The sequence below is a fragment of the Streptomyces sp. NPDC005262 genome (assembly GCF_042872425.1).
In the GTDB taxonomy this organism is placed as follows: domain Bacteria; phylum Actinomycetota; class Actinomycetes; order Streptomycetales; family Streptomycetaceae; genus Streptomyces.
In genome coordinates, this window is record NZ_JBIAKK010000019.1 from 55649 (window position 1) to 160644 (window position 104996).

The 104996-nt window shown below is 69.0% G+C and carries 100 protein-coding genes and 9 pseudogenes (1 of these 109 cut by a window edge); 52 read left to right on the forward strand and 57 right to left on the reverse strand.

Going from position 1 to position 104996, the window contains the following annotated elements:
• Positions 1 to 330: the 3' portion of a hypothetical protein gene (locus tag ACFYP5_RS32940; protein ID WP_389042654.1), read on the forward strand. The gene continues 132 nt to the left of window position 1, outside the view; only the last 330 of its 462 coding nucleotides appear in the window; its start codon lies beyond the left edge, outside the window; its stop codon occupies positions 328 to 330.
• A gap of 133 nt (positions 331 to 463) precedes the next feature.
• On the opposite strand, the gene ACFYP5_RS32945 is transcribed toward ACFYP5_RS32940, so the two are convergent.
• The 4 genes from ACFYP5_RS32945 to ACFYP5_RS32960 form a co-directional block, all read right to left on the reverse strand.
• Positions 464 to 763, reverse strand: coding sequence for a hypothetical protein (locus ACFYP5_RS32945; protein WP_389042655.1), 300 nt, complete (start codon positions 761 to 763; stop codon positions 464 to 466).
• 468 nt (positions 764 to 1231) lie between these two features.
• Positions 1232 to 1717, reverse strand: coding sequence for an SPW repeat protein (locus tag ACFYP5_RS32950; RefSeq protein ID WP_389042657.1), 486 nt, complete (start codon positions 1715 to 1717; stop codon positions 1232 to 1234).
• A gap of 403 nt (positions 1718 to 2120) precedes the next feature.
• Complete coding sequence (locus ACFYP5_RS32955) at positions 2121 to 2390, reverse strand: hypothetical protein (RefSeq protein ID WP_389042659.1); 270 nt, start codon at positions 2388 to 2390, stop codon at positions 2121 to 2123.
• Positions 2391 to 2846: 456 nt separating this feature from the next.
• Positions 2847 to 4271, reverse strand: coding sequence for a serine/threonine-protein kinase (locus tag ACFYP5_RS32960; protein WP_389042661.1), 1425 nt, complete (start codon positions 4269 to 4271; stop codon positions 2847 to 2849).
• Positions 4272 to 4911: 640 nt separating this feature from the next.
• On the opposite strand from ACFYP5_RS32960, the gene ACFYP5_RS32965 reads away from it, so the two are divergent.
• Together ACFYP5_RS32965 and ACFYP5_RS32970 are read left to right on the forward strand one after the other, a co-directional pair.
• Complete coding sequence (locus ACFYP5_RS32965; RefSeq protein ID WP_389042662.1) at positions 4912 to 5385, forward strand: carboxymuconolactone decarboxylase family protein; 474 nt, start codon at positions 4912 to 4914, stop codon at positions 5383 to 5385.
• A 145-nt stretch (positions 5386 to 5530) separates the two neighbouring features.
• Complete coding sequence (locus tag ACFYP5_RS32970; RefSeq protein WP_389042664.1) at positions 5531 to 6454, forward strand: RNA polymerase sigma-70 factor; 924 nt, start codon at positions 5531 to 5533, stop codon at positions 6452 to 6454.
• 44 nt (positions 6455 to 6498) lie between these two features.
• Here ACFYP5_RS32970 and ACFYP5_RS32975 read toward each other — a convergent pair whose 3' ends face one another.
• Together ACFYP5_RS32975 and ACFYP5_RS32980 are read right to left on the reverse strand one after the other, a co-directional pair.
• Positions 6499 to 7026 (reverse strand): hypothetical protein, encoded by a 528-nt coding sequence (locus ACFYP5_RS32975; protein WP_389042665.1) that lies wholly within the window; start codon positions 7024 to 7026, stop codon positions 6499 to 6501.
• Positions 7027 to 7505: 479 nt separating this feature from the next.
• On the reverse strand, positions 7506 to 9479 hold the full coding sequence (locus tag ACFYP5_RS32980; protein WP_389042666.1) for a heavy metal translocating P-type ATPase: 1974 nt from the start codon (positions 9477 to 9479) through the stop codon (positions 7506 to 7508).
• Between the two features lie 93 nt (positions 9480 to 9572).
• Here ACFYP5_RS32980 and ACFYP5_RS32985 point away from each other — a divergent pair, with 93 nt between their 5' ends.
• The 4 genes from ACFYP5_RS32985 (at position 9573) to ACFYP5_RS33000 (ending at position 11781) form a co-directional block, all read left to right on the forward strand.
• Positions 9573 to 9959 carry an ArsR/SmtB family transcription factor gene (locus ACFYP5_RS32985; RefSeq protein ID WP_389042668.1) on the forward strand — a complete coding sequence of 129 codons (387 nt, stop codon included), beginning with the start codon at positions 9573 to 9575 and terminating at the stop codon, positions 9957 to 9959.
• Positions 9960 to 10054: 95 nt separating this feature from the next.
• The gene (locus ACFYP5_RS32990) at positions 10055 to 10273 is read left to right on the forward strand and encodes a hypothetical protein (protein ID WP_389042670.1); all 219 of its coding nucleotides are present in this window, start codon (positions 10055 to 10057) and stop codon (positions 10271 to 10273) included.
• A 237-nt stretch (positions 10274 to 10510) separates the two neighbouring features.
• A complete protein-coding gene (locus ACFYP5_RS32995) occupies positions 10511 to 11131 on the forward strand; it encodes a hypothetical protein (protein ID WP_389042815.1) in 621 nt (206 codons plus the stop codon).
• 26 nt (positions 11132 to 11157) lie between these two features.
• Entirely contained in the window at positions 11158 to 11781 is a 624-nt protein-coding gene (locus ACFYP5_RS33000) for a hypothetical protein (RefSeq protein ID WP_389042672.1), read from the forward strand.
• Positions 11782 to 11820: 39 nt separating this feature from the next.
• Here the strand turns inward: ACFYP5_RS33000 and ACFYP5_RS33005 are convergent, their stop codons facing one another.
• From ACFYP5_RS33005 to ACFYP5_RS33020, 4 genes are all read right to left on the reverse strand, one after another.
• Positions 11821 to 12087, reverse strand: coding sequence for a hypothetical protein (locus tag ACFYP5_RS33005; RefSeq protein ID WP_389042673.1), 267 nt, complete (start codon positions 12085 to 12087; stop codon positions 11821 to 11823).
• 340 nt (positions 12088 to 12427) lie between these two features.
• Positions 12428 to 12988, reverse strand: coding sequence for a hemerythrin domain-containing protein (locus ACFYP5_RS33010; protein ID WP_389042675.1), 561 nt, complete (start codon positions 12986 to 12988; stop codon positions 12428 to 12430).
• A 216-nt stretch (positions 12989 to 13204) separates the two neighbouring features.
• Positions 13205 to 13408 (reverse strand): cold-shock protein, encoded by a 204-nt coding sequence (locus tag ACFYP5_RS33015; RefSeq protein WP_267009397.1) that lies wholly within the window; start codon positions 13406 to 13408, stop codon positions 13205 to 13207.
• A gap of 514 nt (positions 13409 to 13922) precedes the next feature.
• A complete protein-coding gene (locus ACFYP5_RS33020; protein WP_389042677.1) occupies positions 13923 to 14078 on the reverse strand; it encodes a hypothetical protein in 156 nt (51 codons plus the stop codon).
• A 307-nt stretch (positions 14079 to 14385) separates the two neighbouring features.
• Between ACFYP5_RS33020 and ACFYP5_RS33025 the strand changes: the two genes are divergently transcribed.
• From ACFYP5_RS33025 to ACFYP5_RS33050, 6 genes are all read left to right on the forward strand, one after another.
• Complete coding sequence (locus ACFYP5_RS33025) at positions 14386 to 14991, forward strand: orotate phosphoribosyltransferase (RefSeq protein ID WP_389042679.1); 606 nt, start codon at positions 14386 to 14388, stop codon at positions 14989 to 14991.
• Positions 14992 to 15408: 417 nt separating this feature from the next.
• Positions 15409 to 16932, forward strand: a complete 1524-nt coding sequence (locus ACFYP5_RS33030) for a hypothetical protein (protein WP_389042681.1) — start codon at positions 15409 to 15411, stop codon at positions 16930 to 16932.
• A 557-nt stretch (positions 16933 to 17489) separates the two neighbouring features.
• Positions 17490 to 17963, forward strand: a complete 474-nt coding sequence (locus tag ACFYP5_RS33035) for a thioredoxin family protein (RefSeq protein ID WP_389042683.1) — start codon at positions 17490 to 17492, stop codon at positions 17961 to 17963.
• Between the two features lie 143 nt (positions 17964 to 18106).
• Positions 18107 to 18472, forward strand: a complete 366-nt coding sequence (locus ACFYP5_RS33040; RefSeq protein ID WP_389042685.1) for a hypothetical protein — start codon at positions 18107 to 18109, stop codon at positions 18470 to 18472.
• 335 nt (positions 18473 to 18807) lie between these two features.
• A complete protein-coding gene (locus ACFYP5_RS33045) occupies positions 18808 to 19371 on the forward strand; it encodes a DinB family protein (protein ID WP_389042687.1) in 564 nt (187 codons plus the stop codon).
• A gap of 256 nt (positions 19372 to 19627) precedes the next feature.
• Entirely contained in the window at positions 19628 to 20179 is a 552-nt protein-coding gene (locus ACFYP5_RS33050; protein ID WP_389042688.1) for a hypothetical protein, read from the forward strand.
• A gap of 208 nt (positions 20180 to 20387) precedes the next feature.
• Here the strand turns inward: ACFYP5_RS33050 and ACFYP5_RS33055 are convergent, their stop codons facing one another.
• The 3 genes from ACFYP5_RS33055 to ACFYP5_RS33065 form a co-directional block, all read right to left on the reverse strand.
• A complete protein-coding gene (locus tag ACFYP5_RS33055; protein WP_389042690.1) occupies positions 20388 to 20849 on the reverse strand; it encodes a hypothetical protein in 462 nt (153 codons plus the stop codon).
• A 285-nt stretch (positions 20850 to 21134) separates the two neighbouring features.
• Positions 21135 to 21815, reverse strand: coding sequence for an ABC transporter ATP-binding protein (locus ACFYP5_RS33060; RefSeq protein WP_389042692.1), 681 nt, complete (start codon positions 21813 to 21815; stop codon positions 21135 to 21137).
• Positions 21812 to 22900, reverse strand: a complete 1089-nt coding sequence (locus tag ACFYP5_RS33065; RefSeq protein ID WP_389042694.1) for an ABC transporter permease — start codon at positions 22898 to 22900, stop codon at positions 21812 to 21814. The genes ACFYP5_RS33060 and ACFYP5_RS33065 overlap by 4 nt, the downstream gene beginning before the upstream one ends.
• 172 nt (positions 22901 to 23072) lie before the next feature.
• Here ACFYP5_RS33065 and ACFYP5_RS33070 point away from each other — a divergent pair, with 172 nt between their 5' ends.
• Together ACFYP5_RS33070 and ACFYP5_RS33075 are read left to right on the forward strand one after the other, a co-directional pair.
• Entirely contained in the window at positions 23073 to 24293 is a 1221-nt protein-coding gene (locus tag ACFYP5_RS33070; RefSeq protein WP_389042696.1) for a sensor histidine kinase, read from the forward strand.
• Positions 24290 to 24925: a response regulator gene (locus ACFYP5_RS33075; protein ID WP_389042697.1), complete on the forward strand. Its 636-nt coding sequence runs from the start codon at positions 24290 to 24292 to the stop codon at positions 24923 to 24925. The genes ACFYP5_RS33070 and ACFYP5_RS33075 overlap by 4 nt, the downstream gene beginning before the upstream one ends.
• A 361-nt stretch (positions 24926 to 25286) precedes the next feature.
• Here the strand turns inward: ACFYP5_RS33075 and ACFYP5_RS33080 are convergent, their stop codons facing one another.
• Complete coding sequence (locus tag ACFYP5_RS33080) at positions 25287 to 25688, reverse strand: winged helix-turn-helix transcriptional regulator (RefSeq protein ID WP_389042699.1); 402 nt, start codon at positions 25686 to 25688, stop codon at positions 25287 to 25289.
• Between the two features lie 78 nt (positions 25689 to 25766).
• On the opposite strand from ACFYP5_RS33080, the gene ACFYP5_RS33085 reads away from it, so the two are divergent.
• Positions 25767 to 26471: an SDR family NAD(P)-dependent oxidoreductase gene (locus ACFYP5_RS33085; protein ID WP_389042701.1), complete on the forward strand. Its 705-nt coding sequence runs from the start codon at positions 25767 to 25769 to the stop codon at positions 26469 to 26471.
• A 406-nt stretch (positions 26472 to 26877) separates the two neighbouring features.
• On the opposite strand, the gene ACFYP5_RS33090 is transcribed toward ACFYP5_RS33085, so the two are convergent.
• Complete coding sequence (locus ACFYP5_RS33090; RefSeq protein ID WP_389042703.1) at positions 26878 to 27147, reverse strand: hypothetical protein; 270 nt, start codon at positions 27145 to 27147, stop codon at positions 26878 to 26880.
• Positions 27148 to 27523: 376 nt separating this feature from the next.
• On the reverse strand, positions 27524 to 28075 hold the full coding sequence (locus ACFYP5_RS33095) for a glycoside hydrolase family 25 protein (RefSeq protein WP_389042705.1): 552 nt from the start codon (positions 28073 to 28075) through the stop codon (positions 27524 to 27526).
• On the opposite strand from ACFYP5_RS33095, the gene ACFYP5_RS33100 reads away from it, so the two are divergent.
• Positions 28067 to 28924: an NADPH-dependent F420 reductase gene (locus ACFYP5_RS33100; protein WP_389042707.1), complete on the forward strand. Its 858-nt coding sequence runs from the start codon at positions 28067 to 28069 to the stop codon at positions 28922 to 28924. The two genes, ACFYP5_RS33095 and ACFYP5_RS33100, sit on opposite strands and share 9 nt — an antisense overlap.
• Before the next feature lie 246 nt (positions 28925 to 29170).
• Here ACFYP5_RS33100 and ACFYP5_RS33105 read toward each other — a convergent pair whose 3' ends face one another.
• Both ACFYP5_RS33105 and ACFYP5_RS33110 read right to left on the reverse strand, forming a co-directional pair.
• Positions 29171 to 30544 (reverse strand): radical SAM protein, encoded by a 1374-nt coding sequence (locus ACFYP5_RS33105; RefSeq protein WP_389042708.1) that lies wholly within the window; start codon positions 30542 to 30544, stop codon positions 29171 to 29173.
• A gap of 111 nt (positions 30545 to 30655) precedes the next feature.
• A complete protein-coding gene (locus ACFYP5_RS33110) occupies positions 30656 to 31534 on the reverse strand; it encodes a pentapeptide repeat-containing protein (protein ID WP_389042710.1) in 879 nt (292 codons plus the stop codon).
• 155 nt (positions 31535 to 31689) lie between these two features.
• Between ACFYP5_RS33110 and ACFYP5_RS33115 the strand changes: the two are divergent.
• The 9 genes and pseudogenes from ACFYP5_RS33115 to ACFYP5_RS33155 form a co-directional block, all read left to right on the forward strand.
• Positions 31690 to 32376: pseudogene (locus ACFYP5_RS33115) on the forward strand (FAD-binding oxidoreductase); the annotation flags it as partial.
• A complete protein-coding gene (locus tag ACFYP5_RS33120; protein WP_389042712.1) occupies positions 32373 to 32840 on the forward strand; it encodes a hypothetical protein in 468 nt (155 codons plus the stop codon). The pseudogene ACFYP5_RS33115 and the gene ACFYP5_RS33120, both read left to right, overlap by 4 nt.
• Before the next feature lie 195 nt (positions 32841 to 33035).
• Entirely contained in the window at positions 33036 to 34298 is a 1263-nt protein-coding gene (locus tag ACFYP5_RS33125) for a family 16 glycosylhydrolase (protein WP_389042817.1), read from the forward strand.
• Positions 34295 to 35689: a ricin-type beta-trefoil lectin domain protein gene (locus ACFYP5_RS33130; protein ID WP_389042713.1), complete on the forward strand. Its 1395-nt coding sequence runs from the start codon at positions 34295 to 34297 to the stop codon at positions 35687 to 35689. Before ACFYP5_RS33125 ends, ACFYP5_RS33130 begins: the two co-directional genes overlap by 4 nt.
• Before the next feature lie 209 nt (positions 35690 to 35898).
• Positions 35899 to 36228, forward strand: coding sequence for a deoxyxylulose-5-phosphate synthase (locus tag ACFYP5_RS33135; RefSeq protein WP_389042715.1), 330 nt, complete (start codon positions 35899 to 35901; stop codon positions 36226 to 36228).
• A 98-nt stretch (positions 36229 to 36326) separates the two neighbouring features.
• A complete protein-coding gene (locus tag ACFYP5_RS33140) occupies positions 36327 to 36812 on the forward strand; it encodes a MarR family winged helix-turn-helix transcriptional regulator (RefSeq protein WP_389042717.1) in 486 nt (161 codons plus the stop codon).
• An 88-nt stretch (positions 36813 to 36900) separates the two neighbouring features.
• Entirely contained in the window at positions 36901 to 38388 is a 1488-nt protein-coding gene (locus ACFYP5_RS33145) for an MFS transporter (RefSeq protein ID WP_389042719.1), read from the forward strand.
• Between the two features lie 54 nt (positions 38389 to 38442).
• Positions 38443 to 38973: a pyridoxamine 5'-phosphate oxidase family protein gene (locus ACFYP5_RS33150; RefSeq protein WP_389042720.1), complete on the forward strand. Its 531-nt coding sequence runs from the start codon at positions 38443 to 38445 to the stop codon at positions 38971 to 38973.
• A gap of 43 nt (positions 38974 to 39016) precedes the next feature.
• Complete coding sequence (locus ACFYP5_RS33155) at positions 39017 to 39244, forward strand: hypothetical protein (RefSeq protein WP_389042722.1); 228 nt, start codon at positions 39017 to 39019, stop codon at positions 39242 to 39244.
• Between the two features lie 60 nt (positions 39245 to 39304).
• Here ACFYP5_RS33155 and ACFYP5_RS33160 read toward each other — a convergent pair whose 3' ends face one another.
• Entirely contained in the window at positions 39305 to 40378 is a 1074-nt protein-coding gene (locus ACFYP5_RS33160) for an enoyl-CoA hydratase/isomerase family protein (protein ID WP_389042724.1), read from the reverse strand.
• A gap of 266 nt (positions 40379 to 40644) precedes the next feature.
• Here ACFYP5_RS33160 and ACFYP5_RS33165 point away from each other — a divergent pair, with 266 nt between their 5' ends.
• On the forward strand, positions 40645 to 42846 hold the full coding sequence (locus ACFYP5_RS33165) for a SpoIIE family protein phosphatase (protein ID WP_389042726.1): 2202 nt from the start codon (positions 40645 to 40647) through the stop codon (positions 42844 to 42846).
• 97 nt (positions 42847 to 42943) lie between these two features.
• Here the strand turns inward: ACFYP5_RS33165 and ACFYP5_RS33170 are convergent, their stop codons facing one another.
• The 6 genes from ACFYP5_RS33170 to ACFYP5_RS33195 all read right to left on the reverse strand — a co-directional run bounded on the left by ACFYP5_RS33170 (position 42944) and on the right by ACFYP5_RS33195 (position 47310).
• Positions 42944 to 43570 carry an LAETG motif-containing sortase-dependent surface protein gene (locus ACFYP5_RS33170; RefSeq protein WP_389042728.1) on the reverse strand — a complete coding sequence of 209 codons (627 nt, stop codon included), beginning with the start codon at positions 43568 to 43570 and terminating at the stop codon, positions 42944 to 42946.
• A gap of 275 nt (positions 43571 to 43845) precedes the next feature.
• Positions 43846 to 44334, reverse strand: coding sequence for a GNAT family N-acetyltransferase (locus ACFYP5_RS33175; RefSeq protein ID WP_389042730.1), 489 nt, complete (start codon positions 44332 to 44334; stop codon positions 43846 to 43848).
• 39 nt (positions 44335 to 44373) lie between these two features.
• Entirely contained in the window at positions 44374 to 44970 is a 597-nt protein-coding gene (locus ACFYP5_RS33180) for a sugar O-acetyltransferase (RefSeq protein WP_389042732.1), read from the reverse strand.
• A 46-nt stretch (positions 44971 to 45016) separates the two neighbouring features.
• The gene (locus ACFYP5_RS33185; protein WP_389042734.1) at positions 45017 to 45994 is read right to left on the reverse strand and encodes a DUF6397 family protein; all 978 of its coding nucleotides are present in this window, start codon (positions 45992 to 45994) and stop codon (positions 45017 to 45019) included.
• A gap of 137 nt (positions 45995 to 46131) precedes the next feature.
• A complete protein-coding gene (locus ACFYP5_RS33190) occupies positions 46132 to 46545 on the reverse strand; it encodes a roadblock/LC7 domain-containing protein (protein WP_389042736.1) in 414 nt (137 codons plus the stop codon).
• Between the two features lie 126 nt (positions 46546 to 46671).
• Positions 46672 to 47310 carry an ATP/GTP-binding protein gene (locus ACFYP5_RS33195; protein ID WP_030978628.1) on the reverse strand — a complete coding sequence of 213 codons (639 nt, stop codon included), beginning with the start codon at positions 47308 to 47310 and terminating at the stop codon, positions 46672 to 46674.
• Positions 47311 to 47643: 333 nt separating this feature from the next.
• Between ACFYP5_RS33195 and ACFYP5_RS33200 the strand changes: the two genes are divergently transcribed.
• Positions 47644 to 48009: an ArsR/SmtB family transcription factor gene (locus ACFYP5_RS33200; RefSeq protein WP_389042738.1), complete on the forward strand. Its 366-nt coding sequence runs from the start codon at positions 47644 to 47646 to the stop codon at positions 48007 to 48009.
• 157 nt (positions 48010 to 48166) lie between these two features.
• Here ACFYP5_RS33200 and ACFYP5_RS33205 read toward each other — a convergent pair whose 3' ends face one another.
• The 5 genes from ACFYP5_RS33205 to ACFYP5_RS33225 form a co-directional block, all read right to left on the reverse strand.
• On the reverse strand, positions 48167 to 49657 hold the full coding sequence (locus ACFYP5_RS33205; RefSeq protein WP_389042740.1) for an LCP family protein: 1491 nt from the start codon (positions 49655 to 49657) through the stop codon (positions 48167 to 48169).
• A 562-nt stretch (positions 49658 to 50219) separates the two neighbouring features.
• Complete coding sequence (locus ACFYP5_RS33210; RefSeq protein WP_389042742.1) at positions 50220 to 50654, reverse strand: DUF742 domain-containing protein; 435 nt, start codon at positions 50652 to 50654, stop codon at positions 50220 to 50222.
• Positions 50655 to 50676: 22 nt separating this feature from the next.
• Positions 50677 to 51114: a roadblock/LC7 domain-containing protein gene (locus ACFYP5_RS33215; RefSeq protein WP_389042744.1), complete on the reverse strand. Its 438-nt coding sequence runs from the start codon at positions 51112 to 51114 to the stop codon at positions 50677 to 50679.
• Positions 51111 to 53756 carry a nitrate- and nitrite sensing domain-containing protein gene (locus ACFYP5_RS33220; RefSeq protein ID WP_389042746.1) on the reverse strand — a complete coding sequence of 882 codons (2646 nt, stop codon included), beginning with the start codon at positions 53754 to 53756 and terminating at the stop codon, positions 51111 to 51113. The genes ACFYP5_RS33215 and ACFYP5_RS33220 overlap by 4 nt, the downstream gene beginning before the upstream one ends.
• A 52-nt stretch (positions 53757 to 53808) precedes the next feature.
• Positions 53809 to 54678 carry an MHYT domain-containing protein gene (locus ACFYP5_RS33225; protein WP_389042748.1) on the reverse strand — a complete coding sequence of 290 codons (870 nt, stop codon included), beginning with the start codon at positions 54676 to 54678 and terminating at the stop codon, positions 53809 to 53811.
• A 171-nt stretch (positions 54679 to 54849) separates the two neighbouring features.
• On the opposite strand from ACFYP5_RS33225, the gene ACFYP5_RS33230 reads away from it, so the two are divergent.
• The gene (locus tag ACFYP5_RS33230; protein WP_389042749.1) at positions 54850 to 55449 is read left to right on the forward strand and encodes a class I SAM-dependent methyltransferase; all 600 of its coding nucleotides are present in this window, start codon (positions 54850 to 54852) and stop codon (positions 55447 to 55449) included.
• Positions 55450 to 55485: 36 nt separating this feature from the next.
• Here ACFYP5_RS33230 and ACFYP5_RS33235 read toward each other — a convergent pair whose 3' ends face one another.
• Positions 55486 to 56388, reverse strand: coding sequence for an oxygenase MpaB family protein (locus ACFYP5_RS33235; protein ID WP_389042751.1), 903 nt, complete (start codon positions 56386 to 56388; stop codon positions 55486 to 55488).
• Between the two features lie 131 nt (positions 56389 to 56519).
• On the opposite strand from ACFYP5_RS33235, the gene ACFYP5_RS33240 reads away from it, so the two are divergent.
• A complete protein-coding gene (locus ACFYP5_RS33240) occupies positions 56520 to 56819 on the forward strand; it encodes a hypothetical protein (protein ID WP_389042819.1) in 300 nt (99 codons plus the stop codon).
• 95 nt (positions 56820 to 56914) lie between these two features.
• Positions 56915 to 57907: a hypothetical protein gene (locus tag ACFYP5_RS33245; protein ID WP_389042753.1), complete on the forward strand. Its 993-nt coding sequence runs from the start codon at positions 56915 to 56917 to the stop codon at positions 57905 to 57907.
• Positions 57908 to 57976: 69 nt separating this feature from the next.
• Here the strand turns inward: ACFYP5_RS33245 and ACFYP5_RS33250 are convergent, their stop codons facing one another.
• The 3 genes from ACFYP5_RS33250 to ACFYP5_RS33260 all read right to left on the reverse strand — a co-directional run bounded on the left by ACFYP5_RS33250 (position 57977) and on the right by ACFYP5_RS33260 (position 60003).
• Positions 57977 to 58519 carry an MOSC domain-containing protein gene (locus ACFYP5_RS33250; protein WP_389042755.1) on the reverse strand — a complete coding sequence of 181 codons (543 nt, stop codon included), beginning with the start codon at positions 58517 to 58519 and terminating at the stop codon, positions 57977 to 57979.
• 32 nt (positions 58520 to 58551) lie between these two features.
• A complete protein-coding gene (locus tag ACFYP5_RS33255; RefSeq protein ID WP_030932940.1) occupies positions 58552 to 58734 on the reverse strand; it encodes a hypothetical protein in 183 nt (60 codons plus the stop codon).
• 153 nt (positions 58735 to 58887) lie between these two features.
• Entirely contained in the window at positions 58888 to 60003 is a 1116-nt protein-coding gene (locus ACFYP5_RS33260; protein ID WP_389042757.1) for a fatty acid desaturase family protein, read from the reverse strand.
• A 269-nt stretch (positions 60004 to 60272) separates the two neighbouring features.
• Between ACFYP5_RS33260 and ACFYP5_RS33265 the strand changes: the two genes are divergently transcribed.
• The 9 genes and pseudogenes from ACFYP5_RS33265 (at position 60273) to ACFYP5_RS33305 (ending at position 72582) form a co-directional block, all read left to right on the forward strand.
• Positions 60273 to 63200, forward strand: a complete 2928-nt coding sequence (locus ACFYP5_RS33265) for a DEAD/DEAH box helicase (RefSeq protein WP_389042759.1) — start codon at positions 60273 to 60275, stop codon at positions 63198 to 63200.
• Positions 63197 to 64597 (forward strand): SWF or SNF family helicase, encoded by a 1401-nt coding sequence (locus tag ACFYP5_RS33270; protein WP_389042761.1) that lies wholly within the window; start codon positions 63197 to 63199, stop codon positions 64595 to 64597. The genes ACFYP5_RS33265 and ACFYP5_RS33270 overlap by 4 nt, the downstream gene beginning before the upstream one ends.
• A gap of 177 nt (positions 64598 to 64774) precedes the next feature.
• Entirely contained in the window at positions 64775 to 66262 is a 1488-nt protein-coding gene (locus ACFYP5_RS33275) for an APC family permease (protein WP_389042763.1), read from the forward strand.
• The gene (locus tag ACFYP5_RS33280; RefSeq protein ID WP_389042765.1) at positions 66259 to 67275 is read left to right on the forward strand and encodes an acetamidase/formamidase family protein; all 1017 of its coding nucleotides are present in this window, start codon (positions 66259 to 66261) and stop codon (positions 67273 to 67275) included. Before ACFYP5_RS33275 ends, ACFYP5_RS33280 begins: the two co-directional genes overlap by 4 nt.
• Before the next feature lie 32 nt (positions 67276 to 67307).
• Positions 67308 to 67901 carry an N-acetylmuramoyl-L-alanine amidase gene (locus ACFYP5_RS33285; protein ID WP_389042766.1) on the forward strand — a complete coding sequence of 198 codons (594 nt, stop codon included), beginning with the start codon at positions 67308 to 67310 and terminating at the stop codon, positions 67899 to 67901.
• A 99-nt stretch (positions 67902 to 68000) separates the two neighbouring features.
• Positions 68001 to 69251 (forward strand): GAF domain-containing protein, encoded by a 1251-nt coding sequence (locus ACFYP5_RS33290; protein ID WP_389042768.1) that lies wholly within the window; start codon positions 68001 to 68003, stop codon positions 69249 to 69251.
• 135 nt (positions 69252 to 69386) lie between these two features.
• Positions 69387 to 70910 (forward strand): aldehyde dehydrogenase family protein, encoded by a 1524-nt coding sequence (locus ACFYP5_RS33295; RefSeq protein WP_389042770.1) that lies wholly within the window; start codon positions 69387 to 69389, stop codon positions 70908 to 70910.
• 253 nt (positions 70911 to 71163) lie between these two features.
• Positions 71164 to 72009, forward strand: a pseudogene (locus ACFYP5_RS33300) (transposase); the annotation flags it as partial.
• On the forward strand, positions 72010 to 72582 hold the full coding sequence (locus tag ACFYP5_RS33305) for a GIY-YIG nuclease family protein (RefSeq protein WP_389042820.1): 573 nt from the start codon (positions 72010 to 72012) through the stop codon (positions 72580 to 72582).
• Here ACFYP5_RS33305 and ACFYP5_RS33310 read toward each other — a convergent pair.
• Both ACFYP5_RS33310 and ACFYP5_RS33315 read right to left on the reverse strand, forming a co-directional pair.
• Positions 72555 to 73184 (reverse strand): DUF6308 family protein, encoded by a 630-nt coding sequence (locus ACFYP5_RS33310; protein ID WP_389042772.1) that lies wholly within the window; start codon positions 73182 to 73184, stop codon positions 72555 to 72557. The two genes, ACFYP5_RS33305 and ACFYP5_RS33310, sit on opposite strands and share 28 nt — an antisense overlap.
• The gene (locus ACFYP5_RS33315) at positions 73111 to 74316 is read right to left on the reverse strand and encodes an ISKra4 family transposase (RefSeq protein ID WP_389042773.1); all 1206 of its coding nucleotides are present in this window, start codon (positions 74314 to 74316) and stop codon (positions 73111 to 73113) included. Before ACFYP5_RS33315 ends, ACFYP5_RS33310 begins: the two co-directional genes overlap by 74 nt.
• 179 nt (positions 74317 to 74495) lie before the next feature.
• Here ACFYP5_RS33315 and ACFYP5_RS33320 point away from each other — a divergent pair.
• Positions 74496 to 74803 (forward strand): annotated as a pseudogene (locus ACFYP5_RS33320) (site-specific integrase); the annotation flags it as partial.
• Between the two features lie 120 nt (positions 74804 to 74923).
• Here ACFYP5_RS33320 and ACFYP5_RS33325 read toward each other — a convergent pair.
• Positions 74924 to 75685: an SDR family oxidoreductase gene (locus ACFYP5_RS33325; RefSeq protein ID WP_389042775.1), complete on the reverse strand. Its 762-nt coding sequence runs from the start codon at positions 75683 to 75685 to the stop codon at positions 74924 to 74926.
• 188 nt (positions 75686 to 75873) lie between these two features.
• Between ACFYP5_RS33325 and ACFYP5_RS33330 the strand changes: the two genes are divergently transcribed.
• Entirely contained in the window at positions 75874 to 76746 is an 873-nt protein-coding gene (locus ACFYP5_RS33330) for a helix-turn-helix transcriptional regulator (RefSeq protein WP_388738003.1), read from the forward strand.
• A gap of 564 nt (positions 76747 to 77310) precedes the next feature.
• Here the strand turns inward: ACFYP5_RS33330 and ACFYP5_RS33335 are convergent.
• The 4 genes and pseudogenes from ACFYP5_RS33335 to ACFYP5_RS33350 all read right to left on the reverse strand — a co-directional run bounded on the left by ACFYP5_RS33335 (position 77311) and on the right by ACFYP5_RS33350 (position 80166).
• Positions 77311 to 77633 (reverse strand): annotated as a pseudogene (locus ACFYP5_RS33335) (helix-turn-helix domain-containing protein).
• A complete protein-coding gene (locus ACFYP5_RS33340; protein WP_388738392.1) occupies positions 77630 to 77953 on the reverse strand; it encodes a tyrosine-type recombinase/integrase in 324 nt (107 codons plus the stop codon). The pseudogene ACFYP5_RS33335 and the gene ACFYP5_RS33340 overlap by 4 nt, the downstream one beginning before the upstream one ends.
• Positions 77954 to 78041: 88 nt before the next feature.
• On the reverse strand, positions 78042 to 78863 hold the full coding sequence (locus ACFYP5_RS33345; RefSeq protein WP_389042776.1) for an alpha/beta fold hydrolase: 822 nt from the start codon (positions 78861 to 78863) through the stop codon (positions 78042 to 78044).
• A 577-nt stretch (positions 78864 to 79440) separates the two neighbouring features.
• The gene (locus tag ACFYP5_RS33350; protein ID WP_389042778.1) at positions 79441 to 80166 is read right to left on the reverse strand and encodes a TetR/AcrR family transcriptional regulator; all 726 of its coding nucleotides are present in this window, start codon (positions 80164 to 80166) and stop codon (positions 79441 to 79443) included.
• Positions 80167 to 80275: 109 nt separating this feature from the next.
• Here ACFYP5_RS33350 and ACFYP5_RS33355 point away from each other — a divergent pair, with 109 nt between their 5' ends.
• Together ACFYP5_RS33355 and ACFYP5_RS33360 are read left to right on the forward strand one after the other, a co-directional pair.
• Positions 80276 to 80869: a flavodoxin family protein gene (locus tag ACFYP5_RS33355; protein WP_389042822.1), complete on the forward strand. Its 594-nt coding sequence runs from the start codon at positions 80276 to 80278 to the stop codon at positions 80867 to 80869.
• Positions 80870 to 80920: 51 nt separating this feature from the next.
• A complete protein-coding gene (locus ACFYP5_RS33360; RefSeq protein ID WP_389042780.1) occupies positions 80921 to 81910 on the forward strand; it encodes an aldo/keto reductase in 990 nt (329 codons plus the stop codon).
• A 420-nt stretch (positions 81911 to 82330) separates the two neighbouring features.
• Here ACFYP5_RS33360 and map read toward each other — a convergent pair whose 3' ends face one another.
• A complete protein-coding gene (gene map, locus ACFYP5_RS33365; protein WP_389042782.1) occupies positions 82331 to 83098 on the reverse strand; it encodes a type I methionyl aminopeptidase in 768 nt (255 codons plus the stop codon).
• Between the two features lie 65 nt (positions 83099 to 83163).
• Here map and ACFYP5_RS33370 point away from each other — a divergent pair, with 65 nt between their 5' ends.
• Positions 83164 to 83469: a helix-turn-helix transcriptional regulator gene (locus ACFYP5_RS33370; protein WP_358691075.1), complete on the forward strand. Its 306-nt coding sequence runs from the start codon at positions 83164 to 83166 to the stop codon at positions 83467 to 83469.
• A gap of 109 nt (positions 83470 to 83578) precedes the next feature.
• On the opposite strand, the gene ACFYP5_RS33375 is transcribed toward ACFYP5_RS33370, so the two are convergent.
• Positions 83579 to 83737, reverse strand: coding sequence for a hypothetical protein (locus tag ACFYP5_RS33375; protein WP_389042784.1), 159 nt, complete (start codon positions 83735 to 83737; stop codon positions 83579 to 83581).
• 31 nt (positions 83738 to 83768) lie between these two features.
• Positions 83769 to 84428, reverse strand: a complete 660-nt coding sequence (locus ACFYP5_RS33380) for a DUF3375 family protein (protein WP_389042824.1) — start codon at positions 84426 to 84428, stop codon at positions 83769 to 83771.
• Positions 84429 to 86584: 2156 nt separating this feature from the next.
• On the opposite strand from ACFYP5_RS33380, the gene ACFYP5_RS33385 reads away from it, so the two are divergent.
• From ACFYP5_RS33385 to ACFYP5_RS33395, 3 genes and pseudogenes are all read left to right on the forward strand, one after another.
• Positions 86585 to 87532: a phosphotransferase gene (locus tag ACFYP5_RS33385; RefSeq protein WP_389042786.1), complete on the forward strand. Its 948-nt coding sequence runs from the start codon at positions 86585 to 86587 to the stop codon at positions 87530 to 87532.
• A 50-nt stretch (positions 87533 to 87582) separates the two neighbouring features.
• Positions 87583 to 87930, forward strand: a complete 348-nt coding sequence (locus ACFYP5_RS33390) for a hypothetical protein (protein WP_389042788.1) — start codon at positions 87583 to 87585, stop codon at positions 87928 to 87930.
• 316 nt (positions 87931 to 88246) lie between these two features.
• Positions 88247 to 88651 (forward strand): annotated as a pseudogene (locus tag ACFYP5_RS33395) (FKBP-type peptidyl-prolyl cis-trans isomerase).
• Between the two features lie 159 nt (positions 88652 to 88810).
• On the opposite strand, the pseudogene ACFYP5_RS33400 reads toward ACFYP5_RS33395, so the two are convergent.
• The 8 genes and pseudogenes from ACFYP5_RS33400 to ACFYP5_RS33435 form a co-directional block, all read right to left on the reverse strand.
• Positions 88811 to 90190: pseudogene (locus tag ACFYP5_RS33400) on the reverse strand (IS1380 family transposase); the annotation flags it as partial.
• A 534-nt stretch (positions 90191 to 90724) separates the two neighbouring features.
• Entirely contained in the window at positions 90725 to 90955 is a 231-nt protein-coding gene (locus ACFYP5_RS33405) for a hypothetical protein (protein WP_389042827.1), read from the reverse strand.
• A 180-nt stretch (positions 90956 to 91135) separates the two neighbouring features.
• Positions 91136 to 91401, reverse strand: a pseudogene (locus ACFYP5_RS33410) (transposase); the annotation flags it as partial.
• Between the two features lie 822 nt (positions 91402 to 92223).
• Positions 92224 to 92851, reverse strand: a pseudogene (locus ACFYP5_RS33415) (transposase); the annotation flags it as partial.
• Positions 92852 to 92910: 59 nt separating this feature from the next.
• Entirely contained in the window at positions 92911 to 93771 is an 861-nt protein-coding gene (locus ACFYP5_RS33420; RefSeq protein ID WP_389042789.1) for a Gfo/Idh/MocA family protein, read from the reverse strand.
• Complete coding sequence (locus ACFYP5_RS33425; RefSeq protein WP_389042791.1) at positions 93771 to 94004, reverse strand: hypothetical protein; 234 nt, start codon at positions 94002 to 94004, stop codon at positions 93771 to 93773. The genes ACFYP5_RS33420 and ACFYP5_RS33425 overlap by 1 nt, the downstream gene beginning before the upstream one ends.
• A 418-nt stretch (positions 94005 to 94422) precedes the next feature.
• On the reverse strand, positions 94423 to 94731 hold the full coding sequence (locus ACFYP5_RS33430) for a CDGSH iron-sulfur domain-containing protein (RefSeq protein ID WP_389042793.1): 309 nt from the start codon (positions 94729 to 94731) through the stop codon (positions 94423 to 94425).
• Between the two features lie 128 nt (positions 94732 to 94859).
• Entirely contained in the window at positions 94860 to 95273 is a 414-nt protein-coding gene (locus ACFYP5_RS33435; protein WP_389042794.1) for a DoxX family protein, read from the reverse strand.
• Between the two features lie 156 nt (positions 95274 to 95429).
• Here ACFYP5_RS33435 and ACFYP5_RS33440 point away from each other — a divergent pair.
• A pseudogene (locus ACFYP5_RS33440) lies at positions 95430 to 95692 on the forward strand (ISL3 family transposase); the annotation flags it as partial.
• A gap of 188 nt (positions 95693 to 95880) precedes the next feature.
• Here ACFYP5_RS33440 and mca read toward each other — a convergent pair.
• The 3 genes from mca to ACFYP5_RS33455 form a co-directional block, all read right to left on the reverse strand.
• Positions 95881 to 96762, reverse strand: coding sequence for a mycothiol conjugate amidase Mca (gene mca, locus ACFYP5_RS33445; RefSeq protein WP_389042796.1), 882 nt, complete (start codon positions 96760 to 96762; stop codon positions 95881 to 95883).
• 448 nt (positions 96763 to 97210) lie between these two features.
• The gene (locus ACFYP5_RS33450) at positions 97211 to 98641 is read right to left on the reverse strand and encodes an alkene reductase (protein ID WP_389042798.1); all 1431 of its coding nucleotides are present in this window, start codon (positions 98639 to 98641) and stop codon (positions 97211 to 97213) included.
• A 543-nt stretch (positions 98642 to 99184) separates the two neighbouring features.
• Positions 99185 to 99748, reverse strand: coding sequence for an NADPH-dependent FMN reductase (locus tag ACFYP5_RS33455; RefSeq protein WP_389042800.1), 564 nt, complete (start codon positions 99746 to 99748; stop codon positions 99185 to 99187).
• 141 nt (positions 99749 to 99889) lie between these two features.
• Here ACFYP5_RS33455 and ACFYP5_RS33460 point away from each other — a divergent pair, with 141 nt between their 5' ends.
• Positions 99890 to 100384, forward strand: coding sequence for a MarR family winged helix-turn-helix transcriptional regulator (locus ACFYP5_RS33460; RefSeq protein ID WP_389042801.1), 495 nt, complete (start codon positions 99890 to 99892; stop codon positions 100382 to 100384).
• 360 nt (positions 100385 to 100744) lie between these two features.
• Here the strand turns inward: ACFYP5_RS33460 and ACFYP5_RS33465 are convergent, their stop codons facing one another.
• Both ACFYP5_RS33465 and ACFYP5_RS33470 read right to left on the reverse strand, forming a co-directional pair.
• On the reverse strand, positions 100745 to 102250 hold the full coding sequence (locus ACFYP5_RS33465) for an MFS transporter (protein WP_389042803.1): 1506 nt from the start codon (positions 102248 to 102250) through the stop codon (positions 100745 to 100747).
• 326 nt (positions 102251 to 102576) lie between these two features.
• Entirely contained in the window at positions 102577 to 104016 is a 1440-nt protein-coding gene (locus ACFYP5_RS33470; RefSeq protein ID WP_389042805.1) for a PLP-dependent aminotransferase family protein, read from the reverse strand.
• Here ACFYP5_RS33470 and ACFYP5_RS33475 point away from each other — a divergent pair.
• Together ACFYP5_RS33475 and ACFYP5_RS33480 are read left to right on the forward strand one after the other, a co-directional pair.
• Entirely contained in the window at positions 104003 to 104626 is a 624-nt protein-coding gene (locus ACFYP5_RS33475; RefSeq protein WP_389042807.1) for a DJ-1/PfpI family protein, read from the forward strand. The genes ACFYP5_RS33470 and ACFYP5_RS33475 overlap by 14 nt on opposite strands.
• A gap of 203 nt (positions 104627 to 104829) precedes the next feature.
• On the forward strand, positions 104830 to 104996 hold a 167-nt coding region (locus tag ACFYP5_RS33480; protein WP_389042825.1), incomplete at its 3' end, for a transposase.

Below are 104996 nucleotides of genomic sequence, written 5' to 3' on the forward strand. Positions count from 1 at the left end.
CCGGCGGGCGGCCAGGACGTGGTCCTCGTACGCGCGGGGCGCATCCTGGACGGCGGCACCACCGCTCCGGCACGTTCGGAAGCCGTGGTTCCCCTCTCTGCCGGTACAGGCGTGCTCGCCGCGACCTGCCGTCGCCTGCTCGCCGACGCGGCGGCTGATGTGGCGCCGGCCGGGCCGGAACGGACAGCGCCCGGGCGGGCCAACCGGGCCGGGAAGGCCGCACGCCCCAAACGCAGTGGGAAACACACCAGTTTCGGTTCATGGGTGATCCTCGCCTGCGTCGCCGGCATGATCGCCCTGTACGTCTACAGCACCGCGATGCACGGCTGACTCAAGGGCGAGGACGACCCTCGCAGAGTGTTTCCTCCGCCAGGGAGATATCGACATCGAGTCCATGCGAGTGCATGCATCACAGTGCTGGACAACCGCCAGGATGCCGGGTGCTCCTGCCCCCTGCGCTGCTTCAGCGCCGTCGGCGGATGACCGCCAGGTCGAGCACCGCCACGAGGAGGAGCACCCCGCAGACTGCCGCGAGCACGCCAAGGACGGTCGAGCTGGGGGAAGAATCCCTGCTCGAGAAGGCCGCCCACCACGCGAACCCTGCGGTCGCCAGGGCGAAGACGACCAGTGCGGCTGTGGACAGGACCCTACGCAGACCCAGGTCGCTGCGTGCGGTGAGGGGTTCGGTGCCCGCCCTACGGTGGCGTTTCGGGCTGCGGCATTGCCTGTCGTCCCTCGATTCGTGCGGAGGCGTCTGGGACATCGAGTTCACCTCTGACCTGCTGATGACCGGACGGGGGGCACGTTCCGCCCCGGCTGGATTGCCGGGGCGGCCGAGGTGCGGCCCGACAGGCCGGAAAGGCTGCGGTACATCGTCTTGGCTATCACCCGTGCACGGCATACAGGGGCGAGGCGGTGTCCGGGCGAGCGCAGATCTGACGCGACGCGATGAGCGGTCACGCAGTTGACCCAAGTCAGGGCGGGCCAGCAGTTGACGAGGTGTTACGACAGACCTCTCCGTCCACCTGACGGCCCATTGAGCGGACTCGTCCGTGCCCACGGTCATCTCTGACCATCCTGCGCGATGGGCTCGACCGTTCGCAGAACCTGGCCTCCGCTGCCTCCGGTTTACGCGCTGTCATCCGCTCCCCGTGGCCGGGCGGCGGTTTCCGCCCCTTCCGGGGAGGGGGCGGAAGCGCCAACCGGGATTGCGGGGCGGGCGGTGGCGGGGTCAGCGCTCGCCGGGCATGGTGCGAGGCTCTCGTGCGCTGGGGCGGATGCCGCGAAGGTTGTCGGTACGGCCGCGGGCCGCGGAAGCGGCGGCGAGGGCGAGGAGAGTGGCGATGACGCCGGTGATGAGGTTGCTGATGATGGAGCGGGTGTGGGCGACGTCGCCTGCGACGACCCAAGGGGCGACGCAGGTCCAGATGCCGATGACGGCGGCGGCCCAGGCCATGGAATGGGTGCGCTCGTAGGAGGTGCCCAGGCCGCCGAGGAGCAGCATGTAGGCGATGCCGACGATGAGGTTGGTGACGGCGAGGGTGGTGAAACCGCTGAAGCCGACGATCCACGGGGATGCCGCGAGGTAGAGGCCGGTGATGAGGGCCAGGGCCTCGATCATCTGAGCTCGTGGGGTGACGGCGGCACGCTCGTGCCGGGCACGCAGTTCCACAAGATCGGGGTGCTCCTCGATAGGTGCGCGATGGGTTGACGCCATGATGGCCTCCGAAGCAGAGCTCTCTTTTACCCAACACCCAGCATAAAACCTACATAAAAATAGGCAAACTGGAACAGACCTGGTTCCGGCCGCCGAGAGCTCCCACCACCGTCGGATGCGGCGGTCGGCGAACCCCGTCCCGGGGCCGGGTCAGCTTTGGCGATGACCATGCCCAGGATGATGCTGACGACCAGGACCGCCGCGCTACGGCCTTCACGAACCAGGTGCCGCTGCGGGCGACGGCCTGCGGAACCCTGCGCGCCGGCAAGGCTGGCTCCCGGACAGCCAGGGCCGCCTCCAAGCCGTGAACACCGCTGTCGAACTCTGCCGTCTCCACGATCGGATTGCTCACCTGCCGCAGCCGCGTCCCCGAGCGGGTGTCCTCCACCCATTCGTCGCAGATCTACCAGGCACCCTCCTTGGGGCAGACCTCGGCCAGGAGCTCCAGCAGGCAAGCGGCAACCGGATCGAGTTCGCCGCGCTTCACCCAGGCGTAGAAGGCAGCCCGCGTCGGCGCGTCGACGTGTTGCAGGACGTATCCATCCACCAGGCCATCGCCATCAGGGCACTGCCGTACCAGGATCTGCCGGGGTCTCGCGTCCTGTTCGGCCAGGATCTCGACGACCTCGTGCTCCGGGCCGCCCCGGAACTGATACACCCAGTTTTCCCGCATACCGAGCATTCTTTCCGCCACCCTCAGCGATCCGGCGCCGGACACCACCACAGGCCACTCGCTGGGTCAGCACCCGTTCAGACGGCGACGCCCATCCGTCGCCCAGAGATGCGCTCGTTGAGCCGTGCCCCGGCAGGGCGGCGGAGCCCACACCCCTACCCTTCGGCGCACCGCCCTACCCTTCGGCGCACCGCCCGGCCCGGCGGGCCACCGCGCTGCCGACCCCAGGCCCCGCACGCGGCTCGGTCCCACCCAGAGCAGCCTGGCCGTTCGGCATCGAATCCGGCCGACGGCACCACACCCTGCCCCAACCCATCGCGCGACCGACGGCCCCCTGCGAGGACGCCCGTCATCGGCAGGCAGGGATGACATCCACCTTCGCCGCGACGCAGACAGGGACGTGGGCGGTGACGGCCACCGGCAACGTGGCACTGTTGGCCGTTATGTTCTTGATGCTCACTGACCCGACGGAGACGTTCCAGCCTGTTCCTCCGGCTGAGTGGGGCTCGGCGTCAGCGGGCTGCTCACCGTCGGGGTCGGAGTGCTCGTGGGCGAGGGCGTCCTGGTTGCCGTGGGCTTCTCGGAAGGCTTGGGCTTCTTCGTGGGCGTCGGCTTCTCCACTGGTGAGGACGACTTGCCCTTCGACGCCTTCTTGTCGTGGGCGGACGCCTTCTCTGCCTTCGGGGTGGGTCCGGGCAACGACGGCGTGGCGGAGGCGGCGGCCGGGACGGACAGGGGAGGCTGCGTCGCGTTCACTTTGCCATGTTTCGGTGAGGGCCGGGCCGTGGTCGAGGTGTGCGGCTTTCCCCTCCCCTCCTCGATCGGGGGCGCCGCGGAGAGTGTCACGACCGCAGCGGCCGCGACCGCAGCCACGAGCGAGCCGGCGGCGACACGTGACCGGAGTGAACGCAGGCTGCCGGGCTCCTTCTGCCGCACCGCACCCTGGCCAACGGCAGTCGCGGAACGACCGGGGAGACCCGCGGCAAGATGGGTGCATTCGCCCGATGACGGCTGCCCGGCGCTCCACTGTTCCGCGGAGGCCAGGAACTCGACGGCTTCGGCAGCGGTCGGCCGCGCCTCGGGGTACTTCGCCAGCAACTGCATGACAAAGGCCGCGAACGCCTCGGGCAGATCTGAACGGTGCCGATTCGGAGAGTCAGGCACCGTATCGACGTGCTGATACAGCATCGCCGCTGGGGTTTCCGCCCGGAAGGGAGGGTGGCCCAGCAGCAGTTCGTAAAGTACACAGCCCAGTGCGTACATGTCCGCCGGAGGGCCGGCCGGTTGGCCCACGGCTCGTTCGGGCGCCAGATAGGCGCTGGTGCCGATGATCTGACCCTTCAGCGTCAGCCCGGCCGTGGACTCCTCTGTGAAGTGGGCGATCCCGAAATCGCCGACTTTCACCGTGCCGTCCGAAGCCAGCAGGAGATTTCCCGGCTTCACGTCCCGGTGCACCACCCCTTGCCCGTGTGCCGCGGCCAAGGCGTCAGCAACCTGCTCACCGATCCCGGCGACGCGCGCGGGCAACAACGGCCCGCGCGCGGCCAACTCCTCTGCGAGGCTGCGACCTTCCAGAAACTCCGTCACCAGGTAGTGGCGTTCCAGGTCGGTGCCGGTGTCATACACCGCGACCACGTGCGGGTGGTTGAGCTGCGCCGCGGTCCGGGCCTCCAGATCGAACCGGGCGATCGCCGCCTCGTCGGCTCTCTGGTTCAGGAGAATCTTGACCGCCACCGGGCGCCCCAGTACTTCGTCCACCCCCCGCCACACCTCGCCCATTCCCCCACGTCCGAGCCTTGTGACCATCCGGTACCGACCAGCCACCAACACAGAGCACACTCCTCTCTGATCGTCTTGAGATCCGTATCCGGCGACGGTCACGAAGCTGGCGGGCCGACGGAGGAGTCCGCTGCTCCGCCCGGCGTGCAGGGCTGTGGCGGAGCCAGGGCACCGGCGAGCCCGCCCGGCCGCCTGCGGTCCGGCGGCCGGGATCCCCAGGGCGGAAGAAGCCGTGGTGCGGGAGACGCCGGGATCCCTTCGACCGGTGAGCGTCCGCGCCCCCTCGGGCAGAGGCGGCGCGTCGTCTCAACCAATAGCTGCGGAACATCCGGCATTCAGCTCGTGTGCCCGCTACGAGTCACCCCACTCAGGCGCATGGACCTCAGGTCTCCGTGTACCGACCGCCGAGCCCCGCGCCGAACCCCGGCGCGCCGTCGGACGGGGCCGTTCTCGGCGCGCCGATCTACCGATCGGGGCGCTCGCACTCTGGCTGGTCGTACGCCACCTCCACGAACCCTCCCGAGCCCGCCGCACCGCGGGCGCATCCCGGCTCCGCGTCGACCGGGCGGGCGCCCTCGCCGTCGTCGTGTCCGGGCCCTACGGATGACGGTTCTCGTGCAGGCCGCCAGGCATCGGATCATCCGAATTCAGGGAGACGTGGATCACACGCGTCCGTGTCACAGGGTGTGGAGCTGTCTCGTCCTGGGGGGGTGTAGCCACCGACGAGCAGGAGGAGAACGTAATGGACGCACGACTGAACTACTTCGCCAGCCCGACCGCCGCCAAGGCCCTCAAGCACCTCATGTCGGCGGGCAAGACGCTCAAGGAGTCACCACTGCCAGCTGCGACACAGGAGCTCGTGGCACTGCGCGTGAGCCAGATCAACGGCTGCGCCGTCTGCATCGACATGCACACCAAGGAGGCCGCCGCGGCCGGCGAGACCTCGGTGCGGCTGAACCTGGTGACGGCGTGGCGGGAGGCCACGGTCTTCACCGAGGCCGAGCGTGCCGCGCTGGAGCTGGCGGAGCAGGGGACCCGGGTCGCGGACGTGCCCGGCGGGGTCAGCGACAAGGTCTGGGCACGTGCCGCGAAGCACTACGACGGGGAGCAGCTCACCGCCCTGGCACTCCTGGTCTCCTTCATGAACACGGCGAACCGGCTGAACATCATCGCCCAGCAGCCGGCCGGCGATTACGAGGTCGGGCAGTTCCACTGAACGGCCATCGATGACCCGCCCGGCGCCACTGTCACAGCCCCGTCCCGGGGGCGTTGCACAGCCCCGCCGAGGGACCGCAAGATCACCAGAACGAACCCGTGCCGGGAAATGCGGCAGGGCGGGAAGACCTCAAGGAGGATGCGGCGTGAACAAGGTCGGAGACTTCGAGGAGTTGCGGCCCCTGCTGTTCTCGATCGCCTACCGGATTCTGGGCAGCGTGAGCGAGGCCGAGGACGCGGTGCAGGAGACATGGCTGCGCTTCGACGGCTCGACGACCCTTCCCACGTCGGTCAAGGCCTTTCTGTCCGCCACCGTGACGCGCCTCTCGATCGACGTGCTGCGCTCCGCGCGGGTGCGGCGGGAGGCGTACGTGGGCCCGTGGTTCCCCGAGCCACTGCTGAGCGATCCGTATCAGGATCCGGCGCGTTCGGCGGAGCTGGCCGACTCGGTGTCGATGGCGGCGCTGCTGCTTCTGGAGCGACTCAGCCCGCTGGAACGGTCGGTGTTCGTGCTGCGGGAGGTGTTCGGCTTCGGGTTCGACGACATCGCATCGGCGGTGGAGCGTTCGGAGGCGGCGTGCCGACAGCTGCTGGTACGGGCACGGCGGCACATGGCCGCCGGTCGGCCGCGGTTCGAAGCGGACCGGCGGGAGCGGCAGGAGCTGGCGACACGGTTCTTCGACGCCCTCCGCGAGGGCGATGTCGCCGGCCTGCGGGATCTACTGGCCGCCGACGTGCAGATGGTCGGGGACGGCGGCGGCAAGGCCCCGCAGCTGGCCAGGGCCATCATCGGCTCCGAGAACGTCGCCCGGCTGCTGGCCTCCGTTTTCCCGCTGCTGGCCCGGATCGACGTGACGTTCGAGCCACGCGAGGTCAACGGCCAGCCCGGCGCCATCTGCCGCGACCGGGACGGCAAGGTCCTCCATGCCCTGGCCCTCGAGGTGCTCGACGGGCAGATCCAGACCATCCGCTCGGTGATCAACCCCGACAAGCTGGGCCACCTCGGACCGGTTGCCGACGCCTGGGCCATCGACGAGGAGGTGAAACAGGCCCGCCGGCAGATGAAGTAACCCGGAGCCGTGGTCAGCGAGGGCATGGACCAGCGGCATTGTCCTCAGCGGGCCAGCGCTGGGCCTCGACGGAGCCGGTCGATGAGGCCGGCGTGATACAGAGCGGCTATCGGCTGCGACAGCTCCGGGTGGCGCAGTAGGGGTGCAGCCGACATGTCGTGGGCATCCGGCGCCGTCAGGCGCCGGAATTCGACAGGCCCGACGGCAGTGTGCTCGCTGTGGGCAACCGCTTCCACCGCCTCCTTCGCCGCATCCGGGGCAGCCAGCAGGCAGGCTGCCCAGCTGGCGACGACCTCGTCGACCCAGCTCCGCCAGGCCCAGTCCTCGGTGTCGACTTCGTCAGGCATGTCCGCTCCGGCGATCCAGTCGAGCCGTGCGGATCCACCGGGACCAGCCATCATCACCAAGGCTGCGTCCACGGCTGTCGGGTAACGCAACCACGCAGCGACCGTGACGGCCTGGCGCGCCTGTGCCTCGGACAGAACAGCCGCGAGCGCGCCGCCGGCGGCCGGGAATGCTCGCGTCAGCCACTGCGTAGTAGCGGCGATGAGCGGGGAGAGATCTGCGGGCATCGAGGACTCCGATCGAGCGTGGATCGCGTGCGCACGCTACTGCCCGGCTGGATGTGGATCGTATGACGCAGAGCACGCCCAGACCGTGGTGTTCGTCATGCGGTCCGTCTCCTTGCGATCCGGCCCGGGATCTCACTCCGGCGGCCGGACCACACAGAACCCATGCACAGAAGCAGACCGGACGGGTGGACGGCATCGGCACGGGTACCCGGGACACGTCTCGGCGCCTGACCGTCACGTCCAGCGCGGCGTGGGCCCGTAGCTGCGCGGCAAGCACGGCCATCAGAAACCTCCGACTGCATTGCACCGTTGGCCGGCGACGGCTTCTGGGACTGTTGCTGCGTGCGGTGCCCGGTCCGCTCGCCGCCCAACCGGCATGGGCCGCACTTGAAGACCAGCAGCCGCGGCACACAGTGACCGTGAGCCGTACCGCTCCCCCCCGGCGCCCGGTGTAGAAGCGGCACGGCGGGAGCGTCTGCTCATGCGGCACCTCGTCGGATGGGGTTCTTCCAGGCGGCTTCGCGCAGCAGGCGCAGGCCGTTGAGACCGACGATGACGGTGGAGCCTTCGTGTCCGGCGACGCCGAGCGGCAACGGGAGGGTGGCGATGAGGTCCCAGGCCACCAGGGCGGTGATGAAGACGCCGGCGATGAGGAGGTTCTGGATGACCAGACGCCGTGCGACCCGGGAGAGGGCGACGACGGTGGGAATGGTGGCGAGTTCGTCACGGACCACGACGGCGTCGGCGATCTCCAGGGCCAGGTCGGAGCCGGCCTTGCCCATGGCGATGCCGGTGTGCGCGGCGGCCAGGGCCGGGGCGTCGTTGACGCCGTCGCCGACCACCAGCACCTTGCGGCCTTCGCCCTCCCACTCCCGTACGGCGGCGGCCTTGTCCTCCGGAAGCAGTCCGGCGCGGACGTCGGTGATGCCGACCTGGGCGGCCAGGTGGCGGGCGGCGCGTTCGTTGTCGCCGGTCAGCAGGACCGGGGTCCGGCCGGTCAGCTCGGTGAGGGCGGCGACGGTGGCGGCGGCGTCCGGCCGCAGCCGGTCGGCGATGCCGATCACCCCGACCGGGCTGTCGTCGCGTAGGACGAGGACCGCGGTCTGCCCGGCCTCCTCCAGCTCCGCCACCGCTACGGACGCGGGCCCGGTGGTGGCCGGAAGGCGGGCGGGCGATCCGACCTGGACGGTGCGGCCCGCGACGGTGGCGCTCACGCCCTGCCCGGGGGCGGAGATGAAGTCGAGCGCGTCGGGCAGCGGCAGACGGCGTTCGCGGGCGGCGTCGACGATGGCGCGGGCGAGCGGGTGCTCGCTCGGGTGCTCGGCTGCGGCCGCCAGCGCGAGCAGACCATCCTCGTGCAGCCCGGAACCGGGCAGAGGACGGACATCGGTGACGCGGGGCGTGCCCTCGGTCAGGGTGCCGGTCTTGTCCAGGGCTACAGCGTCGACCTGGTCCAGGCGCTCCATCACGACGGCGGACTTGGCCAGGACGCCGTGGCGCCCCGCGTTGGCGATGGCGGACAGCAGCGGCGGCATCGTGGACAGCACGACCGCGCAGGGTGAGGCCACGATCATGAACGTCATCGCCCGGAGCAGGGCGGGCTGGAGGGCGGAGCCGAAGGCGAGCGGGATCGCGAAGACGGCGAGGGTCGCGATGACCATGCTGATCGAGTACCGCTGCTCGATCTTCTCGATGAACAGCTGGGTGGGGGCCTTGGACTCGGACGCCTCCTCGACCATCTTCACGATCCGGGCGATCACAGAGTCCGCCGGATCCCGCTCGACGCGCACGCGCAGTGCGCCGGTGCCGTTGACCGTGCCGGCGAACACCTCGTCCCCCGTCTGCTTGGCCACGGGCAGGGGCTCGCCGGTGATGGTGGCCTGGTCGACGTCGCTCGCGCCTTCCAGGACCTGCCCGTCGGCTCCGACCCGCTCGCCGGGCCGCACCAGAATGATGTCCCCGACCTTCAGGTCCTCGGCGGCGACGGTCTCCTCTCCGCCGCCGGGCACCAGCCGGGCCGTCGTCGTCGGCGCGAGGTCGAGCAGCCCCCGTACGGAGTCCGCCGTACGGGCGGTCGCCACCGCCTCCAGGGCGCCGGATGTCGCAAAGATGACGATCAGCAGCGCCCCGTCCACGACCTGCCCGATGGCCGCGGCGCCGAGAGCGGCCACCACCATCAGCAGATCCACGTCCAAGGTCTTGTCCTTCAGGGCCTTCAGGCCCTCCCATCCCGGCTCCCAGCCGCCTGTGATGTAGGTGGCGGCGAACAGCGGACCCCACGCCCACGCCGGGGCGCCCAAGACCTCCAGCGGGAGGGCGATCAGGAACAGGACCAGCGCGGCCAGCGCCCACCGGGCCTCCGGCAGCGCCAGCACCCGGGTGCGCCGCCGAGGCGGAGCCGAGCGCGGCCCGGCTACGGCCGGCGCGGGCCGCTGGTCCAGAACAGAAGACATGACAAAACAACCCTTCACGGGCGAACGAGGCAACACTCTCACCATACAGGAACACCTGAACAGGTCTTCAGGTGTGATGGCTATGATGTCCGTATGGGCCACGGAACCGAAACCGCCAGCAGCGCCACCACCCGCGAGCGCCTCGACACGGTCGGCACCGCCGACGTCGCCGCCACCCTCCAGGCCCTCGCCACACCCTCGCGGCTCTACATCCTGGCCCGCCTACAGGAAGGCGCCTGCTCGGTGAGCGAGCTCGCGGAGGCCGTCGGCATGGAAGCCTCCGCCTGCTCCCACCAGCTCCGCCTGCTGCGCAACCTCGGGCTGGTCACCGGCGAGCGGCACGGGCGCTCGATCGTCTACGCCCTCTACGACAACCACGTCGCCGAGCTCCTCGACCAGGCCCTGTACCACGTCGAGCACCTGCGCCTGGGCGTCCGCGACGTCCCAGCCGGCCTGCCTGAGCCCGCCGTCGCCGACTGATACGCCGACCGCTACCGGGACACGCGGCCGGCATGGCCTCCGGGCAGCGCGGTCACCAGCCGTCCGTTGCCTTCGGAAAGGTACCGATGGTTGGCATGCCCAACCGAATGCTCCACGAACGCGGTCTGCTGCGGCACACCCTCCACCTGGAGGAGCTCACCCACCAGATCGCCGCGGACTGGAGCACCTACCGCCATCGCCGGTGGCCGGCGTCGGCCAATCCCCACTTCTTGGTCAGCCAGAAGACCGCGGTTGACGGGGACCACCCGGCGGTCAACATCGGGCTTCTCCGTGGAGTCCTCCCCCCGGGCTGACGCTGAGCGGTCTGCGCCAGGACCGCATCCTCAATGAGGCGGCCGAATGCGCCGACCCGCTCCGGCTGATGAGCCTGTTCGGCATCACCGAGCAGACCGACATGCGCTATGTCGGCAGCGCCTGCCCGGAGCGCACCGCGAAACTGCCCAGGTAGCAGGCCCGCTTCGAGCCGATGCGGCAGCTGAAAGCCCGTGGCGGTGTAGCAGTGGGTCCGGCATCATCCCCATGTGATTGTTATGCAACCCGTTCTGGAGATCTCCACTGCCGACGACTTCGAGCTCTGGCCGGTTGGCGAGCACGAGTCATATGGTTACCTCGTGCTGAACGGGGAGCTGACTCCGGCGGAGGTCGGCACGGCGGTTATGCGAATCGCCGACTGCAACGACTTCGAGCCGGAGGAGGAGCACGGGCCGTGCCCGACCGACCCACTCGGCACATTCCTGCACGGGCTGCTCACGATGCCTGACCTGTTCGCCGCCGGCGGCTTCCGGGTGAGCGACAACGCCACCGACACCGTCTTCGTCGAGCCTGGCTGCTGCAACGGCCTGGAGACCTGGCGGGACTGGCTGGAGGTGCTCGACGACACCGGCTGCGCCTACTTCGGCCACGACCCGTTCTCGGTGGCCGAACGCGTCGGCGACATTGTCCGGCTCACGCTCGACGCCCACGGGACGGACGGCAGCCCGGTGATCGAGCTGTCGGCAGACCAGGTACGCAGGCTCGTCGCCGGCGCCCAGCAGGATTTGCAGGACTTCCTCAGCCTTGCCGGAACCTGGGCTGAACAACACCTGCCGGCACACGCCGCCGCCGTCACTGCCGCCCTGGCACGGGCACTGGACCTGGCGCCCACACCATGACCAGTTTCCTAACCCACCGAGCGCGCGTGCACGATGGCCGCCTCCCTCTCCGCCGCCGGCACAGCGCGCTGCGGACCTGCATCACCGTCTTTGCGCCGTACGGCCTCCGGGCGACGTACCACCACCTCACGCTCAGCGCCGCGATCCCCCGGCGGCTGGAGGCGGACCCGGACGCGCTGGTGCGGGCGGTGGAGGAACTGCATGAGGCGCGGGTGCTGTGGCTCGCGAGGGCGGAGGAGTACGCCGCGCAACGTCGAGCGGAGAAGCGGGCCGGGCGGCGGGCTGTAGTGAACCCGCGGCCGTGGTGGCTGCGGAGCTGGTGGGAGAGCCCGAACCGCGCTTGGTACGAAGACCCGTTTCGCCATCCGTCGCTGCGGCTGCCCGAGTACGTCCGGCGGCAGAACGCGATTCTGGACGGCGCCGATCTCCCTGGCTGCCCCGCCTGCGGGGACGAGAGACCGCTAGCGTCGAACTCGACCGGGCACGGCTGGGTGGAGCTGTGCCGTGGGTGCGCCTGGGTGCTGGCGCCATGTCCGTGCGGGCAGCGGCACCGGTTCGTCCCGGAGACCCCGTTCAACTGGAAAGGGATCTGGCAGCGGGCGCACATGAACGATGACGGCATGCCGAACCCACATTGGCCTGTGGGCTAGCCAGTTGGATGCGGCGAACGCCCGGCAAATCAGATCCCGTCAGCTAAGCGGGCTGTCGGGCACGTCGGCACGATCCTTGGCCTCGGCAGCAAGCTCCTCACGGCGGGAGACGAAAGCGGGCGGCGGCGTGGCGTAGAGCTCGTCCAGAAGTTGCTCTACGTCTCCGCTTCCCGGCGCATCCTTACGCTGCATGATCATCAGACTCCAGCGAGCCGGGCCGCCGCGCACCTCGTGCTGCATCCCCAGCGCGGCAGGACGGGGCTCACCTCGCGCCCGGGCCATCACCTCATCCGCCGATGGCTTCATGTCTGCGCCGACGCGGAGGTGCCAGCGGTGGGCCCCTTCTCCCGCCCGAGTCGGACCCGAGCGCGACGAAACCTCTGAGGATCCAAACCAATGCCACATATCGGATAATTTGCGATTTGCGGGCTGTCCGAGAATCGCCGCCCGCGCCCAAGGCGGGCGGTGACCATGATGTCCAGCCTCCTGTGACGGCGGCGGCCGCGAAAGCCGATGGATGAAACTCCCTCAAGAGCGTCCATACCGATCATGACATCGTGATCAAGGCGTTGGGGAGCGGGCAACGCCATTGCCTCTGATCCTGGTCCGGCCGATGGAGCGGACGCCCAAGGGGCTGGTGAGGTATTCAGCTCTTGCCGCGTCCGGACAACAAGTCCCGGGCCCGGTCGACCAGGCCGACGCCGGGGCCGAGCAGCTTGTTGCCGGGCGGGGTGTCCGGGGCGGAGGGGTGCGGGCGAGTGGGCGCCATCTTCTTGGCCATGCGGACCTTGTCGCCCAATTCGTCCAAGGCTTCGGGCGTACAAGCCGCGGCGAGGAGAGGGAACAGCCTGTCCTCTTCATCGCGGACGTGCTCGCTCACCTCGAGCTTCAGCATCGCCACCAGCTGGTCGAACTTCGGGTCATCCGCATCGAGGCCCTCCAGCTCGTGGAGATGCCTTTCCACCGCCGCGTGATCGGAGAGTTCCTTGTCCGCGATCCCGTCTCCGCCCTCGACGTGCTCACGCACCGCCGGATACAGGTACATCTCCTCAGCCACTGAGTGGCGCACCAGCTCGATGGTCACTTCATCGGCCAGCTTCCGGCGCTGCTTGTCGCCGACCGGCTGCGCCTCGATCCTCTCGAACAGGCTGTCGACCTCGCGATGATCGATGGTGAGTTCCGTGATCACACTTCCGCCGTGTCCCATAAGAGTCCCTTCATTTTTGTGTGGCGTGAGCCGGAGACAGTTCACCGTTCCACACGCGCACCCTCCAAGCTCTTCAACACGCCAGCAGCGGGGCCCCTGGGCGCCTGGCGTAACCTTGCGTTGCCGAGCAGACCGGTAGCGGCGGATCAGAGCCCTGACGCACGACGCCCGCCCCTGCGAGTGCCGTGCGGGGGCGGGCGTCGTTACGGATGCAGCTCAGGCGGGAGTGATGTTCTCTGCCTGGGGACCCTTCTGGCCCTGGGTGATGTCGAAGTTCACCCTCTGACCCTCCTGGAGCTCGCGGAAGCCCTGGGCGGCGATGTTCGAGTAGTGGGCGAAGACGTCCGGCCCGCCGCCGTCCTGCTCGATGAAGCCGAAGCCCTTTTCTGCGTTGAACCACTTGACGGTTCCGCTGGCCATATTTGTCCTCCAAGGGGACTCGAAGCCGGCCCGCACCGTGCGGGGTCCGGAGGTGATCGCCCTGGCCCTCAGACACTGTGAACAGCAGGGCCGCCCGTGAACTCGCGCTCACGGGCGACGGGTAGGAACCATGACAGCTGATTTGACGCTACCCCGGTTCACCCGCCCTCATCGTGGGAACCCGCAGGCGGGAAGGGGCCCGAATCCACCATTCGGCGGCGTGACGCGGCGGCCGGAGGGCGCGTTGAGCCGGCGACACGCGCGTGTGTTCCGACCCCCACGGCGGAACACACGCACGTCACCGGGCGCCGTCGGCGGGGTAGGCGTGGCGCCGAACAGATCCGGGCGCCGGGCCTTGAGTGCGGCGGACAGGTCGGTGAGGGCCCGGTCGTCGGCGTCATTGCCAACCGGTCAGCAGCAGCTCGGCGTCGGCGAGCTCCGCTCCGGTGGCACCGAGTGCGACCAGAGCGAAGCGGCGCAGCGCGGCCCTTATTCGCGGGCGACAGCAGCAGCTTCACGGGCGGCACCGGCGACTGAGGGCGTCGTCGGCAGCCTTCTCCCGGCGCTGCGCCTCCGTCAGCTGCGCGTCCTGCTGCGTCTTGTGCGTCTTGACGAACGCGGCCAGGTCCTCGGAATTGCCCAAGCCCAGCAGATCCAAGAGCTTTCTCACGGGCCAGCAGCTTGGACAGGCCGGCTTTGTCGGTCAGTAGCGGGTTCTGGCACACATTCCGTGAAAGATCTTGCTAGCTCTCGCCGGCACGAGGCGCGCGTCACGTGAGCTGCACGGACCACGCGTCGCCGGGCTCCGGTGACGCCGGACCTGGTGACGCGTGGTCCGCGACTGTGTCGGCCGACATGATGGATGAGCACGACGCGTCACTGGCGTTGACGGCGTGCGGGACTCAGAACGCTCCAGCGGCCGCAGGGGTGTTTGGGTTTGGTGGTCATAATGTCGGCTTCGTGTTCACGGTGTCGGCGTGGATGCCTCCTCGGGCTGGTTTCGTGCGGCGAGCCCGTGTCGTGGCTGGGCGGGACGCCTGGAAGGCTGGCTGCCTATGAAACATATTGATCTTGCTCGCCGCATCCATGCCGTCTCTCATCTGGAGGGCCATTTCACGCTGCGGTCCGGACTGGCCGCGACGGAGTACTTCGATAAGTACCGGTTCGAAGGCGATCCCGCGCTGCTGGACGAGATCGCCCAGCGGATGGCGCCACTGGTGCCGTCCGGCACGGAGGTGCTGGCCGGCCTGGAGATGGGTGGCATCCCTGTGGTGACTGCGCTCGGCCGGCATACGGGTCTGCCGTGCGCGTTCGTGCGCAAGCAGGCCAAGCCGTATGGCACCTGCCGTCTCGCCGAGGGCGCCGAGGTCGTGGGCCGGCGGGTGCTGGTCGTTGAGGACGTGGTCACCAGCGGTGGACAGATCGTGCTGTCGACCGCGGACCTGCGCGGCCTGGGGGCCCAGGTCCATGAAGCTTTGTGTGTGATCGACCGGGAGCAAGGTGGCGCGGATGCCCTCGCGGCCCGGGACATCGGCCTGCTGTCGCTGCTGACGGCGGGGGATCTGCGGGCTGCTGCCGCCTGACCGGCCGAACTGATGGTCAGTCTGTCGCGTGTGTCCCGGTGACGGTGAGTCGGGTGGAGGACATCGGAATCGACGATGAGCACCCCGCACGTCCAACAGCCTGCTGACGAGAGCTAGCAAGATCTTTCACGAAATGTGTGCCAGAACCCAGTAGCGAGAGCGTTTGTTGGCCCGAGAGCGAGAACACCCCGAGGGCACGGAAGATGATGTAGCCGAGTTTCAGCAACGCCCGGTTGCTTGACCTGCCGCGGATCTCTTGCCTTGATGCGGACCTGGCTGTGTGCCCAGTCAGGGTGCGCATGATGAGCAAGGCCCTCGCCACGTGGTCCGAAGCCCTGCGGACGGAACCGCCGGTAGGCGCCACCGCGGCAGCTGTCGGGCGGCTCGGTTCGGGAGGCGAGGTGGCAGGATGACACGGTGTCCGACTCTCTGCGTGAACTGTGGTTGCGCGGCATCGCCTTCAATCCGACGGCGCCTTCCGACGTACTGGTACGCCTGCTGGATCGAGCGGTTGGTGAAGCCGGCCTGCTGATGTGCGAGGGTCGTAACCTGCCTGACGCCGTCATCGACGCGGCCCTACACCATCCGGACTACGTCATCCGCCGCGCGCTCGCCCGCAACCGGTACGTCGACCCGGCGCGACTCGCCCCCTTGGCGACGGACCCGTCAGGGGTCGTCCGCGGGTGGCTCGCCGCCGGCCCCCGTCACTACCCCCGGTGGGTCCGACCGCTGCCGGACGACATCCTCGTGACCCTCTTGACCGCCCGTGACGGGGGCGAGGACGGCAAGGTCACCGAGCACGAGATCATAGGGGAGCTCGAATCGTCCCGGCAGATCCCGCTGTCCTTCTTCCGACGCATGGCCGGCCACGAGCACCCCGAACTCCGGATACGGGCCACCTGGAGGTGGCAGTCCCTCACCCCGGCGCAGCGGGCGGCGCTGCTCAACGATCCGGACCCCGCGGTCCGTGAAGCAGCCCAGGACAGGAATTGGGTGCTGGACCCGGAACGGGTGGAGGCCAGGCTTCCGTCCTTCGGTTCGCGCAACGGATTCGTGTTCGGCACGTGCGCCCTGTCCGCCGCGCTCGTCGAGCAGTGCTTCGCGGACGGCACGGTGCACCTCCTGGCCCAGAACCGGCACACCCCGGCCTACGCCGTCGCCCGGCTCGCCCGCCACCCCGAGGCGAAAGTCCGCGCGTTGGTCGCCACCCGGCCCGACCTGGGGCCGGACCTGGTGGCGGAGCTGAGGGGGGACCCGGGCGACGACGTGCGGATGCGCGCACGCCTCCACCCATTCTCCCGCGCCTGGACCGAGTACGAGGTGATCCACAGGATCATCGACCACAGCCCGGACTGCGTCTGCCCGATCACCGAGCCGTTTACCGAGTCGAACAGTGGGCCGGCCTTCGGGCCGTCTCCCGACTGGTTCGCCGCCTGTGCGGTCTCCGAGGAACCGGTGCTCCGCCGGGTTGCGGCAAGTTGGCCGGGCCTTTCGGCGGACCTCGTCGCGACGCTCGCGCAGGACGACGACGAGGAGGTGAGGATCCGGCTGGCCTGCCATCACCCGCTGGCTCCGCCGCACCTCCTTCTGGATGTCTTCGTCACCCGCCCGGCCCACCGTCCGCACCTGCTGGCCCTGCCCGCGTTCCCCCGTACCGGCCGGTCTCACCTCATCGGCCACCCAGATCCTGAGGTACGGGCCCTGGCCGCAGCGGATCCTGCCTTGCCCGACCCTCCGGTGGAGGACTCCGACACGTCTGTGCGCCGGGCAGCGGCCGCCAACCCGAGCCTGTCACGGGAAGCCTTGGAGGCCCTCCTCGCCAACCCCCGTACCGCCGAGGGCGCTGCGGCCAATCCGGCGCTCCCCGTTCCGCGCATGCACGCACTCCTCGACCGCTGCCTGAACGGCACCGCTACCCTGCCGGGGGCCGTCCAGCGCTGACAGACGACGCCGACGCAGCGATCACAGGCATGGCAGCCTCCGTGAACCATTGACTGACGTCGACACGCCAGACAGGCGTCTCCAAATCTCAGCAACGTCCCAGACATCAGCAACAAGCGACTGCTCCTGCAACTCGTCTACAGACGTTCTCCGTTCTCACCTACGGAGCCAGAGAGGCTCTCCTGGTCCCCGACGGTGCCGGACGGAGGGGCAGCGGGCGTCTGTACGGGGTCGCCGAGCTGGGCGTTGGACGGGGTGGTCGGGTCCGCGCCCCGGACCGGGCAGATCGGGCGGCCATCGCGTGGGCGACCGATAGGGGTGTGCGCGTTGGGCGACGGGCGGGCCGGACCGTCATCAGACTGGGTGTGAGCCGACAACTGGCTTACCGCTATCCTCCTGCGACTGATCACTTGCGGGAGGGGAACCCCATGCGCCGAGTACGCCCTGGTCTGGTGGCTGCTATATCAGCCGTCGTCCTGACTGCAGGCTGTGTTTCCAGCAGTACCACCGCCGCCCAGGCTCCGGGTGACACGGCGACGACACCTACCGCAACGGCCATGCCCACCGCGAAAATGTCTCCCGGCAACCGCCGCAGTCCAGAGGCGACATCGGAAACCGCTCAAGTCCTGCCTGACGGATACGACGCCAACCGAAACGCGAAAGACGACATCGAGGCCGCCCTCGCTACGGCGGCGAAGGAACATCGGGAAGTACTGATCGACTTCGGTGCCAACTGGTGTCCGGACTGCAAGGTTCTGGACGTGATGTTCCACTCTGCCCAGGTCGAGCCGCTGCTGCAGAAGGATTATGTCGTGGTCGCCGTCGACGTCGGCGAGTTCGACCACAACATCGACCTCGCCGGTCAGTACGTCAACCTGCAGACCAGCGGGATTCCGGCCTTGGTCGTCCTGCGTTCCGACGGCACCGTGCGGACCGCCACCAACGACGGCTCCTTCGCCAATGCCCAAACCATGGATGCCGGCCAGGTCAGCGCGTTCCTGACCCGCTGGGCACCCAGCGGGAACCAGTGACCAGCCCGCGTTCGTGGGGTGTCGTCCTGGGCTCAACCACGTTGGCGGTCATCGTCCTCGGCGGATGCGGCACAAATCGGGTTCCCGAACCGACAGGCCACGCCACGGCCCACGGGGTCACGGTCACCGTCGCCCTGCTGCCCATGGCCAACGGTCAGCGCGAGCTACAGGCAACCTTCAGCCCGCTGCAGCCCGGCTTCCACATCTACAGCATCGACCTCCCCGAGGAGGGCATCGACGGACTGGGCATCCCCACCAGGCTTTCAGTCAGCGGTGGTCTCTCCGCGATCGGCAAGCCGACGACGAACCGAGCGATCCGCCTCCTACGACCGGCGGGTCTACCAACCGAAATCCCTGTCTATCCAGACGGTCCCGTCACGTTCACCCTGCCCGTCCGGCAAACCAGCGCCCACCAGGCCGACGTGATCGTCAGCTACGGAGCTTGCAGCGAAAACACCTGCCTCATGCCAGTAAACGAGGAAGTGATCCACCTCAGCAGCCTCAACTGACGTGTACCGAACGCCGCGGTCGGGACCCAAGTCCCACGACGAGGTTCCCGACCGCGACGCTCGGGCTCGGCAGCCGGTACTACGGACCCGCCGGCACAGGAGAGTTCCGGGGTCGACGGCGGCGGTTGGTGCGGTTTCTGCACTTCACTGCTGGACAGCTTGCTTCGCCGCCGTATTCCCGGCGTGAGGCTACGAGGCTTGGGCCAGGGTGACCGCGACGTCTGCTATCGAAACCCCAGCGTCATCTCCCGGTGCGGTAGGTTCTCGCGGCCCACGGCCTGCGACGGCGTCCGCGAGGGGCGCAGCCAGGTTTCCGTTGTCTGTAGTGTGCGGAAATGACAAGAAGCGAGCGACTCGCGGACCAACTGGACCGGCACTGGCACAAGAACCTGCGGCCGCGGCTGCACGGTCTTGCCGATGAGGAGTACTTCTGGGAGCCGGTGCGCGGCTGCTGGAGCATCCGCCCACGTGGCACGTCGGTCGCACCGATGTCGGCAGGCTCGGGGGAATGGACGATGGACTCCGCGTCCCCTGACCCGGTGCCGTCGCCGGTGACCACGATTGCCTGGCGGCTGGCGCACATCATCGTCTCCTGTCTGGGCTATCGGGTCGGATGGCACTTCGGCGGCCAGGACGTCGACTCCCAGACGTTCGCCTACGCGGGGACCGCTGACGAGGCGCTGAAACAGCTCGATGAGATGTATGGGAGATGGAACGCGGGGGTCCGCGAGCTCTCGGACGCTGACCTGGAGAATCCGCCCACGGTGGGTCCCGAGCGGTTTCCCATGGAGGGCATCGTCCTGCACGTGAACAGGGAGCTGATCCATCACGGCGGCGAGATTTCCCTGCTGCGCGACCTCTACCGCTGGCAGGACGGAGCCGTACCGCGCCGAATATGACTTTCCGGTAACCGGCGATCGAGCTTCGGAAACCTACGTGGACTCCGTGACGTTCCGTGGCTGCGAGCTTCAGTGAAGCTGCGCCCTCTTGAAGTAGCTGGTCAGGATGGTGGCGTGAGGGTCGTTCGGGGTGGTCATGCTGGTGGTGGGCGGAGGTCTCGGGTGTAGATCATCTGTCAGCGGGCTTCTTTCCCTGGGTCTTGCGATCGATCTTGGCAACCAGAGTCCTGTCAGTTCGGTGTGGAAGTGTGCCGCCATGGCTACGACTGCAGAGCTCATCCTCTTCGCCGACTACTTCCAGATTCATGTCACCGACGCAGGGCTTGACGGAGACCTGAGCGAGGCATGGACCGATCAGGCAGTTGCAGATCAACTTGCAGTGGCCCCTGCGGCATTGGGGATCGGCACGGCGGTCAACGTCAACGTGCACGTCACCGTTCGTCTGCTGCCGCTGGAGCCTGGCGACGACAGCACCGAATTCGATCACGTTGTGGAGGCGAGCCTGAACGTACCCTCGGGCCAGCTGGTGGTCCTGGGGTGCACGGACTACTGCCCCGACGCGGCCAAGTTCGACGTTCCTGCGGGCTGGACTCGCGTCCGCGTGTCCCGAAGCAACCTGGCTCGCGCAGTTGAAGCCGACATCGACTCGGACGAGAGTCCCGAAACTTGGGAGAAGGTCCGCATCCAGGTGTGGCCGGCGCCAGAAGCCGAACCCAAGGTCACCAAGCGCTGGGCGCAGGATGGCGACTCAACGACCTCGTCGGTCGGCGGAATCTCAATGCGCGAGGCAACCCCTGATCGATCTTGAAAGCCGTCGTGGCGGCAATGTCGCCGTGGGTTCAAGTCACACACCCACCACAGGTGAACGGCCCCTGACCAGGTGAAGCAGTCAGGGGCCGCTGTGCTGTGCGGGGCCCGGCCACCACTATGGTTCTCCGAGGTTCCCCGCCCGGCGTGGCTCGGATGGGGCACGTCGCCTTCTGATGTGGCTCTGTTCGTGACACCGCAGCAGGTTTTCAGGCAGGACGCCACCGAGCCAGGTAGCCCGGGCCTTCTTGGAGGTAGCGGCCACCCAGCCTCTCGTATGTCCGCCACTCAGGCACGAGGCGTCGGGCATCTTTCGGTGCCCTGCGCCGAGGCCCGAGCAGCACCTGCAACTCGTCGTAGCGCGCGTCGACGCCTCCGCCGGCTGGATGCGTGTCAGCGGCAACCTCGCCTGCCTCGTACCCAGCATTCCATGAGCAGAAGATGTTCCACTGCTCTCGTTCCGTGTTCAGGGTCATACGGTCGGCGGGCCAGACGAGGAACTCCTCGGTATCGACTTCGGGGTTCGCATAGCCGTCGACCGACTCGAAGTAGTGGGGCAGCCCTCCGATGGAGGCCAGGCCCGAACGAGGGCCGTGGTACCAGTCATTCTCCACGTAGACCTGCTCAAATCCCGCCTCCAGCAGGCGTGCCCGTACGGCTCGTTCACTCACCCACCCATGATCCATCGGCCATGCCCTGGGGCGAACAGTTGGTGATGTCCTGGTTTCGTGGTCGAGGGACTTCCCGACAGCTGCGGTCCGGCAGTGGAAGGCCGCGCGGGTCTGCTTCTCGAACAGGGAAACAGACCACTGTCCGGACCGAAGCTTCCCTACTCCCCAGGGCGTACCACCGCTGAAGCGGAACCACCGGCCAAGTCGCGGACGTCCGTGCTGTCGCCGGTGGCGTCGGCGAGGCGGGCGGCCGCGCCGAATGCCCGTTCCCGCACCGTGATGGGCTCAGCGGGCGGTGGGCAGGTGGAGACGTCCGTCGTGGACTTCGGCGATCTGGTCGACGGCGGTGAGGTGGGTGCGGTCGTGGGTGACCAGGACGGTGGCGGTGGCCTGCTGGTGGGTGAGGCGGGTGATCAGGTCGATGACGGCGGCGCCTCGTTCGTGGTCGAGGGCGCTGGTGGGCTCGTCGACCAGGAGGACGGTGGGGTCGTTCATCAGGGCGCGGGCGATGTTGACGCGTTGGCGCTGGCCGCCGGAGAGCTGGTGGGGGCGGCGGCGGACCTGGTCTGCCAGGCCGACCGCGTCAAGGAGTTCCAGGGCGCGGGTGCGAGCCTTGGCGGGGCTACGGCCATCGATCCGGGCCATGACCTGGAGCTGTTCCGTGGCGGTGAGGGAGGGCAGCAGGTTCGGCTGCTGGAAGACGATGCCGATCTTGTGGCGGCGCAGGTCGGTGAGGTCGCCACGGCTCATGCCGGTGGTTTCGATGCCGTCGATGGTGACCGTGCCGGTGTCGGGGGTGATGAGGGTGGCGGCTACGGCCAGGAGACTGGATTTGCCGGAGCCGGAGGGGCCGCCCACGGCGGTGAGGCTGCCCCTGGGAACCTCCAGGCTGACGTGGTCGAGGGCAGTCAGGCGGGTGTCGCCGTCGGGGTAGGTGAGGGTGATGTCGGTCAGGTTCAGGCTCATCGGGCGCTCCCCAGGGCGGTCAGCGGGTCGACGGAGGTGATACGGCGGATGGACAGTGCGGCCCCGAGCACGCCGAGGAGAATCATCACGACGGCTGGGATCAGGACGGTGGCGGGGGCGAGGAGGAACGGCACCGCACTGCCGGCGACGAGGGCACCGAGGGCTGTGGCGATGCCGGTGCCGATCAGCGTGCCGCCGGCGAGCAGGACGACGGCCTGGCCGAGGGCGTCCTTGAGGAGACTCGCAGTGGAGGCGCCGAGGGCCTTGAGGACGGCGACATCTGCGCTGCGCTGGATGGTCCAGACGGTGAAGAACGCGCCGATGACCAGGGCGGAGATGGCGAACAGGAAGCCGCGCATCAGCTGCAGGGAGCCGTTTTCCGAGGTGTAGGAGCCGATCGCGGACAGCGAGTCCTGCTTGGAGACCGTCTTGGTGCCGGCGGCCCGGTCGGTGGCCGCCGTCTCGGCGCCGGAGGTGGTGTTCAGGGCGATGACGGTGGCGGTCGGGCGGTCGCCGACGGCGGTCGGGGGTGCGGTCTTCTGCCAGGTGTCCAGGCTGGTCCAGATGACCGGGGTGTGGCTGAAGGAGGCGTCGCCCTGGACGGCCGCCACCGTCAGTTGCTCGCCGGCCAGGGTGAAGGTGTCGCCGGGCTCCAGGCCGAGGTCGTCGGCGGCCTTGGTGGACAGCACCGCCGACCGGTTGTTGATCTTGTTGCTGTCGGGGACCAGGCCGGAGCCGGGCTGGACGCCGATGGCGGAGACCCCGGTGCTCTTGTCGCCGGCGGTGGCCTTGGTGGTGGTGATACCCACGGGTCGGGCGTTGGTGACTCCGGGGGTCCTGGCCCACCGCCGCCACTGCTGCTGGGTGACGATGGAGCTGGTGTACGACAGGGCCTGTCCGCCGCTGGGCGCCTGGAAAACGATCTTGTCGGCGGGCAGGCCGGTGATGGCGGAGATGTTTTGCCGGCCCAGGCCGGCGGTCAGGCCGGACAGCAGGCCGACCAGCAGGGTGATGAGCACGATGACGGTGCCCATCAGGGCGAAGCGCCCCTTGGCGAACTTCAGATCTCTCCAGGCGACGAACATGACTTTGGCCTGCCCTTTTCTGTGGCGGTAGCGGTATGCCTCCACCGTCTCTGCCGCCCTCCTACCCGGGCATCCGGCCGGAGAGGTCACTTCGTGGGCCGAAGGGCGGCAGGTGGGTTGTAACTTTCGATGGAGGCCGCGCCGGGGTCTGCGTCTTTAGGCTGGAAGGACTGTGAACACCGCCTCTCCCGCCTTGCCTCCCACCACCCGGGCCCTGACCTGGTGCCTGCATCTGCTGATCGTCGCCTTGCTTGCCCTGACCGCGGGCCGGGCCGTGGTCGATGCCCGGCCGCACGCCGCGCTGACCGCTGCCGTGGCGGCGGTGTGCGCTGTCGTGTACGCGGCCGGGCCGCTCCTGCCCCGCATCCGCCGCTCGCGATGGGCCGCGGCTGGGTGGCTGGGCGCCGTCGGCGCCTGCTGGCTGGCGCTGCTGGCCCTGTCCGCCGACGGGGTATGGGTCGCCTTCCCGCTGTACTTCCTCCAGCTGCACCTGCTGCCGCGCCGCGCCGGCCTGGCCGCTGTGGCCGCGACTGCGCTCGCGGCGGTCACTGCGTTCGCCGCCCACACCGGCTCCTTCAGCTTCGCCATGGTGATCGGCCCGGCCCTGGGAGCCGCGGTGGCCGTCGCGGTGGTGTGGGGCTACCAGGCGCTGTACCGGGAGAGCGAGCAGCGCCGACGGCTGATCGAGGAACTCACGGCCACCCGCGTGGACCTCGCCGCCGCCCAGCACACCGCTGGGGTGCTGGCCGAACGCGAACGCCTGGCTCGCGAGATCCACGACACCCTCGCCCAGGGGCTGTCCAGCATCCAGCTGCTGCTTCGCGCCGCCGAACGCGCCCTGCCCACGACACCGGAAAACGCCGCCGGCTACATCGACCAGGCCCGCCAGGCGGCGGTGGACAACCTTGCCGAGGCCCGCCGCTTCGTCGCCGCGCTCACCCCGCCCGCCCTCGAGGACGCCACCTTGGCCGGCGCCCTGGAACGCCTGTGTGCCACCACGAGCGCCCGGCACCGGCTCACAGCACGCTTCCAGCTCACCGGTGACCCGACACCACTGCCGACCGCGCACGAGGTCGCCCTGCTGCGCATCGCCCAGTCCGCCCTCGCCAACACCATCCGCCACGCCGACGCCACCACCGCCGAGGTCACCCTCAGCTTCCGCGGCGTCCACGTCGTCCTAGACGTCGCCGACGACGGCACCGGCTTTGCCCTCGACCAGCTGCCGGCCCCCGACCCCGAAAGCGGCGGCTTCGGCCTGGCCGCCATGCGGGCCCGCATGCGCGCCCTCGGCGGCACCCTCACCGTCGAAACCGCACCCGGCCACGGCACCACCCTGGCCGCCCGGCTCCCCCTGACCCCGCCCGCCAACAGCGAACCCGAGGCCCGCCCGTGACCGACCACCCCATCCGCCTCCTCCTGGCCGACGACCACCCGGTGGTACGGGCCGGGCTCCGCGCCGTCCTGGAGACCGAACCCGGCCTCACGGTGGTGGCCGAGGCAGCCACTGCCGAGGAGGCGATCACGCGCGCCGCCGGGGGTGACATCGACGTAGTGCTGATGGACCTGCAGTTCGGCAAGGGGATGGGCGGCGCCGAAGCCACCGCCCAGATCACCGCCCGCCCCGGCGCCCCCCGCGTGCTCGTCGTCACCACCTACGACTCCGACGCCGACACCCTGCCCGCCATCGAGGCCGGCGCCACCGGCTACCTCCTCAAAGACGCCCCACCGGAGGACCTGGCCGCCGCCGTACGCACCGCCGCCGTCGGCCGCACCACCTTGGCACCCACCGTCGCGGACCGCCTGATGAACCGGCTCCGCACCCCCGCCACCACCCTGACCCGTCGCGAGACCGAAGTCCTCGCACTGGTCGCCGAGGGCCTGTCCAACCAGACCATCGGCCGGCGACTCCACCTCACCGAGGGCACCGTCAAATCCCATCTTGCGCGCGTCTACGCCAAACTCGACGTCGACTCCCGCACCGCTGCCGTAGCGACCGCCACCGACCTCGGCCTCATCCGCCGCTGAGCCGGAGGCCACGCGCGGCGCGTCCAGGCAGCCCGGCCGAAGCCGGCCTGGGTCCATCCGGGTCCTCGATTCTCAGTTCCCTGAACTCGCCGAGGAAGCGGTCTGCACGTGACTCTCGCCGGTCATCGCCAGGGGGGTGGTCGATCAGTCGGACACCGCCTGGGTGGGCTGTGGTTCGGCCCCGGGACGAACGGCCACGGTCGGACCCTGAGTCTTTGGACCGCCCAGGGTCGGCGCTCTCGGTCGCTCGGCGTTCCCCGGTGGCCCCGTTTGCAGCTGTACTGCTGGTGCGACACCCGCTGCGGGCGGTTTGGTCCGCCACCACATGGACGACGCGACGGGCACCTGCAGAGACGGCGCGTCACGCCGTGTCGTAGCGGCGGCGCGCGTTCTCGATCTCCTCGTTGTGGTCCGTGACCCACTGGGCCAGCGCGTGGACCGTGGCGCGCAGGCCCTCACCGAGCGGGGTGAGCTGGTACTCGACGCGTGGGGGTACCTCGGCGTAGACGGTGCGGGAGACGACTCCGTCGCGTTCCAGATGGCGCAGGGTGAGTGTCAGCATGCGCTGGGAGATGCCGGGGACCCGTTTGTGCAGAGTGCCGAACCGCAGGGGCCCGTGGCTGAGGATGCCGATGACGAGGACCGACCACTTGTCGCCGATCCGATCGAGGGTCTCGCGGAAGCCGCGGCCGTTGTCGGGCCATGTCTCGCACGGGTGCGGTGCGGCGATGCCGTCGGTGTCAGCGGTGTGCTCTGCGAACATTCATGTGCCTTTTGTGAGGTCTTCGACACTTCTCTACCGTGGGGCTACGTACTCATCGTAACCAAGCGAGGTAGCAGCATGCCTTCCACACTTTCCACGGTTGCTGTCGTCGGCGCCGGGCCGGGCCTGGGCCGCGCGATCGCCAGCCGTTTCGGTGCCGCCGGGCACCCCGTGGCCCTGATTTCACGTAACGGTGAGAAGCTGCGGGGCCTCGCCGACTCATTGGCGGCTGACGGCATCACCGCCCGCGGCTACCCGGCCGACGTCACCGACGAGAAGGGCCTGACCGGCGCGCTGAACACGGCCGCCGAGGAACTCGGGCGGATCGGCGTGCTCTCCTACAGCCCGGCACCCGCCTTCCCCACCGAGACCGGCCGAATGCCCGACCTGAAGGCGCTGGGGTTCACCGCCGCGGCCGACACCACCGCCGAATCCGTGCGCCCCATGTTCGACATGCTCGTCGGCGGCGCCCTCACCGCGGCCGCCGCGGTCCTGCCGGCGATGCGTGCGGCAGGCGACGGTGCTCTGCTGTTCACCACCGGCACCACCGCCGTCGCCCCCATCCCCGGCATGAGCAACGCCGGCATCGCCCTGGCCGGCCTGCGCTCCTGGGCTCAGGGCCTGAACAAGGACCTCGCCGGCGAAGGCGTCTACGTCGGCCACCTCTGCATCGGAGTGCCGATCATCCCCGGCTCGGGCGAGGGCGACCCGAATGCCCTCGCCGACCGCTGGTACCAGCTCGCCCAGGAACGCGGCACGTTCGAGACCACCGTCGGCGTCTGAACCGTCCGGAAGCCGCATCACCGCCCCTCCGACAGGCCGCGGGCCGCGCTCAGCACCGTGCGTGGCTCGCGGCATCGGCGATGGCCTCCGGCGACGGCTGGAAGCACGCGAGCACGTTTCCGGGCCGCCGGCCGACCGCCGACGAGCAGCCCGGGGCGCGCTCAGCGTCCGGGGACGGCGAGGTCGCGCCCGGTGCACTTGGCGCGGCCGCCGGCGGACCAGTCCTCGGGGGCATGACGAGTCGCGCGGCCGGTGGTTGATATCGAGCCCTTGGGGCGATCGGGCCTCAGGCCCTGCATCGGCCGTGTCATCGGGCGCTCTTCGGCTTCCTGCCGCCGGCCTTCCTGGCCGCGGTGCCGCAGACGCCGATCCGCACCGGGAGACGGCATGGCGGCATGGCGGCAGTTCAGCCGGCCTGGCCGATCGCGCCACGGAGCATGGCCACGGTCGTCGCCGCCGCTCTGCGCTCCGAGTCGTCCTCTGTCGTACGCACCCGTTCCTCCAGCAGCACCACGGCTGCCTGGAGCACGCCGATCCGTACCGGAACGCTCTGCATCCCTGCCAGCACGGCGGCCGCCTGCTCCGCCGGGGTGGCAGTCGCGGCCTGCGGGATGAGAGTCGTGATGCCGCGCCCGAGCGCGCGGTCTCGTGGTGGTTGAGCCGCATTTGTGGTCACCGAAGAAGTCTGCCGCACCGGGTCCGCTGATCGGGTCAGCGACTTGGCGCCTCACCGGTCGCGGGTGCGTGCGACCGGCCGGGAGTCGACGCCCCGGGCCGCCCGTGGGCAGGATCCCAAAGGCCACGATGGCCGGTATTCGCTGGTCCGTTGGACGCGGACGCGTCTGGGGCTGCGCGTTTCCCGATCGCCGGGCCGAAAGGCCGAGCGCCCCTAGAGCCGTCCCGTAATCCCCGGTGGATCAGCGTGCAGCGTCAGCTGCGGTGCATCGCAAGGCGGAGGAGCATACCCATAACGGGAGCATTCGGGCGTTCCGACAACGCGGCGAGGTGCCGTAGCCGACGTCGCGCGTTTGCCAGGGATTACGGCACGGCACTCAGGGCCGGGCCCAGTCGCGCATCGCGGTGCGCGACGCGAAGGCGGCCACATCCTTGTCCAGCGGATCGTCGGTGTACTGGTGGATGCGCCAGGTCGCCTCGATACGTGGTTTGCCCGCGGTCACGTAGTCGGCGATCCACAGGCCGTCACCGGCGTACGACGTGGTGTCGAAATTCAGCCAGAAGTTCCGGTTGCAGTACAGCAGAACCCGGTGGTCCGGCCGGAGACGCTTGACCTCGCGAATGAAGCGATCCTTCTCGGCGTTGGTCGCACGCGTTCCGTCGCCGGTCGTCTCCCAGTCGACGGCCAGCAGGTCACCGGCCTTCTCCGGGGCCTTGCTCACGAAGTACTCCGCCTGCGCCTTGAGATTGCCCGGCCACAGGAAGTGATAGAAGCCGACCACGCATGAAGCGTCCCTCGCCCGCTTGACCTGCGAAGCCAGCTGCGGATTGACGTACGAACGGCCCTCGGTCGCCTTGATGAAAACGAAGTCCAGTCCATCCGTGTCGAAGGACGACTGATACGAGCTGACATCGACGCCATGCAGCATGGGTTCCGCCTTCAAGTGGGCTCTTCGGTTCCGTTTCTTGTTCTACGTGCCCGCAGGTGCCGGTCCTCACCCGTGCGGCCGACCGGGCGCACAGTCTTCCGGCCACCCGGAATAGGTACCGAAGCCGAGGAGTTGGTGAAGCGGCGAGACCGCATTGCACACCGCACGCACCATCGGAAGGTCGGATCCATGAAGATCGGAATCATCGGAGCGGGCAACATCGGCGGCAACCTCACCAGGCGTCTCACCGCGCTGGGCCACGAGGTGTCGATCGCCAACTCCCGCGGCCCGCACACACTCACCGCGCTCGCCGAGGAGACCGGAGCGACCCCGGTCACCGCGGCGGAGGCGGCACAGGGCGCCCGGGTCGTGGTCGTCACCATCCCGGTGAAGGCAGTCCCGAACCTGCCCGCCGGGTTCCTGAACGGGGCCGCGGAGGACGTCGTGGTGATCGACACCGGCAACTACTACCCGCAGCAGCGCGACGGCCGTGTCGCCGCCATCGAGGACGGGCTGCCGGAGAGCAGGTGGACCGAGGAACAGATCGGGCACCCGGTGATCAAGGCGTTCAACGGGACCTATGCGGATGACCTCCTCTCCAAGGCTCTTCCGAAGGGCAGCCCCGGCCGGCAGGCCCTGCCGGTCGCCGGCGACGACGCGGCCGCCAAGCAGACCGTGCGCGACCTCATCGACGAACTGGGCTTCGACACGGTGGATGCGGGCGGTCTGGACGAGTCCTGGCGCCAGCAGCCGGGCACTCCCGTCTACGGCAACCAGGGCGATGCCGAGACCATCGCGAAGGCGCTCACCGACGCCTCGCCGGAACGTACGGCGGAGTGGCGCGCCTGACACCGCCCAGGCCCACCCTCGTGCTGCCGGTCGGCAGGGCGGGGGCGGGTACCGACGGCGCGTTCGCCGGTGCCCCCCTTCCGCCTCCGATTCCGCTCGGACCGCACCGGCCGAATCCCGTGTGGGCCGACGGCACGGACAACGCCCCGGTGCCGGGCTTCGCCGAAGTCGTGCGCGAACGCGCCTGCCATGCACGGGCGTTGCACGACGACCGACCGGCCCGGCGCCCATCGTCCGAACCCGGGTCTACTGACCGTCGTCCGGGGCGGCCGGCAGGCTGTCCATGAACGAACTGACGGAGAACACGGCGCGACCGGGTCCGGGCGGACCGTAGCCGGGCGGCGAGCTGAGCCCGAACTCCTCCATCGTCGAGCGGTAAGCGTCCAGCAACCTGATGTGGTACTCCAGCGGCGCCCCGTCCGGGTTGGTCTTCCCGAGCGGCGTGGTGGGTTCCGGGCACCAGGTGGTGAACCGCGGAGTGATGCCGTGCGACATGAAGAACCGCAGTCCCTCGGTGGTCGAGTCGATGGCTTCGTCGACCGTCGTGAAGCCGAACGGCTCGGCCATCTCCACGCCCGCCACGAAGTTGGGAATGACGTTCCGGGCACCGAAGACCTCGGCGGAGTCCAGAATGCGTCGGTGCCATTCGTCCCGGCCGACATAGCGCTCCTTGCCGGGGCAGTACAGCTCGAACAGCCGGCGGTCCCACACCTCGTAGTTGGGGTGGTAGATCTGGACGCCGTAGTCGTGGAAGCGCTGGACGTCGTCCTTCGAGAGGGCCTGCGCGACGACCTTGCCGATCCAGCGGCCGGGGAAGGCCTCCTCGATGGCCTTGGCGTACTGCCCGTAGAAGTCGGCTTCGTCGCGGCCGCCGATGTGGGAGGTGATGGCGCCACCGGTGAGGGTGTAGGCGGTGGAGGTCTTCGCGGTGTCGTACCGGTCGATGATGGCGAGCGCTTCCAGCACCTCCTCGACGGGCTTCACACCGGTGTACGGGCGTCCCGCCGCCTTGTGCTGGCGCCAGTTGTGGTTGATGTCGCAGTACTGGCACTCCTCCTTCGCACCGAAGTACTGGCAGACGCGGAAGACCGTCAGATAGACGAGGTAGCCCCACTGGATGGTGGGCGCCACCTCCATCACCGACTTGCCGTTGGCGAGCGTGTGCCGGTAGTAGTCCGGCATCGGCGGCAGGCCCACGTCCGAGATCCGCCTGCCGTCCAGGTACAGCCCCAGGACACCGTCCGCGTCGGCCGCGACACGGTAAGGCGACGCCGGGTTCACCCGTACCGACACGACCGTGCGGCGCAGCTCGTACGGGCCTCCGGTGAGCACGATCTCCTCCGGCGGGCGGCGCAGGGCGGCCGCGCCCAGCTCGGGCAAGGTGCCGTGGTCGAAGGAGAAGATGAAGTACGACTTCGGCTTGACGTCGCCGTCCTCGTTGTCGCTGAGCGCGGACTCGTCGAAGGCCACGCCGCCGCGCAGCAGGTCCTCCTTCACGACGGCCTCGCGCGGCACATGCGGGAACCGTTCCATGAGCTGCTCGATCAAGCGGGTACGGCTCGCGTCGGTGCGGCTGGGGTCGCCGGGGTCTCTGCGGCCGGTCTCGGTGCGGCTGGGCATGTACGGGGCTCCTCGGTCCGGGCGTCGATGGGTCTTGCGGTACGCCACACTGTGCAACGAGCCACGGACGTCAACCGTTCGCGACGCCGGCCGGAGGGCAGGTGCCGTCGGTCACTTGTCCCAGTGCGTGGGGGGACGGAGCGACGGCGGAAGTTTCGTGGCAGCGTCGCCCCGCGCCGCGTTGAGCTGCGCCTGCGTGAGGAACAGACTCCCGGTCAGGTCGGCTCCGGACAGTTCGGCGTCCCGGAAATCCGCGCCGATGAGGTCGGCGAGACGCAGATCGGCGCCGGTGAGGTCGGCGGCGATGAGATAGGCGCCACGCAGGTCGGCCCCCTGCAGGTCGGCGCCCTTGAGCCGGGCGCCGATGAGGTCGGCGCCCCGGTGGTTGCGCTTCTTCCTGCGGGGGACGGTGGCCCGTACTAGTTCGCTGGTCCGCAGCAGCAGCGCGGCGACGTCGTCCCGGTGTCCCGCGACGTCGAGGTCGGCGAACGCGTCGGGTGTGACGTGGGTGAGACGTTCGGTCGTGTCGACGGCGCGCCGTATCTCGCCGTGGAGAGGGCGGGCCGCCTGCAGTGTCAGGGCTTCGGTGAGATACCAGAGCAGTTCGTGGAGTTGCCGCATGACCGGGAACACCTGGAACATCTGCTGGGCGGTCTGCGGGGCCTGCCGCCAGTCCAGTCCGTCGAACGTCTCCTGGGAGACCTTCTGGCCGGCACCGAAGCAGTCGTACACCGTGCAGCCGGGGAAGCCCTGGGTCCGCAGTTCGGTGTGAATGCCGCAGCGGAAGTCGTCCTGCAGATTGTGGCAGGGCTGCCCGGCGTCCTTGTCGACCGCGAAGTCCGCCGACCGGGTCAGGGTCAGCGCGACGCAGCACAGTCCGAAGCAGTTCGCGCAGTCGGCGTGCAGGTCGGCACGGTCGGGGCCGTCGCCGCGCGGCTCGGTGCGGTCGTGGGTGCGGTCGGTGCCGGAGCCCCGGGCGTTGTCGGACACGGTGCGGTGGATCCTCTGGCGTTCGGAGTGCTGGACGGTCGAGCTTACCGAGGTCCCACAGGCCGAGGCGCACGCGGACGGACAGCCTCGCTTCCTGTGCCTGTCCCCCGCCGGACAAGCCGGAAGCGGTGCGCGCGATGATGAAGGCTTGCATGATGGGGCTGTCCGCCGACGCGGATGTGGTGCTGCTCGGCCGGGTCGACACCCCGGGCGCCGAGGGCGACGCCGAGGCCGAGCTGGTCCGGGACTGCTTCGAGCGGGCGGGCGCCACCTGGGCCGTGGTCTCCACGGATCAGCGGGAGGCGGACGCGCTGTTCCAGGCGCAACGGCTGGCCTGTCCGGCTCTGGAGCGGCTCGGTCCGGTGCTCACCGAGGATGCCTGCGTGCCACGGACCGCGGTGCCGGAAATGTTGGCCCGGATCGGGAAGACCGCGGCCCGGCACGACATACTGGTCGCCTATATCGCGCATGCCGGTGACGGCAATCTGCATCCGCTGATCATCGCGAGGCCTGGCGACGAGGCTGCGCGTGCGCGCGCCCAGTTGGCCTTCGAGGACATCCTCGACGACGCGATCGCCCTCGGCGGGACCGTCACGGGCGAGCACGGGGTGGGGCTGCTGAAGATGCGCGGTATGGACAAGGAGCTGGGGCCCGCCGTGCTCGGGATGCATCACGCGGTGAAGGCGGCCCTGGACCCGCACGGCATCCTGAATCCCGGGAAGGTGCTCGGCTCGGGGCCCGTCGCAACGGTGCAGCCGCTGGAGGGCGATCGGCGCGGCCCGCTGTCGGTGGGGCGACGCACACTGGCAGGAGGGCGGGTTCGGGTGAAGGGACGCGGATGAGCAGCGGGAACGGCCATGACACCGGGTTCGAACCGGCCACCGGGGACGGCCCGTTGCCTCCGGGTCCTGCGGAGAAGCGTGCCGCGTCGGTACGGGCGGCGTTCGAGGGGCTGCTGCAGATCCGGCGGCTGACCAATACCGGCCGAGAGGACCCGGAGGGCGCGCCTGCCGAGTGGGAGCTCCGTCGGACGGTACGGGCGGTGGCCCTGGCGCTGGAGGCGGACGGCCGCAGTCCTTCGGCCGTCGACGCGTCCGGGCAGCGGATCGCGTCCGGGTATCGCGTGCAGGAGGGCGAGGCGCCCGGCGTCGTACGGGTGGAGTGGCTCGGTCCGCCGGGCAGCGGGGCCGCGCACGAGGAAGAGGCCGAGCTGACCCGCTGTGCGGCCGCGCTGGGACGGCTGGGGTGGACGGCGCTGCTGTACCGGGGGCCGCGGCGCCGCAGGTTCCTGGAGGTCGAGTCATGACGGTGGCGTTCAAGTCCTGAACACGTCGGTGGCGCGGTCCGTCAACAGAAGGTCTGTACCAGCTTCTTGACGCCCCCTCGTGCCAACACTTAAATCAAGAAATGAATTAAGCGTCGGGACCGAACGTCACCCGGGCGCCGGTTCAGCGTGCAATCTGTCATGAGCATGCCCCCACCATGAAGTGATGTGATGACTGTGCGAACCCCCAGACGGCGTCGGACGGCGCTGTACCTCGTTGCCCTGCTGTGCTGTTCGGGCGCGGTGAGCGCCGCCGCCCCCGCAGGCGCCGCCCCTCTGCCCGAACCGCGCGTCGCCGCCGCGGCCGCAGCGACAACGTTCTCCGACGACTTCAACGGTCCGGCCGGATCGGCTGTCGACGGAAGCAAGTGGCAGACGGAGACCGGCGACAACGTCAACAACCACGAGCGGCAGTTCTACACGGCGGGCAACAGCAACGCCGCCCTCGACGGCCAGGGCAATCTCGTCATCACCGCCCGCAAGGACAACCCCGGCAACTACCAGTGCTGGTACGGCCGGTGCGAGTACACCTCGGCCCGGCTGAATACGGCCGGCAAGTTCACCTCGACGTACGGGCACGTCGAGACGAGGATGAAGATCCCGCGCGGCCAGGGCATGTGGCCCGCGTTCTGGATGCTCGGCGACGACCTCGGCAGCGTCGGGTGGCCCAACAGCGGCGAGATCGACATCATGGAGAACGTCGGCTTCGAGCCAGGCACGGTCCACGGCACCATCCACGGTCCCGGGTACTCCGGCTCCGGCGGCATCGGGGCCGGCTACTCCCTCCCCGGCGGCCAGGCGTTCGCCGACGCGTTCCACACCTTCGCGGTGGACTGGGCCCCCGACTCCATCACCTGGTCCGTGGACGGCAATGTCTACCAGCGGCGTACACCGGCCGACCTCGGTGGCAAGAGCTGGGTGTTCAACAAGCCGTTCTTCATCATCATGAACCTCGCGGTCGGCGGCTACTGGCCCGGCGACCCCGACGGCAGCACCGCCTTCCCGAAACAGCTCGTCGTCGACTACGTGCACGTCACCACCAGTGACAGCGGATCCGGCGGCACCATCACGGGGCTGGGCGGCAAGTGCGTCGACGTGGCAGGCGCCTCCGCCGCCAACGGAACAGCGGTCCAGCTCTACGACTGCAACGGAACCGCCGCCCAGAAGTGGACCGTCGGCACCGACGGTACGATCCGCGCGCTCGGCAAGTGCCTCGACGTCAAGGACAACAGCACGGCCGACGGCGCCCAGCTCCAGCTCTGGGACTGCACCGGCGGAGCCAACCAGCGGTGGGGGGTGTCCGGCGCCCGGGACATCGTGAACGTGCAGGCCGACAAGTGCATGGATGCCACCGGCAACTCCTCCGCCAACGGCACCCGGCTCCAGATCTGGACCTGCGCCGGAACCGCCAACCAGAAGTGGACGGTGAACGCCGCATGAGCCCCTCCCCCGTCTCCCGCCGCCGCCTCGGGCCGCTCGCACTCCCGGCAGCCCTCCTACTCGCCGCCGGAGCCTCGCTCGTCACCCTGCCCGCCACGGCCAGTGCCGCGGCCACCGCCACGGGCGCGATCACCGGACTGGGCGGCAAGTGCGTCGACGTGGCGGGTGCCTCCGCCGCCAATGGAACAGCGGTCCAGCTCTACGACTGCAACGGAACCACCGCTCAGCAGTGGACCGTCGGCACCGACGGTACGATCCGCGCGCTCGGCAAGTGCCTCGATGCCAAGGACAACGGCACCGCCAACGGCACGCAGCTGCAATTGTGGGACTGCAGCGGCGGAGCCAACCAGAAGTGGTCCGTCTCCACCGCACACGACATCGTGAACGTCCAGGCCGACAAGTGCATGGATGCCACCGGCAACTCCTCCGCCAACGGCACCCGGCTCCAGATCTGGACCTGCGCCGGAACCGCCAACCAGAAGTGGACGGCACCTTCGGACGGCGGCACCCCCACGCCGGGTGGAACGATGGCCGTGGCACCGTATCTGTACAACGGCTGGGGCAGCCCGCCCAGTCCGACGACCGTCATGAACGCGACCGGCGTGAAGTGGTTCACCCTGGCCTTCGTGCTCAGCAACGGCTACTGCAACCCGCAGTGGGACGGCGGCCGGCCGCTGACGGGCGGCGTCGACCAGCAGACCATCAACACCGTGCGCGGCGCCGGCGGGGACGTCATCCCGTCCTTCGGCGGCTGGAGCGGCAACAAGCTGGAGAGCTCCTGCTCCAGCGCGGGTGAGCTCGCCGCCGCGTATCAGAAGGTCATCAACGCGTACGGTCTCAAGGCGATCGACATCGACATCGAGGCGGACGCCTACAGCAACGCCACGGTCCAGCAACGCACGGTCGACGCACTGAAGACCATCAAGGCCAACAATCCGGGCATCAAGGTGTACGTCACCTTCGGTACCGGCCAGAGCGGCCCCGACACCAGCCTGATCAACAGGGCCGCCTCCGCGGGGCTGACCGTCGACAGCTGGACGATCATGCCCTTCGACTTCGGCGGCGCCGGACAGAACATGGGGACGCTCACCACACGTGCCGCCGAGGGCCTGAAGACCGCGGTCAAGAACGCGTACGGATACAGCGACGACCAGACCTACCGCTCGATCGGCATCTCGTCGATGAACGGCATCACCGACGACAACGAGACGGTGACGGTGGACGACTTCCGCACCGTCCTCGCCTACGCCCAGCAGCACCACCTGGCGCGGCTCACCTTCTGGTCGGTGAACCGTGACCGGCCCTGCACGGGCGGCGGAGCCGACACCTGTTCCGGCGTGAGCCAGCAGGCGTGGGACTACACGCGGGTGTTCGCCCAGTACACGGGATGACGTGACAGGAAGCGCAGGAGGCTGCCGACCGGTCGCCCGCTGCACTTCGGGGACGACGCGGACCGCCCGCTCGGCGCCGGTGCGAACCACCGGGCCGGGCTGGCGGTTCAGCGGCCCCGCGCAACGTAACCGCATCAGGTCGGGGTGCGACCCGTCCGCCCCGCCGAATTCCCCTCGCCGCCGGGCCGGTCAGGGTCTACGCTCCCCGCATGCCACACGCGAAGACCTCGTACGTCTGTCTGCCCTGCCGGGCCGCGTACAAGCAGCGCTACACGGGAGACCACGACCGAATCTGCCCGCGCTGCGCGCAGTCCTTGATCCACGTCGGATCGGCCTTCGCCACACCGCGGCGCCGGGACACGGATGCCTGGCGCACGTTCTCGGTCCTGTTGCATGCGGGCATCCGCTTCCACAAGAGCTGCTGCGGCGGTCCCGGCTACCGTCCGCGCACCATGAGCGAGGTGCGCGAGCGGATGGCATACGCCCGCACCTCCGGGGAACCGTTCGCCCGTGCGTTGGTGCGTCGCAACCTGCCGTAGCCCGCCCGTACCGCCGGCCACAAGGACCGAGGGCTGCCCCGGATAGACCAGCTGCCGGATAATCCACCACGGACCGAATCGCGATTACCCTGGGCCGCATGACTGCCATGGCACCCGCCCGGACCGAACCGGACCTCTCTTTCCTGCTGGATCACACCAGCCATGTTCTGCGGACCCAGATGGCGGCAGCGCTCGCCGAGATCGGGCTCACGGCGCGCATGCACTGTGTCCTGGTCCACGCCCTGGAGGAGGAGCGGACCCAGATCCAGCTCGCCGAGATCGGCGACATGGACAAGACCACGATGGTCGTGACGGTCGACGCCCTGGAGACGGCCGGCCTCGCCGAGCGCCGCCCGTCCAGCAAGGACCGCCGCGCGCGGATCATCGCGGTGACCGAGAAGGGTGCGCGGGTCGCCGAGGAGAGTCAGAAGATTGTCGACGGGGTGCACGAGCGGGCGCTCGACTCCCTCCCCCAGGACGAGCGCGAGGTGCTGCTGCGAGCGATGCAGCGCCTGGTGGACGGTCATTTGGCCACTCCCTCCGAGAGTCCGCAGACAGTTCGTCGGGCTCGTCAGCGCGGGTAGCGGTCACCGATCGACCCGCAACAAATAGTCTGCAACGAAACCATCTGCTAACTTCTCTCCTGTTACTTCATACGACAGGAGAGACCGCATGTCCGCTCCTTCCGCTCGCCCCGCGCCCGCTGTCCCGACCACGGCACCTGCCCCCACAGCCCGCTCCCGCCGGTTGGCCCTCGGGGTGATCGCGACGGGGATGCTCATGATCATCCTCGACGGCTCCATCGTCACCGTGGCCATGCCGGCCATCCAGAACGACCTGGGGTTCACCCCGGCCGGACTGAGCTGGGTCGTCAACGCCTACCTGATCGCGTTCGGCAGCCTGCTGCTGCTCGCGGGACGGCTCGGCGACCTGCTCGGCCGCAAGCGGATGTTCCTGGCCGGCACCGCGGTGTTCACCGTCGCATCACTGCTGGCGGGCCTCGCCACCACACCCGCGCTGCTCATCACCGCCCGGTTCCTGCAGGGCATCGGCGGCGCGATGGCATCCGCCGTCGGCCTGGGCATCCTCGTGACACTCTTCACCGAACCCCGGGAACGTGCCCGCGCCATAGCCGTGTTCAGCTTCACCGGTGCGGCCGGTGCGTCGATCGGTCAAGTCCTCGGCGGGGTCCTCACCGACGCCCTCAGCTGGCACTGGATCTTCTTCATCAACCTGCCGATCGGGCTCGCGGCCCTCGCCATCGCCGTGCCCGCGCTGCCCGCCGACCGCGGTCTCGGCCTCCGCGCCGGAGCCGACGTCATCGGGGCGCTCCTGGTCACCGCTGGGCTGATGCTGACGATCTACACCGTCGTCAAGGTCGAGGAACACGGCTGGACATCGGCACACACACTCGGCCTCGGCGCGGCGGCCGCCGTCCTGCTCGGCGCGTTCATCACCCGCCAGGCCGGCGCCGGAACTCCGCTCATGCCTCTGCGGATCCTGAGGTCGCGCGCGGTCGCGGGTGCCAACCTGGTCCAACTGCTCATGGTCGCCGCACTGTTCTCGTTCCAGATTCTGGTCGCGCTCTATCTGCAGAAGGTCCTCGGTTACGGTTCCGCGCGGACCGGGCTCGCCATGCTTCCGGCAGCGGCCGTCATCGGCATGGTGTCCCTCGGCGTCTCGGCCCGTCTCAACGCGCGCTTCGGCGAGCGACGCGTGCTGCTGGCCGGACTCGTGCTGCTAATCGGGGTGCTGGGGCTGCTGGCGCGCGTACCCGTCCATGCCCACTACCTCAGCGATCTGCTTCCGGTGATGCTGCTCGCGGCCGGCTTCGGCCTCGCGCTCCCGGCGTTGACCACGCTCGGCATGTCCGACGCGAAGCCCGAGGACGCCGGGCTCGCGTCCGGACTGTTCAGCACCACCCAGCAGATCGGCATGGCCGTGGGCATCGCACTGCTTTCCACGCTGGCGGCCTCCCGGACCGACCAGTTGCTCGTGGACGGGCAGAGCCGGGCAGCGGCGCTGACCGGCGGCTACCACCTGGCGTTCGTGGTCGGCGCCGGCTTCCTCGTCGCCGCCTTCGTCGTCGCGCTCGCGGTACTGCGCCCGCACAGGCCGACGCCCGTCGCCGCCCCAGGGAGTGACGCCGCGACTGTCTGACCCACCGCTTCCCCGCCTCTTCCTTCACGACCACTGCCGACGAAAGGTCGCCTCATGAACGCGAACACGGAAGGAACAGCGAAGGACGAGCAGCAGCCGGGCGCCGGGCCCACACCCCGCGAGCTCACCGATGACGAACTGTCACGACTTCTGCGCGATCAGCAGTTCGGAGTGCTCTCCTTCGTCAGGCGCAGCGGCCACCCGCATCTGTCCACGGTGCTGTACGACTGGCATCCCGTGGAGCGCGTCGTACGCATTTCCGCCACGGCCGACCGGCTGAAGGTGCGCCGGCTGCGAAACGCGCCGCACTCCGCCCTGCATGTACAGGGGCCGGACGTCTTCTCGTTCGCCGTCGCCGAGGGCGATGCGGAGGTCTCGGAGGAGACCACCGTTCCCGGTGATGCGACCGGCCGTGAACTGCTCGCCATGACACCGGGGTTCGACGACAAGAAGGAAGAGGCCGCATTCCTGGCGCAGGCCGTGGCAGACCGACGCGTGGTGATTCGTATCCGGGTCTCCCGTCTCTACGGAACGGCCCTGGACGTCCACGCAGCGCAGTCCCGAACCGCGTTGTCAGACCCATGAGGGATGCTTGATGGTCCGACACCTCTGACCGGGAGATGCTGAAATGCACAATGACGAGATCGCTGCGGCCCAGGCGTACGTCCGGTTACTGGAGGCGACTCGGGCAGCCCTCGCGGACCAGGACCAGGCGCCGCTTTACCTGTCGCTGCTCGCCTCTCCGATGGCCGAGGCCGACGGCGCGTTGCGGCGTGCGGGGCTCTGCGGCAACGAGGCCAGATTCTTCGATCTCGTACGGTCCCTTCAACCGAGCATGTCCGGCAGCGGTCGCTGACCAGCACGACAGCCGGGCAGGCTGACAGGCCGACGGACTTTGCGCGGCCTGCCTCGTGCTTCAGCCCTTGGCCGAGGCATCGAGGGCGAGGCCGAGTTCGCGGTCTCCGAGCGGCTCGAAGAAGCCCGCCACGTCCGCCGGGCGGACCTGGGCGAGCCGGGGCGGGCTCCACTGCGGGTTGCGGTCCTTGTCGATGATCTGGGCGCGCACGCCCTCGACCAGATCCGGCCTGGTGAAGGCGGCGCAGGAGACGCGGAACTCCTGGTCGAGCACCGCCTCCAGGCTGCCGAGACGCCGTGCGCCGCGTACCGAGGCTAGAGTCACCTTGAGTGCGGTGGGCGACTTGGCGAGAAGCGTTTCGGCGGTCTCCTTCGCGGCGGGTACGCCGCTGTTCTGGAGGCGGTCGACGATCTCCTCGACCGAGTCCGCCGCGTAGCAGGCGTCGATCCAGCCTCGGTGCCCGGCCAGTTCACCGGCGGGCGAGGTTGTGGCGTGGCGCCGCGCAGTCGCCATCACCTCGGCAGACGTTGTGCTCCCGGCGAGATCCCGGGTGAGCTCCACCAGGTGCTCGGCCGGGACGAAGTGGTCGGCGAGGCCGCACAGCAGCGCATCGCCCGCGCCGACCGCGTCCCCGGTGAGCGCCAGGTGGGTACCGAGCTCACCGGGTGCGGAGGCGAGGAGGTGGGTTCCGCCGACATCGGGCACAAAGCCGATACCGGTCTCCGGCATCGCGACGCGTGAGCGCTCCGTGACGATACGGACGCTGCCGTGGGCCGACACCCCGACGCCGCCGCCCATCACGATGCCGTCCATGAGTGCGACGTACGGCTTGGTGAAGCGTGCGATACGGGCGTTGAGCCGGTACTCGTCGCGCCAGAAGTCCACCGATGTGCTGCCGCCCGCTCGGGCGTCCTCGTAGATGGCGCGAATATCGCCCCCGGCGCACAGACCGCGCTCCCCCGCCCCACTGAGCAGCACAGCGGTGACCGAGTCGTCGCGTTCCGCCGCGGCGAGGGCTTCGTCGATGCGGAGCACCATGGGATGGGTCAGCGCGTTGATCGCCCGGGGCCGGTTGAGCGTGATGTGCCGGATGCGGCCCTCGGTATGCAGCAGGACGGGGTCTTGGTTGTTCATGAGTGCGCTCCGGTCAGCCCCTGTGCCGTACCGTCCGCCGGTCACGGACGATCTTCTGCTGTTCATTGTGCGTGGTGGGTGGCGGGGTGGGGCGGCAGGGGGTGCCGTGGGCGGGGAGCAGGGGGCGGTAAGGGGCGTCGGAGGCGCCGCGGGGCGTCGTCCGCTGTGGCAGTCATCTGCGACCGGTTCGACAATTGAGGCGTACACGAGCACCGCACACAGGCCGCACTGCCCGCCAGTCCCGCCGGACGATCTCCGGAGCAGGAATGACCGACAATGACCGGAAGCCAGACTCCGACGACCCCCGCGTGCAGCTCGACCGGCGCCACGACGGCGAGACCGGGACCGCGGAGCGGCTTGCGCTGAACCGCACGGGCAGCTTCGAGTGGGACCTGGACGCGCGGACGCTGGACATCGACGTGGCCGGCCTGCTGGTCTTCGGAGTGGACCCGGACAACTTCACCCCTCGCCCGGGGGCCCTGCTGGAGCGGCTCGAACCGGTGGAGCGGACCCGGCTGGAACTCGCGGCCGACGAGGCCATCCACGGCACCAGCAACTCGTACAGCATCCACTTTCAGGTCCCGCTCGACGACGGCACGCACCAGTGGACCCATATCCAGGCGCGGGTCCTGCGCACTGACGACGGACGGGCGCACCGGATCATCGGAGTCGTACGGGATGCGACGGCGGAGATCACCCATTCGGCCTTCGTACTGGACCTGGAGAAACGCCGCCAGCGCCAGACCAGCATCGTTGAACGCACAACGAGCGCAATGGCGCGCGCGGTGACCGTGGACGACGTGACCGCCGCGCTCACCGGCCCGGGCGGACTCGCCAGGCTCGGCGCCGACGGGCTCGCACTCGCGCTGATCGAGAACACCGTGCTCAACGTCATCGCGTTGAGCGGCGACGCCCCGGAGGCGATAAGCGAGGTCGCGGCCAGGAATCTCGACCCTCGATTCCCCCTGGCCGATACCATCCTCAGCGGCCGGCCACGGTTCGCGACCTCGGTCGGCGCACTCACCCGGCGCTACCCGGCGCTGGAGCCGTACGCGGACCAGTTGAAGTTCCGTGCCGCAGCGTATCTGCCACTGGTCGCACAGGCGCGTACGCTGGGCGGGCTTGCGCTCTTCTATCACGAGCGCACGGCCTTCAACGCCGACGAGCGCAATCTGTGTCTGGGGCTCGCGGCCATCGTGTCCCAGTCGCTGCAACGCGCGACCCTCTTCGACGAGGAGCGCGAATTCGCCACGGGGCTGCAGTCGGCGATGCTTCCCCGGCAGATCCAGGAGATCAAGGGTGGCGAGATCGCCGTGCGCTACCACGCTGCGTGGAGCGGGCGGCAGGTCGGCGGCGACTGGTACGACGTGATCCCCCTGCACAAGAACCGGTTCGGCATCGTGGTGGGCGACGTGGAGGGCCACGACACCCACGCCGCCGCCATCATGGGCCAGCTGCGAATCGCCCTGCGCGCGTACGCCGCCGAGGGGCACCCGCCGGCCACGGTGCTGGCCCGGGCCTCGCGGTTCCTCGCCGAACTGGACACGGACCGCTTCGCCACGTGTACGTACGCGCAGGTCGATCTCGCGTCGGGGACCGTGCGCATGGTCCGCGCCGGGCACTTCGGTCCGCTGATCCGGCACACGGACGGCCGGATCGGCCTTCCACAGGTACGGGGCGGGCTGCCGCTGGGGATCTCCACCGCCTTCGAGCACGAGGAGTACCCGGAGACCCGTCTCGACCTGGTGCCCGGCGAAACGCTCGTCCTGTACACCGATGGCCTCGTGGAGGAGCCGGGAGCCGACATCGATGCGGGTGTCCGTGCGCTGGTCCACGAGGTGCGCGCAGGGCCCACGCGCGCGCAGGCGCTGGCCGACCATCTGTCGGATCAGCTCTGGGAGCGCTGGGGCGCGGGGGACGATGTCGCGCTGCTGGTGCTGCGGCGCAGTCCGGATCCAGGGTCGCCGCGAGCGCCGCGATTGCACCAGTACATCCACCAGGCGGATCCCGAGGGGCTCTCCGAAGCCCGGGCGATGGTGCGCCAGGCGCTGGACGACTGGAACCTGGCCGAATTCGCCGACGATGCCGAACTGATCACCGGTGAGCTGCTGGTGAACGTGCTGCTGCACACGGACGGCGGGGCGGTGCTCACGCTGGAGGTCCTTCCGAAACCCGTCCGGCGGGTGCGGCTGTCGGTGCAGGACCGTTCCAGTGCCTGGCCGCGGCGGCGAACTCCCGGCGAAACGGCGACATCGGGACGCGGCCTGCTGCTCCTGGACGCCATCGCCATCCGCTGGGGTATCGAGTCGCGCGGCGAAGGAAAGGCCGTCTGGTGCGAGATCGGACCGTCGGCACCATCCGCCTCCACTGCCCGGGTCCGGACGTCGAGCCGGTCTTCCGAACCCGGTGCGCCCGTGAAGCCGCCCGACCCGGAGGAGTCCGTGGACCCTTCTGAAGGCCCCAGTTGAGAGGCGCGCCGCCACGCATGGCGTGATGCGGCACGCCCCTCGCCTCATGGTCCGTGGCGCGGTCCCGCACTACGGATCAGAGGACCACTGAGCTATGTCAGTGCTGTGCGGTGCGACGCTTGCGCACGGACCACATGATGCCGCCACCGGCCAGCAGCACGGCGACAGCCGCACCACCGATGATGGGGGTGGCCGACGACGAACCCGTCTCGGCCAGGTCGGGCGAGCTGGGGCTCGGCGAGGCCGCGGCGGGCGCGGTCTCCGGGGAGCTCTCGCTCGGGGTGGCACTCGGGGTGGGCGCCGCAGTGGTCGGCTTCTCGGCCGGCTTCGACTCGGACACCGTCGGCGTGGGCTTCGGGGTGTTGTCCTCACACACCGGCGCCGTCTTGGTCTCGTCCTTCGAGTACTGGTCGCCGTCACCGGCCTTGACGACCAGGTGGACCGTCAGTTCCTTGTCGTGCTGAGGCAGCTCGAGCTTCTTGTGGAACTCCCGACCGAACGTCTCGGTGGACAGAAGGTCCTTTCCGTCGACGGTGACGGTCACCTGGTTGGTGACGCCACCGTTGTAGGCGGTCAGGTCAAGGCTCACATCAGTACAGGTCACGGCCCAGGTGGGGGTGTGAGCTGCGGCCGGTCCGGCGCAGAGGACCGCGCCGGTCAGGCCGGCAACCGCAACGGCCGCGTATGTCCCCGCGGCACGCCACGATCTCCTGGGTATGGTCATGGATTCTTCCTCCACATGTTTCATCGCCCCAATGGCGGTGGAGCGCACAGTACTGCCCCCCATAACTGTTCGCGCAACCGACCCATGCGCCACGCTAGATCACAACTGTCACCACATCACCTCGGGTTGGTACATGCCGGACACTCTCCAGGCGCCGCGACCCGTCGAGCTGTGGCGTGAAGTGAACGTAGAGCGTCGGACCGCCGGGTCCCCCGGCCCGAGAGCGGCCCGGGGCGCAGCAGCCCTGCCGACAGCCCGAATGCGGGCCTCCCAAGTCAGAGCGCGCGATGCATGATGTGCAGTCCGACGAACCCGTGCTTCGGGTGGTTGAACCCTTCGGGCAGGGTCCCCAGGATCTCGAACCCGAGTGAGCGGTAGAGCCGCACCGCGTAGTGGTTGGTCTCCACGACGGCGTTGAACTGCATCGCCCGGAACCCCGCCGAGCGAGCCCACTCCACCGTGTACACGCACAGCGCCCGGCCCACTCCCTGACCGGAGTGTTCGGGGTCGACCATGTAGCTGGCGCTGGCAATGTGCCTGCCGTTACCCATGTGGTTGTTGTTCATCTTCGCCGTACCGAGGACGGTCCCGTCGTCGTCGACCGCGACGACCGTACGGTTCGGCTCCTTCAAGAGCCACCAGTCGCGGGCGTCGTCCTCGCCCAGCTCGAGCGGGTAGGTGAACGTCTCCCCGGCGGCAACGATTTCGTGGAAGAACGGCCAGATGACGGGCCAGTCCTCGGTGGTGGCTTCCCTGATCAGCATGAGGACACAATGCCGGTGCGGAGCGCCCTTCGCGAATCCTTATTCGTCACGCCCGGCAGGCGCTTGCTCCCCTTCTCCCGGGTCGAGAATACGAATGACGCGCGCGGGACTGCCGACTGCCAGCACTCCCGACGGCAGGTCCTTGGTCACGACCGATCCTGCGCCGACGACGGTATTCGCCCCGATGGTCACGCCGGGACAGACGATCACCCCGCCACCGAGCCATACGTTGTCCCCGATCGTCACGGGGTCCGCCTTCTCCCAGCCCGCACGGCGGCGCTCGGTGTCCAACTCATGGCTGGGGGTGAGAAGCTGCACGTTCGGGCCGATTTGTACATCGGCACCGATCGTGATGGGCGCCGCGTCGAGAAAGACCGCTCCGAAGTTGATGAACGTACGCGGGCCGATGGTGATGAGAGAGCCGTAATCACAGGAGAACGGTGCGCGAATATTGACATCCGCGCCCACGGCGCCGAGCAGCTCCTCCAGGATCTTGCGCCGCTCGCCGGGTGTTGCCCGCGCCGCGGTGTTGTAGGCCTCGCATAGTTCGATACGCCGGTCGGTCTCCGCGCGCAGCTCGGGATCGTCCGCGATGTACCAGTCGCCGGCCAGCATCCGCCTCTTGTTCTCCCCCACGACTCACCTCTCTCCTTGCGCATCCATCGTGTCCGTGGTGTCCGGTTCATTCAACGGTCTTCACCGACAGCCCGTTCCCAGCCGTCCTGCGCCCCGTGACGCGCCTTCGCAGACCGAGCCGGGCGAGCAGTCCGGGTGCGGGATCGAGCAGGGGCTCAGCACCAGGGTCCGAGACGGGAACGGGAACGGGAACGGGAACTCGCCGATGGTCGTCTCCCGGACGGGGAACCTGTCGCGACGCCCGTGCGCCGTCCAGCTCCGTGATCAGATTGATCCTCCGCCAGAGGATCTCGTCCGGATCATCGGCCTGCATCAGTTGCGCCATGACCTCCCGAGCGGCGACGGATCCCGGCGGCCCGAAGACCGGCTCAGGCCGGACCTTGGCGAGGTACGCGCGCTCGTACGGATCGTCGACCACCTCTGCGAGCTGCACGGGATCCAGCGCGCCCGCGAGAACTGCCACGCGCCGCCAGGGGTCCTCCGTCCGGCACAGCAGCCGCTCGATCCGTTGTGCGCGCCAATTGCGCGCCCGCCAGTCGGTACCTGCATCCAGCCGCGCCCTCATCCAGACCGGGCTGTTCCCGGCCAGCAATTGAGGAGCCCGGGCCGCGAACCCGACGACTTCCTGGGCAAGATAGAGCCAGACAACCGCTCGATACCGATTCAGATAGAACGTGACCGGCGTGATGCATCCGGCCCGGGCCAGTCTGGTGAACCGGACCGGACTGATACCGAGCAGGCGTGCCCCTTCCGCCGTACCCACCGTACGAACCCGTTCGCGCACCGCGTCCGGGAAGCCGTCCTCCGACCGGAGCCGGTCGATCTCCTCCCGCCCCACCCTGGGCCTGCCGCCGACCTGCTCCGCTGTGGTGCGCACGATGCCCAGGTGCACCGCGAGTTCGAATTCACCGCGCTTCAGACCCAGTTCCTGCGCTGCTCGTCCCGCAGCCACCGTGCCGCCAGTGGCGTCGGCGGCAGCCTCAGCGCCCTGCACCTCTGTACGCACTGCTTCCGTAACAGCCATGGCCGTCCTCCCCCGCGAGGTTCTGCGCGATCCGTAACCCTCTGTGATCACGCTATCTCGGACGGAAAACTTTCGCCCGGCCTGTGGACAACTCTCACAGCCGGGCGAAAAGTGCAGGTCGGATGGGCTCCGTAGGGTCAGATCCGGTTGACTCCTCCATGGCCGCCCTGCCGTGCGGTGACGCCGAGATGTTCTCCGACCTTGTTCACGAGCAGCGTCATCTCGTACGCGACCTGACCGACGTCGGCCTCGGCCGCGGTCAGCACGCACAGACAGCTGCCGTCTCCGGCGGCAGTCACGAAAAGGAGCGCGTCGTCGAACTCCACCATCGTCTGCCTGGCCTTTCCTGCCCGGAAGTGCCGTCCCGAGCCACGGGCGAGGCTGTGCAGCCCCGACGAGACCGCGGCGAGATGCTCCGCGTCCTCCCGTACCAGCCCCGTACTCGCTCCCGTCACCAGGCCGTCGTTCGAAAGCACCAGGGCGTGCCGTATGTGCTCGACGCGGCCGGTGAGATCGTCAAGGAGCCAGTCAAGTCCCCTGTCCAGCGCCATTTCCCCGCTCCTCCCCGCTCATGCGTTCCCCGTACGTGTCCCCGTTCCCACGTTGCGCGTAAGCCTTGCGCACAGCGCACGTACGAGCAAGCGCCCCCCTGCATCCGCGACGTCGCACAGGAAGGGTCAGCCCACCGAGTCGAGGAGCCGCGCCGTGTGCATCCGGCCGGCGTACTCGACCATGCGGATGAGGACTTCCTTGCCCGAGTCGCGGTCGCGCGCGTCGCACAGCACGACCGGTGTCCCCAGGTCGAGATCGAGGGCGCGGGAGACTTCGCGCTCTCCGTAGGCGCGAGCACCCGCGAAACAGTTGACGGCCACGACGAACGGGATCCTGCGATGCTCGAAGTAGTCGACGGCCGGGAAACAGTCTTCGAGCCGCCGGGTGTCGGCGAGCACAACCGCACCGAGGGCCCCTTGGGAGAGTTCGTCCCAAAGGAACCAGAACCGGTCCTGCCCCGGTGTGCCGAAGAGATACAGCGAGAGGCCGGACCGGATGGTGATGCGCCCGAAATCCATGGCCACGGTCGTGGTGGTCTTCTGATCCACCCCGTCGGTGTCGTCGACCGACTGTCCGGCCTCGCTGAGGAGTTCCTCCGTGCGCAGCGGCCGGATCTCACTGACCGCACCGACGAGAGTCGTCTTACCGACCCCGAAGCCTCCGGCGACCAATATCTTCAGCGCGAGAGCATCGGTCTCCGCAGCTGGCTCAGCCGCTCCCTCGACCGTCTCTCCGCCCGTTCTGTCAGCGTCCTCGGAAGGCATCGATCACTTCTCTCAACCGTGAGCCTCAAGATGGAAAAGCGCAGATCAGGGACATCTTGACGGGCTCGGTTCGGTATCTGTGGGCTGCGGTACGGGTGACAGCATGGCAAGCAGTGGCCCCACCCCGAGCAACGTGATCGGATTTTGACCGGAGTGGCCGGACAGAGACCACTCAATGTTCGTATGAGATCACTGTTTGAGCCGAATTGGAGCCTGCTTCCAGCCAGACCCGAACCCCGCGTCGTCGTGCGGTCAGGCGGGGCCTTCACGTCCGACGCCTACACTGGTCGCTTCGGGCGTGGGGAGACGGTCCGGGCGGACAGGAGTGCGAGAGTGTCGACACGTGCCGGCGGCGGCTTCGACGATCCGTCCGCGGAGGTGCTGGCGGAGGCGGCCACAGCCTTCGGACTGCTGGCGACGCCGGCGCGGCTGCACATCGTCTGGGCGCTGTCACAGGGTGAGAGAGATGTGACCGGCCTTGCGGAGCTGGTGGGCGGCACGCTGCCGTCGGTGAGCCAGCATCTGACGAAACTGAAATTGGCCGGACTCGTGCGATCGCGGCGCGAGGGCCGCCGTCAGGTGTATCTGGTGGATGATCCCGACGTGGTGAAGGTCGTGTGCCTGATGGTCGGCCAGCTCGCAGCACGGGCCGGACACGCGCCCGCGCAGCGCGTACGCCTCCGTGACCTCGGAGTCTGAAAGCGGTGCGGCCGCAGGATCCGGCCGCACCGGCCCCGGGTGACTCCACCTCCCCGGCCGCAGGGGCGCTTCAGCGGCACCTCGGCACCCCGCGCTGCAGCTCCGTACGGGGTTGTGACCGCCCGCAGTTGCGCACGGCTCGAGGGCATCGGACCGGTCAGCCGTACGAGAGGTCGGCGCACAGGTCTTCGTCCGCCGACCGGACCCCGCCGGCGGTGGACGCATCCGCGCCGGGCGTCGTGGTCGTGGACGTGGCGGGCGACGGATTCTGTGCGTACGAGCTGCCGAGGATCATTCGGATGCCCGGGGTGTCCGAGGCCGTGGTCCGCGCCCCGGTGAAGAGCCGCGCGGTGGTCTCCGCCTGGCTCCGGAGGCCCGGCCCGTATTCGATGACGGTCGACGTGTGGTCCTGCGTGCTCGCCGTGACGGTGACGGTGAAGCCGTGGGCACGCAGGAGTTCGGCCGCGCGGGCGGCGAGTCCGGTCACGGTGGTGCCGTTGTAGACGGCCAGGCTGATGCCTGTGCCGGAGACCGCTGCCGGGGCGGCGCGAGTCGGCGACGCCTCACCCGAACCCGTGCCGCCACGGCCGCTCCCACCCTTGCTGCCGGCATCCTGGTCGTCGATCGCCCGGTCGGCCTTGAGCGCCGCCCACAGCGCGTCGGCGTCCGGCTCGACGATCGCGACGCGCGCGCCCTCGTAACGCCAAGGCACGGTGACGAACTTGGTGTTGCGCAGATCGATGTTCTTCATCGACATGGCGAACGAGAGCAGCCGGTCGGCTGATCCGAGGCCGGGGTCGACGGTCATGGCGTCGGTGGCTGCGTTGGCGAGCGGCAACAGGGTGGTGGGGTTCATGCCCCGGGACTTGACCTTCTTGATGAGGGAGCCGATGAATGCCTGCTGGCGTTTGATCCGTCCGATGTCGGAGCCGTCGCCGATGCCGTGCCGGATCCGGACGTAGTCGAGCGCGTGCTGCCCGGAGACGGTCTGCGGGCCCTTGGCGAAGACCAGGGCGCCTCGCGTGGGCCGGTTCGGGCTGAGGTCGCGCTCGTAGACGTCCTGCGGCAGACAGACCGGGACTCCGCCGACGGCCGACGTCAGGGCGGCGAAACCGGAGAAGTCCACGACGATGGTGTGGTCGACGCGCAGGCCCGTGAGCTGCTCCACGGTGTTCTGGGTGCAGGCCGGATTTCCCTCAGCGGTGTCCCCCACCGAGAACGCGCCGTTGAACATGACGTGGTGCTGCGGTGCGGTCCATTTGCCGTCGGGCGTCTTGCACGCCGGGATGTCGACGAGGGAGTCACGCGGAATGGACACTGCGACCGCGTGCCGGTGATCGCGGTACACATGGAGCAGGAACGCGGTGTCGGAGCGGCCCACGGTGCCCTTGCCGCCGCCCAGCTTCCTGTTGGCGCCTGAGCGTGAATCCGATCCGATGACGAGGACGTTCTGCCCGTTCGACGAGGAGGGTGGCCGGTCGCCGGAGATCCCGTCCGCGCTGAAGGTGTCGATCTGGCCGGTCAGCTTGAGGTAGCCCCAGCCGACGCCCGCAACGAGCAGGATGAGGAACGACAGCCCCATGGTCGCGGTGCGTCGCAGCCGACTGCCCCGTTGTAAGTCCGCCGCCACCTTGTGGCTGCCCGTCATCGGTCACCTCACCCGTCCGGCTTTCCGCCTTCCACGGAGAAAGACGTACGTCCCCGCCCCGAAGTTGCACAGTTGCGCAATCCGTCAAGTGTCGCCGTGCAAGTGGATCAACGGGGCCCGCCCGCAGCCGTCCGTACCCGCCGGCTCCGGAAGATCGGAGAGAAGAGCGGAACAGAGGTGCTGCGCAGGGCCTTGAACTCTGGCACCTCTTGATTGTCGCGGTTGTACGCGTCGCGCTGTCCGGATCGGCGAAACCGCCGGACTTGTCCCGCATGCGGGACAAGTCCCTGCGGATGCTGAAAGTGTGAGGCAAATGCCATGAACGAGGATGAATCACAGTGTGCCGGGCACCCGGTACCGCGCCCGGGCTGGCCGTGGTGAGGTCGCCCCGGACTGGGACGTGTGGACGACGGGTGAGGGCGAGGGCTTTCGGGACGTGCCGACTCGGTGCGGAGTGGAACTTCCCGGCGCCGGGCCAGGGTTACACGCAGGGCTCCGCCGGTCTCCCGTCCGACGCCGGCGTCGATGTCAGCTCTCTCGGGCCGTCGGCCGGAGCGGTGGTTCAGAGCGCCCGCAGTCCGTTGATCACCTCGCGAAGGATCCGCTCGTCGGGCAGTTGTGCGGGCGGCACGGGTCGGCTGACTCGCACATAGCCGGCTTCGAGCAAATCCCCGAGGAGTACGCGGACGACACCGACGGGGAGGTCGGCGTCGGCGGAGAGTTCCGCGACGGACTGGGTCTCGGATCGGCACAGGGCGAGCAAGGCGCGGTGTTCGGGGCCCAGCATGCACTCCTCGGAGCTGTCCGGGGCGCTGTCGGCGACGGCGACGAGTGCGATCAGATCGAAATGCGCCCCGTTGGGGCCCGGTTCGGTCCGCCCACCCGTCATGGCGTACGGGCGGACCAGAGGACCGGCTTCGGCGTCGTACCACTGGCTGCCCGGCAGTTCGGGCAGGTCCGGGAAGCGCTGGGAGCCTCCCGGACCCTTGCTGGTCATGTCCACTGCTGTCTCCGCCCTTTCAGCCGGCCGGGGACGGGGGTGCGGTGAGCCGCGGCGGGGTCCGCAGGTGCTCGCCGACCCGATTGACAAGGCGGGCCATCTCATAGGCGACCAGGCCGATATCGGCGAAGGCCGTGCTCAGTACGGCGAGGCAGGAGCCGTCCCCCGCAGCCACGACGAACAGGAAGCCCTCATCCATCTCGACCATGGTCTGGCGGACGTCGCCGGCCTGGAAGTGCCGTCCGGCGCCCTTCGCGAGGCTGTGGAAACCGGAGGCAACCGCCGCCAGGTGCTCGGCGTCCTCGCGGCTGAGCGCGCTGGACGCGCCCACCGCCAGACCGTCGTTGGAAAGCACGACGGCGTGCCGGACTTCGCCGACCCGGGCCACCAGATCGTCCAGCAGCCAGTCGAGTTCGCCCGAGCGCCGGTGCACCTCGGCCCTCTCGTTCGCGATCATGCGTGGTCTCCTTCGCTACCGGGGCGGGGGCGGGGTTCGGTGAGGTTCCGGCGGGGTGCGGGTGTGCCGGGGGCGGTGCCGCCGCCGCGTACCCAGCCGTTGCGGTAAGCGGTCATCCGGTCCCTGGCCTGCTCCGGGGTGCGCTCCACCGGGGTGTCCGCGCCACTCCCGTCGGCACGCCGGACCGGTTCGGGACGGGGCTCCTCGCGCAGTTGCGGCACAAGGCTGGCCTGCCGGACGCGACGGGGCAGTGTGCCGTCGTCGTCCGCCCTGCCGCTCTCGCTCCGGGGCGTCGGCCTGGCCTCGCTCCTGCCCGCTGCCCCGTCGTCGTCCGTTCTGCGGGCACGCGGACGCAGCGAGGTGACTCCGGCCGGAGGCGTCGTCCGGGATTCGAGCGCGTGCACCGGGGCCGGGGCGGGGAACGCCGTGGCCTGGGGGCGCACCGCACGCGGTCCCGGTCCGGGGCCGAACGGCACACGGTCACCGTCGGCGTCGCCGTCCTGGCGCTCGACCGTCGCCTTCTCCGGTGCGGCCGCTTCCTCGCCCGCCGGAAGCGCGCCCTGCAGCAGTGCGGTCGGAAGCAGGACCACCGCGGTCGTTCCACCGTACGGAGAGGTGCGCAGCTTGACCTTGATGTGGTGCCGGACCGAGAGCCTGCTGACGACGAAGAGGCCGAGCCGGTCGCTGTCGAACAGGTCGAGAGCCTCCGCCTGCTCGATGCGCCGGTTGGCCTCGCCGAGGAGTTCGCTGCCCATGCCGAGTCCGCGGTCCTCGATCTCCAGGGCGTAGCCGTTACCGACAGGCTCGCCGCTGATCCGCACCTTGGTGTGCGGCGGTGAGAACTGCGCGGCGTTCTCGACGAGTTCGGCGAGGAGATGGGTGAGGTCGGCGACCGCCGTGCCCTTGACCGCGGCGTCGGGCAGTTGCCGCACCTCCACCCGGGCATAGTCCTCGATCTCGGATACGGCCGCGCGTACGACGTTGGTCAGCGGTACGGGCATTCGCCATGCACGGCCGGGGGCCGCGCCGGACAGGATGATCAGGCTCTCCGCGTGCCGTCGCATTCGGGTGGTGAGGTGGTCGAGGCGGAACAGGTTGCTCAGCTCGTCGGGGTCGTCGGCGCGGCGCTCCATGCTGTCGAGGAGGTTGAGCTGGCGGTGGACGAGCACCTGGCTGCGACGGGCGAGGTTGACGAAGACGCCCGAGATGCCGTCGGCCAGTTCGGCACGTTCGACGGCGGCGCTGAGGGCGGCCCGGTGCACGGTGCCGAGGGCCTCGCCGACCTGTCCGATCTCGTCGTGGGAGGCCAGGCCGGGTGGGGCTTCGGCCTGGATGTCGAGGGTCTCGCCGGCCCGGAGTCGCTGCATGGCGCGGGGCAGTTTGCGGCGGGCGATCTCCAGCGCGCTGTTGCGGAGACTGACGAGCTCCACGACGAGCGCGCGACCGATGCGTACGGAGATGACCAGCGAGGCGGCCACGGCGATGCAGCCGAAGAGGACGGCCGCTCCGGACGGGCTGAACAGGCCGCGGGTCAGCGGGTCGGTGCGGTCCGCGGCACGTTCCGCGGCACGGGTGTCGATGGTGCGCAGCTCGCTCCGTACGCTCGCGGCGGCCGTTTCCCAGTCGGCGGTGTTCACCGCCTGTGCGGCGTCCTGTCCGGGCGATGCCGCCAGCACCTGATCCTCTGCCGCCTCGATCCGGCGGTATGCGGTCCGGTCCGTGAACTTCTGCCAGGTGAGGCGTTCGTCGGCGGGCAGATCGGCGCCCGCGGTCTCGATCAGGTTCCTGCGGGTCTCCATCGCTCCGGTGAACTGCACCAGTTGTTGGCCTTCGAGGCTCTTGGTGAGGCCTGCCGTGGCGAGCAGGGCGTCCTCGCGGGCCAGCATCTCGTCGGCGCGGGCCAGTTCGAGCAGGACCCGTGCGCCGGATCCGAGCGCGTCGTCCTGAATTCCGGCCACGGCGCCGGAGACGGCGAATCCCGCGGTGACGGCCCGGGTGTACCGCTCGAACACCGCGCTCTCGTCGCGCTCCTCCTTCCCCGGGTCGCCCGCCGTGCGCAGTTCGTGGATGCGGTCGAGGAACCGGTCGAGCCGGTCGGCGACGCCTGTCGGAAGGCTGCCCGTGTCGGCGATGGTGTGCTTCTTGTCGATCCGCAGGGCGGCGAGGGCCGTGTCGGTACGGCCGGCCTGCAGTTCCAGAGCGGCGGCGCGGGCGCTGCTGGGGGCGACGGTCTGGAGCAGGGCAGCTCTGCGTTCGGCCTGGAGTGCGGCGACAGCGGTCGATATCGGGGCCCGGACCTCTTTGTCGACCTGCTGCGACTGCCGTAGCTGTGCCACGTCCTGGGCGGTGTTGACCGTGGCGAAACCCCACAGGGCGAGCAGGGAGACGACGGGCACCATCAGAAGCGAGATGATCTTCGCGCGTACGGTCCTCGGCCGCAGTGTCCAGCGTCCACGTGGCCCGGACGTGTCCTGCGTCAGCAGCAGCCGCACGTCGTGCTCGGCGCTCTCGTCGGCCGGCGGTCCCGCGTGCGCGCGTCGTCCGCGCGCCGCGGGCGGGGGCGAGGAGTCCGGCGAGGGCTGGGCGCTGGGCCGTGCGGCGGCCGTCGTGCCGGGGTCCGGGGTCGTGCGGGGTGGGCGCATGGCCTCCTCGTTCCGGGTGTGGAGCTGGGCAGGAGTGAAAGGGGCGCCGTCGTCAGGGCGTGGCGGCGGGCGAGGGGTCGTGGCCGCGCGGGTCACGCCGTGTCTGGGGATCGCGTCCGCGTTGCGCGGATCGTGCCGGGGCCAAGGCGTCCGCTTCGGCGGGCTCCGCACTGCGCCCGGCAGAGACGTACGCGGCACGCTCGCGGGCCGTCGGCGAGAGGGCGACGAAGGCCGACGTCAGGAAGAGGTACGAGCCGAGTCCGACGGCCAAGGGGAAGATGAACTGCATCGTCGATGCCCCGGGGAGTTCCACGTCGGAGGCGGTCACACGGACGCCGACGGCCATCATGCCCGTGTAGTGCATGCTGCTGACCGCCGCGCCCATGACGAGCGAGGCGAGGGCGACGGCACGCGGTGACTTGATGTTCAGCGCCGCCCACAGGGCCGCCGTCGCGGCGACCACGGCGATGACGACGGAGAGCGCGACCCGCAACGGGTCGTAGTGGATCGTGCCGTGCAGCCGCAGTGCCGCCATGCCCAGGTAGTGCATGCTGGCGACTCCGAGCCCGGTGCCGAACCCTCCGACGAGCAGTGCCCTGGTGCGGTCACGGCTGTAGCCGACAGCGAAGACCCCGCATCCGACCACCACCATGGCGCCGAGCAGGCTGAGCAGGGTCAGCGGCACGTTGTAGCGGATATCGGTTCCGGTCACGCCGAAGCCGAGCATCGCGACGAAGTGCATTGTCCAGATGCCGGTGCCGAGGGCGGATGCGGCCGCGATCAGCCAGTTGCGGCGCGAACTGCCGCTCGTGTCGAGTGCGCGCACGGTGCAGCTCAGGCCGAGCGCCGAGCCGATCACAGCCATCGCGTACGACAGCGCAGGTGTCAGCCAGCCGAAGGTGGCGTGGTCCAGGTGTCCCATGAATCGGGGACGCTAGTCGCGATGGGGGCGCACGCCTGGGGCGCATTTCGAAAGCTGCCGGAATATGACAGAGAAATGTCCCCGGACGATCGCACGGTGCTCGAACATGCGCACCGATTCCCGTGGTTTCGTTCCATTTCGCTCCGGCGGCCACTGCGCGATCATGTCCGTATGGCCGATCACCACACGCATGTCCAGAACTTCTTCACCGCCCGCGCCGCGGAATGGGACACCCGCTTCCCAGACGACGCTCCCGCCTACGCGGCCGCCGTCGAAGCACTCGGGCTGCGCCCCGGCGACGCCGTACTCGACGCGGGATGCGGCACGGGACGGGCTCTGCCTGCACTGCGCGACGCCGTCGGGCCACAGGGAACGGTTCTGGGTGCGGATCTCACCCCGGCGATGCTCCAGGCGGCGGTACGGGCCGGACGCGACCGGAGCGGTCGGCTGCTGCTCGCCGATGTGGCCCGGCTGCCGCTGCGGAACGCCTCGCTCGACGCGGTGTTCGGTGCCGGGCTCATCTCCCACCTGTCACATCCCGGACCGGACCTGGCCGAGCTCGCGCGCGTCGTCCGGCCCGACGGGCAGCTGGCGCTGTTCCACCCGATCGGGCGGGCCGCACTCGCGGCGCGCCACGGCCGGCCGATCACGGACGACGATCTGCGGGCCGAGCCCAACCTCCGGCCGTTGCTCGCACGTTCGGGGTGGCGGCTGGACTCGTACACCGATGAGGATGCCCGATTCCTCGCACTAGCCGTGCGGGCGGACTGACCGGCGAGCGGGCCGAGCGGGCGCGGGCCCCCGGGGCTACTCGACCGGAGCGCCCGGCCGCCGGCTGTGCGGGACCGGGCAGCCCCCGGTGCCGGGGGCCGGGAACGTGCCGAGCGCGCCGATCTCGTAGCCGTCGGGGTATCCCTTGATCTCCGGGTTCTGGCGCGCGTAGTGCGCGGTGGAGCGGGGCGGCAGCAGTCGCACGGCCCGCGCCCGCAGCCGCAGCGCGCCGCGAGTGAGACCACGGGCGACGGGGCCGGGACGTTCGTAGCGGAACGCCCGCAGCAGCGCATCGTCGAGGAGTGCCAGGCTCGCCTTGCGCAGGACGGGTGCCAGCGGGCCCGGATACCAGGAGGCCATCAGTTCCAGCGTGGCGTCGGAGACCTTGCGCGCGCCCTCGTCCCAGCCGAAGTGCTCGTCCTCGTACCCGTCGAGGGTGCGCTCGAACTCCTCGAAGGTCCGAGGCACGCCCTTGATACCCATGTGGTCGCCCAGAGTGCGGTAGTACACGGCGAACGCCTGCAGCTCGTGGTCGGAGAGCCGGCGCCAGCCGTACGTGTCGATCCAGCGCTTCGGGACGACGACGAACGTACACAGCACGTAGCGCATGTCGTCGTTGCTGATGTCGTAGCTGCGGTGCATCTGATTGATCCGGCGGATCGCCGTGCGCCCCTGATCGCTGTCGAAACCGTGCTCCACGACGGCGTCGAGGAGGAGCGCGGTGTCGTCGTACCGCTTCTGGGAACGTCCCGTCAGCTCCGCCGTCTCGGCGAGGAGTCGGCCGATGCTGGGGACGGCATATGTACGATAGAGGGCCAGTTCGAGCGCCCGGGTGATGTCCCAGGGGAACTCGTAGGTGGCCGTGAGCCGGTAGATCTCCAGGAAGTCCCGTTCCGGATCGAGACGCTGGATCTCCTTCAGCCGGTCGTATCGCTTCACCGCGCGGTCCCCGTTCCTCGATCGGTGGTCCAACTCTACGCCGAGGGGGAAGACCGTAAGTACGTACGAAGACAGCTTGCGTGCACGGCCCCCGTGCACGACTCCCCGGGAAGGCGGTCTCCATGATCGACATGTTCAGCAGTCTCCGGAAGGTGGTCTCTCCCAGCCGCAGAAGCGGGCTGTCCGCGCCGCCGCGAGAGGAACACCGACGCAAGCAGCACAACCTGTTCGAGGCGGCCGCCACCTATGTCACGGCGTGCGCGGAGGACGACCAGGACCGGATGGACGAGGTGAGCGGATGGGTATCGCCCGGAGCACTCTCCTTCGGGGTCAACGAGCTGGCCTGCAGAGCCGTCGTCGCGCTGGCTCGCGAGCGCGGTCGGTCGCCGCAGTCCGTGACCCGTGACCTGCTCGGGCTGCCTGCCGACTGAACGACACCGTCCGCTTGACCACGCACGATGGGTCTTCCCTCGTCAGGGCCTCGACGACCGCGTTACCCACTGGTTAAGGTGCGCCGACGGAAACCATGAGGGACGAGGAGAGTGCTGTGGCCGGGACGGACGACGCGGTCGCCGAGGACGACGCACTGTATGTGCTGACCGCGGTGCTGCTCACACCCGCGCAGTTCCCGAGCGTGCTCGGTGACGACTATCCGGCGGCCTGCGGGGCACTCGGCCTCGAGCCGTACGCCGAGGGCTACGGACTCGTCCTCGGCCAGGACGGCGACGGTGCCCGGTGGACCGTCGTCGTCGACGACGTGTCACTGGTCGCCGTCGCCATCGCCTCGTGGGACTGCGGCATGGAGTACGACCTCTCCCCCGACGACCGCTCGGTGGTCTGCGCGCTCCCTGGCTGGCCCCTCGCACTGGCGGTCGCCGCACCAGGGGTGCCCGCCCCCCACGACCCGCCGCCGGACGCCGAGGCCGAGGGCACCGATCTGCCTCCGCTGACCCCGCCCGACACCGAGACGTGGGGGCCTGCGCAGCGGCGGCTCGGCGCGGACGAGATCGCAGTGCAGTGGGCGGCGTGGCGCGACCAGATCGACGACGAGACGACGTTCGCGGGGTCGAACGGCCCGGATGGCGCGGACGATAGGGATGGCGGGGAGACCGGGGGTGGCGCCGACGAGCCGGGCGGCACCGACGGTCCGGACGACGCCAAGGAGCCGGATGCCGGTGCCGCAGTGGACGCGGACTCGGCCGCCGGCACGGCAGAGCAGAGCTCGGCAGGCTCCACCACGCTCTCCGGAACCCATCCCGGGGTACGACGCGCTCTCGCGGAGGCCCATGCGTACGTGGACGACCCGCCGCCGCCCGGACGCATCCGGTCCTCCTTCGCCCCGGGCGACGCCCGGACGCTGCGCGCCGACGGACCCGGCTGGTCCCTGGTCGCGAGGACCGACGACATCGCGTTCGTCCTGCTGGACGAGGAACCCGGCGAGGTTCTGCCCGTGGGACGCGGGGCGGCGCTGCCCGGCCTGTTGAAAGCGCTCGACGCGCTCGCGGTGCGGCCGGCCTGAGCCGAGAGACTCAGGCGCAGGCCGGACGCTGACGAGGGTCCGCGCGGGACGACCGGTGCGGCTCCCCCGCTACACGCGGTCCAGCGGCCGGTGCGGTTCGGCGGGCAGCGCCACCTTGACCGGATCGCCCGGCCGGACCGTTCCACCGGACGCGACGATGCCCATGATCCCGGCCTTGCGCACGATGCTGCCCGCTGCGTCCCGGCCGACGACCTGCTTCAGCAGGCCGTCCTGGAAATTGTCGATCTGCAGGCACGGGTTGCGCAGGCCGGTGACCTCTACGACGGCTTCGTCACCGATGTGCAACATCGTGCCCACCGGGAGGCCGAGGAGATCGATGCCACGCGTGGAGACGTTCTCCCCGAGATCCCCGGGAGCCACCTCGAAGCCCGCCTCCCGCAGCTCCTCGAACAGCTCCTCGTGGATCAGATGGACCTGGCGCAGGTTCGGCTGGGTGGGGTCCTGCGCCACACGGGAACGGTGCTTGACCGTGACCCCCGCATGAACGTCCCCCTCCACCCCGAGTCCGGCCAGCAGGGTCACACTGTCCCTGTTCGGCTTGGTGAAGGTGTAGGTGCCGTTGCTGCTCACCGCGGTGACTGTCCCGCTCATCTACGAATATCCCCCGTCCCGGCCGCCTGTTCTCAGCGACCGATTTCCTTGCGAGTGATCCTGCGAAGCCTGCGCCGCTGCGAGGGATCCAGCATCAGATAGGCCACCGCGGGCACTCCGATCAGCACCAACAGCGACAGCCAGAATCCGATGAACGGCATCAGGACGACTGCCACGACGACTCCCCCGATGGCGATCTTTGCGCTGTTCGACATCGTCCATTCCTCCTTCGCGGCGCCAGCCGCTCCTGCTGTGACAACGCCTGTGCGGGCCTGTCGGTTCCAGCTTGCACCAGCGGTCGTCCCGATGGGGTGCCCGAGCAGGTCGCCCGGGTCAGCTGCCCCGGGTGGGCCACCCACTGAGCTGTCTCAGCGAGCCGTCTCCGCAGGTTGCCTCAGCGGTTCGCCTACTTCGCGCATGTGCTGCAGCGCCTGGCGGTAGGACTCCACCAGGCCGGTCTCCGTGTACGGCATGCCCAGCGACTCGCAGTGGGCTCGCACCAAGGGCTGCGCCCGGCGGAGGTGGGGGCGGGGCATGCTCGGGAACAGATGGTGTTCGATCTGGTAGTTGAGCCCGCCGAGGAACCAGTCGGTGAGGACGGCGCCGCGTACGTTGCGCGAGGTGAGGACCTGTCGCTGGAGATGCCCCCAGCGGTCGCCGTCGGGGTCGGGCATCTCCATGCCTTTGTGGTTCGGTGCGAAGGCCATGCCCAGGTGGAGTCCGAACAGCGCGTGATGCACGAGCGCGAAGACGGCGGCCTTGCCGGGGGACATGACGGTGAGCAGCAGCATCGCGTAGAGCCCGAGGTGGGTGACGAGGAGCAGTACCGACAGGGCACGCTCGCGGGCGGGCTGCTGCCGCAGGTACCGGAAGCCGGAGATCTTGAGGGCGATGCCTTCGAGGAGCAGCATCGGGAAGAACAGCCGGGCCTGGTTGCGGGTGAGCCGGCGGGCGAATCCTTCGCGCTGGGCTGCCTGCTTCTGCGTCCAGACGAGGGCACCGACGCCGACGTCCGGGTCCTTGTCGATGTGGTTGGGGTTGGCATGGTGGCGCACGTGTTTGTCGTTCCACCAGGCCTCGTTCATGCCGAGGAGCAGGTTGGCGTGGACGAGACCGATGATCCGGCTCGCCCGGCGGTCGCCGGTTATCTGGGCGTGTCCGGCGTCGTGGCCGACGAATGCGGTACGGGACCAGAGGATCGCCAACGGCAGTGCGAGCAGCAGGGCCCACCAGGTGTTGCCGAGGAGTACCAGGCCGGTGAGCACGCTGCCCAGGGCCAGGAGGTTGGAGGCGATGACGGCCGCGTACCATCCGGTGCGCCGCTCCAGGAGTCCTTGCGCCTTTACGGCCCGCAGGAGCGGCGCGAAGTCACTGCCGCCGACGCCTGCCGCGCGTCCCCCGACGCCCGTGCTGCCGTCGGCGCTCTCCGTACTTCCGGCACGGTCGCGGGGGCGGTCCGCGACGGTGGCTACGGCCTGGGACATGTTGTCTCCGGTCTCTGGGAGGCATGGGAAGCTGCTCTGACCTGTTGAAACGTACGGGCCGGGGTCCTGCCGCAACCATGGCGCCACCACCCGGAGTTTCGGGGGGTAGCCCCCTCCTGGGAGGGGGGTGCTGGCTACACCGGGCAGTCCGCAGGCGTCATCGAAGTGAGCTGGATCACGGCGATTCCGCTCCCGGACGGCCTCGGCGGTGGAGTACTCTCGGCGACCTTGGGCCCCCACTAGTCAAATTTGAGGAATGCGACATCGCTGTGCACAGGCTCCCTGCGGCAACCCTCGCCGAGATCTCCGCACTCTCCCGCTGCTCCGTCGTCTTCCTTCCCGCGGACCCCTCCCGTACCGGCCGGGTCGCCTTCTTGCATCCGGACGGCAGCAGCCCGCCCGATGCACCGGGGACGGTCGGGGAACTGACCGTCGTCGGAGCCGACACCCACCCGTACGGTGTGCCGGCGCTGCTGCTGCCGGTGCGGGACGCCCTTCCCGTACTGACCCGCGCGCGGACGGTGGCGCAGGCCTCGCCCTCGGCCGCGTTCTGGGGCGCGGCCGCCCTCCTCGCCTTGCAACTCACCGCCCGTGGACTGCTGCTGCCGGGGCTGAGTGCCTCCGACCACGACGCGTGGCGCGTAGGTCCGCTGACCGTCGCCGACCTCGACCGGATCCGTGACCTCGCGGCTTCCATGCCGCCCACCGCCCATGCCGTGCCGCTCGACGACGCCGCGGAGCCCGTGCTGCTGCCGGAGCCGGAGCGGCTGCTGCGCGCGTTCCTGGACGCGGTGGCCGACGGCCTGCCGCGCACGCCCGCCGCGGTGTTCGCCACCGGAAGCCGGGCCTTCGCCGCCGACGAGCCGCAGCGCCTGCCCGAGCGCCGGTCCTGGGCCGCCGATGTCGCGGCCGGGCACGACGCGGGTGTGCGCCTCTCGCTGCGCGTCGAGGTCAACGGTCTGACTCCTGCTCACGAGGACGCCGAGCGAGGTGGTGCCGGGCCGTCCTTCCGTGCCGTCCTCCAGATCCATAGCGTCAGCGATCCGACAGTGGTCGCCGACGCCGCCGACGTCTGGGCCGGCACAGCGCCCATCACTGCGGGCTTCGGTCCGCGCGCGCGGATGAACGCCCTCCTCGCCCTGCGCCGCGCCGCCCGTGCCTGGCCACCGCTGACTCCGCTGCTGTCGGCCGCCGTACCGGACTCCGTCGAGCCGGCCGACGAGGAGATCGCCGAACTGCTCGGCCCCGCCGCGCGGTCACTCGCCGCGACCGGGGTCCAGGTGCACTGGCCCAAGGAGCTCGCCCGCACGCTCACCGCACGGGCGGTGGTCGGGCCGCCGGACGAAGGGGAAGCCGGGGACGCCGGCGACAGCGAGGGCGCCCACGGCGACCGCGACCGCGAGTCCTCGGAAAGACAGTCCGTGTCCGACGTCCCGTCATTCCTGTCGGCCGACGCTCTGCTGGCGTTCAACTGGTGGTTCGCACTCGGCGACCAGAAGCTCAGCCGCGCCGAACTGGACCGACTGGCCGAGGCGGGCAGACCGATTGTCCGGCTGCGCAACCAATGGGTGCTCATCGACCCGGAGGAGGCACGCCGCGCCCGCGAGACGCAGGACCGCAAGGTCACGCCGATCGATGCACTCGGGGCCGTTCTGACAGGTTCCACCGAGATCGACGGCCGCCCGGTCGACGTGCAGGCGACCGGATGGCTGGAGCGACTGCGGGCACGGGTCGCCGATCCGGAGTCCGGTGCGCAGCAGACGGTCGGTCAGCCCTCCGCGCTCAGCGCGACGCTCCGCGACTACCAGCTGCGCGGTCTGAACTGGCTCCACACCATGACCTCACTCGGACTCGGCGGCTGTCTCGCCGACGACATGGGCCTCGGCAAGACCATCACCCTCATCGCGCTGCATCTGCACCGTCAGAGCGTCGAAGATGCCGCCGGACCGACCTTGGTGGTCTGCCCGACCTCACTGATGGGCAACTGGCAGCGGGAGATCGAGAGGTTCGCACCCGGCACACCGGTACGTCGCTTCCACGGCGCGTCCCGGAGCCTGGCGGACCTGGCGGACGGCGAGTTCGTCCTCACCACGTACGGCACGATGCGGCTCGACGCGGCGAAGCTCGCCGGAGCCGACTGGTCCATGGTGGTCGCCGACGAGGCGCAGCACGTGAAGAACCCGTACTCGGCGACCGCGCAGCAGCTCCGGACGATCGGTGCGCGGGCGCGGGTGGCGCTGACCGGCACTCCCGTGGAGAACAACCTGTCCGAGCTGTGGGCGATCCTCGACTGGACGACGCCCGGACTGCTCGGCCGCCTCGGCACGTTCCGTACCCGGTACGCGCGGGCGGTGGAGGGCGGCAACGACCCGGCGGCGGCTGAACGGCTGGCAGCCCTGGTGCGGCCGTTCCTGCTGCGGCGGCGCAAGTCCGATCCGGGCATCGCCCCGGAGCTGCCGCCGAAGACGGAGACCGACCGCGCGGTCTCACTGACGGCGGAGCAGACCGGTCTGTACGAGGCGGTGGTGCGGGAGACCCTGGCCGAGATCTCCGGCGCCGACGGGTTCGCCCGGCGCGGCCTGGTGATGAAGCTGCTGACAGCGCTCAAGCAGATCTGCAACCATCCCGCCCAGTACCTCAAGGAGGAGCGGCCGCGGATCTCGGACCGTTCGGGGAAGCTGGAACTCCTCGACGAGCTGCTCGACACCATTCTCGCGGAGGACGCGAGCGTGCTCGTGTTCACCCAGTACGTACAGATGGCGCGGCTGCTCGAACAGCACCTGGCGGCGCGCGGCGTACGCACCCAGTTTCTGCACGGCGGGACGCCGATCGCCGAGCGCGAGGCCATGGTGGACCGGTTCCAGGCGGGCGAGTCCCCGGTCTTCCTGCTGTCGTTGAAGGCGGCCGGTACGGGGCTCAACCTCACCCGGGCGGGCCACGTGGTGCACTTCGACCGCTGGTGGAACCCAGCAGTGGAGGCACAGGCCACCGACCGTGCGTACCGCATCGGGCAGACCCAGCCGGTGCAGGTGCACCGGCTGATCACCGAGGGGACGATCGAGGACCGGATCGCCGACATGCTGGCCCGCAAGCAGGGCCTCGCGGAAGCGGTGCTGGGTTCCGGTGAGACGGCACTGACCGAGCTGACCGATGCGGAACTTGCCGATCTGGTTCAGCTGCGAGGGGGCACGCGATGAGCGACACGTACGGGACCGACCGATACGCGAACCGATACGCGAACCCTGGATACCAGGGCGAGGAGTACGACGGCGACGGTTACGAGGGGGAGGGACACGACCCAGCCGCCGGCGGAACCGAGGTGCCGGGGCAGGAACGAACCTTTGCCGCTCTGCCGCCCGCGCGGGACCGCGGCTTCGCCGAGTCCTGGTGGGGCCGCGCCTGGCTGAAGGCCCTGGAAGACACCGCGCTCGACGGCGAACAGGTCAAGAAGGGGCGCCGGTTCGCCCGCGAGGGCAGGGTCGGTGCGGTCTGCGTACGCCCGGGGCGGATCACCGCAGTCGTCCAGGACACGGACTCGACCCCGTACCGCAGTGATGTCCTGCTCCAGCAGCTGAGCGAGGAGGAGTGGGACCGCTTCCTGGACATGACGGTCGACCGGGCCGGACACATCGCCGCACTCCTCGACCGGGAGATGCCGCCGCATCTGGTGGAGGACGCGGCGGCGGCCGGGGTGGATCTGCTGCCCGGGATCGGCGATCTGGATCCCGAGTGCACCTGCGAGGCGTGGGACCACTGTCCGCACTCCGCCGCCCTCTGCCACCAGGTGGCGCGGCTGCTGGACCAGGACCCCTTCGTCCTGCTGCTGATGCGGGGACGCGGCGAGCAGCGGGTACTCGACGATCTCCAGGCGCGGATCACGGCCCGGGCCGCGGAGCGGCAACCGGCGGAGTCCTCCCGCGCGGAGGACCGGCGTGCGCGCGGCGTACGGGCGGACGAGGCATTCGCCGCACAGCAGATCCTGCCGCCGCTGCCCGCACCACCGCCGCTGCCCGCCGAGCCCGGCCCCCCGCCGTCGCTGGACACGGAGACCGAACCAGAGCCCGGCCTCGACCCGGCCGCCCTGGAAGTGCTCACGACCGACAGCGCCGTCCGGGCCCACCGGATGCTGGCGGAAGCCCTGTCGCCCGACCACGGACAGCAGCCCGTGCAGGCCTGGTTGACGCCGGAGCAGGATGCCGTACGGCTGGTCGCCGACGCGCGCCCCGAGCCCTGGGTCATGACACGGCTGGCCGCCGGGTCGGGGCGGCAGCGGGCCGAGCTCGACGCGGCGGTGCGGGCCTGGGGTTACGGCGGGACCGCCGCGCTCACCGTGTTCGACGAGGAGTGGGCACCGGACCCGGAGTCCCGTGCCCGGGCCCTCACCCGGCTCGCCGCGGCGTGGGAGGACAGCGAGCGTCCGCAGCTGCGGGCAGTGCGCAACCGGTGGACCGCGGCGGGCGGCGACGTGCAGCTTCGGTACGGGCGGGACGGGCGCTGGTGGCCGTACCGCAAGGAGCGCGGGCGCTGGATTCCGGCAGGGCCGTCGGACGACGACCCGGCGGCGGCGCTGTCGGAAGCGCTCGGCATGGGGTAGCCTGCCCGCCGGTCGGCCTCGCCCCACCACACTCACCCAACTCCCTTGCCCCCCACCGACTTTCGGCCGCCTGCCATCTTCCGCCATCCACGCCGCGGTCGTACGGTGGGGCGCGCGAGACGCTCGGCCGTACATCGGACAACGCATTCCGGTCAACGGACAAGAGGGAGTCACGGAGTGTCGGGGGAATCGGAAACCACACTGCTGCGCGATGCCGTCGGGCTGCGCGAAGTTCTCTTCCAGAGCATCACGGCAATGGCGCCCGCCGCCGCCATCGCCGCGTCCATCCCGTCCGGGGCCGCGTTCGCCGGCGGCAGTCTGCCGCTCGCCGTGCTGGTGGCGCTGGTCGCCTGCCTGTTCACCGCGTCGTGCGTCGCGGAGCTGGCCCGCCACCTGCCGGCGGCCGGTTCGGTCGCCACGTACTCCGCACAGGGCCTGCATCCGGCCGTCGGCTTCCTCGTGGGCTGGGGCTATGTCTTCGTCGAGGCGCTGGTGCCCGCGCTGCTGCTGCTCCAGCTCGGGTTCACGACGGCGGGCACCCTGCACCAGGAGTGGTCGTCGTACCCGGCGGACCTGTGGTGGCCGTGGTCGCTGCTGGGTGCGGTCGTCATCGCGCTCGCCGGGTACTTCGGCGTTCGGGCGTCCGCCCGCTTCGGGACCGTGCTCGGCATCTTCGAGGTGCTGGTCTTCGTCGCCTTCGCGGTCCTGTTGATCGGGAAGGCCGGCTCGGACAACACCCTGTCGGTGTTCGGTACGTCGCACACCGCGGACGGCTTCGACGGCATCAGCGGGATCTTCGCGGGCTCCGTCTACACCGTGCTGGCGTTCGCGGGCTTCGAAGCGGCGGCGCCGCTCGCCGAGGAGACGAAGAACCCGCGGCGCACGATGCGCCGGGCCGTGCTCGGGGCCGCGCTGTCGATCGGGCTGGTGTACGTCCTCACCACATACGCGATGTCCGTCTACTTCGGCCCGGACGAATTCGCCGGATTCGGCGCTTCGGGGGCGGCGTCGTGGGAAGGCGTGGCTCGTGCCTCGTTCGGGTTGTTCTGGGTGCTGCTCTTCCTCGCCGTCGTCAACTCGACCGTGGCCAACGCCAACGCGTGCGCGAACGTGTCTACGCGTACGGCCTTCGCACTGGGGCGTATCGGAGTGTTCCCGCAGGCGTTCGCCCGTCTCCATCCGCGCCGCCGCTCACCCGTCACCGGGGTGGCCGCGCAGTTCGTGATCGCGGTCGGAGCGACGCTCGGGCTCGGCTTCGGATATGACCCGGTGACCGCGTTCGTGCTGCTGGCCACCATCATCGTGACCGTGATCATCGGTGTGTACATCGTCGTCAACCTGGCCTGCGCCGGGTACTTCCTGCGCCGGCGCCGCGACGCGTTCAACCCCGTACTCCATCTTCTCTTCCCGGCGATGGGCATCGCGGCGTTCGTGCCGGCGCTGCTGACAGCCGCCGGAATCCCGGTCTTCGACTTCGTCTCGGAGCTCAGCAGCCCCGTCTCGTACGCCGGTCCGGTGGTCGGCATCTGGATGCTCATCGGCATAGGTGTGCTGGTGGTGCTGATGCGCAGACATCCGGAGCGGGTGGCACAGACCGGACGGATCCATCTGGACGAGGCCCCGGAGGCCGTCGTCGAAGTCGAGACAGGAGCAGAACAGCGATGAGCGACCCGCGGATCCTGACGGTTCGCCCCAAGGAGGGCGAGTACGCATGGACCTTCGGCGGTGCGGCGCCGGTGGCCCGGATCGAGCCCGGCACCTTCCTCGATGTGTACACGGAGGACTGCTTCGCGGGCCGGGTGCGCTCCGAGAAGGACCTGGTCTCCGCCGTCTGCGAGTTCCCGTTCCTCAACCCGCAGACCGGTCCCTTCCATGTCGTGGGGGCTGAGCCCGGCGACACCGTCGCGGTGCACTTCGTGTCGATCGAAGCGGCCAGGGACTGGGCGGCGTCCACGACCGTGCCGCTGTTCGGCGCCCTCACCTCCACCCATACGACGGCTTCGTTGCAGGCACCGCTGCCCGAGGTGGTGTGGATGTGGCAGCTCGACCGGGCCCGCCGCACGTGTCTCTTCAGTGCCCGCGACAGCGACATCCAGGTGGAGCTGCCGATGGACCCGATGCACGGCACGGTCGGGGTGGCTCCGGCCAATCTGGAGGTGCGGTCCGCGCTGGTGCCGGACGCGCACGGCGGCAACATGGACACGCCCGAGATGCGGGCCGGCGTCACCTGCTATCTGGGGGTCAATGTCGAGGGCGCGCTGTTGAGTCTGGGTGACGGCCATGCCCGGCAGGGTGAGGGAGAGACCTGTGGGGTGGCGGTGGAGTGCGCGATGAACACGGTGGTGCTGGTCGAGCTGCTGAAGGGTGTCGCGACGCCGTGGCCCCGGATCGAGTCGGACACCCATCTGATCTCCACCGGCTCCGCCCGCCCTCTCGAAGACGCCTTCCGCATATCACAGTTGGACCTGGTGCAGTGGCTGGCACGCGACTACGGGCTCTCCGAGCTCGATGCGTACCAGCTGATCAGCCAGGCCGGTGAAGCTCCGTTGGCGAATGTCTGCGACACCAACTACACCTGTGTGGCGAAGATCCGCAAGAATTGGCTGCCGGCGGGCGATCCTCATCGTGGGCTGCACCGTCATCTACGGGAGACCGCTGCACTGCTTCCCACCCCCTGATCCTGGAACCACCCTCCCCCACAGGAGCGTTCATGCACCGCAGAAGGATCCTTCAGGGCGCCGCGGCTACGGCCGCCGCCGCTCTGCTCCCGGCCTCCACTCGCGCCATGGCCTCGTCCGCGGCGGGCTCCACCGACTATCCGCTCGCGCACTGGATGCCGGCTTCCACCGCCAACTACACCGCCTCGACGCGTCCTTCGGCGTATCCGGTGGAGTACGTGATCATCCATGTCACGCAGGAGTTGTTCTCGGACGCGATCGGGATCTTCCAGAATCCGGCGAAGCAGGTATCCGCGAACTATGTGGTGCGTTCGGCCGACGGGTACATCGCGCAGTGCGTCCGGGAACAGGACATCGCCTGGCACGCGGGAAATTGGGACTACAACACGCGCAGTGTCGGCATCGAGCACGAGGGCTGGGTGGACCAGCCGGCGTACTTCACCAACGCCCTGTACGAGCAGTCGGCGCTGCTGACCGCTTCGGTCTGCGACCGCTACGGCATCCCCAAGGACCGTGCACACATTCTCGGACACGTCGAGGTACCGGGCACCGATCACACCGATCCCGGACCCGACTGGGACTGGGTGCGCTACATCCGCCTCGTCAACCTCTTCAGCGCCGGATGAGCCGCAGTCCCGTGTGACTGCTCTCCGCACCGAGGTTGTCGCAGAGCCCGGCTGCGACGACGATGGGGGTGCACGACACCCCTTGGACGGGAGCGTGAGTTGACGGACGCCTGGGTAGCCCTGACCGCCGATACGGACCTCGTCGAACGGCTCGGCGAACTGCGTCACGCACACGAGGTGTTCACCACCGCGGGACAACTGGAACTGCCGGTACGATCCGTGGTCGGCGAGTCGTGGCGGCGCTCCGCCCGGGCCCGGGTCAGTCCGGACGGCGCGGCCCAGGTCGAGCTGGGCGCGGATGAGCTGGGACCGTACCGGGAGGGACATCCGCTGGCCCGCGCCATGCCGGTGATCCGAGAACTGATGAGTGCGTACGCAACGGACGGAGAGCACCTCCTCGCGGTCTGCGACGCACACGGCAGGCTGCTCTGGGTCGAAGGACACGAGACGACACGGCGGCGCGCGGGGCGGATGAACTTCGTGGAGGGGGCCCGCTGGTCCGAGTCCGTGGCGGGGACGAACGCACCGGGGACGGCGATCGCCGTGGACCGGCCGGTGCAGGTGTTCGCCGCCGAGCACTTCCTGCGCCCGGTGCAGCAGTGGACCTGCGCCGCGGCCCCACTCCACGATCCGCGCACAGGGCGGGTGCTGGGCGCCGTCGACATCACCGGCGGAAACCGGCTCGCGCACCCGCACAGTCTGGCGTTCGTCCAGGCGGTGGCACGCGCGGCCGAGTCCCAGCTCGCTCTGCTCGCGCCCTCGCCCGCCCCGGAGTCCGTACAGCTCAGCGCGCTCGGCCGGGACGAGGCACTGCTCGTCGCGGGCGGCCGCAAGATCCGGCTCAGCAGGCGGCACAGCGAGATACTGGTGACGCTGGCCCGCCATCCGGAGGGTCTGGGCGGCGACGAACTTCTCATCGAACTGTACGAGGACGAGTCGGTGACCCCGGTGACGCTACGCGCCGAACTCTCCCGGCTGCGTAGGCTCCTCGGCCCCGAACTCCTGCTCTCCCGCCCGTACCGGTTCGCCGCCGCGGTCGACGCCGACTTCGACACCGTGGCGCGCAGGCTCGCGTCCGGTGCGGTGGCGGCGGCGCTCAGCGCATACGCGGGGCCGCTGCTGCCCGGTTCGCAGGCACCGTCCGTCGCCCGGCTGAGGCGCCGGCTCGACGATCAACTGCGGGCCTCGCTGATCGCGCGCGGTGACCCGGGGCTGCTGGCGGACTGGGCGTACAGCCCGTGGGGCGAGGAAGACCTACCGGTGTGGCAGGCGCTGGCCGCGGCAGCGCCGCCCGGGCAGCGGCCGGCACTGCTGGCCAGGGCGCGCGAACTCGACGCCGAACAGCGCTAGACCTGCCCGGCGGACCGGGGCCGCGGTCGCTGCGCCCAGCACGACGCGCGCAACGGGCTTGCAACGTTGCGCTGCCTAGCCTCGCGCCGAGGTCCGTCCAACGGCGGGCGGCACCGGATCCGGGAGGCCACAGAGATGACCCGTTACGCTGCGCCGGGCACCGAGGGCGCCATCGTCTCGTACGAGTCCCGCTACGACCACTGGATCGGCGGCGAGTACGTCCCGCCGGTCCGCGGTCAGTACTTCGAGAACCCGAGCCCCGTCAACGGCCGCCCGTTCACCGAGATCGCCCGCGGCACCGCCGAGGACATCGAACGCGCCCTCGACGCGGCACACGCCGCCGCCCCCGCCTGGGGAGCCACGGCCGCCGGGGAGCGCGCGTCGGTCCTCAACCGGATCGCCGACCGGATGGAGGCGCACCTGGAGGAGTTGGCGGTCGCCGAGAGCTGGGACAACGGCAAGCCGGTGCGGGAGACACTGGCCGCCGACATCCCGCTCGCCATCGACCACTTCCGGTACTTCGCGGGTGCACTGCGGGCCCAGGAGGGTTCGCTCAGCGAGATCGACGACGACACCGTTGCGTACCACTTCCACGAACCGCTCGGCGTGGTCGCTCAGATCATCCCGTGGAACTTCCCGATCCTGATGGCGACCTGGAAGCTGGCCCCGGCGCTCGCCGCGGGCAACGCGGTGGTCCTCAAGCCGGCCGAGCAGACCCCGGCCTCCATCCATGTGTGGCTGAGCCTCGTCGCCGACCTGCTGCCGCCGGGTGTCGTCAACATCGTCAACGGCTTCGGCGCGGAGGCCGGCAAGCCGCTCGCCTCCAGCCCTCGCGTCGCGAAGATCGCCTTCACCGGCGAGACCACGACCGGGCGGCTGATCATGCAGTACGCCTCCGAGAACATCAAGCCGGTGACGCTGGAGCTGGGTGGCAAGTCCCCGAACATCTTCTTCGACGACGTCTGGTCGGCGAACGACGACTTCCGCGACAAGGCCCTCGAAGGGTTCACGATGTTCGCCCTCAACCAGGGCGAGGTGTGCACCTGTCCGTCACGTGCGCTGATCCAGCGCGGCCACTACAGCGAGTTCCTTGAAGCAGGGATCGCCCGCACCGAGCAGATCGTGCCGGGCCACCCGCTGGACACGGACACCATGATCGGCGCGCAGGCCTCCAACGACCAGCTGCAGAAGATTCTCTCCTATCTGGACATCGGCCAGCAGGAGGGTGCGAAGGTCCTGTCGGGAGGTCAGAAGATCGACTACGACGGCGAATTGGCTGGCGGCTACTACGTCCAGCCGACCATCTTCGAGGGCGACAACCGGATGCGGGTCTTCCAGGAGGAGATCTTCGGCCCGGTCGTCGCGGTGACGTCCTTCTCGGACTTCGACGACGCGATCAACACGGCGAACGACACGCTGTACGGCCTCGGCGCAGGTGTCTGGACCCGCGACGTCAACACCGCGTACCGGGCGGGCCGCGCGATCCAGGCAGGCCGGGTCTGGACGAACTGCTACCACGCCTACCCCGCGCATGCGGCCTTCGGCGGCTACAAGCAGTCCGGGATCGGCAGGGAGAACCACAAGATGATGCTCGAGCACTACCAGCAGACGAAGAATCTGCTGGTGTCGTACTCGCCGAAGAAGCTGGGCTTCTTCTAGACGCGCGAAAAAGGCGCCTGACTGGGGCAGATGCCCGGCAGGCGCCCTTCTCGGCGCACATCTAAGCAGCGAGTCGAAACACGCCCTTACTCCCGATATCTCCCACCCGTATCCCAGCTCTGACCAGCAGTTCCGGGGCATTTCCGGGCCAAGGTCCCGCTAACCTCGCCGTTTCACTTGGGTACGGCTGGCTTTGGGGCGGAAACGCGAAAGTGCCTTCCTGACCTGGGACGATGAACCTTGCTGAGGGGTTCTGTCGGTCCAGGCGGAGGGCACTTTCTACGTGCAGGGTATCGGGTTGCGTCCCAAGGTCCGTGTCAGTGCCGATGGCTCGGGGGTGATCGGTCATGCCGGGGAACGGTTGCTGGCGGATCTTGCCGATGCCATTGGGCTGACCGCCGCCTACTCCGCCGCGCTCGGGCCGCTTCGCCCGCGCGGGACCGGGCATGATCCGGGCCGGATCGCCGCCGACCTGGCGGTGATGCTCGCCGACGGCGGCGAGGCCATTGCGGATCTGGCCGTACTGCGGGACCAGGCCGAAGTGTTCGGCTCGGTCGCCTCAACACCGACCGCCTGGCGGCTGCTCGCCGACACCGATGAGAGGGCACTGTCTTCTCTGCGCTTGGCCCGCGCTTCGGCTCGGGAGGTCGCCTGGCTGCAGGCCGCCGAGACCGGTGAGGGCATACCCGCTGTCCGGGCCGCAGGGCAGGAACTGCCCGGTCTGGTCCTGGACCTCGACGCCACGCTGATCACCTGCCACACCGAGAAAGAGCAGGCCGCACCCACCTACAAGGGCGGCTTCGGCTTCCACCCGCTGCTGTGCTTCCTGGCCAACACCGGCGAGGCACTGTCCGGCCTCCTGCGGCCCGGGAACGCCGGCGCCAACACCGCCAGCGACCACATCACGGTCCTCGACCAGGCCCTCGCGCAGATCCCCGACGCCCACCGGCACGGCACCGACATCCTGATCCGCACCGACAGCGCCGGATCCGCGAAAGCCTTCCTCGCCCACGTCCGCGACGTGCGGAAACGAGGAATCCGTACCTTCTTCTCGGTCGGATACGCCATCACCGAGCCGGTCCGCCGCGCTGTCCGGGCCATGCCCGAATGCCTCTCCACGACCGCAGGAGTGTATGCCTGGTGGGCGCCGCTCGAGGTCCTGGCTTCCTTCCGCGGACCGGTCAACTTGGGCGACGCCGGACGCCGACTGCTCTACCTGGGCAAGGCCAGCCGACTGCGGTCCCGCGTCGTGTCAAACCACCTGAGGGACTCCGGACGGTCCACCCTGCGCCGGACCCTGGCCGGACTCCTCATGCCAACCGAGGGCTATCGCACTACCTGGACCGACCGTGTCGTCCTGCTCCCCAAGGACGAGCAGCGCCTCACCCACTGGATGCACCAACACCTCACCCTCACCTGGAGCGAGCACGCCGACCCTGTCCCAGTGGAGAAGGAACTGATCTCCAATCTGCACCCGCCGCTGAATGTCGACGGAGCGGAGCATGGCGCCACCCGGGACATCGTCAAACAGGCACGAGCCTTCTACTACGCCAGCGCCGGCCGCGTCCGGGCAAGTAGCCGGCATTCGCTGATCGGCCCTCAGCGGCCTTGTCGCGCTCGTCTGCCACCTCATCGCCTCTCAGTTCATCGCAACCTGCCCTGCCGGCCTTGATACATCCAGGCGATGACGTCGAACACACGCAGGAGGCCGATGTCCTCACCGATAGCGGCCTTGTCGCGGAGACGGACCAACTGATTATGGAGGGCGCCGTTGTCCGCCCGCAGGGCCGCAGCCAGCGCGGCCCAGAAGGAGTGGTCCGTCTTCGGCCGCTCGAAGAGTTGCTTGATGCGGATGTCGTAGATGGGGATCAGGTGGGGACGCTTGCGGGCCAGCAATTTGCCTGCGACAACCGGGCCGCTGCCATCGGGCTTGCTGGGGTGCTGCTCGCTGCCGGCCAGGCGTTCCCACAACTCCCACGCGGCTCCGCCCTCCGCTATGAGCGCATCGCTTCCAGGATTCTCCAAACGTGCGTCACGAGGGATGAGCGACAGCAGGCGCGCCCAGTGCCCGTCGGGGTCGGTCAGCAAGTTAATTGCCCCGTGCGGCTCGAGGGAGACACTGAGCGTGGTGATGGCCACCAGGTCGTTGCTGTCGAAGCGGTCCGCGACGTGCTCGGCGTCCCCGCCCCCGCCCACGCGCTCAAAGTGCGCGCCGGAATAGAACAGGTCCCCGCGTGAGCGTCGTCGGGTGAAGTACTCGACCAGCAGGCGCACTCCCTTCCCCTCGTCCCCGTAGATCTCTGGGATCTCCAGTTCGATCACCGAGCAGCCCTCCAACTACCTTGCGACCACTGATGTGTCGGTGGACGGTAAACCAGATGAAACCAGACGGCGGCTCAGACGGAAGTGGCTGCCAAAACGAGTAGGGTGCGGATCCTCTGAAGTGGCGGTCGGGATCAAGCGGTGAGGCTGTAGTTCTGCTGGTGGGGTAGAGGCGTTGATGTTCGCGGGCCGTGTGGAAGATCCAATAGTCCTCGAAGTCGCCGTTCGTTATCAATGCGCGCAGCCGGAGGACGGCTTCGGCGCCGTCGAGTCCCCATCGGGCGCCGGTGATGTCGAGGCGGTCGGCGATCAGGTGGCGGCAGGCGCCTTCGACGGCGCCGGTGGCGATCGGCCAGCCGGCCGCGAGCGCGGTGTCGTAGTGAAGCTGGTCGAGGTGGCCGGTGAGGTAGCGGTGGCAGGTGGTGACGGCCGCGCGACGGGTGGCGGGAAGCCGTTCGGCTGCGGCCTGGACGGTCATCTCGGCGGCGGCGCGGTCGGCGTGTCCGGCGAGGATCGCGGTGAGTTTGTCCGCGGCCCAGGTCTCGGCCTCGCGGCTGCCGACCGGGTGGAAGGCGTGTGCTGCCGTCCAGCAGTACTCGGGAACGTGCACGAAGTCGAGCAGGACGTGCAGGCGGATGTCGCGGCGGGAGGCTTCGTCCTGGATCAGGTCGAGTTGGTGGCGGGCGCCGTCGACGAGCACGATCCAGTCCCGCAGATGCTGCGGGTCGCGGGCCTGGGCCTGGTCGAAGGCGTCGGTGATGACCTGCTCTGGAGGACGGATCACCGAGGCGGTGCACCATTTGCGCTCCGCTTTCGGGCCCGGCCTCGGCGGTCGGCTCTCGCTGCGGCCGCCGGGCGGATGCACGATGTCGTGCGGCCGGCGTGGGGCGGGCGCGGTGTCGAAGACGCAGGCCACGCGTTGCTCACTCGGCATGCCGTAGGACGCGCCGCAGGCGTTGTCGACGTCGGCGGACATCATGGCGTCGGCGAAGGTCTTCACCATCTGCCGCAGCAGATCAGGACTCGCCGAGGCGAGGTTCTCCTCCAGCAGCGCGGCAAACGGCAGACTGTCCGGTGCGGTCATCGTGCTGTCTCCTTCAAGAGCTTGGTCGTTCTCGAAGGATCAGCCGGTGGCCGTCTTACGTTCAGGGATCAAACCCCCGATTTAGGCAGAAACCCGTACACCACTTCCCTGGACGCAACCGGGACGGGCGGCGGCGGTGGGGAAGGCGTCGGCGTTGAGGACCCGGGTGCGGGCCGCGGCGCCGTCGAGGACCAGCGCGAGCTGCTCGCCGAGCTGTTCCGGCCACCGGGCTGGCCCGCCTGTCGTACGGGGCAGGCCCGCGCGCTGCTGGCCGAGCACGCTGCGCTACGCGGCCTGGGACCTGCACGAGTACCGCCGCTCCGCCCTGACCCACCTCGGCGAGCAGGGCGCCTCGCTGCTGATGCTGATGCTGATGGCGAAGTCCCGGCACAAGAAGTCGGAGAACGTCCGCCGCTACTTCAAGCCTTCTCCGGAGGTGATCGCCGAGCTCACCAGCCTGCTCGCCCCCAGAGACGCCCGCCGCTGAAACGTCGCCGCCCGGCAGAGCGGGGCCGTTCGAGTGACGGGGTTCGTGTCCAGGACGCGTGGCTGCTCGCTGGCCGCCCCCGGGGAGGCGATGATCCGTGCGGCCCTGAGGGGAAGGGGGTCAGCCTTCGCGGCTGGGGAGCATGGCCAGGGCCTGGGAACGCTGTGCGACGAGGTCGTCGTAGGTGCCGTCGCGCTCGGCCCAGCGGTGCATGAGGACCCCCTTCACCAGGATTTCGCGGGGGGTGGGGTCCGCCGAGAGCAGGTGCATGACCTCGGTGGCGAAGTCGTCGAGCGGCAGCGAGTGCGGGTTCACCCTTTCCTGGCCTGCTGTGGCGACGGCCGGCGGGACGAGTTCGACGACGCTGACGCCGGTGCCGTCGAGTTGCGCGCGCAGTGCCTCGGAGTAGGCGTGCACCGCGGCCTTCGAGGCGGCATAGGTGGGCATGGGCGGGAAAGGCAGGAAGGCGATGCCGGAGGTGACGGTGATGAAGGTGCCGGCGCCCCGCCGGACCAGGTGCGGGGTGAAGGCGTCGATCACCCGGATGGTGCCCACCAGGTTGGTGTCGATCGTCGTCTCTGCCGCCTCGAAGTGCGCGGGGTCGCGCAGGTCCTCCAGGAGCATGACGCCCGGCATAGTCACCACGGTGTCCAGCTCGGGGTACCGGGCGAGCACGGCGTCACGGGCAGATGCGACGGAGTCACTGTCGGTGACATCGATGCTGATCGTGCCGATGCCCTCTCCGGCGAGTTCCAATAGTGCCTCCGGGCTGCGGCCGCCAACGGCCACGGTGCTGCCCGCTGCGGCGAACCGGCGGGCCAGCTCTCGCCCGATACCCGAGGTCCCGCCGACGATGAGAACGGTGCGGTTGGAGAGATCCACGAGATCTTCCCTTCAGTCCAGGACGCCGACGGCGTTCAGGCCCGCGGCGCATCCAGTGATGCTCTCTGTCCTTTGTGAACAGTGCTACCGCAATCTTGGCGGCATCCCCTGGGTGTGACAGTGCCCCCGGCTTCCCTGGTCCTACCAGGGCCCCCTCTGAGTCACGCACACCGCATTACGGTGTCGGTATGAAGGATGAGGAATCCGGCAACCGGCTCGGCAGCTACCTGCGCGCCCGGCGCGAGCTGATCTCACCGGCACAGGCAGGGATCCCGCCCGGCGGCAACCGCCGCGTGCCCGGCCTGCGCCGTGAGGAAGTCGCCCTGCTCGCCGGAATCAGCCCCGACTACTACCTGCGCCTGGAACGGGGACGCGACAAGAATCCCTCACCTCAGGTCCTCGAATCACTCGCGCGTGTCCTGCAGCTCGACGACATCGAGCGGACGTATCTGCTCGGTCTCGCGGCAGCACGCCCCAGGGCTCCGCGCCGCAAGCGGGCCGAGCACGTACCGGCACGGGTGCACCAGCTCCTCGCCCACCTTCAGATTCCCGCGTTCGTCGAAGGGCGTGCGTTCGATGTCCTGGCCTCCAACCCCATGGCCGTCGCGCTCTCCCCGCGCCTGCGGCCCGGCCAGAACCGGCTTCGTTCCCTCTTCCTCGATCCCGAGGAACAAGCCTTTCACCAGGACTGGGCCAAAGCCGCCGCCAGCTTCATCGCCGCTCTTCGCACCACCATCGGGGACGACACCGACAACCCCCGGGTTCTCGAACTCGTCGGAGAGCTCGCACTGTCCAGTCAGCGGTTCCGTACCCTGTGGGCCCGACACGACGTCCGCAACCTCGACGGAGGCACCACCACCGTCCACCACCCCGTCGTTGGTGAACTGCGGCTCCACCGCGACAAACTCCCCATCGACGACGTCATCCTCGTTGTCTACTACCCCGACAAGGACAGCGACAGCGACGAGAAGCTGCAACTCCTCGCCGCACTCTCACAGACCGAACCCACCGACACAGCACACAGCAGGCCGGCAGACGCCCCGCACCCGAAAACACCCTGACGAACACCGGCCTCCCGGCAGTACAGCCAGAACGGCCGCGCCCCGATGTCCGCCATCCGCGGACCGCCTCGGCGCCCGGTCACGAGTCGTCGGTGGCGTCCGGAGCGCGCAGGGGCCGCAGGCCGCCGGGCAGGTCGGGGAGCTGGGAAGACAATGTCGACTCTCAATGGGTTTGGTCAAGCCGCCTGAGCCTCGCCAGCCGCCTTCTCGCGGAAGTTGTACTCCCTCTCATAGGATCGACCGTCCCGGAGCATGGCCCACAGGATGGAGACGCGTTGGCGGGCGACAGCTGCTGGTGCCGGACCGCGTTGAGCCGGGCCCTCACGTCGGCCTCGGCGGCCAGCCGGTCGACAGCAGCCTGGACGCCCAGCCGGGCATGGCACCAGCACAGACGGCAGTAATCCCACTTCAGCGGCTGGACGCGGCGGCAGCCGGCGCAGACAGCCGTCGCGTGGCTGCGGCCGAACATGTAGCAGGCAGGGCAGAGCCGTCCGCTGAAGTCGCCCCAGGCCAGGCAGCCGTCGCAGGATTCGGTGGGCTTGCGGTAGCCCTTCGGACACCGGCTCATGCCGGCGGCAGCGACCGGCCGTCACGACGCTTGGGCACCGCGCCGGTGCGGCGGCGCCGACAGCGGTCTGGGTGACGTCCTCCTCGCCGGGGCGGGTGACCTTCTGCGGTTCCGGGATCAGCAGGTCGCCGATCTCGCAGCCGAGCACGACGCAGATGACGTCCAGGTCGTCCAGCTTGAGGGAGACCGGCTGGCCGGACCACAGCCCGGACATCTTGCCGGCCGAGATCACCAGGCCGTGCTCGGCCAGGCTCCGCTGGAGCTCGGACGCCTTCCAGATACCCTTGTTCGCGGCGGTCAGCCGCAGGTTCCACCTCATCGGGCCAGTCCTTCCAGCCGCTTCGCGGCCCGTTCCATCCCGGCGACCCAGGCGTCCTCGACCCAGGTCTGCTGCACGTGGATATACCGCATGGCGGTGGCGATCCAGGAATGTCCCAAGACCTCCTGGATCGCGATCAAGTCCAGCCCATTTCCGTAGAGTTGGGACGCGCAGAAGTGCCGCAGGGCGTGCGGCGTCAACTTGTCCGTCCAGCCCGGCAGATGAGCCTCGACGGCGTTGTCGAGACCGTTGCGCAGGGCGTCGTCGCCGACCCGGCGGACGGAACCGTCGGTGTTCTTCCGCTCGCTCAGGAACAGCAGGGCGCCGGGCCGGGTGTGGTCGTCGTCGAACTGGCCTCATGCCTTCGGGCCGGGGCGCTCAGCCGAGGACCGCCGCGCGCACCGCGGCTCAGGCCGAGGGGAAACCGGCTGTCAGCCAGGCCAACAGCTGGCCCGGCGCGTCTTCCTGGAGAAGGTGGCCGGCGCCCTCGATCCAGTGCAGCTCCGCGTGCGGAACGCGTTCGTGCAACCACTCGGCGTACTGCGGAGGAAGAATGCGGTCCTCGCGGCCCCAGACGAGCCGCACCGGAAGCGACATACCGCCCAGCAAGTGCTCGTACGTGACCGTGTCCGCCTGCCTGATCTGGCTGTACTGACGGTAGAACGCCGCTTGCCCTGAGTCCCCTCGCCACGGTGCGAGGAACGCATCGAGAACTCCCGGCCGGAAGCCGACGTGCGTGGCGTGCCGCAGGTGGCTGGCGACCAGCGCTTCGTGCGCGTAACCCGGAAGCCTCTGGAAGACCTCCTCGTGCTCCAGGAAGAGCTGGAAGAGCCCTCGCTCCCACTCGCCGCCGCTCACCGCGTCGAAGAGGGTCAGATCCTGGTAGCTCCTCTTCTCCAGCAGCAATGTGCGAAGCGCCACCGCCCCGCCAATGTCGTGGGCGACCACGCTGGGGCCGGATAGCTCCCAGTGGTCGAGGAGCCGGGCAAAGTTCCTCGCGTGAGCCGCCAGGCTGAGGTCCTGGCCCTCGCGTTGGTCCGACTGGCCGAAGCCGAGATGGTCGAAAAAGAAGACCTTGCGGGTGCGGGCGAGGGCCGGAGCGATGTCCCGCCAAAGAAGGGAAGAATACGGCGTGCCGTGCACCAATACGATCGGGTCTCCGCGGCCCAAGGTCCCCCACCGCACCACCCCTTCAGGCGTCTCAAATTCCTCACCAAGCGTCCAGCCCATCACTGGCCTCCTCTCTTGCCTCATGAACAACACCTTCCACTGAGAGCATGCCTCGATGCCTCATCAGCAGGGTCCCGCATCTGTGTTCCCAGGCTCACCGGCATCACCCTTGCCCCAAAGAGGGCGAGCCTTCTGCGAGCAAGGGTGAAAGCTCCGAGGAGCGTGCGGGAGCCGAGGGCCACTGTCGCGATGGCTGTCATGACCATCCAGCCAGCTGGTGCGGGGCCTGCCCGGGTAAGGCGCTCCGCAGCGCTGTCGGGGCAGGCGAATGCATGGGGAGGGCGATCCCGGCTTCCGATGGAGACCGGACACGTTCCCCCATCTTCGCAAGCTCACCGACAAACCCCCAGAAAGTCACCGGCAAACGCGCTGGGGCCTCGGGAGGCTGGCTGGATCCGCCGAAGCCGAAGCGCCCACGGCCCAGGGAACCTGCCGATCTTGACGCCCTTGCGCATCTTCGGATAGCCGGGGATACCAACACGCCCAAGGCCCCTTGCAGCCTGCCCCTGCGACTGGACGCCCACCGCGCGGGTGGCGTAACCGACTGCGCGCACCTGCTGCCGTGCACGCGGCCGGTTCAGCCTGCCAACTGTTGGAGCCATTCACGCAGCAGAGCCGTCTCCGTGTCTCGCAGAGGTACCCCGGCGCCCGCAGCCGGGGGCTCGGTGGTGAGCCCGGTTTCCAGTGCGGCATCGAGGGCGAGTGCGCGCGAGGCCAGGTCCGACCCGGATGAGGCGGGCGGGTCGGTGGTGATGGAGGCAATGACGGTGTCCCGCAGCCGTGCCGAAGTGGCCAGGTCCCGCTCGGACTCTTCGCCGATCAGCGCCAGCGTGGCGCCCGTTGTCGCCGCGTGGATGACGCGGGTCGCCTGCTCCACGGGAACCCGAAGGCGCCCGGCGTCGGCCGCCCGGCCCAGCAGTCTCACCAGCAGGGCGTGCGCCTCGTCCGCGGCCGGGGGCCGCCGCCCGGGCTGCACAGTGCCGTACATGAGCATGTAGAACGCGGGGTGCTGCACTCCGAAGTCGACGTGCAGGTCCCAGCCGCGGTAGAGGTCGGCCACCGGGTCGTCGGGGGTCAGCGCCAGTGCCTCCCGCTTCTCGGCCAGGTACATCTCGAACCCGTAGGCGGCCAGCTCGGCCAGGAGCCCGTCCTTGTCGTCGAACATCCGGTACAGCGCGGGGGCCGTGACACCTGCGGCTGCGGCGACGGCGCGCGTGGAGACCGCCTCGCTGCCACCCTCCTCCAAAAGCTTGGCGGCCACCTGCAGCACCTGGCGCCGCGCGGCGCGTCGTCCCTCGTTCATGGAACAACGATATCCCATTTTGCATATCACCGCCTTTCCGGTGTTACGGTTCAAAGCGGATCAGTGATCCATGCTGATGGTGGTCGGTGCCGGCCCGCGCCACCTGGGCATGCGCCGTACCTCGGTCGGGGCCGTCGGTCCCCCACGCGTGGACGGCTGCCCGCCGCGGCGGGTAGCTCGTCGTCCGCCGGCACCACCATCGAACACGCCGCCATCGCGGCAGGAGAGGAACATCCATGTCCGATATCTCGATCGTCATCGGGAACTGATGGGCGCCGCGGACGCCATCATCTTCGGTACCCCCACCTACATGGGCACCGCGTCGGGGGCGTTCCATGCCTTCGCCGAGGCCAGCAGCAAGCGGTGGATGACCCGCGCCTGGAGCGACAAGCTCGCGGCGGGATTCACCAACTCCGGCTCCATGAGCGGCGACAAGCTGCACACCCTGCAGTACCTCTCGCTCCTGGCGGCCCAGCACGGAATGCTCTGGGTGAGCCTGAACCTCCTGCCGGGCTGGAACACCACCACCTCCAGCCCTCAGGACGACAACCGCCTCGGCTTCTACCTCGGCGCCGGCGCACAAAGCTTCAACGACACACCCGCGGTCCACGACGCAGACCTGAACACCGCCCGCCACCTCGGCAGGCGCGTCGCCGAGCACACCCGCATCCACCGCGCCGGACTGACCGCCGCAACGCACTGACACAGCGGTCCGCCAAAAATCACCTTTCAGCTTCTTTCAGAGGAGTGCACCATGCAGTACCGGACGCCCGGAAGCCAGGGCCTTGAGGTCTCGGCGATCGGCTACGGCGCGATGGGCCTGACGATGGCCTACGGACCCACCGACGAGGCGGCCGGCGTCGCCGCCCTCCGCCGCGCCCACGACCTGGGGGTCACCTTCTTCGACACCGCCGAGATGTATGGCTGGGGCACCGGATCCAACGAGATCCTGGTCGGCAAGGCGGTCAGGGACTTCCGCGACGACGTGGTCCTGGCCACCAAGTTCGGTGTCGACATGTCGGTGCCTCCGGAGCAGATCGGCGGCGCTCTCAACAGCCGGCCCGACAACATCCGCAAGGTCGCCGACAACAGCCTGCGCTACCTCGGCGTGGATCACATCGACGTCTTCTACCAGCATCGAGTCGACCCCGAGGTGCCTATCGAGGAGGTCGCGGGCACCGTCAAGGAGCTGATCGACGCGGGCAAGGTGAAGTACTTCGGTCTCAGCGAGGCCGGACCCGAGACGATCCGCAAGGCGCACGCCGTGCAGCCGATCTCCGTCCTGCAGACCGAGTACTCCCTGTTCGAACGCGACGTCGAGCAGATCTTCCCCGTCCTGGACGAACTCGGTATCGGCTTCGTCGCTTACTCCCCCCTCGGCCGCGGGTTCATCACCGGCACCGCCGAGCCCGCCGGCCAGTACGAAGCCACCGACATGCGCAACGTCGACCCGCGCTGGCAGCCGGGCAACTTCGAGAAGAACGTCGAAGCCGTCGACCGGCTCGCCGAGTTCGCGGCGGCAAAGGGTGCCACCGTCTCCCAGCTGGCCCTGGCCTGGCTCCTGACCCGGGGCGAGCACATCGTGACGATCCCCGGCACCCGCAGCCCGAAGCGCATCGAGGAAAACACCGGCGCCGTCGACCTCACTCTCACCGATGCCGACGTCAAGGCCATCGACGAGATCCTGCCTCTGGGGGGCTTCGGCGCCCGCTACACCGAGGGGCACGTGCCCACCTGGATCTGATGATCCACCCCGGGACAGACGCCGCTCAGGTCGGCTCCGGCGAGACCAGCGCAGGGCCGCGGGGGCGAGGCGGACGGTGTCGTGTGAGCGCGTTCGGATGCGTATGGGCTGAGACGTGCACGGAAGGCGCCCTCGGTCCCGCCGATGGGCCGGGCATCGATGTTTCATAGGCGGTCGCTCATGAAACACCCCGCTACCCGGAGGCCCACCTGGGGTGATCATGATGAAACGATCTGGGGCGTGAGCGACGACTTCAAGCGCATGCAATGGCACGTCTGCCGATGTCCACCTGCGCCGTCCCGGCGGGCTCGCCCTGTCGGACCGGCCAGGGCAAGGCGGCCATCCAGTACCACACCGCCCGCCTTCCGCCCCCAAGATCAACAACTGGCGGCTTTTGGGCTTACCTCGGCGCTACCCCCTTTACGGTCGGGTGAGGATTTCGGCTCCGCTGTCGGTGATGGCGATGGTGTGCTCGCTATGCGCGGTCCGGCAGCCTGTCGCGCTGCGCAGCGTCCAACCGTCGGCGTCGGTGACGAGTGTGGCAGTGTCGGCCATGACCCAGGGCTCCAGGGCGAGCAGCAGTCCGGGGCGCAGCTCGTATCCGCGGCCGGGCCGTCCGGTGTTCGCGACGTGTGGGTCCTGGTGCATGGTCGAGCCGATGCCGTGGCCTCCGAACTCGGTGTTGATCGGGTAGCCCGCCTCGCTGAGGACCGTGCCGATGGCGTGGGAGAGGTCGCCGATGCGCGCCCCAGGCTTGGCGGCGGCGATGCCGGCGGCGAGTGCACGTTCGGTCGTCTCGATCATCGCGACGCTCTCCGCCGGCCTGGCCTTGCCCACCAGAAAGCTGATCGCGGCGTCCGCGGCCACCCCGCCCCTGGCTACGGCGAGGTCGAGAGTCAGCAGATCCCCGTCTGCCAGCGTGTAGTTGTGAGGCCGCCCATGGAGCACTCGGTCATTGACGGCCGTGCAGATGTAGTGCCCGAACGGGCCGCGCCCGAAGGAAGGCGCGTAGTCGACGTAGCAGGACTGCGCTCCCGCCTCGGTGATCATCTCCTTGGCCCACTGGTCGATGTCCAGCAGGTTCGTCCCGACCGTGCTGCGCTGCTTCAGCGTGTGCAGGATGTTTCCGACCAGGGCGCCGGTGTCCCTCGCCCGCTCAAGCCGCGCGGAGTTCAGGATCTCGATCATGGGGGGCCTCTCATGTATGTCCAATAATTATCCCGGTCTAACTGTACCGGTATTAGAATGGGGTCATGGTCAGGTTGCCGCTCACCCCCGCCGAGGTAGAACGCGGACAGCGCCTTGGCGCCCTGCTCCGCCGGGCCCGGGGTTGCCGCTCGATGCTGGACGTGGCGCTCGCTTCGCACATCTCGCCGGAAACTCTGCGGAAGATCGAATCCGGCCGTGTGGCTACCCCCGCATTCCCGACCATCGCAGCGATCGCCGACGCCCTCGGCCTGTCTCTCGACGCCGTCTGGGCCGAGATCAGCCAGGCGGAGCGAACCGTCGAGGATCAGTCGGTCCTGCCTGTCACACGGCATCCATCGCTGGTTTCGTAACGCCGCACTCAGAGAGTCAGCGTTCACTGACCGTGCTGTGCCGGTACGCCTCCGCGCACGCTGATCACCTCGTCGACCAGCCCGAGCACCGCCTGGCGGACCTCGGCGGCTACACCGACCGGCCGCCTGTCGGCTCCGTCGCTTCCTGCCCGAAGGGCGCGAGCACCCGCACCCTCACGGTGTGCCCGCACACGGGGAAGGTGTGGGAGACCCGGCAGCCGACGCACTCGTGGCAGGCGGCGACATCGCCGTTCTTCCACTTCGGCATCGCGGTGCGGTTGGAGATCCGCTCCTCCTACTCATGCCCGGCCGCACACCGCCACCACACCGCGACCTGCATCTTCGCGTCGCCTTCTGCGACGCCAGCCCGCCGTTGCGCTCCTGAAGCCACATCGCGGCGACCTGCGGATACCTTCGACCAGCGAGACCCCTAACGCGCCACGGTCCCCTTCCTCTGCTCGGTCAGGCCGCCTGACCGAAGCCCTGGCTGGCGAGGTTCTCCTCCCGCAGCCGTGTGAAATCCACGTTCCGCTTCGGGTCGTACGCCTCCGGCCGGATGCCGAGCTCATGGGTGCTGTACTCGCCGAGCCGCTTGATGTGCTCCGCCAGTCGCGCCTCGGGTCGGTTTCGGTGCCGAACGTCATCTGCCGCAGCAGATCGAAGATCGTATTCAGGCGCGACTCCGTACCGACAAACGAACGCTCTTCCAGCGACCGGACCCACGCGATCGCCTTCTCGACCGCGGCCGTGGCGTCGTAGTGCGGCTCGTCCGAATCCGGCGGGTAATACTTGCGCAGCCAGTCGTTCCCCGGTGCCGACCAGTCATCCAGATACGCCTTCGCGGACTTGGGAAACGTGCCCTGACCAAGCCGGTCATTGAGGGCGAATAACTCGTCGTCCAGCCGTTCGACAAGCTCCGCACCGGCAATCGGGCGCGCTCCCTGCTCGACGAACCGGATCGTTCCCGTTCGTCGCCCTTACGGCCATTCACGAACACAATTTCGAGTCCCGGCCGGGGATTTTGGCTCGCCTACCGGTCCGCCGGTGCCCTGCGCCATCCGGGCGGACGCGAGGCCGTGCCATCGCATCTTGATCCCGTCCAGTGAGAGCTGGGTCGTGTCGCCGTCAACAGATCGGGCCACCGGAAGCCCGACGGGATACCTCAAGATCAGAAGAATCCATGATCCCGTTGAGTTTTCTGTCGGAATTCCAGTCGCCGTTTCCCTGTGACAGCCATGACGGCGCAAATACAGGGAGGGCCTCGCGGATGAACGGGCAGATAGATCAACGGATGGGTGCTGCTCATGCTCGTTGGTTGCGGCACTGTGTACGTCGCCTTCGAGCACCCGTCGTTCGGCACCGCCCTCGTCGTCGGTGTCGCCGTGGCTACTGCAACCGGAACAGAGCAAACCCCGTCGACCACCGCTCAATCGGGCCCGTCCCCGTACGCGGAGACCCCCGCCGGATCAAGCCGACGGGGGGGCCACATCGGTCACACCTGTCACGCGCGTGTCGCCAACAGCGTCGACGCTCCTGAACCACAAGGCCCTGAACAGGACAAACGCTTCCGACTTGGACCACGTAGACGCCAGAAGACGGCTTCTACGACCTGTGCCATGTGGGACCGTCATAGCTCACGACGGATGGCCACCTCCACACGCGGCCACGGCGAGCGGATTATCGCTCTATGCCAGCAGCGTGCGGGAATCGGCGTACAGGGCGGTATCGGCAGATGGCTATGTCACACCAGAGTGCAAGCGGACGCCAGTAGGCGGCACCCCCTTTTTTCGGCTCCGACCGCTGCGTGGCACCGGGCGGCCACCCAGTCCGAGGGACCGTGGTCAAGATCCGGACCATTCCCGGGCCAGCAATCCTGTCAAAGTCGAGACGGGCGCTGTTTGCGCTGGTCAGCGATGCGCTGCCTCTGTACCACCAGCAGACGAAGAACATTCTTTGTTCTTACAGCCCTCAGAAACTCGGCTTCTTCTAGAGCCTCAAGTGAGTTGCCTGGAGGCACTGTTGCCTCCAGGCAACCCAGTGCGAAAAACACGCCCAGCAACCCAATTCAACACTTAAGCGCCACCGTATGACCTCCAGGTGACTTCATCCCGGTCCAGCCGCAGACCAGAAGTTCGACTCTCTAAGATCTAGACTAGCCGGCCCCCGCCACTGGCACCGCTAAAGTCTGTCTCTTCGGCGGCCTGTCAACTGCTGGCAACTGAGCCCCGCCGCCCTCCTGCACACCGCGACCACGCGGTGAACTGGTCCCGATGGCGACGCCGCCACCAAGCACGCGCCCGACGCTGTCATTACATGCGGCGCGGGCACACGTTGGGTGGACGACCAGCCCAAGACCGTCCCACCCATACCGCACCCCCGCTACGCTCCCCACCGCCAGGCCGTTGACCAGGCAAAATACAGAAGTCCGGCTGGAGTAACTAGTCGGTAGCGCTGAATCGCAGCTTCGGCTCTAAGGTGGGAACGCCCTGCTACGGCAGGACTGCGAGGCCCCGGGCGGCCCTTCGCCGTGCGCCCTGGTCAAGGGCCGCCTCCCGCTCCGCCCACGATCCTGCAAGGTCGAGTTCGGCCTGTGTCCCGGGCGGGGCACGGCCGGATTAGCGGTAGGGGGCTGCGGTCGACGGACGCCGCAGTGCATGGTGCCCGTCGGCGGGTCCCCGCGCAGTGGCCGGACGCGGCCGTCGGCGGGCGACGGCCGCCAGTGTACGAAGGAACAGCCACTGTCGGCTCCGAATACGCGATCCGCCGGCACTGTTCCGCCGTATACGCGTGGCGGACCGCACGGCGCCCGGCAGCGCTCCGTCACCGGGTGTCGCGCGGGCGAGGGGCTTACCGTGGGAGATGGTCCCGGCGTCGGGGGGGGGGGGGGGGGGCGGGGGGCGGGGGGGGGGGGGGGGGGGGGGGGGGGGGGGGGGGGGGGGGGGGGGGGGGGGGGGCGCGGGCGGGCCCCGGGGGCCCCCCCCCCCCCCCCCCCCCCCCCCCCCCCCCGGGGTGCGCCGCGGGGGTGGGCGTTCCGGTGGTTTTGGGTCCGGCGGGCCCCCCCCCCCCCCCCCCCCCCCCCCGGGTCGTTCACGCCGAGGGCGGAAGGAGGCACGAGATGTCCGATGCGATACGGGACACCACGGCCCGGCGCGTACGACATTTCGTCGACGCCGGATATCCCGACGCCGGGCCCGTCGAGGCGGCGGTGGAGGGAGCCGTCTACCGACTCGGGGACGGAACGGTGGCCAAGGTGTGGGAGCGCCGGCGGGAATCCGAACTGCGGCGGATGCAGCGTTTCTACGCCGATGCCGCGGCGCACCTGCCGTTCGACGCCCCGGAGATCCTCGCCGTCGAGGACATCGACGGTGTCCCGATGACCGTGGAGCGGGAGCTGACCGGCGAGCCCTTGGCGGGCAGGATCCGCACCGACGACCCGGACGAGGTGCTGCCCGAAGCGGTCGACTGCCTGGTCGGCGTGCTGCGCGCCCTCGCGGACGCCCGTGACGTCGACGAGGTCAAGCACCTTTCTGTGCTGGACGAGGAACGCCCGCTGTGGGAAGGCCACACCACTTTCGGATCCGCCCTGGCGGACCTGGTGGACCGGCGGGTCAGCCGGTGCGCGGACCGGCTCTCCACACATGTCCGCGACTTCGACGACACGCGCGCCCGGCTGCTTCGGAAGCTGCGCTCGCTGCCCCGTACCGACGAGGCGGTCGTCCACGGTGACGTCTTCCCGGAGACCGTGCTGGTGGACGACGACCTGCGGCCGCTCGCCCTCGTGGACTACGGCTTCCTGTCCACGGGCGGGGACCCCCGGTTCGACGCCGCCGTGGCCGCGGCCATCTTCCCGGCGGGCACCGAGCACGCCCCGGAGATCACCCGGCAGCTCACCACGCGGTTCGCCGACGAGTTCGGCTACGCGGTCGACGACCTCCTGCTGTACCGGGCCGCCTATGCGATGGCCACGAGCGACGCCTTCGCGCCGGGCGGCGGTGACGAGCACTTCGCCTGGTGCGTCACCGTGCTCGAGGACCCGGCCGTCGCCGAGTCCCTACACCGGTGACGCACCGCGGGCAGCCGGGCAGCCGGGAAGTTCTGGTGACGGTGTGCGCGGTGCCCTACGATCCCGAGCGGATCCAGGGGCACATGGCCCTGGAGGTCGAGCGGCAGGACCGCATCGTGGTGGCTGCCGGCGTGTCGGACCCCGCCATGACCAGCATCGACACCTTCGACCCTCATCGGTCACGGCGCACAGCCAGTCTCGCCAGCCTCGGCAGGTCCTTCGCCCTGCGTACCGAGCCCGATGAGTCCGTCAACCTGGCGGCACTGCAGGTCGGAGCCGAGGAAGTCGCTGGCCATCTCGCGCGGGCGCTGATCGCGCACCACCCCTCAGCTGCCCGAAGCCGCCTCGACAGCGGATGGTCACGGCCGCCGCCTGCTCAAGCTGCCGCTTACGGCTGAGAGCGCACCCACGAGCGCGGCACGGACCCCTTGTGAGGTTCCAGCGTCACACGGGGGTGGCTGATCAGCCGGTCAGGACGGGCTAGTGGGTGTTCAGGTTCGCCGTTTCGGCCGTCGCCCCGTTCTGGCGATCACCGTGTGACCTGTGCGTGCCGGTCGCGTTCATCAGTCGTGCGAAAGATCATCACGTGTGGCCACTGGATCTGGTGTGCTCCGGGGACGGGCGTTCTCGGTAGCGTGACCATCTGCTGCACGGAGTGTCCATGTGTCCGACTGGTCCGTGCGACGGCTTCCGGCTGATAGTGATGAGGCCGCAATGAGTGAACTGACGAAGCCCGAGGTCGACGTTCCGGAGGGTGACGCTCCTACCGAGCTGACCATCCGGGACCTGGTCGTCGGGGACGGGGCTGAGGTGAAGCCGGGCATGGTGGTCAGGGTCCACTATGTCGGGGTGACCTTCGAGTCCGGGAAGGAGTTCGATGCCTCTTGGGACCGCGGTCAGCCGTTCAAGTTCGCCCTGGGCAGTGGCAAGGTCATCAAGGGCTGGGACCGGGGGGTGAGGGGGATGAAGGTCGGCGGTCGGCGCGAGATCATCGTTCCCCCGCGTCTCGGCTACGGCAATCAGTCGCTTCGCCGTTGATCCCGGGCGGGCTCGACCCTGGTCTTCGTGGTGGACCTGCTGGACTCGTATTGCAGCACAACCGGGTGGAGCAACGCCTAGCATCGATCTTTCGTGACGGCCCATCAGGTCAACTGGTGGGCCGTTTCGGCTTGTTGGGGCGAATGCGGGCAGGGTGATGGCCCGGCTGTCGCGTCGGGTGGGCGCCGGGTTCCACGGCTCCGGCGGGTGGTGCTGTTCGTCGGGACGGGTATCTGCTTCAGCCGGGGTTCGGGAGGCGTCGAGCCTGGTCAGGGCGCTGGCGATCACGTCGGTCCAGGGCCAGTGGGCGGCGAATCTGAGGTGTCGGCGGCGGGCGGTGGTGACGAGCTGGGCGGCGGCGGCGAACAGTCGGATCCGCAGCCGTCGGGGTTCCCACCTGCGGGTTTTCTCGGTCAGGGCGAGCATGGCCATCCAGGCGAGCAGGTCGAGAGCGAGCTGGATGATCTCCAGCCAGATCTGGTTCTGCGTGGTGTCGTGCAGCGGCAGGTTGCGCAGCCCGGTGGCGCGGGCGGCGCGGATGCGGTCCTCGGCCCGGGCGCGCTGGCGGTGGCGGAGTTCGAGGTCCGCGATCTTCGCGCCGGTGGTGTTGGTGGCGAAGCAGGTCAGGCGCAGTCCGTCGGCGTCGGTGAGGCGCAACTGGGCGCCCGGATGCGGGCGTTCCTTGCGCACGATCAGCCGCATGCCGCCCGGCCAGCCCTTGAGGCAGTCGCTCGCGGCGTCGAGTTCGGCAACCCAGGCGCCGTCGCGGATCTCGCCGCCGGGCTCGATGGCCGGCGTCCAGGCGGAGGCGGGCACCCTGAGTACGGCGTGGTGGATGGCGTCGGTGATGGTCATGCCGACCGAGTACGACAGCCATCGCCCGCGCTTCGCGAGCCAGGCGACGAACTCGTGGGTGCCACCGCCGGAATCGGTACGGATCAGCGTGGCGCGTCCGCGCCGGTACTTCTTCGGCAGCTGATCCAGGGCAAGCCGGGCCGCTTCGATATGGTCGGCGGCGGTGTTGGAGCCCGCGTTGCCCGGCCGCAGCACAGCGGCGACCGGCTCCCCGCTGCCGTCCGGGCCGTGGTCGACGAAAGCCATCAGCGGATGGTGTCCGAACGTCTTCTTCCAGGTCGCCGCCGCGTCCTGCTTCTCGGAGTGCGCCAGGACGAGGACGCCGTCGAGGTCGACGATCACCTGCCCGCCCGAGTCCGGTGCCGCCTCGCCGGCCAACGTCCAGACCCGGTCGCGGACTTCGGCCCGGGCCGTGCGGAGCGCGGCCAGAGTCCGCTTGCCGCCCGCGGCGAGTGTGTCGATCAGACGGGAGACGGTCGGGTCGGAGGCCACCGTCCCGAACACGGCCGGTTCGGCCCGCAGCATGCCGACATCGGCCAGGCAGTCACCGCCGAACGCCACCGCAAGCGCCACATCCAGCAGGATCTTGTCCGGATCGTGCACCGCCCGCGCCCTCCGCCACGGCGCGAGCGCCTGCGCTATCGCCGTGTCCAGACCGGACTTGCGGACCGTCTCGACCAGGAGCACGCCGCCCGCCTGGCTGACCACACCTCGCCCGCCGCCCTCGGCACGGACACGGGGATAGGAACCGATACGCTGCTTCACCTGGGAAGTGCCTCCGAACGGCGCGGGAACAAGGACCTCAACAATCCTCATCCTCGCTGGTCAGAGGCACTTTCTGCTTACGTGCTCACCAGCCGGACGGTCCACCTCATGAAAGCCCGGGGCCAGGTCATATACATGTCAATATCTGGATAAAAGGAATAACCCCGCCGCCTACCGCTGCCTCACGTAGCCGATCAGTCCGTTCTTCTGGATCCCCGTTAGATCGCTCGACTGCCTCCATCCATGCCCCGGCACGGGGACAGGTTCGAGCAACGCAGAGGCGGCAGCCACCAGGTCCTCGTCCTTCATCAAGTGGACACTCCCGTATCCCGCCAAGCGACCAACGACGAAGACGTCATCACGACGACGAAAGCCGGACCCCGAACGGAAGTCCCGGTGTCTATGTATCTCCGCCCTCCCGTAGAACACGCCGGCTTCAGTGACCGCCCATGGCGAGTAGAGGTCGTTGGCGGAGCGGGCAAAGGTTTGGGCGTGCTTGATCCAGGGTGCCGCGATGATGCAAGTTTCGGGGACTCAGGTGTAGCCAACGGCGGCGAACGTCGGGAAGTACAGCGGGAATTCAACGGCGTCGTGTCGCCGAGCGAGGGCGAAGAACTCTCGGCCGAGCACCGCGAGGCGCTGCAGTTCCTGCTGCAATTCCTGCTCGGCCGCGGCTTGCCCGGCAGCCCGTGCGGCAGCTGCGGCGTCGGCTTCTGCCCGCTGCTGACGCGCGTGAGCGGCTGCGGCATCTTCCAGGCTGGACATGCCCCTCCTTGAGGTTTGAGGCTCATCCTCAGTGAAACAGCCTCCTCGGAGGTACACAATTGCTGCGCGCTGAGGGTGAGTTAGCCTCGATCTTTCTTGACGGCTCATCAGGGCAACTGGTGGGCCGCTTCGGCTTGTTCGGCGGTGTGTGGGCTGGCTGAAGGCCCGGCTGTCGCGTCGGAACACAGCCGGCTCGGCCCGCAGGATCCCTACATCGGCCAGGCAGTCGCCGCCGAGCCGACCGCCAGGGCCACATCCAGAAGGATCTTCCCCGGATCATGCACCGCTCGCGGCTTGCGCCACGGCGCCAGCGCCGCCGATATCGCCCGATCCAGCCCGGTCTTGCGGACGGTCTCGACCAGCAGGACACCGCCGGCCTGCGAGACCACCGCCCGGCCACGGCCCCCGACGCGGACACGCGGGTAGGAACCGATACGCTTCTTCACCTGGAAAGTGCCTCCGACAGTGGCAGGAACAAGGACCTCAACAATCCTCATTCTTGCTGGTCAGGGCCACTTTCCGTTTACCCGACCACCCGTCGGACACCGGGCTTCATGAAAGCCCGAGGCTAGTGACCCTGGCCGCTCCTCCCCTGCAGCGTGCCGCGTCGTCCGCTGGGGTGGGCGCCGCCGTGCTCCTCGCTGTCGCTCCTGCTTCCCCTCCGCAGCGTCCGAACGGCTCCGCTGCGACTCGTTGACCGCCGAAGGCCACGAGGCGACCGACTTCCTCAACGGCCTACTCGGCGCCGCCGCCCGGACGTCTGAACCCGCCGGCCCTGCTCAGCAAAAGGGGGGAGGTCCCCGGCGGAATCCAGCTCGTCGCACTGCCGATCACAGCGCCGGTCCGAGGAGGCCCCGCCCAGCAGCAACACATCGCGCAAGCCGATACGGACCAAGATCCGGACCATTTCCGGACCAGCACCCCGCCAGAGAGCCGCACCAGCTACTATTTCCCCTGGTCAGCTTGGGTGCAACTGCTGTACCACCAGCGGACGAAGAATCTGCTGGTGTCGTACTCGCCGAAGAAGCTGGGCTTCTTCTAAACGCAGAAAAGCGGCGCCTGACCAGGGCAGATGCCCGGCAGGTGCCCTTCTCGGCACACATCAAACCTCGATCTTTCGTGACGGTCCGTCGGTTTCTCTGGCGGGCCGTTTCGGCATTGTGGGCTGGTCGTGGGTAGGCCGGTGGCCCTGCTGTCGCGTCAGGTGGGCGCCGGGTTCCACGGCTCCGGTGGGGTAGTCAGGCTGTTCAAACGGATAACTCTGCTGGTCAGCCGGGGTTCAGGAGAGCGTCGAGCCGCTGGACCGCGCCTGTGATCAGGTCGCTCCAGGGCCAGTGACGGCCGAACCGGAGGTGTCGGCGACGGACAGTGGTGACGATCTGGGCGGCAGCGGAGAGCAACCGTAGCCGACGGGGTTCCCAGAGACGGGGTTGGCCGGTCAGGGCGAGCATCGGCAGCCAGGCCAGCAGGTCGAGCGCGAGCTGGACGATCTCCAGCCGGATCTGGTTCTGCGCGGTGTCGTGGAGGGGAAGGTTGCCAAGGGCCGGTGGCGCGGGCGGCCCGGATGCGGTCCTCGGTACGTGCTCGCTGGCGGTGTCGCAGTTCGAGTGTGGCGATCGGGGCGCCAGTGGTGTTGGCGGCGAACGCGGTGAGCCGTAGTCCGTCGGCGTCGGTGATGCGCAACTGAGCGCCGGGGTCGGGCCGTTCCTTGCGGACGATCAGCCGCATCCCCTGGGGCCAGCCCGCCAGTACGTCGCCGTCGAGTTCAGCCAACCAGGGACCGTCGCGGATCTCGCCGTCCCGTTCGACGGCGGGTGTCCAGGCCGGGGCGGGGACCTTCAGCACGGCCTGGTGGATGGCGTCGGTGATCGTCATCCCGACCGAGTAGCACAGCCACCAGGGCCACGCCGGAAGCGCCCCGGATTCCCGCCGCGTGAGGCCGCCTTGCTGAGGAGTCAGACGTGCTCCGCCGCGCGCTCGATCCGGTCGAGCAGTCGGTGGTGTCGGGCTCCTTGGGCGAAGTCAGGCACCTCGGATCCGCCCTGCGTCAGGTCACGCCGGATCTGCGCGTAGGCAGCACCGACGTTGTATGCGGGGGTGCTGCGCAGCTCCTGGAGTGCGGGGTCGAAGTACCGCTCCGATACGGTGAGCCGGCTGAGCTCGGCGTCGGATCCGTGCGCCCCATCGATGGTGAACTCGCCCAACTGAAGGTGTCCGGTGTCGCCAGTGACGACCAGGTCGCCGTCCGTTCCGTTGATCTCCCAGTGGAAGTTAGTGCCGCGGGAGATGCCGCCGCGGTAGTGGACAGAGGCCACGGCGCTGGAGGAGAGCACGCCGCCGAACACCACCTGGTCGGCGACGTCGGGCCGGTACACCCGGCCGGACTGCGGGTCCTTGACTTCTCGGCGGCGGGTGGCGGTGACAGCGGTGACCTTCTCGACATCGCCGAGCACCATGGTCAGGCCACTCATGGTGTGCCCGAACGGGATGGTCAGCATGGTTGCGCCGTTGGCGCGATCCAGCAGGTAGGCGCCGTTTTCAGGGAAGACCGCTCCCCAGCCTCCGCCCGAGGCCACCAGGCTCGTCGAGAGCACCTCGCCCACGTAGCCGTCGGCGACCAGATCGCGCAGGTAGCGCACTGCCGGGGCGGACCGGGCCTGCAGTCCGGTGAAGGTGTGCAGCCCGCGCTCGGCAGCGGTGGTCGCCAGCTCCTCGGCCAGTCCGTTGCCCAATGGCCACTCGGAGAACACCATCTTCCCTGCAGCCAGGGCGGATTGGATGATCTCCCGATGGTCCGGCACCTTCACGGTGACCACTACCAGGTCGACCTCGTCGGCCGCCGCCAGTTCGCCGGCCGTCCGAAGGACCGCGCGACTCCGTACTGCTCCGCGGCCTGCCGCGCGGACTCGGCGCTGCTCGCAGAAAGTGCGCGCAGCTCAAAGCCGTCCAGCTGTTGCAGCGCGGGCAGGTGGGCCTGGGCAGCCCAACCGCGCCTGGCGGAGAGACCGACGATGCCCACGCCGATGGGGGCCTGTTGGGGGGATGACATGGTGGGACTCCTCGGCAGCACGCGAGAGACTGTTTGATGAGTGGTACAGGGTCGGCCACTTACTTGAACTTTCATGTCACATCCTATGTCGGTGACATATGAAGGTTCGATCGTGAGCGACTCGTGGGCGTTCAAAGCGAGCCGGTGCGCCCACCCTGGTCCCCGTGGCAGAACCCGACATACCAGATTCGGGCCTGCACGCACTCCCCGGTCACCGCCTACCAGGCGTACGCGCCGGAGACTGGTCTGCCGTGTCCCGGGAGTTCCCGTCGGCGATCGCTGTGTTTCCGCTGGTCAGGCGTGAGGTCAGCGGCCCGGCGGCTGTCGTCTCTTCGGTGTGGGCGCCGAAAGCCGTCGGTGATGGGGGCTGTTGGAGGAGCGGGAGCGTGCTGCGCGCCCAGGCGGGGTCACCGCGACATCACTCACCGCAGGGCCCCGCGTGATCGCAGTACGGCTGATGGCCACTCTGCCCGCAGGCGCACAGGATCGCCCTGGTCTCGGCGCGCGGGCCTTCCGCGGTTTCCACGCTCAGCTCACCTCGCCCGGTCAGCTCTGCCGCTCGCCGTGAGGGCCTGCTCAATCGCCCGCACTGTGCGGGCGCACGCGCGCCGGACAGTGAGGTGCACGCGATCACCGGGCCCACCCGGTGCCCCTGGTCCGCGCGGGAGCCCACGTCGAACGTGGCCGGCTCAGGATACGGGTGGCCGGGTACGCGGGGCGGGTACACCTGAGACGGTGGCCGTCACGGACGGACCGACTGCCCTGCTCGCACAGACGGACGGTGCCGACCCGCGGACGGCACCGTGCGACTTCATGAGCAACGGAGACCGGGCCCTCCGGCGGGGCCCGGACCGATCAAGCGGACGTCCCGCTTCGGCCGACGATGCCGAGCGTGAGCTCACGGCGGTTCCACGTGACGACTGCTGCCAGGACGAGCAGCACCGCTGCCGGTACCGGACTTTCGTCGATCACAAACAAGCAGGTCAGGAATGCGCCCGTCATGACTCCGGTGAGTATCAGACCCCCCAGGACACTCAGTCGGGGAACGAGCAACAGTACAGCCCCGGCCAGCTCCAGGGAGCCGGTGACGTACCGAAGCCATTGCCCGGCACCTACGTCCTGGAAGATTTTGACCATGTCCTGCGCGCCGGCCAACTTCGAAGCCCCCACCATGACGAACACGCTGGCCAGAATGACCTGAAGGACCCACAGGACGATGTTCCGGGCCTTCCCGCCCACCCTAGACACACTTTGCACAGTACGAGACATGTCTTCTCCCTAACGCCCGAAGCGGCCGGCGCTCACCGTCCGGTGCGAAGCCGACCACACATTTGAACTTTCATGTCACATCCTAGGACGCAACTCATGAATGTTCAAGTGAGAGTCGACTCGTGAGCATTCAGCCCATCCCGGGCCAACGAGCTTGTGAATCGGTGTTTATGGGGCTGAGCCCCCTGGCAGTCGAGAAGGTGGTCGACCAAGGCGAGCGGATCTGGGTGCGGACACGGACGCCCGAGGGTTCGGCTGTGTGTCGGGGCTGGGGGGCTGAGGCGACCCGGGTGCACCATCTGCGGACCGCGGCCGACGTTCCGGTCGATGGACGGCGGGTGGTGGTCCGTGTGCGGGTGCGGCGTCTGGCGTGCCCCACACGCGGCTGCCGTCACGCCTTCCGCACGCAGGTACCCGGTGGGGATCAACCGGGCGACCGACACGAACGCGCCGAGGTCCGGCAGTGGCTCACCAAGTAGTGCACGGCAGCGCGAGTGATCACGCTGCCGCGCTGATCAGCGTCAACACAGGCATCCTGGCGTGAGGTTGACCGCGAAGCTCCGCGGAGTCGAGACGCCGCCTCGTGGGGTCATCGGCAAGGGCAGGGTCAGACGGTGATGTCGGCGGTGACACCGGCGAACAGGTCGTCCTCAGGGAGCGAGGTGTCGACCAGCGAGCGGGCCAGCTCGTACTCCTCGGTCGGCCAGATCTCGCGCTGGACGTCGAGCGGCACCAGGAACCACGGGCCGCCCGGGTCGATCTGGGTGGCGTGGGCGATCAGCGCCCGGTCGCGCACATCGAACCAGTCGGCGCACTGCACCCGGGTGGTGAACTCGCGCTCCTTGCGGCCCTCCTTGTCCCAGTCAGCGATCCACTCGCCGAAGGGGGACTCGTGGCCGCGCTCCACCAGGTAGGCGTGGAGGGCGCGGATCCGGGCCATCGACATGCCGTGGTTGTAGTACACCTTCAGCGGCTGCCACGGCTCACCGGACTCCGGGTAGGCGTCGGGGTCCCCGGCCGCGCCGAAGGCAGCCATCGTGATCTTGTGCGTCATGATGTGGTCGGGGTGCGGGTAACCGCCGGTCTCGTCGTACGTGGTGATCACGTGCGGGCGGAACTCCCGGATCAGCCGGACCAGGGGCTCAGCCGCCTTCTCCACCGGCACCAGCGCGAAACAGCCCTCTGGCAACGGAGGCAGCGGGGCCCCCTCCGGCAGACCGGAGTCGACGAACCCCAGCCAGGCCTGCTTGACACCGAGGATCTCGCGGGCGGCGTCCATCTCCTTGCGCCGCACCTGCTGGAGGTTGGTCTCGACCTCCGGGTCACCCTGGAGCTTCGGGTTGAGAACGGAGCCGCGCTCTCCCCCGGTGCACGTGGCCACCAGGACATCCACGCCCTGGGCGACATACTTCGCCATGCTGGCAGCACCCTTGCTGGACTCGTCGTCCGGGTGCGCGTGGACCGCCATCAGCCGCAACTGCTCTGTCAACGCATATTCCTTCCGCATCGCCCCGCTGCGAGGACGGGAGACCTTCACTGGGCCCTCCGCACCGAACGGAGGCCCCCTCAGCGGCCTGCCAAGCCTTTTATGGCGGTGATGTTGTGCGCGTATCGCTCCACCGTCGCCATGGCAATCAACTCAAGCCTTTTGTCAGGCACTTGAGCTCACGTCACGGTGACCGCGACCGGCGCGCCCGGAGCGGGCCGGAGCCCGCTGCCCGCCCAGAAACGGCAGCAGATGACGGTGCACGAAACGGTCGACACACACCGACTGACGCGAGGTCAAACCTTAACTTGAAGTTTCATGCCACATCCTAGGTAGCGACTTATGAAAGTTCAAGTGTGAGTCGACTCGTCAGCGTTCGAGCGGACTCCACGGCCCGGCTCGCGACGCCGTAGCAGGGGGAGGCATTCGGGTACGGCCCCGCGATGGCCGGTCAGCCGATCAGGGAGGGGTAGTCGGTGTATCCGGTGGCGTCGCCGCCGGAGATGACCTCGGGTCGCAGTTCATTGAGCGGGGAACCGTCGGCGAGGCGGCGCGGCAGGTCTGGGTTGGCGATGAAGAGGCGTCCGAATGCGATGGCGTCGGCCCAGCCCGCGCGCAGGATGCGGGCGCTCTTGTCGGGGGTGTAGTTGCCGGCGGCGATGATGACGCCGTCGTACGCCTCGCGGAGCTTGATGCGGAAGTCGTCGTCGAGTTCCGGGCCGCCGTCCCAGTCGGGCTCGGCCAGGTGGAGGTAGCCCAGTTCACGCCGGTTGAGTTCACCGGCGATGTGCAGGCCCATCTCCAGGCCGTCGCTGTCGTCCAGGCCGCGAGCCTTGATCATGGGGGAGATGCGCATGCCGACGTGGGCCGGATCCCAGGCGTCCACGACGGCGTCGACAACCTCCAGGGGGAAACGAGCGCGGTTGTCGAGGCTGCCGCCGTACTCGTCCTCGCGGTGGTTGCTGCTGGTGGACATGAACTGCTGGAGGAGGTAGCCATTGGCGCCGTGGATCTCGACCATGTCGAAGCCAGCGGCGCGGGCGTTGAGGGTCGCACGGTGGTAGTCGTCAACGACGCAGGGCAGTTCGTCGGTGGCCAGGGCGCGCGGGGTAGGCGCGTCGACCGAGATGAGGTTGCCGTCGGGGCCCTGGATCCTCGTGGTGCCGTTGAACGGCAGGGCGCTGGCGGAGACGCCCGGCTCGCCGCCGTGGACGGCGGGGTGGGTGATGCGGCCAACGTGCCACAACTGGAGGGCGATCCTGCCGCCCGCTTCGTGGACGGCGTCGGTAATGCGGCGCCACCCGGCGGCCTGCTCCTCGGAGTGGATGCCCGGAGTGGCGTGATAGCCCTTGCCTTCGGGGCTGATCTGGGTGCCTTCGGTGACGATCAGGCCCGCGCCGGCGCGCTGGGTGTAGTACTCGCGCATGAGGTCGGTGGGGACGTCACCGGGCTGGGCGGCGCGCATGCGGGTCAGGGGCGCCATGAACACGCGGTTACGGGTGGTGAAGGCGGGCAGGGCGAGCCGATGGGTCAAATTAGGCATGGGCATCCCTCCAACCGGCATCGGCCGGCTGTGATCGGTGTTCTTGGGAATGTGTACCGCCGCCCAATGCCGGACGGGCAGGTCTGTCCAGTCGATGCCGTGCGCGGTCAGCAGGGCCTCGACCACCGCACGAACGGAATCCGGGTAGTGGCCGGTGAGCAGGGTGCAGTCGGCCGCCCCGGTGTGCAGCACGACGAGCTGCTCCGCGAGTACCTCCGGCTCGGACGCCCCGGCGCGTTCGGCCTGGCGGCGCACATAGCCGTGCAGTTGGTCCTTGTGGGAGCGCGCCTGCCGCACCGCAGGGTGCGACGGGTCGCGGAACTCGGTGCCGATGTTCACGAAGAAGCAGCCTGAGAGAGAACCCGGGAGACCCGCCGTGGACGCGTTGCGCCTCGAAGATTCCCAGCAGCCTCTCCACCAGGCGGTCCCTGGTGTTTTCACTAGCCATGATGCGAATGTAACATACATGGAAACAGATCTGTTTCCTGGCGGCCGAGCGGGTGGACGACACGATGGCCCCTGCGGGCGCAACCGGGCCGGATGCCGCCGCGTTCGCGTAACCGGGGACGCGTCACGTCGTAGTCGTAGCCCTTGTCGGACCTGTACGCGCGGTTCGCGGCGGGATGCCACGTGAGATGGACGTGAGGTCCTGCTCCTCGAGGGGTGGCACAGAGGATGCCGATGCGAGGTGCAGACCGGGCCGTTCGGTGACCCAGTGGCACTCAGCCTCAGTGTTGGATCACACCCGTAACGGGGCCTCGGGTCACCAGAGCCCCGTTACGGGTTCAGCCGCGGAGCCGACCGAACAGGCCACTGGCGCGGCGTTCGCGCTCGGCTACGGCGATGGAAGTCCTCTCGCCCGCCTTCCGGCGGGCGAGAGTGTCAGACCCGGACCGTCTCGAGGGCGCGGGCCCAGGATTCCAGCTGGTCGAACAGGGTGGTCGCGGCGGCGTCGTGCTGCTCCGCCGGCTTGAAGACGGAGAAGTTCTCGAAGTCGGTGAACAGCGAGAAGGACAGCTGCTGACGCACGTGGGCCAGCTGCAGTTCGCTGGCCACGCCCCGCAGGTGCTCGATGGCCCGAGCACCGCCGAGAGAACCGTAGGAGACAAAGGCGGCAGCCTTGTTGTTCCACTCGCCGTACAGGTAGTCGATCGCGTTCTTGAGTACGCCGGAGGTGGAGTGGTTGTACTCGGGGGTCACGAAGATGTACCCGTCGAACTCGGCGATCTTGGCCGCCCACGCCTGGGTGTGACCGCCCTGGTACTGGCCCATGGCCGGCGGGATGGCCTCGTCCAGGTGAGGCAGCGGATAGTCGGCGAGGTCGACCAGCTCGTACTCGACGCCGGCGCGGGCGCCGGAGCGGTCGACCACCCAGTCCGCGACAGCCTTGCCGTTGCGACCGGGCCGGGTGCTGCCGAGGATGACGGCGATCTTCAGGTCACTCATGTGGTCTTCTCCTTGACAGGCCGACCGGTACGAGGCCGACCCCTTAACTTGAATTTTCATGTCACAGCCTAGAGTGACAACTCATGAAAGTTCAAGTCTGATCTGCGTCTCGTGAACGTTCATGCCGGATAGACTCCGGGCATGCCTGAACAGTCTCGGCACCCGAACCATCAGCCCCGCTGGCTATCCGCAGCAGAACGGGAGACCTGGCAGCAGTTCGCCATGATGCTGCACAGACTGCCTGCCGCCCTGGGAGCTCAGCTGCAGCAGGACGCAGGCCTCAGTTACATCGAGTACTACGTCCTGGCCGGACTGTCCGACCAGCCGGAACACCGCATGCGGATGAGCGACCTGGCCGTCCTCGCCAACTCTGAGCAGTCACGCCTCTCGCACCTGGTCAGCAGGCTGGAACGCCGGGGTTTCGTCCGCCGCGAACCGGACCCCACCAACGGCCGGTACACCCAAGCGATCCTGACCGACGCCGGCCACGCCCATCTCGCCGAAGCCGCCCCGGGACACGTGGCCGGGGTGCGCGACCTCGTCTTCGACGTGCTCGACCCCGCCGAGCTGGACAACCTGCGCACCGCCGCCGAGAGGATCAGCGAGCGCATCGACCGCTGGGAGCAGCAGAAGTAACCCCGCACGACCACCGCCTCTCAGCTGCCGCAGCGGGACGCCACGCCGTGAGGGATATCCGGCCAGTCGAGGACTGCGCCTCCGACAAGCGCGGCCAGTGCGCGGTGCTCACGACCAGGGCGTCGAGGTACTGCACGCACCGGGCCGGGCCACGCGACCGTCGTGCGGCAGGCGCTGTTCGAGCGGCTGAACCCCGCACGGCGGAAGATCGTCGGCATGATCATGGGGATTGTCACCGAGGGTCTTCATGTGGATCTGCACCGGCTCCGCCGAGCCGCTCACTCAGGAAGCCGGGGTGGGCCGGAAGCCGTGGGTACGGGGCGTCCCCCTCGCACCCTTCCTCAGGGGGTGACCGGTGTCTCAATGGGCAACCACCGGCACCGCCACCTCGACCTCGACGCCCTCGCCGCCAGGGCGGCGGTTGACCAGGATCAGGACGATGAGTGTGGCGATCACCAGCATGCCGACGGCGAACCAGATGGCGACGATATAACCGTGCACCACGCCCTGCAGCTGGACCAGCTGCCGCTGCGGCTTTGTCGGGGCGTCGGCGACGTGGCCCTTGACGTACGAGGTCGTCGCGGAGGTGGCGATCGTGTTCAGCAGGGCGGTGCCGATCGCGCCGCCCACCTGCTGCGAGGTGTTGATCATCGCGGAGGCGACACCGGCGTCCCGGGGCTGGATACCCACAGTGGGCAGGGACATGGCGGGATTGAACGTCGTACCCATGCCGAGCCCGAGCAGCACCAGCGACGGCAGGACGGTCGAGGCGTACGACGAGCCGGTCTCCAGTCGCGTCAGCAGAAGCATGCCGGCCATGGCGACGAGGAAGCCGGGACCTATCAGGAACCGTGCCGGGACGCGGGTCACCAGACGGGTGCCGATCTGGGTCGAGCCGACCATCATGCCCGCGACCATCGGCAGGAAGGAGAACCCGCTCTTGATCGGCGAGTAACCCTTCACGACCTGCAGGTAGTAGGTCAGAAACAGGAAGCTGCCGAACATCGCGATGATCGCGATACCGAGGGAGAGGTAGACGCCGCCGCGGTTGCGGTCGGTGACCACGCGCAGGGGCAGCAGCGGGGCCTTGACCTTGGCCTCGGTAATCACGAAGGCGAGGAGCAGGACCGCCGACGCGACGAACAAAGAGATGGTCGTGGTGTCGCTCCAGCCGTCGGACTCGGCCCGGGTGAAGCCGTAGACCAGCGAGACCAGGCCCAGGGTGGACAGGACGACGCCGGGGATGTCGAGCGGGGAGCGGTTGCGGCCGCCCTCGGGCTCACGGACCACGAAGTAGGCACCCGTCGCCGCGGCGATCGCGAACGGGATGTTGACGAAGAACGTCCAGCGCCAGTCCATGTACTCGGTGAGCACGCCGCCGAGAATGAACCCGACGGCGCTGCCGCCACCGGCGATCGCGCCGAAGATGCCGAACGCCTTGGCGCGCTCCTTGCCGTCCGTGAACATCACCGCAAGGAGGGAGAGCGCGGCGGGGGCAAGCACGGCACCGAAGGCGCCCTGGAGGGCGCGGGCGCCGAACATCGCCGCGCCGGTGGTTGACGCGCCGCCGAGCGCGGAGGCGGCGGCGAAGCCGACCAGGCCTATGAGGAACGCTCTCTTGCGGCCCCACAAGTCGGATACCCGGCCGCCGAACAGGAGCAGACCGCCGAAGGCCAGAGCGTAGGCCGTGACGACCCACTGCCGGTCGCCGTCGGAGATGCCCAGGTCCTGCTGGGCGGAAGGCAGGGCGATGTTCACGATGGTGGTGTCGAGGACGACCATCAGCTGGGCGAGCGCGATGAAGACGAGCGCTTTCCAGCGGTTGGCGTGCGCGTCACCGGGAGCCTTGAAGGCTGTTCGGGACATGAAGGTACCCACTTCGGGAAAAGAAGGAGCCGGCTGAAGGTGACTGAGAGCGTGCGGGAGACACGGCTCGCCCACATCGGCGGCCGACGGTCTCGTCGCGTGTGACGTGCACGAAGCGGTCGACGCTCACTGGCCGGCGATAGGCCGGCCCCTCACTTGAATTTTCACGTCACACCCTAGACGGCGATTCATGAAGGTTCAACTGCGCACGGACGGCCTCTTCCGACACCGGCACTCGGATCCCAGGCCGACCGGCCCCACACACCAGCGCCGACGGCTTCCCGTCCGCAGGCCGGTGCGTCGGGAGTCGGCCCGTCGAGTGGGGTTCAGGCGTAGGCGTCCTCGAGGGCGACTCGTCTCACTGTGCGCAGCGTCGACTGGAGACGGTCCATATCGGTCGAGCCGAGAGCGAGGCGGAGGGCCTGTGGCGTGTGCTTCGTGGTGGTGAAGGGCTCCGCTGTACTTACCGAGATGTGCTGACGCGCGAGGGTGGCGGTCAGGCGATCGGCGCGCGCGTCGTCGGGCAAGGTCAGCCATGTGAAGTAGGACGAGGGGTGGCCGATGAGGGGGAGGCCAGTCAGTTCTCGTCTGGCGAGTGCTTGGCGGGCCTTGGCGTCCTCTCGTTTCCGCGCTTCCAACTGGTCCACCGTGCCGTCCTCGATCCAGCGGCAGGCGATCGCGGTGGTGAGGGCCGGGGTGTTCCATGTGGTCGCCCGAATCGCGCGTTCGAGCGACGGCACCCTGGACGGCGGGGCGACGACGAAGCCGACCCGGAGGCCGGTGGCGACGCTCTTGGACAGTGTCGAGACGTAGACGGTGATATCCGGTGCACTTGCAGCCAGAGGCGGTGGAGGATCCTCGACCAGGTAGGCGTATGCGGCGTCTTCGATGATGAGCGGACCGTGCCGCCGAGCGATCTCGATCAGACGGGTCCGGTCGGTTGCCGACATGACCCACCCCAGAGGGTTGTGCAAGGTGGGCATGGTGTAGACAGCGCGCACTGGGCGGGTCGCGCACAGCTTCTCGAAGGTATCGAGATCCGGCCCGTCGGCGGTTGTGGGTATGGGCTCCACGTCGAGATGAAAGGCATGCGCGAGCACCTTGAAACCCGGGTAGGTGAGGGCGTCGACCGCGACGACGTCGCCGGCGTTGAGCGTGGCCATGACGGTGACGGCCAGGCCGTGCTGCGCACCGTTGACGATAAGGATCCGGTCCGCGTCAGGAGTGATCCCTCGACGCCTCAGGTGATGAGCGATCGAGGCTCTGTCCTGGGGACGTCCTCGATGGGGTTGGTAGCGCAGCAGCGAGTCGAGTTCGCCGGAGGTAGCCACCTCTCGCAGAGTCTGCCGCAGGAGATCGGCTTGGCCGGGCAGCGACGGATAGTTGAAGTTGAGATCGACAACGTCCGTGGCGACGACGTGCAGATCGATGCCGTGGCCAGCGGGAACCGCGATGTCACGCACGAACGTGCCGCGGCCCGGTTCCCGGCTCACCAAGCCCATCGCTTCCAGCTCGGCGTACACCCGAGTCGCGGTCACCAGGGCGATGCCCTCGCGGGCGGCGAGCCCGCGGTGTGTCGGCAGCCGCACGCCTGCGGCGAGCCGGCCTGTCCGGATGTCGGATGCGAGCGCGTCGACCAGGATTTTGTACCGCGAGGCTGCCATGCACCGAATTGTACCCATGACAATTCTTTGACTGTCCTGTTCGCGGGTCCTTACGGTCGAGACGCACTCATCCGGAAGGACAGCCGTCATGCACATCGCCATCCTCACCTTCGAGGGCTACAACGAGCTCGACTCCCTGATCGCGCTCGGCGTGCTGAACCGCATAAAGACCGACGACTGGCGCGTCACCATCGCCACCCCCAGCCCCAAGGTGACGTCGAGGAACGGGGTGGTCATCGAACAGATGTCAACTCTCGAGGAGGCGTGCGCCGCTGACGCGGTCATCATCGGCAGTGGCATCGCCACCCGCGAGGTCGTCGAAGACCCGGCGATCATGAACATCCTGCGCGGCCTGGACCCCTCGCGCCAACTCATCGCCGCGCAGTGCTCCGGCGCGCTCGTGCTGGCCAGGCTCGGCCTGCTCAACGACATCCCCGCCTGCACCGACCTGACCACCAAGCCCTGGGTCATCGCCGCCGGCGTCGAGGTGCTCAACCAGCCCTTCTACGCCAAGGACAACATCGCCACCGCCGGCGGCTGCCTCGCCTCGCACTATCTCGCCATCTGGATCATCGCCCGCCTAGAGGGCAACGACGCCGCTGAAAGCGCACTGCACTATGTCGCCCCGGTCGGCGAGAAGGAGGAATACATCGAGCGCGCGTGGCGCAACATCACCCCCTACCTGCCCACTCCCACACCGGCGCTCGTCTGAATCGACCAGTCGCAAGCAGTGACCGGCCGGGAAGTCATTCCCCCGGCAGCCTGGCTGGTCGTTCGCAGCACACACACCAACAACACATGGTCTGGAGCACTCTTTGAAGACCTCTCGGGCGGCATATCGCTTAACTGATCGTTTCAGAATGAAGTTTGGTGTGGGGCTTGGCAGTTGGGTGTTGTTTCGGCAGGATCTGGTGAGTGCCTGTTGATCTTGTGCCTGATGACTTGTGGGAACGTGTGGCGCCGCTGTTGCCGGCCCCTGCGCCTCGACGGTATCGGTATCCCGGGCGGTTGCCGGCGGATGACCGTGCTGCTCTGCGGGGCATCGTCTATGTGCTGTGCAAGAGCGTGAGCTGGCGGGATGT

Bases quoted from the DNA above. Each gene is read 5' to 3' on its own strand.
- ACFYP5_RS32945 (WP_389042655.1), bottom strand. From the start codon at position 763: ATGTCCCAGACGCCTCCGCACGAATCGAGGGACGACAGGCAATGCCGC.
- ACFYP5_RS32950 (WP_389042657.1), bottom strand. From the start codon at position 1,717: ATGGCGTCAACCCATCGCGCACCTATCGAGGAGCACCCCGATCTTGTG.
- ACFYP5_RS32955 (WP_389042659.1), bottom strand. From the start codon at position 2,390: ATGCGGGAAAACTGGGTGTATCAGTTCCGGGGCGGCCCGGAGCACGAG.
- ACFYP5_RS32965 (WP_389042662.1), top strand. From the start codon at position 4,912: ATGGACGCACGACTGAACTACTTCGCCAGCCCGACCGCCGCCAAGGCC.
- ACFYP5_RS32975 (WP_389042665.1), bottom strand. From the start codon at position 7,026: ATGCCCGCAGATCTCTCCCCGCTCATCGCCGCTACTACGCAGTGGCTG.
- ACFYP5_RS32980 (WP_389042666.1), bottom strand. From the start codon at position 9,479: ATGTCTTCTGTTCTGGACCAGCGGCCCGCGCCGGCCGTAGCCGGGCCG.
- ACFYP5_RS32985 (WP_389042668.1), top strand. From the start codon at position 9,573: ATGGGCCACGGAACCGAAACCGCCAGCAGCGCCACCACCCGCGAGCGC.
- ACFYP5_RS32990 (WP_389042670.1), top strand. From the start codon at position 10,055: ATGCCCAACCGAATGCTCCACGAACGCGGTCTGCTGCGGCACACCCTC.
- ACFYP5_RS32995 (WP_389042815.1), top strand. From the start codon at position 10,511: ATGCAACCCGTTCTGGAGATCTCCACTGCCGACGACTTCGAGCTCTGG.
- ACFYP5_RS33005 (WP_389042673.1), bottom strand. From the start codon at position 12,087: ATGAAGCCATCGGCGGATGAGGTGATGGCCCGGGCGCGAGGTGAGCCC.
- ACFYP5_RS33010 (WP_389042675.1), bottom strand. From the start codon at position 12,988: ATGGGACACGGCGGAAGTGTGATCACGGAACTCACCATCGATCATCGC.
- ACFYP5_RS33015 (WP_267009397.1), bottom strand. From the start codon at position 13,408: ATGGCCAGCGGAACCGTCAAGTGGTTCAACGCAGAAAAGGGCTTCGGC.
- ACFYP5_RS33035 (WP_389042683.1), top strand. From the start codon at position 17,490: ATGCCCACCGCGAAAATGTCTCCCGGCAACCGCCGCAGTCCAGAGGCG.
- ACFYP5_RS33040 (WP_389042685.1), top strand. From the start codon at position 18,107: ATGGCCAACGGTCAGCGCGAGCTACAGGCAACCTTCAGCCCGCTGCAG.
- ACFYP5_RS33045 (WP_389042687.1), top strand. From the start codon at position 18,808: ATGACAAGAAGCGAGCGACTCGCGGACCAACTGGACCGGCACTGGCAC.
- ACFYP5_RS33050 (WP_389042688.1), top strand. From the start codon at position 19,628: ATGGCTACGACTGCAGAGCTCATCCTCTTCGCCGACTACTTCCAGATT.
- ACFYP5_RS33060 (WP_389042692.1), bottom strand. From the start codon at position 21,815: ATGAGCCTGAACCTGACCGACATCACCCTCACCTACCCCGACGGCGAC.
- ACFYP5_RS33065 (WP_389042694.1), bottom strand. From the start codon at position 22,900: ATGTTCGTCGCCTGGAGAGATCTGAAGTTCGCCAAGGGGCGCTTCGCC.
- ACFYP5_RS33080 (WP_389042699.1), bottom strand. From the start codon at position 25,688: ATGTTCGCAGAGCACACCGCTGACACCGACGGCATCGCCGCACCGCAC.
- ACFYP5_RS33085 (WP_389042701.1), top strand. From the start codon at position 25,767: ATGCCTTCCACACTTTCCACGGTTGCTGTCGTCGGCGCCGGGCCGGGC.
- ACFYP5_RS33100 (WP_389042707.1), top strand. From the start codon at position 28,067: ATGCAGCATGGGTTCCGCCTTCAAGTGGGCTCTTCGGTTCCGTTTCTT.
- ACFYP5_RS33095 (WP_389042705.1), bottom strand. From the start codon at position 28,075: ATGCTGCATGGCGTCGATGTCAGCTCGTATCAGTCGTCCTTCGACACG.
- ACFYP5_RS33105 (WP_389042708.1), bottom strand. From the start codon at position 30,544: ATGCCCAGCCGCACCGAGACCGGCCGCAGAGACCCCGGCGACCCCAGC.
- ACFYP5_RS33120 (WP_389042712.1), top strand. From the start codon at position 32,373: ATGAGCAGCGGGAACGGCCATGACACCGGGTTCGAACCGGCCACCGGG.
- ACFYP5_RS33130 (WP_389042713.1), top strand. From the start codon at position 34,295: ATGAGCCCCTCCCCCGTCTCCCGCCGCCGCCTCGGGCCGCTCGCACTC.
- ACFYP5_RS33135 (WP_389042715.1), top strand. From the start codon at position 35,899: ATGCCACACGCGAAGACCTCGTACGTCTGTCTGCCCTGCCGGGCCGCG.
- ACFYP5_RS33140 (WP_389042717.1), top strand. From the start codon at position 36,327: ATGACTGCCATGGCACCCGCCCGGACCGAACCGGACCTCTCTTTCCTG.
- ACFYP5_RS33145 (WP_389042719.1), top strand. From the start codon at position 36,901: ATGTCCGCTCCTTCCGCTCGCCCCGCGCCCGCTGTCCCGACCACGGCA.
- ACFYP5_RS33150 (WP_389042720.1), top strand. From the start codon at position 38,443: ATGAACGCGAACACGGAAGGAACAGCGAAGGACGAGCAGCAGCCGGGC.
- ACFYP5_RS33155 (WP_389042722.1), top strand. From the start codon at position 39,017: ATGCACAATGACGAGATCGCTGCGGCCCAGGCGTACGTCCGGTTACTG.
- ACFYP5_RS33160 (WP_389042724.1), bottom strand. From the start codon at position 40,378: ATGAACAACCAAGACCCCGTCCTGCTGCATACCGAGGGCCGCATCCGG.
- ACFYP5_RS33165 (WP_389042726.1), top strand. From the start codon at position 40,645: ATGACCGACAATGACCGGAAGCCAGACTCCGACGACCCCCGCGTGCAG.
- ACFYP5_RS33170 (WP_389042728.1), bottom strand. From the start codon at position 43,570: ATGACCATACCCAGGAGATCGTGGCGTGCCGCGGGGACATACGCGGCC.
- ACFYP5_RS33175 (WP_389042730.1), bottom strand. From the start codon at position 44,334: ATGCTGATCAGGGAAGCCACCACCGAGGACTGGCCCGTCATCTGGCCG.
- ACFYP5_RS33185 (WP_389042734.1), bottom strand. From the start codon at position 45,994: ATGGCTGTTACGGAAGCAGTGCGTACAGAGGTGCAGGGCGCTGAGGCT.
- ACFYP5_RS33190 (WP_389042736.1), bottom strand. From the start codon at position 46,545: ATGGCGCTGGACAGGGGACTTGACTGGCTCCTTGACGATCTCACCGGC.
- ACFYP5_RS33195 (WP_030978628.1), bottom strand. From the start codon at position 47,310: ATGCCTTCCGAGGACGCTGACAGAACGGGCGGAGAGACGGTCGAGGGA.
- ACFYP5_RS33205 (WP_389042740.1), bottom strand. From the start codon at position 49,657: ATGACGGGCAGCCACAAGGTGGCGGCGGACTTACAACGGGGCAGTCGG.
- ACFYP5_RS33210 (WP_389042742.1), bottom strand. From the start codon at position 50,654: ATGACCAGCAAGGGTCCGGGAGGCTCCCAGCGCTTCCCGGACCTGCCC.
- ACFYP5_RS33215 (WP_389042744.1), bottom strand. From the start codon at position 51,114: ATGATCGCGAACGAGAGGGCCGAGGTGCACCGGCGCTCGGGCGAACTC.
- ACFYP5_RS33220 (WP_389042746.1), bottom strand. From the start codon at position 53,756: ATGCGCCCACCCCGCACGACCCCGGACCCCGGCACGACGGCCGCCGCA.
- ACFYP5_RS33225 (WP_389042748.1), bottom strand. From the start codon at position 54,678: ATGGGACACCTGGACCACGCCACCTTCGGCTGGCTGACACCTGCGCTG.
- ACFYP5_RS33230 (WP_389042749.1), top strand. From the start codon at position 54,850: ATGGCCGATCACCACACGCATGTCCAGAACTTCTTCACCGCCCGCGCC.
- ACFYP5_RS33240 (WP_389042819.1), top strand. From the start codon at position 56,520: ATGTTCAGCAGTCTCCGGAAGGTGGTCTCTCCCAGCCGCAGAAGCGGG.
- ACFYP5_RS33245 (WP_389042753.1), top strand. From the start codon at position 56,915: ATGAGGGACGAGGAGAGTGCTGTGGCCGGGACGGACGACGCGGTCGCC.
- ACFYP5_RS33250 (WP_389042755.1), bottom strand. From the start codon at position 58,519: ATGAGCGGGACAGTCACCGCGGTGAGCAGCAACGGCACCTACACCTTC.
- ACFYP5_RS33255 (WP_030932940.1), bottom strand. From the start codon at position 58,734: ATGTCGAACAGCGCAAAGATCGCCATCGGGGGAGTCGTCGTGGCAGTC.
- ACFYP5_RS33260 (WP_389042757.1), bottom strand. From the start codon at position 60,003: ATGTCCCAGGCCGTAGCCACCGTCGCGGACCGCCCCCGCGACCGTGCC.
- ACFYP5_RS33270 (WP_389042761.1), top strand. From the start codon at position 63,197: ATGAGCGACACGTACGGGACCGACCGATACGCGAACCGATACGCGAAC.
- ACFYP5_RS33280 (WP_389042765.1), top strand. From the start codon at position 66,259: ATGAGCGACCCGCGGATCCTGACGGTTCGCCCCAAGGAGGGCGAGTAC.
- ACFYP5_RS33285 (WP_389042766.1), top strand. From the start codon at position 67,308: ATGCACCGCAGAAGGATCCTTCAGGGCGCCGCGGCTACGGCCGCCGCC.
- ACFYP5_RS33295 (WP_389042770.1), top strand. From the start codon at position 69,387: ATGACCCGTTACGCTGCGCCGGGCACCGAGGGCGCCATCGTCTCGTAC.
- ACFYP5_RS33305 (WP_389042820.1), top strand. From the start codon at position 72,010: ATGCCCGAATGCCTCTCCACGACCGCAGGAGTGTATGCCTGGTGGGCG.
- ACFYP5_RS33315 (WP_389042773.1), bottom strand. From the start codon at position 74,316: ATGACCGCACCGGACAGTCTGCCGTTTGCCGCGCTGCTGGAGGAGAAC.
- ACFYP5_RS33330 (WP_388738003.1), top strand. From the start codon at position 75,874: ATGAAGGATGAGGAATCCGGCAACCGGCTCGGCAGCTACCTGCGCGCC.
- ACFYP5_RS33345 (WP_389042776.1), bottom strand. From the start codon at position 78,863: ATGGGCTGGACGCTTGGTGAGGAATTTGAGACGCCTGAAGGGGTGGTG.
- ACFYP5_RS33350 (WP_389042778.1), bottom strand. From the start codon at position 80,166: ATGAACGAGGGACGACGCGCCGCGCGGCGCCAGGTGCTGCAGGTGGCC.
- ACFYP5_RS33355 (WP_389042822.1), top strand. From the start codon at position 80,276: ATGCGCCGTACCTCGGTCGGGGCCGTCGGTCCCCCACGCGTGGACGGC.
- ACFYP5_RS33360 (WP_389042780.1), top strand. From the start codon at position 80,921: ATGCAGTACCGGACGCCCGGAAGCCAGGGCCTTGAGGTCTCGGCGATC.
- map (WP_389042782.1), bottom strand. From the start codon at position 83,098: ATGATCGAGATCCTGAACTCCGCGCGGCTTGAGCGGGCGAGGGACACC.
- ACFYP5_RS33370 (WP_358691075.1), top strand. From the start codon at position 83,164: ATGGTCAGGTTGCCGCTCACCCCCGCCGAGGTAGAACGCGGACAGCGC.
- ACFYP5_RS33375 (WP_389042784.1), bottom strand. From the start codon at position 83,737: ATGCCGAAGTGGAAGAACGGCGATGTCGCCGCCTGCCACGAGTGCGTC.
- ACFYP5_RS33385 (WP_389042786.1), top strand. From the start codon at position 86,585: ATGTCCGATGCGATACGGGACACCACGGCCCGGCGCGTACGACATTTC.
- ACFYP5_RS33405 (WP_389042827.1), bottom strand. From the start codon at position 90,955: ATGTCCAGCCTGGAAGATGCCGCAGCCGCTCACGCGCGTCAGCAGCGG.
- ACFYP5_RS33425 (WP_389042791.1), bottom strand. From the start codon at position 94,004: ATGTCATCCCCCCAACAGGCCCCCATCGGCGTGGGCATCGTCGGTCTC.
- ACFYP5_RS33435 (WP_389042794.1), bottom strand. From the start codon at position 95,273: ATGTCTCGTACTGTGCAAAGTGTGTCTAGGGTGGGCGGGAAGGCCCGG.
- ACFYP5_RS33455 (WP_389042800.1), bottom strand. From the start codon at position 99,748: ATGAGTGACCTGAAGATCGCCGTCATCCTCGGCAGCACCCGGCCCGGT.
- ACFYP5_RS33460 (WP_389042801.1), top strand. From the start codon at position 99,890: ATGCCTGAACAGTCTCGGCACCCGAACCATCAGCCCCGCTGGCTATCC.
- ACFYP5_RS33465 (WP_389042803.1), bottom strand. From the start codon at position 102,250: ATGTCCCGAACAGCCTTCAAGGCTCCCGGTGACGCGCACGCCAACCGC.
- ACFYP5_RS33475 (WP_389042807.1), top strand. From the start codon at position 104,003: ATGCACATCGCCATCCTCACCTTCGAGGGCTACAACGAGCTCGACTCC.
- ACFYP5_RS33470 (WP_389042805.1), bottom strand. From the start codon at position 104,016: ATGGCGATGTGCATGACGGCTGTCCTTCCGGATGAGTGCGTCTCGACC.